115 protein-coding genes and 4 tRNA genes (1 of these 119 running past the window's edge) are annotated in these 114,410 nt (G+C 39.8%); 61 read left to right on the top strand and 58 right to left on the bottom strand.

Translation table 11 applies throughout. From position 1 onward, the window contains the following. The 4 genes from FUA25_RS08905 to FUA25_RS08890 all read right to left on the bottom strand — a co-directional run. Positions 1-1,113: the start of a tetratricopeptide repeat protein gene (locus FUA25_RS08905; protein WP_147756563.1), read on the bottom strand. It extends 1,338 nt beyond the left edge of the window; only the first 1,113 of its 2,451 coding nucleotides appear in the window; the start codon lies at positions 1,111-1,113; its stop codon lies off the left edge, out of view. Positions 1,114-1,215: 102 nt separating this feature from the next. Further along, a complete protein-coding gene (locus FUA25_RS08900; protein WP_147756562.1) occupies positions 1,216-1,773 on the bottom strand; it encodes a Maf family nucleotide pyrophosphatase in 558 nt (185 codons plus the stop codon). A gap of 10 nt (positions 1,774-1,783) precedes the next feature. Next, on the bottom strand, positions 1,784-2,302 hold the full coding sequence (locus FUA25_RS08895; RefSeq protein WP_147756561.1) for a KdsC family phosphatase: 519 nt from the start codon (positions 2,300-2,302) through the stop codon (positions 1,784-1,786). Continuing rightward, a complete protein-coding gene (locus tag FUA25_RS08890) occupies positions 2,292-3,044 on the bottom strand; it encodes a Rossmann-like and DUF2520 domain-containing protein (protein WP_147756560.1) in 753 nt (250 codons plus the stop codon). Before FUA25_RS08890 ends, FUA25_RS08895 begins: the two co-directional genes overlap by 11 nt. A gap of 103 nt (positions 3,045-3,147) precedes the next feature. Between FUA25_RS08890 and FUA25_RS08885 the strand changes: the two genes are divergently transcribed. From FUA25_RS08885 to FUA25_RS08865, 5 genes are all read left to right on the top strand, one after another. Next, positions 3,148-3,708, top strand: coding sequence for an RNA polymerase sigma factor (locus FUA25_RS08885; RefSeq protein ID WP_147756559.1), 561 nt, complete (start codon positions 3,148-3,150; stop codon positions 3,706-3,708). 1 nt (position 3,709) lies between these two features. Further along, a complete protein-coding gene (locus FUA25_RS08880) occupies positions 3,710-4,255 on the top strand; it encodes a hypothetical protein (RefSeq protein WP_147756558.1) in 546 nt (181 codons plus the stop codon). A gap of 34 nt (positions 4,256-4,289) precedes the next feature. After that, entirely contained in the window at positions 4,290-4,838 is a 549-nt protein-coding gene (locus FUA25_RS08875) for a hypothetical protein (RefSeq protein WP_147756557.1), read from the top strand. 115 nt (positions 4,839-4,953) lie between these two features. After that, positions 4,954-6,750 (top strand): translation elongation factor 4, encoded by a 1,797-nt coding sequence (lepA, locus tag FUA25_RS08870; protein WP_147756556.1) that lies wholly within the window; start codon positions 4,954-4,956, stop codon positions 6,748-6,750. 357 nt (positions 6,751-7,107) lie between these two features. After that, positions 7,108-8,802: a M14 family metallopeptidase gene (locus tag FUA25_RS08865; protein WP_147756555.1), complete on the top strand. Its 1,695-nt coding sequence runs from the start codon at positions 7,108-7,110 to the stop codon at positions 8,800-8,802. On the opposite strand, the gene FUA25_RS08860 is transcribed toward FUA25_RS08865, so the two are convergent. Further along, entirely contained in the window at positions 8,803-9,687 is an 885-nt protein-coding gene (locus FUA25_RS08860) for a cupin-like domain-containing protein (protein ID WP_147756554.1), read from the bottom strand. A gap of 227 nt (positions 9,688-9,914) precedes the next feature. Here FUA25_RS08860 and FUA25_RS08855 point away from each other — a divergent pair, with 227 nt between their 5' ends. Both FUA25_RS08855 and FUA25_RS08850 read left to right on the top strand, forming a co-directional pair. Next, complete coding sequence (locus FUA25_RS08855) at positions 9,915-12,611, top strand: carboxypeptidase regulatory-like domain-containing protein (RefSeq protein ID WP_147756553.1); 2,697 nt, start codon at positions 9,915-9,917, stop codon at positions 12,609-12,611. 7 nt (positions 12,612-12,618) lie between these two features. Beyond that, positions 12,619-13,491: a GLPGLI family protein gene (locus FUA25_RS08850; protein ID WP_147756552.1), complete on the top strand. Its 873-nt coding sequence runs from the start codon at positions 12,619-12,621 to the stop codon at positions 13,489-13,491. Positions 13,492-13,502: 11 nt separating this feature from the next. Here FUA25_RS08850 and FUA25_RS08845 read toward each other — a convergent pair whose 3' ends face one another. Continuing rightward, on the bottom strand, positions 13,503-14,030 hold the full coding sequence (locus FUA25_RS08845) for a DinB family protein (RefSeq protein ID WP_147756551.1): 528 nt from the start codon (positions 14,028-14,030) through the stop codon (positions 13,503-13,505). A 121-nt stretch (positions 14,031-14,151) separates the two neighbouring features. On the opposite strand from FUA25_RS08845, the gene FUA25_RS08840 reads away from it, so the two are divergent. The 5 genes from FUA25_RS08840 (at position 14,152) to FUA25_RS08820 (ending at position 20,584) form a co-directional block, all read left to right on the top strand. Then, the gene (locus tag FUA25_RS08840; protein WP_147756550.1) at positions 14,152-15,054 is read left to right on the top strand and encodes a GLPGLI family protein; all 903 of its coding nucleotides are present in this window, start codon (positions 14,152-14,154) and stop codon (positions 15,052-15,054) included. Between the two features lie 139 nt (positions 15,055-15,193). Next, on the top strand, positions 15,194-15,448 hold the full coding sequence (locus FUA25_RS08835; RefSeq protein WP_185146682.1) for a ferrous iron transport protein A: 255 nt from the start codon (positions 15,194-15,196) through the stop codon (positions 15,446-15,448). A 32-nt stretch (positions 15,449-15,480) separates the two neighbouring features. Continuing rightward, complete coding sequence (gene feoB, locus FUA25_RS08830) at positions 15,481-17,517, top strand: ferrous iron transport protein B (protein WP_147756951.1); 2,037 nt, start codon at positions 15,481-15,483, stop codon at positions 17,515-17,517. A 217-nt stretch (positions 17,518-17,734) separates the two neighbouring features. Next, entirely contained in the window at positions 17,735-19,117 is a 1,383-nt protein-coding gene (gene glmM / locus FUA25_RS08825) for a phosphoglucosamine mutase (RefSeq protein ID WP_147756549.1), read from the top strand. A gap of 96 nt (positions 19,118-19,213) precedes the next feature. Continuing rightward, positions 19,214-20,584: a tetratricopeptide repeat protein gene (locus FUA25_RS08820; protein ID WP_147756548.1), complete on the top strand. Its 1,371-nt coding sequence runs from the start codon at positions 19,214-19,216 to the stop codon at positions 20,582-20,584. A 26-nt stretch (positions 20,585-20,610) separates the two neighbouring features. Here the strand turns inward: FUA25_RS08820 and FUA25_RS08815 are convergent, their stop codons facing one another. From FUA25_RS08815 to FUA25_RS08805, 3 genes are all read right to left on the bottom strand, one after another. Next, complete coding sequence (locus FUA25_RS08815) at positions 20,611-21,495, bottom strand: DMT family transporter (protein ID WP_147756547.1); 885 nt, start codon at positions 21,493-21,495, stop codon at positions 20,611-20,613. Continuing rightward, positions 21,485-22,135: a leucyl/phenylalanyl-tRNA--protein transferase gene (gene aat / locus FUA25_RS08810; protein ID WP_147756546.1), complete on the bottom strand. Its 651-nt coding sequence runs from the start codon at positions 22,133-22,135 to the stop codon at positions 21,485-21,487. The genes FUA25_RS08815 and aat overlap by 11 nt, the downstream gene beginning before the upstream one ends. A 63-nt stretch (positions 22,136-22,198) precedes the next feature. After that, a complete protein-coding gene (locus FUA25_RS08805; RefSeq protein WP_147756545.1) occupies positions 22,199-22,579 on the bottom strand; it encodes a DUF3127 domain-containing protein in 381 nt (126 codons plus the stop codon). A 159-nt stretch (positions 22,580-22,738) separates the two neighbouring features. Here FUA25_RS08805 and FUA25_RS08800 point away from each other — a divergent pair. The 10 genes from FUA25_RS08800 (at position 22,739) to FUA25_RS08755 (ending at position 30,574) form a co-directional block, all read left to right on the top strand. Next, positions 22,739-22,820: transfer RNA gene (locus tag FUA25_RS08800), tRNA-Leu, on the top strand. A gap of 15 nt (positions 22,821-22,835) precedes the next feature. Next, a tRNA-Gly gene (locus tag FUA25_RS08795) sits at positions 22,836-22,908 on the top strand. Positions 22,909-22,919: 11 nt separating this feature from the next. After that, a tRNA-Leu gene (locus FUA25_RS08790) sits at positions 22,920-23,003 on the top strand. Positions 23,004-23,177: 174 nt separating this feature from the next. Next, complete coding sequence (mutL, locus tag FUA25_RS08785) at positions 23,178-24,938, top strand: DNA mismatch repair endonuclease MutL (protein WP_147756544.1); 1,761 nt, start codon at positions 23,178-23,180, stop codon at positions 24,936-24,938. A 3-nt stretch (positions 24,939-24,941) separates the two neighbouring features. Continuing rightward, positions 24,942-25,583, top strand: a complete 642-nt coding sequence (locus FUA25_RS08780; RefSeq protein WP_147756543.1) for a rhomboid family intramembrane serine protease — start codon at positions 24,942-24,944, stop codon at positions 25,581-25,583. Beyond that, a complete protein-coding gene (locus FUA25_RS08775; RefSeq protein WP_147756542.1) occupies positions 25,584-26,561 on the top strand; it encodes an endonuclease/exonuclease/phosphatase family protein in 978 nt (325 codons plus the stop codon). A 2-nt stretch (positions 26,562-26,563) separates the two neighbouring features. Further along, on the top strand, positions 26,564-26,806 hold the full coding sequence (locus tag FUA25_RS08770) for a hypothetical protein (RefSeq protein ID WP_147756541.1): 243 nt from the start codon (positions 26,564-26,566) through the stop codon (positions 26,804-26,806). Between the two features lie 185 nt (positions 26,807-26,991). Further along, positions 26,992-28,083, top strand: coding sequence for a hypothetical protein (locus FUA25_RS08765; protein ID WP_147756540.1), 1,092 nt, complete (start codon positions 26,992-26,994; stop codon positions 28,081-28,083). Positions 28,084-28,103: 20 nt separating this feature from the next. After that, positions 28,104-30,119, top strand: a complete 2,016-nt coding sequence (locus FUA25_RS08760) for an FG-GAP-like repeat-containing protein (protein ID WP_147756539.1) — start codon at positions 28,104-28,106, stop codon at positions 30,117-30,119. Positions 30,120-30,232: 113 nt separating this feature from the next. Beyond that, positions 30,233-30,574 (top strand): hypothetical protein, encoded by a 342-nt coding sequence (locus tag FUA25_RS08755; RefSeq protein WP_147756538.1) that lies wholly within the window; start codon positions 30,233-30,235, stop codon positions 30,572-30,574. A 13-nt stretch (positions 30,575-30,587) separates the two neighbouring features. Here the strand turns inward: FUA25_RS08755 and FUA25_RS08750 are convergent, their stop codons facing one another. From FUA25_RS08750 to mraZ, 16 genes are all read right to left on the bottom strand, one after another. Next, positions 30,588-32,102, bottom strand: coding sequence for a GH3 auxin-responsive promoter family protein (locus FUA25_RS08750; protein ID WP_147756537.1), 1,515 nt, complete (start codon positions 32,100-32,102; stop codon positions 30,588-30,590). Between the two features lie 102 nt (positions 32,103-32,204). Beyond that, complete coding sequence (locus FUA25_RS08745; RefSeq protein ID WP_147756536.1) at positions 32,205-32,615, bottom strand: BrxA/BrxB family bacilliredoxin; 411 nt, start codon at positions 32,613-32,615, stop codon at positions 32,205-32,207. A 255-nt stretch (positions 32,616-32,870) separates the two neighbouring features. Further along, a complete protein-coding gene (locus FUA25_RS08740; protein WP_147756535.1) occupies positions 32,871-33,317 on the bottom strand; it encodes a GatB/YqeY domain-containing protein in 447 nt (148 codons plus the stop codon). Between the two features lie 14 nt (positions 33,318-33,331). Beyond that, positions 33,332-35,188, bottom strand: coding sequence for a cell division protein FtsZ (gene ftsZ / locus FUA25_RS08735; protein WP_147756534.1), 1,857 nt, complete (start codon positions 35,186-35,188; stop codon positions 33,332-33,334). Between the two features lie 20 nt (positions 35,189-35,208). After that, positions 35,209-36,576, bottom strand: a complete 1,368-nt coding sequence (ftsA, locus tag FUA25_RS08730; RefSeq protein ID WP_147756533.1) for a cell division protein FtsA — start codon at positions 36,574-36,576, stop codon at positions 35,209-35,211. Positions 36,577-36,594: 18 nt separating this feature from the next. Then, entirely contained in the window at positions 36,595-37,581 is a 987-nt protein-coding gene (locus tag FUA25_RS08725) for a cell division protein FtsQ/DivIB (protein WP_228411678.1), read from the bottom strand. Between the two features lie 19 nt (positions 37,582-37,600). Next, positions 37,601-38,962, bottom strand: a complete 1,362-nt coding sequence (gene murC, locus FUA25_RS08720; RefSeq protein ID WP_147756532.1) for a UDP-N-acetylmuramate--L-alanine ligase — start codon at positions 38,960-38,962, stop codon at positions 37,601-37,603. 1 nt (position 38,963) lies between these two features. Further along, complete coding sequence (gene murG / locus FUA25_RS08715) at positions 38,964-40,073, bottom strand: undecaprenyldiphospho-muramoylpentapeptide beta-N-acetylglucosaminyltransferase (RefSeq protein ID WP_147756531.1); 1,110 nt, start codon at positions 40,071-40,073, stop codon at positions 38,964-38,966. Between the two features lie 23 nt (positions 40,074-40,096). Continuing rightward, positions 40,097-41,335: an FtsW/RodA/SpoVE family cell cycle protein gene (locus FUA25_RS08710; RefSeq protein WP_147756530.1), complete on the bottom strand. Its 1,239-nt coding sequence runs from the start codon at positions 41,333-41,335 to the stop codon at positions 40,097-40,099. Between the two features lie 18 nt (positions 41,336-41,353). After that, positions 41,354-42,682, bottom strand: coding sequence for a UDP-N-acetylmuramoyl-L-alanine--D-glutamate ligase (gene murD, locus FUA25_RS08705; RefSeq protein ID WP_147756529.1), 1,329 nt, complete (start codon positions 42,680-42,682; stop codon positions 41,354-41,356). 59 nt (positions 42,683-42,741) lie between these two features. After that, positions 42,742-43,983: a phospho-N-acetylmuramoyl-pentapeptide-transferase gene (gene mraY, locus FUA25_RS08700; RefSeq protein WP_147756528.1), complete on the bottom strand. Its 1,242-nt coding sequence runs from the start codon at positions 43,981-43,983 to the stop codon at positions 42,742-42,744. Between the two features lie 17 nt (positions 43,984-44,000). Next, positions 44,001-45,461: a UDP-N-acetylmuramoyl-L-alanyl-D-glutamate--2,6-diaminopimelate ligase gene (locus FUA25_RS08695; protein ID WP_147756527.1), complete on the bottom strand. Its 1,461-nt coding sequence runs from the start codon at positions 45,459-45,461 to the stop codon at positions 44,001-44,003. 13 nt (positions 45,462-45,474) lie between these two features. After that, complete coding sequence (locus FUA25_RS08690) at positions 45,475-47,466, bottom strand: penicillin-binding transpeptidase domain-containing protein (protein ID WP_147756526.1); 1,992 nt, start codon at positions 47,464-47,466, stop codon at positions 45,475-45,477. Then, complete coding sequence (locus FUA25_RS08685) at positions 47,450-47,815, bottom strand: FtsL-like putative cell division protein (RefSeq protein WP_147756525.1); 366 nt, start codon at positions 47,813-47,815, stop codon at positions 47,450-47,452. Before FUA25_RS08685 ends, FUA25_RS08690 begins: the two co-directional genes overlap by 17 nt. 8 nt (positions 47,816-47,823) lie before the next feature. Continuing rightward, positions 47,824-48,717 carry a 16S rRNA (cytosine(1402)-N(4))-methyltransferase RsmH gene (rsmH, locus tag FUA25_RS08680; protein WP_147756524.1) on the bottom strand — a complete coding sequence of 298 codons (894 nt, stop codon included), beginning with the start codon at positions 48,715-48,717 and terminating at the stop codon, positions 47,824-47,826. 56 nt (positions 48,718-48,773) lie between these two features. Then, entirely contained in the window at positions 48,774-49,241 is a 468-nt protein-coding gene (gene mraZ, locus FUA25_RS08675) for a division/cell wall cluster transcriptional repressor MraZ (protein WP_147756523.1), read from the bottom strand. Positions 49,242-49,493: 252 nt separating this feature from the next. Here mraZ and FUA25_RS08670 point away from each other — a divergent pair, with 252 nt between their 5' ends. From FUA25_RS08670 to FUA25_RS08660, 3 genes are read left to right on the top strand one after another with little or no spacing between them, the layout of a single operon-like run. Further along, positions 49,494-50,273 carry an alpha/beta fold hydrolase gene (locus tag FUA25_RS08670; RefSeq protein ID WP_147756522.1) on the top strand — a complete coding sequence of 260 codons (780 nt, stop codon included), beginning with the start codon at positions 49,494-49,496 and terminating at the stop codon, positions 50,271-50,273. 43 nt (positions 50,274-50,316) lie between these two features. Further along, positions 50,317-50,937 carry a ribosome biogenesis GTP-binding protein YihA/YsxC gene (gene yihA / locus FUA25_RS08665; RefSeq protein WP_147756521.1) on the top strand — a complete coding sequence of 207 codons (621 nt, stop codon included), beginning with the start codon at positions 50,317-50,319 and terminating at the stop codon, positions 50,935-50,937. Next, on the top strand, positions 50,934-51,383 hold the full coding sequence (locus FUA25_RS08660) for a GNAT family N-acetyltransferase (RefSeq protein ID WP_147756520.1): 450 nt from the start codon (positions 50,934-50,936) through the stop codon (positions 51,381-51,383). The genes yihA and FUA25_RS08660 overlap by 4 nt, the downstream gene beginning before the upstream one ends. Before the next feature lie 30 nt (positions 51,384-51,413). Here FUA25_RS08660 and msrA read toward each other — a convergent pair whose 3' ends face one another. The 6 genes from msrA to FUA25_RS08630 form a co-directional block, all read right to left on the bottom strand. Continuing rightward, on the bottom strand, positions 51,414-52,064 hold the full coding sequence (msrA, locus tag FUA25_RS08655; protein WP_147756519.1) for a peptide-methionine (S)-S-oxide reductase MsrA: 651 nt from the start codon (positions 52,062-52,064) through the stop codon (positions 51,414-51,416). A gap of 363 nt (positions 52,065-52,427) precedes the next feature. Continuing rightward, positions 52,428-52,889, bottom strand: a complete 462-nt coding sequence (locus tag FUA25_RS08650) for a hypothetical protein (protein ID WP_147756518.1) — start codon at positions 52,887-52,889, stop codon at positions 52,428-52,430. 72 nt (positions 52,890-52,961) lie between these two features. Continuing rightward, entirely contained in the window at positions 52,962-53,933 is a 972-nt protein-coding gene (locus FUA25_RS08645) for an ROK family protein (RefSeq protein ID WP_147756517.1), read from the bottom strand. A 113-nt stretch (positions 53,934-54,046) separates the two neighbouring features. Continuing rightward, entirely contained in the window at positions 54,047-57,118 is a 3,072-nt protein-coding gene (gene secA / locus FUA25_RS08640) for a preprotein translocase subunit SecA (RefSeq protein ID WP_147756516.1), read from the bottom strand. 103 nt (positions 57,119-57,221) lie between these two features. Next, entirely contained in the window at positions 57,222-57,443 is a 222-nt protein-coding gene (locus FUA25_RS08635) for a DUF2795 domain-containing protein (RefSeq protein WP_015807225.1), read from the bottom strand. Between the two features lie 192 nt (positions 57,444-57,635). Beyond that, complete coding sequence (locus FUA25_RS08630) at positions 57,636-58,658, bottom strand: GDP-mannose 4,6-dehydratase (protein WP_147756515.1); 1,023 nt, start codon at positions 58,656-58,658, stop codon at positions 57,636-57,638. A 65-nt stretch (positions 58,659-58,723) separates the two neighbouring features. Between FUA25_RS08630 and FUA25_RS08625 the strand changes: the two genes are divergently transcribed. Both FUA25_RS08625 and FUA25_RS08620 read left to right on the top strand, forming a co-directional pair. Then, complete coding sequence (locus FUA25_RS08625; protein WP_147756514.1) at positions 58,724-59,515, top strand: DUF2797 domain-containing protein; 792 nt, start codon at positions 58,724-58,726, stop codon at positions 59,513-59,515. 106 nt (positions 59,516-59,621) lie between these two features. Further along, the gene (locus FUA25_RS08620) at positions 59,622-62,315 is read left to right on the top strand and encodes a hypothetical protein (protein ID WP_147756513.1); all 2,694 of its coding nucleotides are present in this window, start codon (positions 59,622-59,624) and stop codon (positions 62,313-62,315) included. 13 nt (positions 62,316-62,328) lie between these two features. Here FUA25_RS08620 and FUA25_RS08615 read toward each other — a convergent pair whose 3' ends face one another. Further along, positions 62,329-62,673, bottom strand: coding sequence for a hypothetical protein (locus FUA25_RS08615; protein ID WP_147756512.1), 345 nt, complete (start codon positions 62,671-62,673; stop codon positions 62,329-62,331). 113 nt (positions 62,674-62,786) lie between these two features. Beyond that, the gene (locus tag FUA25_RS08610) at positions 62,787-64,889 is read right to left on the bottom strand and encodes a prolyl oligopeptidase family serine peptidase (RefSeq protein WP_147756511.1); all 2,103 of its coding nucleotides are present in this window, start codon (positions 64,887-64,889) and stop codon (positions 62,787-62,789) included. Positions 64,890-65,024: 135 nt separating this feature from the next. Here FUA25_RS08610 and FUA25_RS08605 point away from each other — a divergent pair, with 135 nt between their 5' ends. Then, positions 65,025-65,219 (top strand): hypothetical protein, encoded by a 195-nt coding sequence (locus FUA25_RS08605; RefSeq protein WP_147756510.1) that lies wholly within the window; start codon positions 65,025-65,027, stop codon positions 65,217-65,219. A gap of 132 nt (positions 65,220-65,351) precedes the next feature. Continuing rightward, a complete protein-coding gene (locus tag FUA25_RS08600) occupies positions 65,352-66,395 on the top strand; it encodes a PA0069 family radical SAM protein (RefSeq protein WP_147756509.1) in 1,044 nt (347 codons plus the stop codon). A gap of 96 nt (positions 66,396-66,491) precedes the next feature. Here FUA25_RS08600 and FUA25_RS08595 read toward each other — a convergent pair whose 3' ends face one another. Further along, the gene (locus FUA25_RS08595) at positions 66,492-67,442 is read right to left on the bottom strand and encodes an isopenicillin N synthase family dioxygenase (protein ID WP_147756508.1); all 951 of its coding nucleotides are present in this window, start codon (positions 67,440-67,442) and stop codon (positions 66,492-66,494) included. Positions 67,443-67,570: 128 nt separating this feature from the next. On the opposite strand from FUA25_RS08595, the gene menD reads away from it, so the two are divergent. Further along, the gene (gene menD, locus FUA25_RS08590) at positions 67,571-69,235 is read left to right on the top strand and encodes a 2-succinyl-5-enolpyruvyl-6-hydroxy-3-cyclohexene-1-carboxylic-acid synthase (RefSeq protein ID WP_147756507.1); all 1,665 of its coding nucleotides are present in this window, start codon (positions 67,571-67,573) and stop codon (positions 69,233-69,235) included. Positions 69,236-69,245: 10 nt separating this feature from the next. Here menD and FUA25_RS08585 read toward each other — a convergent pair whose 3' ends face one another. Both FUA25_RS08585 and FUA25_RS08580 read right to left on the bottom strand, forming a co-directional pair. After that, positions 69,246-69,872 carry an aminotransferase class IV gene (locus FUA25_RS08585; RefSeq protein WP_147756506.1) on the bottom strand — a complete coding sequence of 209 codons (627 nt, stop codon included), beginning with the start codon at positions 69,870-69,872 and terminating at the stop codon, positions 69,246-69,248. Continuing rightward, positions 69,856-70,833: an aminodeoxychorismate synthase component I gene (locus tag FUA25_RS08580; protein ID WP_147756505.1), complete on the bottom strand. Its 978-nt coding sequence runs from the start codon at positions 70,831-70,833 to the stop codon at positions 69,856-69,858. The genes FUA25_RS08585 and FUA25_RS08580 overlap by 17 nt, the downstream gene beginning before the upstream one ends. Before the next feature lie 77 nt (positions 70,834-70,910). Between FUA25_RS08580 and FUA25_RS08575 the strand changes: the two genes are divergently transcribed. The 4 genes from FUA25_RS08575 (at position 70,911) to FUA25_RS08560 (ending at position 73,835) form a co-directional block, all read left to right on the top strand. Further along, positions 70,911-71,630 carry a hypothetical protein gene (locus tag FUA25_RS08575; protein WP_147756504.1) on the top strand — a complete coding sequence of 240 codons (720 nt, stop codon included), beginning with the start codon at positions 70,911-70,913 and terminating at the stop codon, positions 71,628-71,630. 62 nt (positions 71,631-71,692) lie between these two features. Next, positions 71,693-72,418 (top strand): beta-carotene 15,15'-monooxygenase, encoded by a 726-nt coding sequence (locus tag FUA25_RS08570; protein ID WP_147756503.1) that lies wholly within the window; start codon positions 71,693-71,695, stop codon positions 72,416-72,418. Positions 72,419-72,495: 77 nt separating this feature from the next. After that, complete coding sequence (locus FUA25_RS08565; RefSeq protein ID WP_147756502.1) at positions 72,496-73,575, top strand: AI-2E family transporter; 1,080 nt, start codon at positions 72,496-72,498, stop codon at positions 73,573-73,575. Between the two features lie 8 nt (positions 73,576-73,583). After that, positions 73,584-73,835 carry a DUF3820 family protein gene (locus FUA25_RS08560; protein WP_147756949.1) on the top strand — a complete coding sequence of 84 codons (252 nt, stop codon included), beginning with the start codon at positions 73,584-73,586 and terminating at the stop codon, positions 73,833-73,835. Here the strand turns inward: FUA25_RS08560 and uvrB are convergent. Continuing rightward, the gene (uvrB, locus tag FUA25_RS08555; protein ID WP_147756501.1) at positions 73,832-75,820 is read right to left on the bottom strand and encodes an excinuclease ABC subunit UvrB; all 1,989 of its coding nucleotides are present in this window, start codon (positions 75,818-75,820) and stop codon (positions 73,832-73,834) included. The two genes, FUA25_RS08560 and uvrB, sit on opposite strands and share 4 nt — an antisense overlap. A 108-nt stretch (positions 75,821-75,928) precedes the next feature. On the opposite strand from uvrB, the gene FUA25_RS08550 reads away from it, so the two are divergent. Next, the gene (locus FUA25_RS08550; RefSeq protein WP_147756500.1) at positions 75,929-77,155 is read left to right on the top strand and encodes a PQQ-dependent sugar dehydrogenase; all 1,227 of its coding nucleotides are present in this window, start codon (positions 75,929-75,931) and stop codon (positions 77,153-77,155) included. A 62-nt stretch (positions 77,156-77,217) separates the two neighbouring features. Here the strand turns inward: FUA25_RS08550 and FUA25_RS08545 are convergent, their stop codons facing one another. Beyond that, a complete protein-coding gene (locus tag FUA25_RS08545; RefSeq protein WP_147756499.1) occupies positions 77,218-78,702 on the bottom strand; it encodes a S41 family peptidase in 1,485 nt (494 codons plus the stop codon). 31 nt (positions 78,703-78,733) lie between these two features. Here FUA25_RS08545 and FUA25_RS08540 point away from each other — a divergent pair, with 31 nt between their 5' ends. Then, positions 78,734-79,108, top strand: coding sequence for a hypothetical protein (locus FUA25_RS08540; RefSeq protein ID WP_147756498.1), 375 nt, complete (start codon positions 78,734-78,736; stop codon positions 79,106-79,108). A 41-nt stretch (positions 79,109-79,149) separates the two neighbouring features. Next, positions 79,150-79,665, top strand: a complete 516-nt coding sequence (locus FUA25_RS08535) for a DUF6646 family protein (protein ID WP_317130274.1) — start codon at positions 79,150-79,152, stop codon at positions 79,663-79,665. Positions 79,666-79,734: 69 nt separating this feature from the next. Here the strand turns inward: FUA25_RS08535 and FUA25_RS08530 are convergent, their stop codons facing one another. The 3 genes from FUA25_RS08530 to FUA25_RS08520 form a co-directional block, all read right to left on the bottom strand. After that, entirely contained in the window at positions 79,735-81,111 is a 1,377-nt protein-coding gene (locus FUA25_RS08530; RefSeq protein ID WP_147756497.1) for a tryptophanase, read from the bottom strand. 70 nt (positions 81,112-81,181) lie between these two features. Beyond that, positions 81,182-81,802, bottom strand: a complete 621-nt coding sequence (locus FUA25_RS08525; RefSeq protein ID WP_147756947.1) for a DUF502 domain-containing protein — start codon at positions 81,800-81,802, stop codon at positions 81,182-81,184. Positions 81,803-81,863: 61 nt separating this feature from the next. Continuing rightward, positions 81,864-82,442, bottom strand: a complete 579-nt coding sequence (locus FUA25_RS08520) for a tRNA-(ms[2]io[6]A)-hydroxylase (RefSeq protein ID WP_147756496.1) — start codon at positions 82,440-82,442, stop codon at positions 81,864-81,866. Positions 82,443-82,610: 168 nt separating this feature from the next. Between FUA25_RS08520 and FUA25_RS08515 the strand changes: the two genes are divergently transcribed. Continuing rightward, on the top strand, positions 82,611-82,853 hold the full coding sequence (locus FUA25_RS08515) for a hypothetical protein (protein ID WP_147756495.1): 243 nt from the start codon (positions 82,611-82,613) through the stop codon (positions 82,851-82,853). Positions 82,854-82,884: 31 nt separating this feature from the next. Here the strand turns inward: FUA25_RS08515 and FUA25_RS08510 are convergent, their stop codons facing one another. Further along, on the bottom strand, positions 82,885-83,976 hold the full coding sequence (locus tag FUA25_RS08510; RefSeq protein WP_147756494.1) for an acyltransferase family protein: 1,092 nt from the start codon (positions 83,974-83,976) through the stop codon (positions 82,885-82,887). 2 nt (positions 83,977-83,978) lie between these two features. Next, a complete protein-coding gene (locus tag FUA25_RS08505) occupies positions 83,979-84,521 on the bottom strand; it encodes a hypothetical protein (protein ID WP_147756493.1) in 543 nt (180 codons plus the stop codon). Positions 84,522-84,693: 172 nt separating this feature from the next. Here FUA25_RS08505 and rplU point away from each other — a divergent pair, with 172 nt between their 5' ends. Further along, entirely contained in the window at positions 84,694-85,119 is a 426-nt protein-coding gene (gene rplU / locus FUA25_RS08500) for a 50S ribosomal protein L21 (RefSeq protein WP_147756492.1), read from the top strand. A 26-nt stretch (positions 85,120-85,145) separates the two neighbouring features. Next, positions 85,146-85,403, top strand: coding sequence for a 50S ribosomal protein L27 (rpmA, locus tag FUA25_RS08495; protein ID WP_133439210.1), 258 nt, complete (start codon positions 85,146-85,148; stop codon positions 85,401-85,403). Between the two features lie 81 nt (positions 85,404-85,484). Here the strand turns inward: rpmA and FUA25_RS08490 are convergent, their stop codons facing one another. Beyond that, positions 85,485-87,998, bottom strand: coding sequence for a DUF5686 family protein (locus FUA25_RS08490; RefSeq protein ID WP_147756491.1), 2,514 nt, complete (start codon positions 87,996-87,998; stop codon positions 85,485-85,487). A 349-nt stretch (positions 87,999-88,347) separates the two neighbouring features. Here FUA25_RS08490 and FUA25_RS08485 point away from each other — a divergent pair, with 349 nt between their 5' ends. From FUA25_RS08485 to FUA25_RS08445, 9 genes are all read left to right on the top strand, one after another. Further along, positions 88,348-89,631 carry a tyrosine-type recombinase/integrase gene (locus tag FUA25_RS08485; protein ID WP_147756490.1) on the top strand — a complete coding sequence of 428 codons (1,284 nt, stop codon included), beginning with the start codon at positions 88,348-88,350 and terminating at the stop codon, positions 89,629-89,631. 653 nt (positions 89,632-90,284) lie between these two features. Continuing rightward, positions 90,285-90,551, top strand: coding sequence for a helix-turn-helix domain-containing protein (locus tag FUA25_RS08480; protein ID WP_147756489.1), 267 nt, complete (start codon positions 90,285-90,287; stop codon positions 90,549-90,551). 112 nt (positions 90,552-90,663) lie between these two features. Next, positions 90,664-92,229, top strand: coding sequence for a phage/plasmid primase, P4 family (locus FUA25_RS08475; protein ID WP_147756488.1), 1,566 nt, complete (start codon positions 90,664-90,666; stop codon positions 92,227-92,229). After that, complete coding sequence (locus FUA25_RS08470; RefSeq protein WP_147756487.1) at positions 92,229-93,200, top strand: bifunctional DNA primase/polymerase; 972 nt, start codon at positions 92,229-92,231, stop codon at positions 93,198-93,200. The genes FUA25_RS08475 and FUA25_RS08470 overlap by 1 nt, the downstream gene beginning before the upstream one ends. 2 nt (positions 93,201-93,202) lie before the next feature. Next, on the top strand, positions 93,203-95,326 hold the full coding sequence (locus FUA25_RS08465; protein ID WP_147756486.1) for a hypothetical protein: 2,124 nt from the start codon (positions 93,203-93,205) through the stop codon (positions 95,324-95,326). Between the two features lie 63 nt (positions 95,327-95,389). Then, positions 95,390-95,617, top strand: a complete 228-nt coding sequence (locus tag FUA25_RS08460) for a hypothetical protein (protein WP_147756485.1) — start codon at positions 95,390-95,392, stop codon at positions 95,615-95,617. Further along, complete coding sequence (locus FUA25_RS08455; RefSeq protein ID WP_147756484.1) at positions 95,604-95,831, top strand: hypothetical protein; 228 nt, start codon at positions 95,604-95,606, stop codon at positions 95,829-95,831. Before FUA25_RS08460 ends, FUA25_RS08455 begins: the two co-directional genes overlap by 14 nt. Further along, the gene (locus FUA25_RS08450) at positions 95,821-96,135 is read left to right on the top strand and encodes a DUF5681 domain-containing protein (protein ID WP_147756483.1); all 315 of its coding nucleotides are present in this window, start codon (positions 95,821-95,823) and stop codon (positions 96,133-96,135) included. Before FUA25_RS08455 ends, FUA25_RS08450 begins: the two co-directional genes overlap by 11 nt. Positions 96,136-96,138: 3 nt before the next feature. Then, on the top strand, positions 96,139-96,771 hold the full coding sequence (locus FUA25_RS08445) for a hypothetical protein (protein WP_147756482.1): 633 nt from the start codon (positions 96,139-96,141) through the stop codon (positions 96,769-96,771). Positions 96,772-96,832: 61 nt separating this feature from the next. On the opposite strand, the gene FUA25_RS08440 is transcribed toward FUA25_RS08445, so the two are convergent. Both FUA25_RS08440 and FUA25_RS08435 read right to left on the bottom strand, forming a co-directional pair. Continuing rightward, entirely contained in the window at positions 96,833-97,117 is a 285-nt protein-coding gene (locus FUA25_RS08440) for a hypothetical protein (protein WP_147756481.1), read from the bottom strand. 6 nt (positions 97,118-97,123) lie between these two features. Then, the gene (locus FUA25_RS08435; RefSeq protein ID WP_147756480.1) at positions 97,124-97,372 is read right to left on the bottom strand and encodes a helix-turn-helix transcriptional regulator; all 249 of its coding nucleotides are present in this window, start codon (positions 97,370-97,372) and stop codon (positions 97,124-97,126) included. A gap of 404 nt (positions 97,373-97,776) precedes the next feature. Here FUA25_RS08435 and FUA25_RS08425 point away from each other — a divergent pair, with 404 nt between their 5' ends. The 6 genes from FUA25_RS08425 to FUA25_RS08405 all read left to right on the top strand — a co-directional run bounded on the left by FUA25_RS08425 (position 97,777) and on the right by FUA25_RS08405 (position 99,978). Then, the gene (locus FUA25_RS08425; RefSeq protein WP_147756478.1) at positions 97,777-98,094 is read left to right on the top strand and encodes an SH3 beta-barrel fold-containing protein; all 318 of its coding nucleotides are present in this window, start codon (positions 97,777-97,779) and stop codon (positions 98,092-98,094) included. Positions 98,095-98,112: 18 nt separating this feature from the next. After that, complete coding sequence (locus FUA25_RS08420; protein ID WP_147756477.1) at positions 98,113-98,445, top strand: hypothetical protein; 333 nt, start codon at positions 98,113-98,115, stop codon at positions 98,443-98,445. Between the two features lie 41 nt (positions 98,446-98,486). Continuing rightward, a complete protein-coding gene (locus FUA25_RS08415) occupies positions 98,487-98,777 on the top strand; it encodes a hypothetical protein (RefSeq protein ID WP_147756476.1) in 291 nt (96 codons plus the stop codon). A gap of 80 nt (positions 98,778-98,857) precedes the next feature. Beyond that, the gene (locus tag FUA25_RS13255) at positions 98,858-99,016 is read left to right on the top strand and encodes a hypothetical protein (protein WP_185146681.1); all 159 of its coding nucleotides are present in this window, start codon (positions 98,858-98,860) and stop codon (positions 99,014-99,016) included. Positions 99,017-99,019: 3 nt separating this feature from the next. After that, positions 99,020-99,202, top strand: coding sequence for a hypothetical protein (locus FUA25_RS08410; RefSeq protein WP_147756475.1), 183 nt, complete (start codon positions 99,020-99,022; stop codon positions 99,200-99,202). Between the two features lie 545 nt (positions 99,203-99,747). Beyond that, positions 99,748-99,978: a hypothetical protein gene (locus FUA25_RS08405; protein WP_147756474.1), complete on the top strand. Its 231-nt coding sequence runs from the start codon at positions 99,748-99,750 to the stop codon at positions 99,976-99,978. 159 nt (positions 99,979-100,137) lie between these two features. Here the strand turns inward: FUA25_RS08405 and FUA25_RS08400 are convergent, their stop codons facing one another. The 4 genes from FUA25_RS08400 to FUA25_RS08385 all read right to left on the bottom strand — a co-directional run bounded on the left by FUA25_RS08400 (position 100,138) and on the right by FUA25_RS08385 (position 103,700). Continuing rightward, positions 100,138-101,031 carry an Abi family protein gene (locus FUA25_RS08400; protein WP_147756473.1) on the bottom strand — a complete coding sequence of 298 codons (894 nt, stop codon included), beginning with the start codon at positions 101,029-101,031 and terminating at the stop codon, positions 100,138-100,140. 638 nt (positions 101,032-101,669) lie between these two features. Continuing rightward, a tRNA-Asn gene (locus FUA25_RS08395) sits at positions 101,670-101,743 on the bottom strand. A 74-nt stretch (positions 101,744-101,817) separates the two neighbouring features. After that, positions 101,818-103,155, bottom strand: a complete 1,338-nt coding sequence (rseP, locus tag FUA25_RS08390; protein ID WP_147756472.1) for an RIP metalloprotease RseP — start codon at positions 103,153-103,155, stop codon at positions 101,818-101,820. Positions 103,156-103,259: 104 nt separating this feature from the next. Next, on the bottom strand, positions 103,260-103,700 hold the full coding sequence (locus tag FUA25_RS08385; RefSeq protein ID WP_147756471.1) for a DUF6646 family protein: 441 nt from the start codon (positions 103,698-103,700) through the stop codon (positions 103,260-103,262). A 97-nt stretch (positions 103,701-103,797) separates the two neighbouring features. Here FUA25_RS08385 and FUA25_RS08380 point away from each other — a divergent pair, with 97 nt between their 5' ends. Further along, complete coding sequence (locus FUA25_RS08380; RefSeq protein ID WP_147756470.1) at positions 103,798-104,562, top strand: amidohydrolase; 765 nt, start codon at positions 103,798-103,800, stop codon at positions 104,560-104,562. A 6-nt stretch (positions 104,563-104,568) separates the two neighbouring features. Here FUA25_RS08380 and FUA25_RS08375 read toward each other — a convergent pair whose 3' ends face one another. From FUA25_RS08375 to FUA25_RS08340, 8 genes are all read right to left on the bottom strand, one after another. Beyond that, complete coding sequence (locus tag FUA25_RS08375) at positions 104,569-104,868, bottom strand: thioredoxin family protein (RefSeq protein WP_147756469.1); 300 nt, start codon at positions 104,866-104,868, stop codon at positions 104,569-104,571. A gap of 12 nt (positions 104,869-104,880) precedes the next feature. Next, on the bottom strand, positions 104,881-105,081 hold the full coding sequence (locus FUA25_RS08370; protein ID WP_147756468.1) for a hypothetical protein: 201 nt from the start codon (positions 105,079-105,081) through the stop codon (positions 104,881-104,883). Positions 105,082-105,093: 12 nt separating this feature from the next. Then, complete coding sequence (locus FUA25_RS08365) at positions 105,094-105,390, bottom strand: hypothetical protein (protein ID WP_147756467.1); 297 nt, start codon at positions 105,388-105,390, stop codon at positions 105,094-105,096. Further along, positions 105,390-105,758 (bottom strand): rhodanese-like domain-containing protein, encoded by a 369-nt coding sequence (locus tag FUA25_RS08360; RefSeq protein WP_147756466.1) that lies wholly within the window; start codon positions 105,756-105,758, stop codon positions 105,390-105,392. Before FUA25_RS08360 ends, FUA25_RS08365 begins: the two co-directional genes overlap by 1 nt. After that, positions 105,755-107,167 carry an MBL fold metallo-hydrolase gene (locus tag FUA25_RS08355; RefSeq protein WP_147756465.1) on the bottom strand — a complete coding sequence of 471 codons (1,413 nt, stop codon included), beginning with the start codon at positions 107,165-107,167 and terminating at the stop codon, positions 105,755-105,757. The genes FUA25_RS08360 and FUA25_RS08355 overlap by 4 nt, the downstream gene beginning before the upstream one ends. A 147-nt stretch (positions 107,168-107,314) precedes the next feature. Further along, positions 107,315-107,920: a hypothetical protein gene (locus FUA25_RS08350; protein WP_147756464.1), complete on the bottom strand. Its 606-nt coding sequence runs from the start codon at positions 107,918-107,920 to the stop codon at positions 107,315-107,317. A 47-nt stretch (positions 107,921-107,967) separates the two neighbouring features. Then, the gene (locus FUA25_RS08345; RefSeq protein WP_147756463.1) at positions 107,968-108,363 is read right to left on the bottom strand and encodes a hypothetical protein; all 396 of its coding nucleotides are present in this window, start codon (positions 108,361-108,363) and stop codon (positions 107,968-107,970) included. Between the two features lies 1 nt (position 108,364). Next, the gene (locus FUA25_RS08340) at positions 108,365-108,823 is read right to left on the bottom strand and encodes a hypothetical protein (RefSeq protein ID WP_147756462.1); all 459 of its coding nucleotides are present in this window, start codon (positions 108,821-108,823) and stop codon (positions 108,365-108,367) included. Between the two features lie 216 nt (positions 108,824-109,039). Between FUA25_RS08340 and FUA25_RS08335 the strand changes: the two genes are divergently transcribed. From FUA25_RS08335 to FUA25_RS08315, 5 genes are all read left to right on the top strand, one after another. Continuing rightward, positions 109,040-110,566: a helicase HerA-like domain-containing protein gene (locus tag FUA25_RS08335; RefSeq protein WP_147756946.1), complete on the top strand. Its 1,527-nt coding sequence runs from the start codon at positions 109,040-109,042 to the stop codon at positions 110,564-110,566. Between the two features lie 40 nt (positions 110,567-110,606). Next, positions 110,607-111,830, top strand: a complete 1,224-nt coding sequence (locus FUA25_RS08330) for a PolC-type DNA polymerase III (protein WP_147756461.1) — start codon at positions 110,607-110,609, stop codon at positions 111,828-111,830. A gap of 132 nt (positions 111,831-111,962) precedes the next feature. Then, positions 111,963-113,162, top strand: coding sequence for a diaminopimelate decarboxylase (gene lysA, locus FUA25_RS08325; RefSeq protein WP_147756460.1), 1,200 nt, complete (start codon positions 111,963-111,965; stop codon positions 113,160-113,162). A gap of 11 nt (positions 113,163-113,173) precedes the next feature. After that, a complete protein-coding gene (locus tag FUA25_RS08320; protein WP_147756459.1) occupies positions 113,174-113,587 on the top strand; it encodes an energy transducer TonB in 414 nt (137 codons plus the stop codon). A gap of 59 nt (positions 113,588-113,646) precedes the next feature. Next, positions 113,647-114,129: a hypothetical protein gene (locus FUA25_RS08315; protein ID WP_147756458.1), complete on the top strand. Its 483-nt coding sequence runs from the start codon at positions 113,647-113,649 to the stop codon at positions 114,127-114,129. The last annotated feature ends 281 nt before the right edge of the window (positions 114,130-114,410 follow it).

Below are 114,410 nucleotides of genomic sequence, written 5' to 3'. Positions count from 1 at the left end.
CAGATAGCTTTTCCCGATTTCATAATAATTCAAACCCCTGATCTGTGGATCGGAAACTTTTTCGTTCAGTGATTTCCTGAAAAAAGCAGAAGCTTCCTCTTTTTTTCCGGCTTTCGCGGCCATTAATCCCAGCGCGTAGTAAAATTCATTCTTTCTGGAACCATAAGTTCCTTTTTTGCTTATTTTTTCAAGATATTCCTTAGCGCCGTTGTAATCGCCTTTACCATTGTAGGTTTTTGCAATCTCAATCTGGGATTTTACTTCAAATTCAAAATCATTCGCAAGCTGGTAGGCCGAAAGAAAACTTTCGCGGGCCTGTTCATTTTTGCCTTGGCTGGCCAGAATCTGCCCTCTCAGAAAAGCGATACGGCTTTTTATTTTGCGGTTTCCGTTTACGGAAAATGCATTTTCGAGTTCCTGAATCGCCATGTCTTTTTTTCCTGAATTCAAAAGAGATTCGGAAAAGTAAATGCTCAGGAGTTTTTCATAATCTTTATCCAGTTTCTGACTTCTTAGTTGGGTAAAAACATCTTCCGCTTTGTGATAATCCTTCATCTTCGCGTATGCCAGACCCTGATAAATTTTAGCGAGTGGAATCCGTTTGTCATCTTTCATGCTGGTGAAAAGATAATTGAGCGCATCAAGTGCAGGAAGAGGCTTATTTTGATAAATTCTTGACTGAGCCAATACGATATAAGCATCAAAAATGGCCTTGTTTTTTTCTTCACCGTCTCTGATCACTGAATATTTGTCAATCGCTTTTAAAGCTTTTGCCTCAGCAATTTCCAATACGGAGGCGGAAGTGGTTGAGGGTTGTCCGGGAATTGAAGGCGCATTTACGGTGGTTTTGTCTGTCAGGAACTGACTTTGCCCCAGTTCACTTCCGACCGGCTGCTCCTCATAAGTAAGCAACGGAATATACGGCGCGTAAAAATTATCCTTATATGCTTTGTCTCTGCTTTCAAACTCGAAATTGAGAGCGTCCTTCGCATTAAAAAGCGTGTTATAATTGGTTGAAAAGCCTTTCAGGAAAGCAGAACGTTTCTCAGGTTTCTTTGTAGCACAGGAAACGATGGCAATAAGTATGAGGAAGTAAAAGATGTTTTTTTTCATTATTCAAATATAACTGTCTAAATATCATTTTAGTATAATAAAGACCGATTATTTATCTGTAAAAATAATGAAAAAATTATTTGGAACCATTTTATCGCTCAATTATTGCCAATCGCGCAGCAGCTGGTAGATGAGGTGGGTTGGAAGGCCCATAACCGTGTAGAAACTGCCCTCAATTTTTTTGATTTTCGCCATTCCGAACCATTCCTGCACACCATAACTTCCTGCTTTGTCGAAAGGTCTGCACCGTTCAATATAAAAGTCGATTTCTTCATCACCCACTTCTTCAATTTCTACAAGCGCGACATCGGTCCTGGAAACTGTTTTTTCAGAAGTTCTGAGGGTAATTCCGGTGTAGACTTCGTGGGTTTGCCCGGAGAGTTTCCTGATCATTTCCTTTGCATGGTCTGCATCCCGAGGTTTCCCCAGGACTTCATTTCCAACAGCTACAATCGTATCGGCAGTAATTAATATTTCATCTTTTTCCAGTTGCCGAAAAGCATTGGCCTTTAGTTCTGAAAGATATTGTGCAATTTCTTTCACATCCAGCGTTTCCGGATAAATTTCATCACAGACAACAGGAACGGTTTCAAAATCATAACCTAAACCCAGCAGGAGTTCTTTTCTCCGGGGAGACTGTGAGGCAAGAAGGATCTTCATTTTTTAAAATTTACACGGATTGGGTATTATCTTCAATCCAGTTGCCCTGAATTTTCATAACCTGTTCTATTACATCGCGCACTGCGCCTTTTCCGCCATGGACAGGGGAAATGTATTCGGAAATTTCCTTCACTTCGGGAACGGCATTAATTGGGCAGGAGGAAATTCCGGAAATCCGCATGATTTTCATATCGGGCATATCGTCGCCCATGGTCAGAATTTCTTCGTTCTGCAAATTGTATTTCGATTTAAACTCTTCGAATTTTTGAAATTTATCAGAAACTTTCGCATAATAGTCTGTAATTCCCAAATAATTGATGCGATGTCGCACGGCAGGATCATCGCCGCCTGTTATTACCGCGATTTTATAATTATTTTTTACTGCTTTTACCACTGCGTAACCGTCCAGAACATTCATCACGCGGCACATGCTGTTATCGGGCATCAGATAAACGCTTCCATCGGTAAAAACACCATCAACATCAAATACAAAGGCTTTTATGTTTGCAAGTTTCGATTTATAACTCATACATTTTTTTTATAGATTCATTCATGGTTCTGTAGATTTTGAGATGCTCTTCCTCTGTCAGTAAAGATTCATGAAGTTTTAAAACCCGTTCGTCGTTTCTGACGGCGGGTCCCGTTTGAGCCTGTTTGGGCTCTATTTTTAAGATTTTCGAAGTCGTTTCCTCAATTAAAGGAAAAAACCAGGAAAACGGAATGTTTTGGGAGTCGGAAATTTCTTTAGCTCTCGCAAACAGATGATTTACAAAGTTGCAGGCGAAAACAGCGGTCAGATGAACATATTTTCTCTTTTCGTAATCGGAAGTAGCCACGTTCGGTGAGATTTTTAAAGCAATCTTTCTCATCAATTCCACATCTTTCTCATTTTCGCCTTCAATGAAAAATGGGATTTCGTGATAATTCAGTTCTTTAGACTTTGAAAATGTCTGCAAAGGATAAAAACTGGCTTTCCGGTAATTTCCTTCCAGAATATCTTTTGGCAGCGACCCTGAAGTGTGTGCTACGAGACAGTTTTCTTTTTTAATTTTTTTGGAAACTTCCTGAACGGCATCATCATTCACGGCAATCAGATAGAAATCGGCATCAGCTAGGTTTTCGGAAGAAAAGGGGACGGAAAATTTTTCGGAAATTTCTTTCAACGCCTCTTCATTCCTGCCAAAAATCTGGGAAATTTCAATTTTTTTATCGTAAAAAGCTTTGGCAAGATGAAAAGCAATATTGCCTGAACCGAGAATTACAATTTTCATGTAAATATATATGAACAAAGATAATATTTTGGTTTGGACTGAAAATTGGAATGTCTATTTAACTTTTAATTAAATTTGCCATCAAAACCACGAATGCATCTCCATGAAGATTAAGGAAGCCGAAATTATTGAGTTGATGTCCAGCGAAAGATCCCGTGAAAAGGGAGTTCGCCTGATGATGGATGCTTATCAAAGCCGGCTTTATTGGCATATCCGAAGATTTATTGTAGATCATGCGCTGTCTCAGGATATTTTACAGGATACGTTCATTAAAGCCTACACAAACTTTCATCAGTTCAAGCAGGACAGTCAGTTGTACACCTGGCTATACCGGATCGCTACCAACGAAGCGCTCCAGCAGCTTAACAAAATGAAAAAGATGCAGAAAACAGATGAAGATGCTGAATATCACATGCAGAATTTAGTCGCAGACAATGTGCAGAGTGATGCAGGGGAGATTCAGGTTCTTCTTCAGAAGGCCATCCATACGCTGCCCGATAAACAGAAACTGGTGTTCAATATGCGGTACTATGATGACCTGCCTTACGAAGAGATGAGTAAAATTCTGGACATGTCGGTAGGAACACTCAAGACCAACTACCACTACGCCAAACAGAAGATTGAAGATTATATTAAAGAGAATTACGAAGAACAAATTTTTTAAAATGAAAAATTTTGATATAGAAAAAATGGAACGCATCAACGCCTTTAAAACTCCGGAAAGTTTTTTTCCTGAAGTTCAGAACAAGGTATTGTCGCAAACCGTTTTTAAGGAAAACAGAACAAAAGTTTTTAAACTGGACTTTAAATGGGCGGCCGCGGCCGCAGTTATTTTGATTGCAGGACTCACCGCTTTCTTCTTTACGGATAAACAGGACCCGGCGAGTACAACTATTGCAGACACTGAAGTACAAAAAACAACACCATTAGCGGGTGAACAAACCAAGAGTGAGGAAATGATCGCGTATGAAACGGTAAAAAATGATTTAACCTCTGTCGAGAAATTGAATCAGAAAGAAGAAGAGGGGTTTGCAGAGAATAATGCGGTTGCAGTTAAACAACCTGTAGGGACACAAAAAAATAAAACAAAATCAGAAACGGTTACAGAAGCCGAACAGATCGACCAGCTTTTAGCAGTTTTTACTGAAGTTGAACTTTCAGAAATAAGCAAGAATTCAGATCAGGATGTGTATTTGGATTTATATAATTAAATTTGAATAACCTAAAGACTTAAAAATGAAGATAATGAAAACCGTTTTTTTACTGTTTCTCTCCATGGGTTCACTCATGTTTTCACAGAAACTTACCTCCGATAACTGGAAGAGAATGAGTGAGAATGAAAGAAAGGAACTGATTAAAAAAATGACCCCGGAAGAAAGGAAGGAACTTTTGAAAGAATTCAGGGAAAAAATGATGATTTCTGAACTGGAAGTGACAAAAGAGAATGAAGAGGAATTCAGAGATTTGTATACTGAATATCAGGAAAGCCAGAAACAGATCAAAAACAAGTTCACGCCGAAGGAAACTTACGACAAACTAAGTGAAGAGGAAGCAAAAGCAGAACTCGAACGCAGTTTTGAAATTGGCCAGCAGCTTTTAGACAACCGGAAGAAATATTCCCAGAAGTTTCAAAGGCTAATCAAGCCGCAACAGGTTCTGGAACTTTTCCAGACCGAAGGTAAAATGCGGGAACGGGTAAATGAAAGACAAAACAATATACGGACCCCAAATGAAAGTTCATCTTTCAGAAGCAGGTCTGCACCGGGGGGCTTCCGGAGTACAAAACGCCCATAATAGTTTATTTTTTAATGTTTGAACGCCCTTTGCAAATTTTGCGGAGGGCGTTCTGCATGTAATCATTCATAAAATCAAATGAAAACACTAAATTTGCAACCTATCTTGTAATTTAATGAAAAACATAAGAAATTTCTGCATCATTGCACATATCGATCACGGAAAATCCACACTGGCAGACCGCCTTCTAGAATATACCCATACCGTGACCCAAAGGGAACTGCAGTCGCAGACCCTGGATGATATGGATATTGAAAAAGAACGCGGAATTACCATAAAGTCACACGCCATACAGATGGATTATGAGCTGAATGGTGAAAAATATATTCTGAATCTGATCGACACACCGGGGCACGTAGATTTCTCCTACGAAGTTTCACGTTCCATCGCTGCCTGCGAAGGTGCGCTTCTTATTGTAGACGCAGCACAAAGCATTCAGGCACAGACCATCAGCAATCTTTATCTGGCTCTTGAAAATGACTTAACGATCATCCCGATTCTGAATAAAATCGATTTACCGTCTGCAAATCCGGAAGAAGTGACTGATGAAATCATGAATCTGATCGGCTGCGAATACGAAGATGTTCTGCGAGTTTCCGGAAAAACGGGCGAAGGGGTACACGAACTCTTAGAGCATATCGTAAACAGGATTCCTGCTCCCGTCGGAGATGAAAATGGGCCTTTACAGGCTCTGGTTTTCGATTCGGTTTACAATCCGTTCCGCGGAATTGAGGCTTACTTTAAAGTGGTAAACGGAAGCATCAAAAAAGGGCAGCGCATTAAATTCATGGCTACCGGTAAAATGTATGAAGCTGATGAAGTAGGGACTTTAAAACTGAAACAGGCTCCAAAAACTGAAATTAAAACCGGAGACGTAGGCTATATTATTTCCGGGATTAAAGATGCGCGGGAAGTAAAGGTTGGAGACACGATCACCACTTACGAAAATGGCGCAGAAAAAGCGATTGAAGGTTTCGAAGAAGTAAAACCGATGGTTTTCGCCGGAATTTATCCGATTGAAGCCGAAGATTTTGAAGAACTGAGATTTTCGCTTGAAAAACTCAGGCTGAATGATGCTTCTCTGGTTTTTGAGCCGGAAAGTTCAGCAGCATTGGGTTTTGGATTCCGTTGCGGATTCCTTGGAATGCTTCACATGGAAATCGTTCAGGAGAGACTCGACCGGGAATTTAATATGGATGTCATCACGACCGTTCCCAACGTTTCTTACCACGGTTACACCAAAAAAGATCCGGAAAAGATGATCTTGATTAACAATCCTTCAGAAATGACTGATCCCATGACGATGGATCGGGTAGAGGAACCTTTTATTAAAGCATCCATCATTACAAAATCAGATTTTGTAGGCGCTGTAATGACTTTATGTATCGAAAAAAGAGGCGAAATTGTTACCCAGAATTATTTAACCTCAGACCGTGTAGAGATGGTTTTCAATATGCCTCTGGCAGAAGTGGTTTTCGATTTTTACGACCGTTTAAAATCTATTTCCAAAGGTTACGCATCTTTCGATTATCACCCGATCGGTTTCCGCGCCTCAAAACTGGTGAAGATGGATATTCTGATCAATGGCGATATGGTAGATGCACTTTCATCCCTTATTCACGACAGCAACGCATATTATATCGGAAAAAGAATGTGCGAAAAACTGCGCGAACTGATCCCGAGACAGCAGTTTGACATTGCCGTTCAGGCCGCTTTGGGTGCGAAAGTAATCGCAAGGGAAACCATCAAGGCTTTGAGAAAAGATGTTACCGCAAAATGTTACGGAGGGGATATTTCGAGAAAACGTAAGCTTCTTGAAAAACAGAAAGAAGGAAAGAAAAAAATGAAGCAAATCGGTAGGGTTGAGGTTCCGCAATCGGCATTTATGGCGGTTCTGAAGCTGAATGATTAATCTTAAGTACTCGCTTGTATGCGTTTCGAAAATAAACAAATCCGTAGAAAATTTTCTGCGGATTTTTAAGATGTAGTATAATGAATGGAAAGGTAATTTTTAACTCAGCAATACTTTTATATATCATTTTCTATAAAATAGTCGTAGGATTATTTCTAAATGTGGGAATTGTTATTGGCACTCTGATGGAATTTTCCGTAATTCCCTTACTAATTTTAACAACAGCACAATTATTCATATTACCCTTCCTTTGGAAAAAAGGTGAGTTTCGATTCTATTCTCCTATTCTTTATGCAATAATTATTAACATCGTTTCCTTTACCTTATTGGTTTTGGAATTCTTTTAAATTTATTCTTATGAAAAAACTTCTATTATTTTTTATTCTTCAAAATATATTTCTTTACGCTCAGAATTTCAAAACACCCTTCGAAAAAGGAAACGGCAACCAGTCGGTTACTTATGAAGAAATGGTCAAATACTACGACAATTTAGACCATAATTTTGAAGCAATTACTGTTAAAAATTTCGGCACAGATGACAATGGCGAACCGATAAAAGTGGTGGTTTTTACGCCTTTAAAAAATGAAAAAAGCCCTGTAATCTTGATTAACAACGGAATTCATCCGGGCGAACCCGACGGAATTGATGCGACAATGATGCTCATGCGCGATCTGGCAACCGGAAAAATCTCCTCAAACAATCTGAAAATTGCTGCGGTGCAGTCTTACAATATTTCCGGAATGCTGCGACGCGGAAAATACAGCCGGGCGAACCAAAATGGGCCGGAAGAATACGGCTTCCGCGGAAATGCAAGAAACTATGACCTTAACCGCGACTTCATTAAAAACGACAGCGAAAATTCCAAAAGCTTTCAGCAAATCTTTCATTATTATAAACCGATTTATTTTATTGATAATCATGTAAGTAACGGAGCAGATTATCAGTATCTTTTTACCTATATTTCCACCAATAAAGAAAGACTGGGGAAAACATTAGGCGATTATTTCAACGAGAAAATGCAGCCTGAAATTCTGGAAAATTTAGAAAAAAAGGGAATCCTTACAACGCCTTATGTGAATATTCACGGGGATTCTCCTGAGGAAGGTTTTCCTGCGTTTATGGATTCACCGCGTTATGCGACGGGCTATACCACGCTATTCAATACATTGGGAACGGTTGTGGAAACCCATATGCTTAAGCCATACAAAGACCGTGTTCGAGTGACGTATGAATATATGTTGGAATCGATGAATTTTGTCGGAAAAAATGTGTCAGAAATTCAGAAAAAAATGACGGAAAGTTCAACTCAGTTGCAACCCGGAAATCAATACACCTTACAGTGGAAACTGGATGACACAAAGTTTCAGCTCATTGATTTTAAAGGCTATGAGGCCGGTAAAAAGACGAGTGAAGTTTCCGGTAAACCAAGATTGTTTTATGACAGAACAAAGCCTTTTAACAGAAAAGTGAAGTTTTTTGATGAGTATGTTTCTACAAAGGAAATTACAATTCCGCGTTACTATGTGATTCCGAAATCCGAATACAAAGTGATTGAATTTCTGAAGCGGAACAACATTAAAATGAAGAAAATTGGCCAGGATTCTGCGATGAATATTGAGATGTACCGCATGGCGGATTTTAAAACAGTGAAAAACCCTTACGAAGGACATTACCTTCATTATGAGACCAAAACGATATCCGAATTACAGCACAGAAGTTTCAGAAAAGGGGATTTTCTGATTTCTACGAAGCAGGAAGGAGTAAAATATCTGCTCGAAACTCTGGAGCCCGAAGCTACAGACTCCTTTTTCAACTGGAATTTCTTTGATGCGATTCTGGGTCAAAAGGAATATTTCTCTGATTATGTTTTTGAAGATACCGCCGCAGAATTGCTGAAAAAAAGCCAGGTTTTAAGGACTGCTTTCGAATTTAAAAAAATTGCAGAACCCGATTTTGCGCAGGACGCAAATGCGCAGTTGGAGTGGATCTACAAAAACTCCGAGTATTATGAAGGGAGTGTAAATCTTTACCCAATTTTCAGGATTCTATAATTATTTTTTCGGCAGATTTTTTTTTAGGGCATAGTTTGCATTGGCTATAGCCGTTTTTTCTTTCCAGTCCATATACCGCTGCTTCAATAGTTTCTTCATGAAATTGTCTGCATTTCTCTGCACGGTGAGGTTCCAGAGTGAACGGGCTTTTACCGTCAGGGACTTATCCCATGCGCGCTGGGAAATCGAAAAACTTCCGTCCAGATATTTCATCCAGTGCCAGTAACCGGTCGGCATAAAAAGGGTGTCGCCATGTTCCAGGAAGCATTCCAAACCTTCCACGCCCTCTAAGGCAGGGTATTTTTCAAAATCGGGGTTTTCTATATTATAATCCTCCAACGCATATGTTGCATACGGAAGTTTATAGAGCCGGTCTTTCCATTTATAATCAAAAAGAAGAATGTGTTTCCGGCCGTTGAAATGGGTGTGGAAAATATGCGCCAGATCAATATCATAATGCAGGAAGGTTACAGAACCTTTTCCGCCAAAAAACATGCTTGGATATTTGTCCAGGAATCCACCCATCAAATCTTTCGGAGGAAGATAATCATCAAGTAGTTTTTTCGCCTGCTTTATGGGATCAAAAAAGAAAATTCTGAGGTCTGTTGGTTCTTTTTGAATCAAATCTATATAATCGCCAAATTTCATTTTGGTTGTTGGCGTGTTAATAGGAGCGGCAGGATCAGCTTTTGAAGAATCGTAAAGCGGAACTTGCGTGTCTCCCACTATTTCCTTCATATATGCGAGGGTCCATTTTTGGTAAGCCGGCCATTTCTTTGCCATGTTACGGATCACGACAGGTTTTCGGGGTTTGAGGTATTTTTCAAGGAATTCTTCTTGCGAAATATCGTCTACAACATCGATCGGTTTTAAGTGAAGTCCCATATTCTGAAAATATTAATTGTCAAAAGTATTAAATTTTTTACCACCGTCGTAAATTTTGCGTTGTTCAGAAGGCAGGCTATCATCCTTATCAATAATTAATCCTAAAATCTCCCTTTCAGAAAAAAAAACGCAGATCAATGAAATAATTTTCTCAAGTCCTTCAGCTCAAAAGTTTTGTAACAATTCAAAAGGTTTTTTAACTAATATCATGACCTTAAATTAAAACTATGAAACAATCGCTTACTTTTTTTCTGATTTTATTTTTCACCACCAGCGCATTTGCACAGAAGACCATTACCGGAAAAGTAGTGGATTCTGACGGGGAAGCAGTTCCGAGCGCAAGTGTGACGGTTGAAGAACCCGGCAAAGATGCCATTATTGCTTATGGAATTTCGAATGCTAAAGGGGAATATAAAGTTACTTTTACCACTGCGGAGCCTACTGTGGAGATGAAAGTTAAAGCCTTTAATCAGAAACCTCAGACCAAATCGGTGAAAAATGAGAACCAGAACCTTAATTTTTCGATGGATTCTGAAGCCACTGAAATTAAGGAGGTGAAACTGAAAACCAAACTCATCACCAAAAAAGGCGACACGATTTCTTATGATTTAAAAGCTTTTGAAAGCAAAGCCGACCGCACCCTTGCCGATGTTCTCAGAAAAATCCCGGGAATTGAAGTAAATGGGGATGGAACCGTTCTTTATCAGGGCGAACCGATTAATAAATTCTATGTAAACGGAAAAGATTTAATGGAAGGCGGTTACGGAACCATCAACAACTCATTGCCGAAAGATGCCGTGCAGAAAGTGGAGGTGATGGAAAACCACCAGCCGGTGAAAATTCTTCAGGACAAAGTGCCTTCAGAAAATGCAGCACTGAATGTTCAGCTTAAAAAATCAGTCACAATGACCGGTAGGGGTGAAGCCGGAACCGGCTTCGGAGATCCCTGGCTTTGGAATCTGAAACTGACGCCGATGTTTTTCGGGCAGAAAAACCAGTGGGTTATCAACTATAAAACCAATAACAACGGCGAACAGGTGGAAAGTGAAGGAAATATCCTTTCTTTCGGAAACCGATATGAAGGAAGGAGAGGAAATGTCTCCCAAAACGACTGGCTGAATGTTGAAAACGCCTCAACACCAAACCTGCCGGAAAAAAGATACCTCATGAACAATGTGCACTATCTATCCGCAAACCTCCTCACCAATCCTTTCAAAAATAAGGAATGGGAACTAAAAGCCAACGCCAGCTATACCAATAATGCAGTTACCCGGGATTCGTATAATGAGGATTACTATTTCGCTGCGCAGAATTCTGTGATTACTAATATTTCAAATAAGTTCTACACCGACAAGGCCAAAGGGGAATTGATTTTCACCAAAAATGCCAAAAAAGGATTTTTTAAGAACGTAACTACTTTTTCACAGTTCTGGAACGCCGACCGGGCCAATGTGGAAAGAAGTTCGTCCATTACCGGGCAGCAATCAGTAGAGTCGCCAACTTCTTCATTTCAAAACTCTTTAAGCACGATTATTCCGTGGAAAGAAAAACTGGTGAATTTCATGTCTTACATCAGTTATCAGGACGACAGACAGGCGCTGGAAATTCTGCCGTCTTCTTATTTGAGATTTGAAAACACTAAAACTGACGAAGATGATTTTCTTTTTGAAAACACAGATTCTGTAATCCAGGATCTCCGCATTAAAACTTTAGAAATCAATCATTCCGCAAGTGTTGGTTTTTCTGCAAAAAAATGGACGTTTACACCCGAAGTCGGGTTAAATTTTTCCAGAGATCAGCTCAATACCGAGTTTTCTACTGTGACCAACGGCGTTATTTCTCCGTACGGAACTGATTACACGAACGACCTTACTTTTACGAATGCAGTTCCGTATGCTTCTTTAGGAATTAACTTTAAAAGCGATGCCTGGATGCTTTATTCCCAGTTTCCCATTAATTTCAACAATATTAAAGCAGACGACCCGGCGAGGAACGTTTCAAAAACGGTAAATAAACTGACTTTCGAGCCTTCACTTTTCGCGCAGTATTCATTCGCCTCTTTTTGGAAAGCCAGTGTAAGCGCGAACATGAACTATAACTTCGGAAGTACAAACGACAGTTATGCAGGATTCATATTTTCCAGTCCCACTTCGCCGTCTGCAATGAGCGCAGCCAATCCGCTTCCCGAAACATTTTCGAAATCTGCAGGATCAAGGATTGAGTACCGGAATCCACTGAACAACCTTTTCTTCAATGTAAGTTACCGCTACAGCAATTCAGACCGGAATATTATCGGTAATTCTTTTCTCGACGGTTCCGGATTTACGAAAACCCAATTTGAAGAACGCGACAATCAAACCACTTCCAGAACAGCAGGAGTTGAGATCGGGAAATATTTTCCAAAATTTAAGAGCAACGCTTCCTTAAACTTCAATAATACGGTATCACAATCTGATGCTCTCAACACTTTTCCGGAGTTTGGTGAAGAATTTTACGAAGTCAAAAACACTTCCAACAGAGTAGGTTTTAAACTCAATAATACTTATTTCTCATGGATGAGTTTAGATTATAACCTCACTTATTCGTGGAACGAGCAGGAAAGTTTCCTCAATAATTCTAAAAACAATGGCTTTAACCATAATTTAAGTACTTATTTTTATCCGGTGGAGAACCATACGATTGGATTTAACTGGGACCAAATCAATTCCGGATCCAATCTGACGAGCTACAAAAATGCATTTTACGATCTGTCTTACCAGTACACATGGGCAGCAAAAAAAGTGGATTTTGAAGTGAAATGGATGAATATTGCGAACAGGAAAGTTTTCGAAAGATATTCGGTAAACGCGACTTCAGAAAGTTTTACAAGAATGCAGCTGCGCCCAAGTCAGGTCATGTTTACAGTAAAATTCAATTTTAAATAAAAAATTCATGAAAAAAATTGCACTTCTTTTTGTGTTGTTCTCATTGTTTTTTTCAGCGCAGAACAGCAGAGTGATCTATGAATACAGATTTAGGCCGGATTCTACAAAAACCGACAGTCTGAAAAAAGAATGGATGTATCTCGATATTCATAAAAACGGCTCAAAATATTACAGCAAAAGTGCTTTTGAAAGCGATTCCATAATCAATGAGAGCATCAAAAAACAGATGGCATCCGGAATGAAAAGCATTTCGGTATCCAGACAAAGAAATGGAGGGGAGGTGGATTATGAGGTGGAAAAAACCTATCCCGATTATAAAACATTTTTAGTGACCTCCATCGGCAACGACTCCTATAAAGTGCTGGAAGACAGGAAACCGGTCTGGAAAATTTCGCCCGAGAAAAAGCAGTTGGGTGAATTTAACGTCCAGAAAGCGGCAACCACTTTTACCGGAAGAAACTGGACCGCCTGGTTTACAACCGATGTTCCTGTTCAGGACGGACCGTATAAATTCTCTGGACTTCCCGGGCTGATCGTTGAAATATCAGACGAGACAGGAAGTCATAATATGGAACTGAAAGGAATTAAAAAAATTCCGGAAACCAAACAGGAAGAACTGGACACCAAAGGGAAAGACATCCCTCTGCTCAGGAAAAAACCCCTTGAAGTGAACCGTCAACAGTACGTAAAGCTGCTTAAACAGCACGAAAATGATCCGGTGCAGGGAATGCGCGAAATGCTTAACCGCCCCAATTCCAAAGTAAAAATCAACATCAACGGGAAGGAGATTTCGGAACCAAAAGATGTTTTAAGAGAAATGGAGAAAGCGGCCCGCGAAGAAATGGCGGCCAACAACAACAAAATAGAACTGAAACCATAAAAAAAGAAGCCTCAAATTATGGGGCTTCTTTGTAACGTATTTTTAAAAACTTCATCATCTGCAGTCGGGCCGTAACTTCCGGGAAGCGGAATGTCGAGCAAACGGTAATAAACACCAAGTTGGGCGCGGTGATGCGTGATCTGATCCAGCGCCACCCTTATCGCTTCGTATTTGTTATAATCTGCAAGCTGTTTTTCACCAACATGCATCGTCCAGCGACCGTTCAAGTCCTCTTCGGTGATGTTTTCAAGCGCTTTTTTGCTGTTCGCATAATCTTCTTCAAATTTTTGCTGAAGTTCCTTTTTTGTGGTTAAAAAAGTAGGTTGATAATCACCTGCTGCAAAATCAAGTTTATCCGTTTTCAGCATAAAATCAGGCCACCCGAAAATTTCGGCAACATGCGTGGCAAGGGGCATCAGTTTCATGCTTTTTTCATGTGGAGCATAATCGTTTTTTCCCTCCGGAAAAAGGTCAAAGAACTTTTTAGTGGTTTCATACTCCTGCTGCAGTTCTTTTCTTAGATGTGGTAAAGAATCCATAATTTTTTTATAAAGTTAAAAATTCCGGCGCCACTTTTAAATAAATTATTTATTAAAATTTTCATAAAATTTCTGTAACAATCTGGTGCCTTTCTGAACTAATACAGTAAATAATTAAAAAATGAAAAGAATAGTTACTTTGTTTTTGCTTACTGCCTTCTTCGCTGTGAATGCACAGGAAACAGCAAACCGGTTTTTTTATGAACTCACGTTCAAACCTAAAAAAGGCGTAGAGGCTACTGAAAAGGTAATCATGATTTTGGACATTACGAAAGAAAAATCAATATACCGCGACTACACTTTAATTGCTCAGGATTCCATTCTTAAAGTTCAGATAGAGGCAATGCAGAAATCGGGAACGTTTAAGGATATTTCAAAGACGATTAAAATGCCGAAGTTTTCCGAAAAAATCTATAAAATGTATCCTGATATGAAAATTCTTTATATCGAAAGGATCGCCAATGGCTTCACACCGATGAACATTGCCTACAATGATGAGGTGAAGTTCAAATGGAATATTCAGAATGAAAAAGAGAAAGTAGGCACTTACAATACTCAGAAAGCCACCACAGAGTTCGGTGGAAGAAAATGGACCGCATGGTTTTCTGCAGATCTTCCATTTCAGGACGGACCCTATAAATTTTACGGGCTTCCCGGTTTGATCGTGAAAATTGAAGATGATGCCAAAAACTATTCGTGGGAACTGAGAGGAAATAAAAAAATTGAAAACTTTAAAGAAGTCTCTTATGCTGAAAGTATTTCGCCCGGAGGTGATGGTGGAAAACCCGTAGAAGTTTCCAGAGAAAAATTCAATAAAACCTTTGGAGATTTCAAAAAAGATCCAATGGCTTCAGCTAGACCTTATTTAAAACCTGAAGTTTTATCCCAGAAAATGCCCGGAAGCGATACGACTATCGGCGAAATGGTGAAACAGCAGGAAAAAATGATGCGTGATTTTTATGATGCGAACACCAATCCTATAGAAATTGATGCGGAGCCGACCTCAGGAAAAAAGAAAAACTAAATTCATATCAGCTAAATTATATTGTGAATCCGGGAACAGAAATGTTTCCGGATTTTTTATATGAAATTAGTCATGTATCCAGAAAGTGCTTATTTAGATTAAATTTAAATAACTATCTTTGTTCCACAAATTCTTCCTATTGAAAAGAGACATTTCAGATAAATTATGCTGTTTCCCGAAAGACAAACTCGGGAAAATAGTGGGCTACGAAAATGAAGACCTCAGAATGCCGAACAAAATCATTGAAATGGGACTTTTACCGGAAACCGCTTTCAGGATTCTTTATCAGGCACCGTTTAAAGGGCCACTTTATATAGAGTTCGGTGATGAAAAAAGCAGAATTGCACTTCGCGAGGAAGAAGCACGCTTCATCATTGTTGAGGCCTTAAGCTGATTTTCAATTTTTAATGGATTAAGGTGATGAACATGCAGGAAACTTCTAAAAAAAAACAAATACTTCTTGTCGGAAATCCAAATGTCGGAAAATCTACCGTTTTCAACCTGCTCTGTAATAAAAAGCAGAAAACCGGCAATTATGCCGGAGTAACCGTAGCCAGCCATTCCGGGAACTACGATTATAAAGATGAAAATGTTGAAATAATTGATTTGCCGGGCTCCTACAGTGTTTATCCGACCTCCGAAGATGAAGCCATTTTTTCTAAATTTTTAATTGAAGAACAGCATCATTACGCCGGTGTGGTGTATATTCTTGAAGCACTGAGCATCAAAAGAGGTTTGTTACTTTTTCAACAGATTCAGGATTTAGGAATTCCCATTCTATTGGTGGTGAACCAGATTGATCAGGCAGAAAGACGCGGCATCAACATCAATCTTGAGGAACTGTCCAAAGAATTGGGTGTTAAAGTGCTGCAGACCAATGCCAAACAGAATCTGGGAATTGATGAACTCCGGGAAGAAATATTCCGTTCCGGATTCTTAAAATCCGATAAAATTTCCTTCGAAATTCCGGTAGAACAGAAGGGCTTGATTTTCAAGATACTTTCCAATACTGCAGAGAGCAATCATTATAAAGTCTGGACCCTGCTTTCCTCAGATACTTATCTCGGTAAGCTGGAATCTGTACGGGATCAGATGAACTATGAAGATGCCAAATGTCTGGTTCCGAAAAGACTTCAGACTCAGGAAACCATCAGAAGGTATCAGAATATCGACCGGATCATCTCAAAAGTTTTATCAAAAAAGCCACAGTTTAAAGAACTCCTCACCGAAAAACTGGATAAAGTTCTCGTTCACAGGTTTTGGGGCTATTTTATTTTCGCAGCTATTCTGTTGCTGATTTTCCAGAGTGTTTTCTTTTTAGCGGAATACCCGATGAACTGGATTGACAGTACTTTTCTCTGGCTTTCGAACACTGCAAAGGATGCGCTTCCAGAAGGACCTATCAATTCGCTTATTTCAAACGGAATTATTCCCGGGCTGGGCGGAATCATCATTTTCGCGCCGCAGATCGGGATTTTGCTTTATTTCCTTTATCTTTTAGAGGATTCGGGATATATGGCGCGGGTTATTTTCCTCATGGACCGGTTTTTAAGACCGTTCGGATTGAACGGAAAAAGCATTGTACCGCTCGTTTCCGGAACTGCTTGTGCTATACCGGCGATCATGTCGACTAGAAACATCGAAAATGTAAAAGAAAGACTAATTACCATTTTGGTAACACCTTTTATGACCTGCTCCGCAAGGCTTCCAGTGTACAGTATCATTATTGGGCTCATCATTCCCGATGAATATTTCGGCGGAATCAGTTACAAAGCACTGGCGTTGATGGCGATGTATTTTTTAGGATTTTTTATGTCTTTACTGGCGGCGATTGTTTTAAAGAAATTCATTAAAAATAAAGGCAAATCATTCCTTGTGATGGATTTGCCGACGTATAAAATGCCTCTTTTCGGATATGATTTCAGACTGATGCTTGAAAAAGTCTGGGAATTTATAACCGGCGCCGGAAAAATCATTTTTATTGTGAGTATATTAATCTGGTTTTTCAGTTATTTCGGGCCCAATCATAAATCTGGTCAATGGCTGGCATCTGATGTTAAACTCGAAAATTCCTATCTGGCAAAAATGGGAAAATCGATAGAACCTGCTATTGCACCGCTAGGTTATGACTGGAAAATGGGAGTTGGAATTCTGACCAGTTTTGTGGCAAGGGAAGTATTTGTGGGCACAATGTCGACGCTTTACAGCCTCGATGACGACGCGCCAGAAGGAAAAGTGATCGATAAAATGCGTCACGATGTGAAACCGAACGGCGAAAAAGTCTTTAACTTTGCAACTGGAGTTTCAATTCTTTTCTTTTACGCTTTTGCCATGCAGTGTGTTTCAACTTTGGCTGTAGTATACAGGGAAACCAAATCCTGGAAATGGACAGTGGCACAGCTCCTCGGAATGTCGGGAATTGCATATTTGGCTTCACTCATTGTTTATCAGATCCTAAAATAGTGCGATGGAAACTTCAATTATTTTACAGTATCTACTAGTTGCGGCAATTGTTATTTTCGCGGGATATGCTCTTTTCAAAATCATCCGGAAGAATTTCTCCCCAAAAAAATTCAAAAAAGGAAAACCCGGCTGCGATTCGGATTGCGGGTGTTCCTGACGCATTTATTTCCTCTCCTTTTTTATTCGTATTTTTGCAAAAATTTAAAGAAGTAAGGCTATGTCTTTGATTAAAAGTATTTCAGGAATCCGCGGTACCATTGGTGGTAAAGTCAATGAAAATCTGACTCCGCTTGATGTGGTAAAATTTGCTTCCGCATTCGGAACCTGGCTTCAGAATATTAAAAACAGGAAAGATTTAACACTTGTTGTGGGTCGTGACGCAAGAATTTCCGGAAAAATGGTGAATTCACTCGTGACCGCAACTTTACAGGGTTTGGGGATTCATGTGATTGATCTTGGACTCTCCACAACCCCAACTGTTGAAGTGATGGTTCCTGAGCTCAATGCAGACGGTGGAATTATCCTGACAGCATCTCATAATCCAAAACAGTGGAACGCCCTGAAACTGCTGAATGAAAAAGGCGAATTCATAAACGGTGAAAATGGCGCGGAAGTTTTGGCTTTAGCCGAAAATGAGGATTTCAGTTATGCTGAGGTGGATGATTTGGGACGTTACGAAACAAGAGATGATGCCTTCGACATTCATATTCAGAAAATCCTGGATCTGCCGATGGTAGATGCGGAGGCGATTAAAGCTAAAAAATTTAAAATTGTCGTTGATGCTGTTAATTCAACCGGAGGAATTGCCATTCCGCAGCTGCTTGAAAAATTTGGCTGTGAAGTGATCAAGCTTTACTGCGAACCAAACGGTCAGTTTCCGCACAATCCGGAGCCTCTGAAAGAACATTTAGGTGATATCTGCGGACTCGTAAAAAAAGAACAGGCAGATTTGGGAATCGTTGTTGATCCGGATGTTGACCGGCTCGCTTTAGTGGATGAAAACGGTGACCTTTTCGGAGAAGAGTATACGTTGGTTGCCGTGGCTGATTATTTGCTTAAAAACTGCAAGGGCGCAGCAATATCCAATTTATCATCAAGCCGCGCTTTACGGGATGTTGCCTTAAAACATGATTCTGAATATTTCGCGAGCGCTGTTGGAGAAGTAAACGTAGTGACTTTAATGAAGGAGAAAAATGCCATCATTGGTGGTGAAGGAAACGGCGGAATTATTTATCCGGACCTTCATTACGGAAGGGATTCTTTGGTTGGAGTCGCATTGTTTTTAACGCACTTGGCGAAAGAAAATAAGACCGTATCGCAACTTCGGGCAACGTATCCGAGCTATTTCATGGGTAAAAAGAAAATTGAACTCACACCTGATATTGATGTGGATTCCCTTTTAACCAAAATGGAAAAAGAGTATCAAAACGAAGACGTCTCCACAATTGACGGCGTAAAGATAGATTTTGAAAACACCTGGGTACATTTAAGAAAGTCGAATACGGAACCCATTATCAGGATTTATACCGAAGCCTTCTCTCAGGAAGAAGCTGATGATTTGGGAGACCGGATGATCGATAAAATAAAAAGTTTGGTTTAATTTAAATTTTTTATTAATTTTAGTATTGTTTAATAAAACGTTTTTTCAAGGTCTGTAAAGTAATTTCAGACATTGCAAAGACACCGAGATAATAAATTGGAAGAATTTTTTGACAACGAACTCGTAAAAAAGTTTGAGGAAATGGTGGAAAATAATGTGGAACTCTACTTCGAAACCGAAGAGTATGAGGACATTATCATCTATTATCTAGAGCTTGGGGATATCAATTTTGCAGAAATGGCCACTAATTATGCGCTTAAACTGCATCCAAATTCCCTGGAACTTAAAAACAAAAAGCTGGAGGTTTTACTGGAGCTAGAGAATTATCCTCAGGCCAAAGAACTCATCAATGAGTTGAAAGAATCCTCTATGGAAATTACAGATTTTCTGGTGTGCTGCGCAAAGTATTACTCCAATCTGGGAAACCCGAGGAAATCAATCGAATACTGTGAAAAAGCCCTGGAACTTGAAGAGGAAGAAAATTTCCTGCATAACTTCATTGCAGATGAGTACATCAATCTTGAAGATCCGTTTAACGCGCTTAAACATTATAAACTTGCTCTTAATTTCGATGCGCAGGACGAATATTCTCTGGAAAATGTCATGGTATGCTACAACCAGCTGAAAAGGGGGGAAGAAGCCATGGACTTTCTGAATGGTTATCTCGACCGCTATCCGTTTTCAGAAACTGCGTGGTATGAATACGGGCAGTTTTATTTCAACAAAAAAAACTACGAACAGGCGATTAAAGGGTTTGATTATCTTTTGGCGATCAATTCGCAGTCGGTTGGAGTCTTTGCCAATAAAGCGGCATGTTACGAAGCTATGAAAGAATGGCAAAAAGCAATTGAGGTGTACGAAGAAATGCTGGAACTTGAATATACCAAAGCATTTACTTTTTATAAGATCGGGCTTTGCTACAAAGAGAACAAACAGCTTATTCCGGCGCTGAATGCTTTTCAGAAGTCGGTGAAAGAAGATCCGCAGTTTTATCTTTCAATGATGGAGCAGAGCAACATCTATGAAGAAATGGGCGGCATGAAGGAAGCCCTGCATTTTGCCATGGAAGCGGTTTCTCTGAACGAAAACAATCTGGAATACCAGAAAAGACTCGCTTTTCTTTACATCGATTCCGGCAAATTCGAGGAAAGTTTGACGTGTCTGAAAAAGCTCGTGGATTTCGAAACCGGCAGGTTTTATAACTGGTATGCTTATTCTGAAGTCCTAATGCTGATTGGTGAATTCGAAGAAGCCATTACGGTTCTTCAAGAAGCCACTAAAATTCACCACAGGGCGGAACTTTTTTATCAGCTGAGCAACTGTTATTTCCACATGAATAACAAGAAAGACGGCAACAAGGCATTGGCAACGGCCCTGGAACTTGATCCGAATCTGCTCGAAGACATGCAGCAGAAATATCCTTTTATTAAAGAAGAGGCTGGTAAGAAAAAATCAAGAAAGAAATAATTTGAAATGCGCCTTGAGCGCATTTTTTAGATTTTAACCAAAGGTTTAGCCCGCAGAAAAATCAATCCTGCCAAAATAACAAATCCTCCGAAGCCCTGCAAAAGTGTGAGTTTTTCTCCGTCCAGAATTCCCCAAATCACTGCTACAACAGGCATCAGCAAAGTAACGGTGGATGCAAAAAGGGGAGTTGAGATGTTCAGAAGCCTGTAATTCATCATCATCGCCAGACCGGTTCCGAAAACCGAGAGCAGGCTCACAAATCCCAATCCGATATAAAGATCCCGGCCCGGTTCCAGATCCTTGAAAAATCCTGCCAGTATCAACGCAATGATCGAAGGAAGAATCAAAACAAAGGAAAATACATATGCCGATAAAATTTTAGCCGGAATATCCCCAAGTTTGGATTTTACCGTCGTTGTACTGATGGCATAGCAAAGTGTGGCGAGCAGCAAAAGCAGCATCGGAATTAACTTAAACTCACCGCCAACGCCGCCTGAAAAAGCCAGAATACAGGTTCCTGCGAAGCTGATGGCGACTCCGGTCATCTGTCTTTTTGTCGTCTTGAATTTCCAGAGCATAGCCCCTACAATAATCACGAAAATAGGCATCATCGAATTGATGATTCCCGCAATGCTGCTGCTCACCTCCGTTTCCGCAATCGGAAAGAGGAACATTGGGACGAAATTTCCTGTGATTGCCGCAAGAATCAGCCATTTGATATTTTTCTTCGGAAATTTTTTAATGTTGATGATGGCGAAAGGAAGCAACAGTATTCCTGCGATGAGTACGCGCAAAGCGCCCACTTCATACGGATTGAAATGCTCCAGCGATTTTTTGATCAGGATGAAGGAAGAGCCCCAGATGACGGAAAGCAATCCCAGCAATAGCCACTTTTCTTTTTCAGGATTCATTGTTTCTTTTTAAAACTTGTAAATATTCTTTTTTGGAAATCATTTTGGCGCCTAAACTCTCCAGATGTTCCGAATGGATCTGACAGTCGATAAGGTCAATATGTTCTTTTTCTTTCAGAATGTATTGAATGAATCCGGCTTTAGACGCGTTACTGACTTTTGCAAACATGCTTTCGCCGCAGAAAACTCTGCCGAGCTGCACGCCGTAAAATCCGCCCACCAGTTCACTGCCCTGCCAAACTTCAATACTTTTTGCAAAGCCGGCTTTGTGCAGTTTCGTATAGGATTCCACGAGTTCTTCGGAAATCCATGTGCCGTCCTGATCTTGGCGGTAAGCATTCCTGCAGTTTTCCATTACCTCCCGGAAACATTTGTTCTCCGTAAAAGTAAAAATCTGATCCCTCAGGATTTTCTTCATCGATTTTGAGACTTTCAATTCTTCCGGAAAAATCACGAAACGCGGATCCGGACACCACCAGAGAATTTCCTCGCCCTCATTAAACCACGGGAAAAGACCGATCTGATAAGCGAAAAGGAGTCTTTCAGGAGATAAATCACCACCAATGGCCATCAAGCCGCTTTCGGACACTGTAGATTCAGGGTCCGGAAAAGAAATTTCATTGGGATTCAGGAAAATCATTTTTTAAAAATGAAATCCTGCTCTCGGAAAAGCAGGATTTTTATGTTTTTTATATAGGAAGGTTTAGAAAGGCAAATCGTCATCTTCTTCAGCAAAAACATCGGTTGCTGTAGATGAAGGTTTTGCTTCGGACTGTTTTGCTTCTGTAGGTTCGTTGAAATCATTTGAAGCATCTGCTTTTTCGATTCTCCAGCCGGTGATGGAATTGAAATATTTCACTTCTCCCTGGGGGGAAGTCCATTCTCTGCCGCGGATATTGATTTGAACCTTCACTTTTTCGCCTTCTTTAAAAGTATTCAGAAGGTCGCCTTTCTCCTGTAGAAATTCGATATTGATGGGCTGCGGATACTGCTCTTCCGTAAGAATCACCATTTCCCGTTTCTGAAAGCCGCTGGCAAAAGTCTGAATATCAGATATTTTCTTTATTGTTCCTTGTAATTCCATAGTTTGTAGATTAATGAGGTGTAAAAGTAATAAATTAGAAGCATAAAGAAAAGCAGCGGCAAATCTTTTTAGCAAAAAAATAAAAGTTGCAAATTTAGTTGGTAGCAAAAGGAAAAGTTTTTATATTTGCACTCACTTAAAAAAGAGAAGAAGTTTTTTGCGGATGTGATGTAATTGGTAGCCATGCCAGACTTAGGATCTGGTGCCGTGAGGCGTGGGGGTTCGAGTCCCTTCATCCGCACTACTAAAATTTTTTGCGAAAATAGCTCAGCTGGTAGAGCACGACCTTGCCAAGGTCGGGGTCGCGGGTTCGAATCCCGTTTTTCGCTCACTTCTACTCGCCCTGGTGGTGGAACTGGTAGACACGCAGGACTTAAAATCCTGTGTCCGCAAGGACGTACGGGTTCAAGTCCCGTCCGGGGTACTTAAAAAAGCATTGTTAATCATTTGATTGCAATGCTTTTTTTGTTTTAACACGCCCTCTGTAAGAAATAATAGCTCTACCTTAAATCTACAGATAAAAAAGGCAGGACAAAATAGAATCTAAATTATTTCACAACCCCGAATCTTATCGTTATTTTTGTGGGATTAGAGAAAGATGTCAGATATCATAAAACTTTTGCCGGACCATGTAGCCAACCAGATCGCCGCCGGTGAAGTGGTGCAGCGACCTGCATCCATCGTAAAGGAACTGATGGAAAATGCCATCGATGCGCACGCCACAAAAATTGAACTCATCATCCGTGATGCGGGGAAAAACCTGATTCAGGTAGTGGATAACGGCAGTGGAATGAGCGCTACCGATGCCCGAATGGCTTTCGAACGACATGCGACCTCAAAAATAAGCACGACCGAAGATATTTTCAGGATTTCTACAAAAGGATTCCGCGGCGAAGCGCTTGCTTCTATTGCTGCCGTTGCTCAGGTCGAACTGAAAACAAAGACCAAAGACGCCAAAAACGGTACGAATATTTATATTGAAGGCGGGAGTTTCCAGTTTCAGGAACCAGTACAGACTGCCGAAGGTTCCAATTTTTTGGTGAAAAACCTGTTCTATAACGTTCCGGCGCGGAGGAAATTCCTTAAAAACAATAATGTAGAGTTCCGTCATATCATCGATGAGTTTCAGAGGGTAGCCCTGGCTCACGAGAATCTTGATTTTGAACTTTTCCATAATGATGATATTGTCTTCAGACTTCGCAAATCTACTTTGCTGCAGCGCATTATTGAGGTTTTCGGAAGAAAACTCCAGCCCCTTCTGGTTCCGATTAGGGAAGATATGGGGTGGGTAAAACTCAACGGTTTTGTCGCAAAGCCGGAAGGCGCGAAAAAAGTGCGCGGCGAACAGTTCTTTTTCGTGAACGGGAGGTATTTCCGCAGCGCTTATTTTAACAAATCGGTTCAGGACGCCTTTGAAGGACTGCTTTTGCCGGGTTATATCCCCACCTTTTTTCTTTTTCTGGAGCTTGATCCCGAAAAAGTAGATGTCAATATTCATCCGCAGAAAACCGAAGTGAAATTTGAAGATGAAAATCTGATTTTCGCATTGGTCCGTTCAACGATCAAAAGAGCTCTGGGGATTTACAATGTGGCGCCAAGCCTGAACTTCGACAGAGATACGAGCATCGATGCTTTTGTTCATCAGAAAAACAGCGGCGGCAATTTCAAGGCTCCGGAAATTACGGTTGACAGAGACTATAATCCGTTTATTGAAGAAAGAAATTCCGCCGGAGAAAAAATGGCGATGACGGAAATCTATCACCAGAATCTTTCGCCGGAACCGTCTAAAATCAACCTTTTTGAAGAAGAGGATTTTGATGAGGACCTTATGCGCCTGCCGAACGGCTACTGGCTTTTCAACAAAAACGGAAAAACACTCATGTTGGATCTGGGAAGGATGCACCGTTTGGTCGTGAGCAAAAGGAATGCGAATAAAAAACCTTCCGGAAACAGCCATTCACTGCTTTTTTCTCTTGAATATCACATGAATGAGACGGAGAAAAACAAGTTCCGCTCCATTAAAAAATTTCTGCCTGAACTGGGTTTTGAAATGGTTATTGCCAACGATCATGTTCTGAGAATTGATGCTGTTCCGGAAGGCTTAAAGGAAACCCAGGTCATGAAATTTCTCGAAGAACTTTTCGAAATCCTGGAGTACAGAAGTGAAGAAGAGTTCATGAACTTTTACAACAATAAATGGAGCAAGATCCAGAGCAAATCGCGTTTCGATTTCATTTATAAAATAGATGCGGAACAGGTGATTAGAGACTTTACCTTACTTGGCTTCCCCGAATATTTGCCGTCAGGGAAAAGATGTTTCATTGAGATGCCCCTCGATGAATTAAAAAATAAATTTTAAATTATGTTTCCAAGACTTACGCCCATTACCAGAAATATCATTGTCCTGAATGTCCTGCTTTATCTGATTTCCAATTTTGTCATGTTTCCCAAACTGTACGAAATTTTTTCTGCATTTTATGTTGGATCTCCCTATTTCAGAATTTGGCAGGTCATTACGCATATGTTTATGCACGCACCTTTCGGACAGGGAATCGGAATTACGCATATCCTTTTCAATATGCTCACACTGTTCAGTTTCGGTCCCGTGCTGGAGCAAGTCCTGGGGCAGAAAAAATATATGCTGCTCTATTTTGCGAGCGGAATTGCCGCGTACTTTCTGAACTGTGCCTGGAATTATTTTGAAATCATGCAGGGCGCAAATCCGGAAGATATTTACGGCATTCCTATGATGGGCGCTTCCGGAGCTATTTTCGGAGTTGTAGCAGCGTTTTCGACTCTTTTTCCTGATTCAAAACTTTTTTTTATGTTTATTCCGTTCCCCATAAAAGCAAAATATCTTTTACCGGGAATTATCGTTATTTCCCTTTATCTTGGTTTCAGTGGCTCAATGGGGGGAATCGCCCATTTTGCGCATATTGGTGGTGCAGTTGCCGGATTTTTAATGGCGAGATACTGGAAAAACAATCAATTCAGAATTAACTAAGTGAAAATTTTCCGTCTCCTCATAACAGTCGCGCATTTTGTTCTGATTGCCTTGCTTTTGGGAACGATCGCAAATGCCTATGTGACACCGAAAGTATTTCCTTTGTTCAATCTCCTTTCGCTGGCTTTTCCTGTTCTGATGATGCTGAATGTTGCGCTCATTTTATTTTGGATGCTGCTCAGAAAAAAAAGAGCCTTAATCTTCCTTGCAGTTTCATTGCTTTTAATAATGCCAGTAAGGCGATGGATCAATTACAGCGGAGAAAGTGCGGAAACGCCAAATCTGAAAATTGTAACCGTCAACATCAAGGGGGGCACCCTTGGAATTGATAAGATCCAAGACTATTTAAAAAATTCAGGTGCCGACATTATTCTGAATCAGGAGGTGTCGCAGCAAATGAAAATTCCAGGCTATCAATATCACACCACAGATTTCCCTTTGGTTTGCCTCAATTCCAAAACCGAAATTCTTAAACAGGAACATTTGGAATCAGAGGGGGTAGGAAATGCTTTCTTTGCTGATATTAGATGTAACGGCAGGATCATCCGCCTGATTAATGTGTACTTAACACCGTTTTCCTTCGATAAAGGTAAAGTGAAACCCACGGAGGATTTTGATCAGAACAAAACCACCGTCAAATACATTCTGAAAAGGCTGATTCCGGGTTTTAAAATCCATCAGGAAGAAGTTCTGGTCATTCAGAAAGCCATTGCAGATTCGCCGTATCCGGTGATTGTAGCGGGAGATTTCAATTCGGTTCCCAATTCTTATGAATATTATCAGATCGGAAAAAATCTGAAGGATGTTTTTGTGGAAACAGGCAATGGGAGCGCAACGAGTTTTCACGACTATAAGTTCCCGATCAGGATCGATTATGTTTTCTGTTCAAAGGAACTCAAGCCGGTGAGTTACAGTGTTGACAGGAACGTTAAGATTTCCGATCATTATCCGGTTATTGCGGAATTTAAAATTGAGTAAAAATGAAATACATATTCCTATTTGGCTGCATACTTATTTTCTCCTGCGGGAAAAATAAAAAGACTGAATCTTCCAGTTTTAATCAGGAGCAAGCCGTTATTCAATATGATACTATGGCAGTAGATTCTTTTTCTGAGGGTGCCATTTCTGCAGATGTTGCGCAAGAAATAAGGGTTTCAACCCAAAAATATCAGGATTCTCTGGCGGAAATCCGTAACAAGATGCCAGTGGAGCTGAACAAATAACTTTGGATAAATTTTTTAACAGATGTGATTGTGAATTATCTCATAAATATGCTGTGATACTAATGCTTTCATAATATTTACAAATTTCTATTGTAATTATTTATGTGATTCTTTGTTTTTTTTAGAAAATATCTTTTTGAGTTTGACGATATTATTTTAAATTCGTTTGACGAAATATTATTTTCATGAAAAAAAACTATTTGTTGTGCATCATGTGTATTCTCTTGTTTACCGCCTGTAAAAATGACGAAGGAATGTCCGAAATAACACAATCATCGTTTGTCAATTTCAATATCAACGAGGTTCCGTATAACAAATTATCTACTTATGCATTCTTTACTGGGGATTTAAAAAATTTAATACCTACCCACAAAGTGATTCCATATGAGCCTTCAAGTTCATTATTTACAGATTATGCATTGAAAAAGCGATTTATCTGGATGCCGGAAGGAACAAAATCTACTTTCGACGGAGATAATAAAACACTTAATTTTCCGGTAGGAACTGTTCTTATTAAGAATTTTTACTATACTACCATTCAGCCAAACAATACGACAAAAATTATCGAAACAAGATTAATGATAAAGAAGTCAAGTGGCTGGACCTTTGCAGAATATCTTTGGAACGATTCACAGACAGAAGCCACATTGGTTACTGGAAGTGATTTTACAAGCGGAAGCTCCAAAACCATCACATTTAAAAAAGAAAATAATGACATTATCACAACAGATTACAGAATTCCTTCTGAATCGGAGTGTTATGCCTGTCACAAATTAGATAATAAACCCGTTCCTATTGGCGTAAAACCACAAAACTTAAACAAATCCCACATCTATCCGGAAGGTGTTAAAAATCAGCTCCAGAAACTGGTTGATGAAGGATATTTAGTGAGTTATCCTTCTAACATCGTTTCTACAGTAGATTATAGAGACACCAGCAAACCTTTGGACTTAAGGGTGCGTTCTTATTTAGATGTAAATTGTGCGCATTGTCATCAGGATAATGCCCGTTGTGATTATCGCGCAATTCGTTTAAGCTTCAGCCAGACTGCAAACCTGACAAATCTGGGCGTTTGTGTAACGGCAGATGAACCCGTAAATTCATCTATACAAAAGATCATTAGTCCTGGAAATCATAGTAAATCAGTCATGAATTTCAGGCTTTCTTCCGTTGATGAAAGTAACAGAATGCCTCTACTGGGAAGAACAGTTGTGCATGACGACGGAGTTTTCCTCATACAGCAATGGATCGATTCTATGACCCAGCCCTGCAATTAAATTAATTTAAAGACTAAACGATGAATAAAAAAATCTTTTTTCTTCTTGTACTGCTGAACGTAACCTGGGCGATGGCTCAGCTGACATGCAGTACAGCAGTAACTCTTTCATTGGGTACTCATACAGCACCCGCAGTTACAGGAACACCTCCTACATCTGTTTGTGGATTAAGCAATCCCGCAGGTACAGCAGGGTTGTGGTATAAATACACCGCAACACAAACTGGAAATATTACAGTTTCCACAGTAATCTCAGGGCAGAATGTCGATACCAGAGTAATCGTTTATTCGGGGACTTGCGGATCTCTTACCTGTGTTGCATCCAATGATGACTTTTCAGGTTATTCTGCGCAGGCAACCTTTGGTGTAACAGCCGGTACTACCTATTACATCGCTTTTGACAATAGGTGGTCGAGTTTAGGATTTAACTTTACATTAAGTCAGGTAGTAGTTCCTGCAGACAGGCTTTCATTTACCAATACTCCCGTAACCGTTGCCGGAATCTTAAATAATTGTATTGTAGATATGAATGGCGATTACCGTGATGATATCGTTTCAGTTGTAAGCGCTACGCAAATTGTGATTTCATACCAACAGCCCGGAGGTGGATTTAACAATGTTTCTTACACCATTCCAAGCACTGTTGTTACACCAAGCTGGAGCATTTCTGCGGGAGATATTGACAATAATGGTTTTAATGATTTGATGTACGGTTCAGGAAGCGGAATTGCTTTTGTGAAAGCAAATTCTGCAGGAACTGGTTATACTTCTGAGAAAAAGCCTCAGTCTTTTTTAGTACAGCGCACCAATTTTATAGACATTAATAATGATGGTAAATTAGACGCATTTGTTTGTGATGACAATTCACCAAACAGATTTTATCTCAATGACGGCTCCAATTTGAATCATAACCAGGGAGGATTGGGTGACTTCCCTTCAGGCGGAAATTATGGTTCGATCTGGATCGATTATGATAATGACGGAGATTTAGATTTATACATTGCAAAATGCAGTGGGGGAGGATCAGGTCCGGGGGGAAACATTGATGAACTTCACAAAAATAACGGAAACGGAACTTTCACCAATGTAGCGGCAACGGCAAATATGGCAAACCCGACACAAACCTGGTCTTCTGCGTGGGGAGATTTTAATAATGACGGATGGATGGATGCCGTTATAGGAATTAATTCTACTTCAAACGGACTGAGTAAAGTGATGAAGAATAACGGCGACGGAACTTTCACTGATCTTTCTACGGGTTCGGGATATGATATAACATCAGCAACCAGCAGAGAATATGTAGCATACGATTTTGATAATGATGGGTTTTTAGATGTTTTGGGAGCGAACAATAACATTATGTTTGGAGACGGAACCTTTAAATTTACCCCAAATGCCAATTCCTACAACCTTTCATTGTATGACCGGCCAATCGGAGATCTGAATAATGACGGATTTCTGGATATTCAGAATGGCAGCAATGTTTTGATGAATAATGGAAATACAAATAAATGGTTAAAAGTTACGCTACAGGGAGTACAAAGTAACCGAAATGGAATCGGAGCAAGAATAGAAATCTATGGAAGTTGGGGAAAACAGATTCGCGATGTACAGAGCGGAGTAGGATTTCAAAATATGAATACCCTGAATACCCATTTCGGAATCGGACAGGCCACAACCATTACAAAAGTAGTAGTGAAATGGCCTTCAGGAACAGTAGACGTTATTAACAATGTCACTCCCAATTCAACATTATTCGTACTGGAAGGCTCATTCCTGAAAGTCAATGAAATTCAGAATAACAAAGGATTGTTTACGGTTTACCCAAATCCTGCCGATGATATAATCAATTTCAATACAAAAAGCGATTTTATTCCTGTGGAAGCAAAAATATATGATATGAGCGGTAAAATGGTTTTACAGACTAAGCTTGATGAAAAATCAATGTCGATAAGCCGTCTGAAATCAGGGATTTACATACTTTATTTGAAAGATCAATTCGGAAATAATTATTCCCATAAAATTATTAAAAAGTAACAACAAAAGCAGATTGCTGCAGAAACCAAAGCAAAAAGAAATTCTGTAACGACAGAAGCAAAAACAACGGAAGCCAGGAAAAATCCGTAATTTTATGTCTTAAATTTAAAACAATGAAATTATTTTTAGCTGCAGGAATTGTGTTTTTAACCCTTCTTTCCTGTAAAAAATCCGAAACCAAAATCGAAACCACCGAAAATCCGGACGGAAGTGTGACGACTACAACCATCGAGACTGAAAAATCTTCAGGACTGGACTCTGCTAAAATCAATAATACTGTTGATAAGGCCAAAGATAAACTCAACACCGCCGGCGAAAAAATTGATGACGCTGCCGACAAAGCCGGAGAAAAACTGAAAGAAGCCGGTGAAGATGTAAAAGAAGCCGCCGCGAAAGGTGCAGAGAAAGTAGAAAAAGGCGCTGAAAAAGTGAAGGAAGATCTGAAGAAAAAATAAGAATTTATTCTAACTACCTGTTCATTCTGAGAAGCGGGTCGATGTATTCGCGGTCATTGCTTAAGCGCGGAACCTTATTCTGTCCGCCGAGTTTTCCGCGTTCCGCCATCCAGCTGTAGAATAAATGTGGTTTCGCTACGTGAACGATGGGTTTTTTCAGGGTCATGTTGTTATACCGTTTTGCTTCGTAATCCGAGTTAATGGATTTTAGATGGCTGTCAAACAGATCCGTGAAAAGATCAAGGTTTTCAGGAGGGGTGCTGAACTCAAAAATCCATTCGTGAGCCCCGCCTTCTCCGTCTTTCATAAAAACCGGCGCTCCTGTAAAATCAGAAACGGAAGCCTGAGTTCCTTCGCAGGCTTTTACAAGTGCAGCTTCCACATTATCGATCATCAGTTCTTCCCCAAAAGCGTTGATGTAGTGTTTCGTTCGTCCTGATATTTTGATACGGAAAGGAGTCAGCGAGGTGAATTTTACGGTATCTCCGATCAGATAGCGCCAAAGTCCGCCGTTTGTGGTGATGACGATCGCATAGTTTTTACCAATCTCCACTTCTTCCAGCGGAATGGCCTGCAGATTACTACGGTCGAATTTATCCATCGGAATGAATTCATAAAAAATCCCGTAATCGAGCATCAGCAGCATTTCGTCGCTTCCGGACTGGTCCTGGATGCCGAAAAAACCTTCGGATGCATTGTAAATTTCATAGTAGTTGATGTCCTTCCCGATAATATTCCGGTACTGTTCTTTATACGGTTTAAAGCTGATGCCGCCGTGGAAAAAAACTTCAAGGTTTGGCCAGAGTTCAGCAATGTTTTTGTTTCCGGTATCGGCCAGGATGCGCTGCAGTAAAACGAGCATCCAGCTCGGAACACCGGTCAGACTTCCGACTTCCTCATTTTTTACTTCAGATACAATGGCTTTCAGCTTGCTTTCCCACTCCGACATCAGGGAGATTTTCTTGCTTGGGGTAGTGGTGATTTCGATCCAGAAGGGAAGGTTTTCAATCATAATCGCCGATAAATCGCCGAATTTGGTATTGAAATCTTCATACAGTTCAGAACTGCCTCCTAGTCTTAAATTTTTATTCAGGAAAAGCGTGTTTTCAGGATGATTGTTGGCATAAATTGACAGAAGATCTTTACCAGCCTTGAAATGGCAGTCTTCCAGACTTTCATCAGTAATCGGGATGAATTTGCTTTTCGCATTCGTTGTACCAGAAGATTTTGCAAATTTCCGGATGTAACCGGGCCAGATGATGTCCGGATTTCCCTGTCTGGCTTTCTCGATATAAGGTTCAAAATCCTCATAAGTGACAATCGGAATGCGCTCTTTGAAATCGTTATAACTGGAAATGGAACTGAAGCCGTGGATTTTCCCGTACTCCGTATTTTCAGCATGATACAATTGGGAAAAAAGCACACCGTTCTGCGTTTCAATCGGGTGTTTCATGAAGTTCTGAATCTGATCGATCCGTTGACGGATAAACCAGTTCACCACGGTATTGAAAAGCGCTTTAGTTGCCATTGGGACAAATATAATAAAAACTATGGAGACATTTGCCGACCTGTCGAAAACAAAAAATTCCGTTCAGGTCAGAACGGAATTTTTTAAAATTTAAATCTGGTGTTAGCAGTATTCGTCATATGCAGCTTGAAGGTTCGCCGCGATTGCACCGGCCGGATTTCCTTCAATATGATGTCTTTCGAGCATGTGAACAAGTTCGCCGTCTTTGAAAAGTGCGATACATGGTGAACTCGGTGGAAAAGGTGCTAAAAATTTTCTGGCTTCTGAAACAGCATCGCCGTCAAATCCTGCAAAAACAGTCGTTAAATGATCAGGCTTTTTATCTCCTGTCAAAGAAAATACAGCTCCCGGTCTTGCAGCTCCTGCAGCACAGCCGCAAACTGAATTGATCATCAGCAGGGTAGTTCCCGGCTCATTGATCGCATCAACTACCTGATCCGGTGTCGTTAAATCTTTGAAACCTTTATCGGTAAGTTCTGCCTTCATGGGCATTACTAATTCTTCTGGATACATAATATATTTGTTTAAAGTTATTTGTTAATGATGTAAAGGAATAATTCCTTGAAATAGTTTACAAATTTAGTGCATTTTATAAACTAAATTCATTCAATTTAATTATCAAAATCATTCCAAATCCCTATGACGGACAAAATGGCAAAAAATTCCGGAATCTGCTGATTCCGGAATTCCAATCAAATCGATATGCAAAGGTTGAATATCTGTGTTAAATATGGAAATCAGAAATATCCGGATTCCCTTTCATTCCAATCAGGAAAGCAGTTTTTTAGCCATTTCAGATATGCTTTTTCCGTCGCTTTTTCCGGCAAAACTTTTATTGGCGATGCCCATTACTTTTCCTAAATCTTTAATACTTTCAGCACCAGTTTCCTGAATGATTTTCTTCATTTCAGTTTCGAGTTCTTCTGTGGAAAACTGCTTTGGAAGGAACTTTTCGATGATTTTCATCTGTGCAGCTTCTACATCCGCCAGATCATGTCTGTTCTGCGCAACAAACTGGTCGTAAGAATCCTTACGCTGTTTGATCATGCGTTGCACAATCGCAATTTCCTGATCCGGAGAAACTTCTGCACCTCTGGATTCGGTTTTCAGCAGTAATATCTGTGCTTTTACGGCACGCAGGGAATCGAGAGCAACTTTATCCTTCTCTCTCATCGCGGTTTTAATCGCTTCGGTGATGGTTATTTCTAAACTCATGGTCTTGATTTTAATTAATCTACATCTTTATTGAGAAATTTATTTTCTCTGATCTGCATGGTCCCGTTGTTTTCCGAAAGAAACGTGCTGATGTTCTGTTCTGAAGCATTTCCACCGTCTAAAGCAATGTTTTTTCTTTTGAAAGCAGGAACCATTTCGAAATCGTTTTCAGCATCCAGATTGTGGTATCGGGAATTGAATTCCTTCAGTTTGTTTCTTCTTTCAAAGATTTTATCGTTTGAAGAAGTCTTGGTGATGAAGGTGAAGTCATCTTCTCTTTCAAATTTGTTACTTTCCTCTTTAATTTCAGGTGTTTTTGGCTCTGATTTCGGTTCGGTAAAAACTTCTGTCTTCTGAACCGGAGTTTCCTGAATTTTCATCTCAGGCTCAGCCTGTGGCGTTTTCTCTTCAACAGGTTCGTCAATGAAGAAACTGAATTCCATTGGCTTTTCTTCGGAAAATAAGGAATTCACATTCTGGGAAAGGTCAGGTTTTTCTTCGAAACCGAAACTGAAAGACTGTGATTCCATTCTGTCGTCCGCACGGTCATCGTATGAAAAAAGGTCTGTTTCCACCACTTCGTCCTCTATTCCGGAGTAATTCTGAAGAGGCGTTTCGTTTATTTCCTCATTTCTGTCAAAAAAACGGATCTCGGTTGAAATTTCTTCTTCAACAGTCATTTTTTTTTCTACAGTTTTTACATTAAACTGTGGCGTTATTGCATCATCTTCATCATCCAGCCGGAAAAGGCTTTTGCCTGCAAAATCATCATTTTTGTTTTCCTCGGTTTCCATTCTCTGTTTGAACGGAGATTCTTTCGGCACAGCCGCCTCGCGGTGGTCATTTAAAGTAAATTTGATCTTTTCTGTCGGTCCCGAGTGTTTCTGGTTGTCTTTTGCAAAACCTGTCGCTATAACGAGTACGCTCACTGCATCGCCCAATTCTTCGTCAGTTCCCACTCCAAAAATAATATCAGCAGTGTTTCCAGCTTCTTTCTGAATATGATCCATAATCACCCCGATTTCATCCATGGTCACCTCTTCGGAACCGCTTCTGATCAGGAGTAGGACGTTTTTCGCGCCTGTGATTTTGTTATCGTTCAGCAATGGAGAATCGAGGGCTTTTTTCACCGCTTCTTCAGCTTTGTTTTCGCCGGAAGCAATTCCGTTCGACATCAGCGCCGTTCCGGAGTTGGCCAGGACAGATTTTGCATCCCGGAAATCAATATTGACATCAAAATATCCGGTAATTACCTCTGCCATTCCTTTTGCAGCGTTCGTCAACACTTCATCAGCTTTTGAAAAACCTGATTTGAAACCGAGATTTCCGTACTGCTGTCTTAATTTATCATTATTGATGACGATTAAAGAATCGACATTATTTCTTAATTTTTCAAGACCCAGATCAGCCTGTTCCAGTCTTCTTTTTCCTTCGAAATTAAAAGGGATAGTTACAATTCCAACGGTCAGAATTCCCATGTCTTTTGCCACTTTTGCAATCACTGGAGCCGCGCCGGTTCCTGTGCCGCCCCCCATTCCGGCTGTAATGAAGACCATTTTGGTGTTCTGGCCCATTGCTGCTTTAATGTCTTCGATGCTTTCGATGGCCGCTTTTTCCCCAACTTCAGGATCTGCACCTGCGCCAAGCCCTTCGGTAATTGTAACCCCGAGCTGAACTTTATTGGAAACCGGATTGTTGTCCAAAGTCTGTGCATCGGTATTGCAGATGACGAAATCTACGCCGTGAATTCCTCTCTCGTACATGTGTTTCAAAGCGTTGTTACCGCCGCCTCCAACTCCGATCACTTTTATAATTGATGAATTTCCTTTGGGCAAATCAAATGAAAATCCGTGTGTGTTCATATTTTCCATAGTGCTGTGTTTTTTTAGATTTATTCTACTTCTTCAAAGAATTTTTTAACTTTTTCCATTAACGACTGGCCGAAAGTGGGTTTTGCTTTCCTGGTTTCAATCATTTCTCTGATTGCCGTTTCTTCCGCCCTGAATTCTGTTGCGATTTCTGTACTTACGGCATTTTCAGGCTCCTGAGCTTTCGTTTTTTCAGGTTTTTCTTCAATTTCCGGAAGGATTTTTTTGTCGCGGATCTTTAAACTCTCCATCAAAAGTCCGATGGATGTTGCAAATTCGGGACCTTTCAGATATTGGTTTTTATCGTTGGCGACATATTCATTCGCAAAACCGATTCTGCTGTCGAACCCGGTGGTGTAATTGGCCAATTGGCGAAGATGACGCAGATTGGAACCACCACCCGTCAGAACGATTCCAGCTATGAGTTTTTTCTTCTGTTCGAAGGCGCCGTACGCTTTCAGTTCGGTGTTTACCATTTCCAGAATCTCTTCAACCCTCGCATTTACGATCTGAGCCAGTGTTTTTAAGGAAATTTCTTTGTCCGGTCTTCCGTGAAGTCCGGGAATTGTGACAAAAGTGCTGTCTTTTTCCAGTTCAGGAACGGCAGACCCAAATTTTGTCTTCAATTGTTCAGCGTGTTTTTCAATAATGGAACATCCTTCTTTGATGTCATCGGTAATGATTCCGCCGCCGTAAGGAATGACACAGGTGTGACGGATAATATTGTCTTTGAAAATCGCGATATCTGTCGTTCCGCCGCCGATATCAACAATGGCGACTCCGGCCTCTTTTTCTTCTTTGGTCAGAACGGCTTCGGAAGAGGCGAGCGGTTCCAGAGTCAGCGCTTCCATTTCAAGGCCGGCTTCGCGAACGCAACGGGCGATGTTGCGGATACTCCCCATCTGACCCACTACCACATGGAAATTGGCTTCAAGACGTTTTCCGTGCATGCCGACCGGTTCCTGGATTTCCCCTTCGGAATCTACTTTATATTCCTGTGGAAGAACATGGATAATTTCTTCACCCGGAAGCATGACCAGTTTTTTCACCTGATCTTTGAGTTTTTCAATATCGTCTTCGGTAATATATTGGTCGGGGTGTTCCCGCATAATATAGTCGGAATGCTGGAGACTTCTGATGTGTTTTCCGGCAATTCCCACCGTAACGTTCCTGATGGGAACGCCTGCGCTGGTCTGCGCTTCTGCGACGGCCATTTTTATCGAATTGATGGTCTGCGAAATGTTATTCACGATCCCTTTGTGAACGCCAAGGCTCTTCGCTTTCCCAACGCCCAGAATTTCAATTTTTCCGTGCGCATTTCTTCTGCCGACAATGGCTACGATTTTAGTAGTTCCGATATCGAGACCTACTGAATATTCGTTTGTTTCCATTTGATATGATTTGATTTTTTATTCTATTTTAACGGTTGCTTTCTTTTTCGCTGCAGGTTTGGCAGTTGAAGAAGCGGTTTTTTTCTTTTTTTCTGTAGTTACAGGTTTCGCAGCGGTGATTTTTGACTTTTCTTTGGTCTGCCCTTTTCTTGCGGCAGGTTTTGAGGCGATTTTTTGTGAAGGTTTTTGAGTCCTGGCTTCCGCGTGTTCTTTTTTTGCAGCAGTCAGCGGGAGTTTAGCCATTTCCTTGTTCCCGACTTCCAGAATGCTGTCATTTTCTTCAAAATTCGGATTTAAAGTCGTAACGATCTGGTTATCAAACTTTACAGATATTTTGGTATATTTTTCCGGCGACTGTTCTACTAGATATTTTTCGACAAATGTTTTAAATCCTTTCACTTTAATTTCAATATTGTCGAGATCACCGATTTCTACTTTGTAATTTCCTTCGCTTGTGAAAAGATGGTAGCTTTCCTTTTCTTTTGCAATGCCGATAAAATATTTCCTGCTGAATTCATCGCGGTCAATTTTATCAATGAGTTCCGCGAGTTTTTTATATTCAGATTTTTTTACATCGCCCATTACCAACATGCACGGATAAGAATAGTTGTCGGAAAGCGGGAACTCGTTTCCTTTTTCATCAACATAGAAATCTTTGCCGTTGTTATTCAGCCTGAAAGACGGAACGCGCTGTTTGATGTCCAGATTCAGTTTGCCGTTCAGGTTAAGGAATACATTCGCGCTGTCCACCGCCGGAAGCTGATTGAGCCTTTTTTCAAGAGCCGGAATGTCGAGGTCGCCAAGTCTTTTTGTCGGGCTCGATTTTTTTACAATTTCCCTGATGTCTTTTTCATCAATAAAATAAACGGGGTTTTTGGTTTTCGTCAGGTTTACAGAAACATTTTCCAGGGATTTATCATTGAATCTTTTCAGGGAAAAGCTCAATAAAAACCCGAGGATGATTACCGTTACGGCTATTTTCAGTATTCTGTATTTGTTTTTCATTTTTTAAAGCTCCTGTTTCTTAAATTTTATTTTGAAGCCATTCTGTAATTCCATCGTATAAAGTATCGATATTCCCGGCTCCCACCGTGAGTAAAATATCGAAATCCTTCTCTTTTATTCGTCCGAAAGTTTCATCAAGCGTTGAAACTTCCTTTTTTTCAAGTTTGATTTTATCTGACAGCCATTTTGAAGTAATTCCTTCGAAATTTTCCTGAATTTCGCGCGCAGGGTAAATGTCCAGGAGGATCAGTTCATCGGCTTTGTTCAGACTGTCGGCAAAACCGTCCGCAAAATCGCGCGTCCGGCTGAACAGATGCGGCTGAAAAACCACCAAAAGCTTCTTTTTCGGATAAAAAGTTTTTATCGATCCGATTACGGCGTTCAGTTCAGTCGGATGGTGTGCATAATCATCAATATAAATCTTCCCGTTTTCGAAACGGTGTTTCGTGTATCTTCTTTTAATGCCTTTGAAACCGGCAATTCCGCGTTTGATCACTTCGAAATCAACCCCCAAACGGTGAAGGATGGCGATGGCTGCAGTTGCATTTTCAACATTGTGAATTCCCGGGATTTCCCAGACAAAATCATCAATTTCTTCATCCGGGGTGTGAAAATCGAAATAGATTTTATCACCTTCTTCGCGGATGTTATCGGAATAATAGTCGGCTTCCTCGTTTACGGCATAGGTTTTTGAGGCTCTGCCGATGTTGATTCCTTTTCTCACAAAAAGCCGGTCATTTTCCGGAACCAAGCCTGCAAAATCCCGGAAACCCTGTTCAATGGTTGCAGCATCGCCATAAATATCCAAGTGATCTGCATCAATTGAAGTAATGACCGCCCAGTCCGGAGAAAGGGAGAGAAAGCTCCTGTCGTATTCATCAGCTTCAACGACTGAATATTCATTTCCATTATAATGAAAATTGGACTTGAAATTCTCCGCAATCCCGCCTAAAAAACAGGAGAAAGGAAGGTTGGCTTCTTTACAAAGATGCGCCACGAGAGATGAGGTCGTTGTTTTTCCGTGGGTTCCAGCAATCGCAATACAGTTGGTATTTTCGGTAATCATTCCGAGAACTTTTGCTCTTTTCAGAACGGTAAAGCCTTCGTCATGGAAATGCTTGAGAATCTCCAGCTTTTTAATGGCAGGAGTAAAAATAACAAGCGTATTGTCTTTGTTTAAATCTGAAATTTTAGCATCAACGGTATCTTCAAAAACAATGTCAATCCCTTCCGATACCAAAGCAGAAGTGAGTTTTGTCACGGTTTTGTCGTACCCCAGAACTTTTTTCCCGGAAGCATTGAAATAGCGCGCCAAAGCGCTCATCCCGATGCCGCCGATCCCTACAAAGTAGAAGTTCTGATATGTTTCTAAAGATTTCATCTTAATTTTCTAAATTTAATTGGGCTAAAATCCCATCCACAATTTCTTCCGTCGCATTTGGTTTTGCAAAAAACTTCAGGTTTGAAGACATTTCGTGTCTCAGGTTTTCATTTTCGCAGATTTCAAGCAGCGTATTCCAGAATTTCTCCTGCATTTCGGAATCCTTTACCATTTTTGCCGCTTTTTTATCGACCAGATTCATCGCGTTTTTGGTCTGATGATCTTCGGCTGCGAAAGGAAAGGGAACCAGTAAAACGGGCTTCTGCGCAATCGCCAATTCCGATATCGCAATCGCTCCGGCACGGGAAACAATTACATCTGCAGCAGAATAGGCAAGCGCCATATCGGCAATAAATTCCTTCAACTGAACCAATTCTGAATTATTGAATGCTGCATTTTCGCTCAGTTCTTTGTACTGAAGCTTTCCCGTCTGCCAGATGAGTTGGTAGCCTTTATCTGTCAATTTTTCTATATTTTCTTTCCAGGCATCGTTTAACGTTTTTGACCCTAAAGATCCGCCGACGGAAAGAATGGTTAATTTATTTTTATCCAGTCCAAGTTTTTCTTTGGCCTCATCAGTGTCCATCAGTCCGGCAATGATATTCTGGCGGACAGGATTTCCAAGAAAGGCAGTTTTGCTTTTAGCAAAACCTTCCACATCAGGATATGCGGTGAAAATCTTTTTCGCTTTTTTGCTCAGAATTTTGTTCGTAATTCCGGCGTGGGAATTCTGCTCCTGAATAAAAATAGGAATTCCAAGTGAAGATGCGGCATACAAAGCGGGTCCGCTCGCGAAACCGCCGGTTCCGATGGCGAAATCGGGTTTGAAATCTTTCACTATTTTTTTTGATCTCGATACACTTTTTAAAATTTTAATGGGCAAACCGAAATTCGATAAAGGGTTTCCCCTGTCGATTCCGGCGATGTCAATTCCTTCGATTTTGTAACCGGCCTGCGGAATTTTTTCCATTTCCATTTTTCCTTTGGCACCAATGAACAGAAATTCAGCCTCCGGAAATCTTTTTCTGATTTCATCGGCAAGAGCAATTGCAGGGAAAATATGTCCTCCTGTACCGCCTCCACTGAGTAAAATTCTTAATTTTCTGTTCATTTTTTTATTTTTGAAACTGATATTTATGCAATATCATTTATCTCTTCGTAATTTTGTTTTTTTCCCATTCCTTCTTCGTCATAAACCTGAATTCTGGAACTTACATTTAAAATAATTCCGAGCTGGAAATAGGTGACAAGCATCGAAGTTCCTCCATAACTGATCAGCGGTAAAGGCTGCCCCGTTACCGGTATGAGATTGATAGCTACGGCAATATTTACAGAAAGCTGTATAAAAATCATGATTCCCATTGAAAGCACGAGCAGGGACCCGAAAAAAGCGGGCATTTTGCTTGCAATCATCACAATCCTGATGATCATGATGAGGTAAAGGGTAATGAGAAAGAAAGCTCCGAAAAGGCCGTATTCTTCAACAATAATTGCAAATATAAAATCTGAGGCCGACTGTGGGAGCATCTGTTTCAAAGCGCTTTTTCCAGGCCCCATTCCGGTGATGCCACCATGAACGATGGCTGCCTTTGCCTGCATGACCTGATAGTTTTTTGCTTTTACGCTTTCATCTTCTAAATCAGCGGTTTTTGCTTTGGCACTTGTGAATGTTTCCACACGGCTCATCCAGGTATGTACCCGGTTTCCGCCAATGAGACTGGTGTTTAAGGCAACCATAATGAACAGGACAATCGCTACAACCGAGGTCGAAATAAATCCTGCGACATACTTCCAGTTCAGCTGTCCGACAATCAATACTGCTACGGAAACCATCAGAATCATGAGCGCAGTAGAACCGTTGTCTTTCGCCACTAAAACGAAAACTAATAAGATGGGTCCGAAAATGTATAAAATGTTCTCAATTGGGAGCCTTTCCCGGTTGATTTTTTTAGTCAGATACCTGCAGAGATAAATAATGAGCGTTAAATAGGCGAAAGATGAAGGCTGAAAGGAGAAAGGTGTTCCCGGAATCTTCAGCCACCGCGACGCACTTGCTCCGTCGATGGTTTGTCCGGAAAACATCGTTACAATCAACAGAAGGACAGAAATTCCGAGTAAAATGGTGCTCAGTTTCCCGATGTGCTCATATTTTACAAAACCAACCCCGCGCATCACGCCCAAACCGATGACCACAAAAAACATGTGTTTCATGACATGGCCCGTTGTGGTTCCGTTGTTAACGATATACTCCAGATTCGAACTTGCAGAATATACCGGAAATATGGAGAAAACGGAAATCAAAATGATGACCGCCCAAAGGACTTTGTCGCCTTTCAGGTATTCAAATTTGTCTTCTGTATACTGTTCGTTCATTGTTTTTTGTGAAGTTTTTTATTTTTTTAGAACTTCTGCTTTAAACTGGTTTCCGCGGTCTTCGTAATTGTCGAATAAATCAAAGCTTGCGCAACACGGCGAAAGCAAGACCGTATCACCTTTTTCGGCGATGGATTTTGAAACTTTTACCGCTTCTTCCATACTTGAAGTGCTGTAAATCAGATCTTTTTTGCCCTGAAAGAAATCGATGATTTTATCATTATCAAGACCAAGGCACACGATTGCTTTTACTTTTCTTTTAACCAGTTCTTCAATTTCGGTATAATCGTTTCCTTTATCCACTCCGCCGACGATCCATATTGTTGGATTTTTCATGCTTTCGAGTGCATAATAGGCTGCATTTACATTCGTTGCCTTACTGTCGTTGATGAATTTTACACCGTCAATTTCTGCCACGTCTTCCAGCCGGTGTTCTACGGCCTGAAAGGTCATCAGGGAATTTCGGATGCTTTCATTGCTGATCTGCAGAATTTTTCCGGCAATTGAGGCTGCTAAACTGTTTGCCACATTGTGATTTCCGACAAGCGAAAGCTCCTCAATCTTCATTGAGAATTCATCTGCAAGCTTTACCACAATTTTATCGTTGTTCACAAAACCACCTTCCTTTAGTTTTTCTTTGGTTGAAAAAGGAATCATTTGGGCCTTGATCTCAAGTTTCTCCAGAAGGTTCATGCTCATGATGTCATCTTTATTGTAAATAAAGAAATTGTCATTCTCCTGATTTTCGGCGATTCTGAATTTTGCCATGGAATATTCCTCGTAATTGTAGTTGTACTGATCCAAATGATCCTGACTCAAATTTAACAGCAGAGAAATATGCGGTCTGAAATTCTGAATATCATCCAGCTGAAAAGAGCTTACTTCGAGTACATAGTAATCGAAATTTTCATCAGCTACCTGCTTTGCGAAACTTTTCCCGATGTTTCCGCCCAGACCTACTTTCAGATCATCGTTTTTGAGTAAATGATAGATGAGCGAGGTGGTGGTTGTTTTCCCATTGCTTCCTGTAATGGCAATGATCTTGGCAGTGGTAAATTCTGAGGCGAATTCAATTTCTGATGAGAGCCTGATTCCTTTCTGATTGATTTTATAAATAATATCGGCTTTTTTGGGAATCCCGGGAGACTTAATGATCCAGTCGGCGGCTAAAATCCTTTCTTCATCGTGATTTTCTTCTTCATATTCAATTCCGGCTTCGTTCAGAAGATTTTTATATTCATCGTTAATGATCCCCTTGTCTGAGAGAAAAACTTCCAGACCTTTTTTTTGCGCTAAATAAGCTGCCCCAAAACCGCTTTCTCCTCCTCCCAAAACAACTATTTTCATTCTAACTTTTTTATTTTAATGGAAAACCATTATTAAATTTCTCCAATTCAGGCAAATCTCTATCTTACTTTAAGAGTGATTAGACAGATAATCGCAAACATGACTCCGATAATGACCATACGGTTCACAATCTTACTTTCGTGATATCCTTCTTTCTGATAATGATGGTGAAGCGGAGACATCTTGAAAAGTCTGTTATTCTGTGCGTATTCGAGCCCGAATTTTCTTTTTCTGTATTTAAAAACGGCCACCTGAAGCATCACTGAAATATTTTCGATCAGAAATATTCCGCAGAGCACCGGAATCATCAGTTCTTTTCTTAAAATCACCGCCAAAACGGCAATTACGCCGCCCAGCATCAGACTTCCTGTATCGCCCATGAACACCTGCGCCGGATAGGTATTGTACCAGAAAAACCCGATGACGGCTCCCACCAGTGCGAGAGCAAAAATGGTCGTCTCGCCCATGTTTGGGAGAAACATGATGTTGAGGTAATCTGCAAAAATGATGTTTCCTGAAATGTAGGCGAAAAATGCCAGCGCCAGAAGTATGACGACGCTTGTTCCGGCCGCAAGACCGTCAATTCCGTCGGTGATATTTGCACCATTTGATACTGCCGTAACGATGAAAATCACAATCGGAATAAAGACAATCCAAGCCCATTCGTGTGCTTCTTCGGGAGTCATCCAAAATAAAAGACCGCTGTAGTCGAATTCGTTATTTTTAATAAAAGGTACCGTGGAAATAGTGGCCTTTTCGGTCGGCATAAAGTTGGTTTCCACATTGTTTCTGTTCACTACCGGTGCGTCAGAATATTTTCTTTTGATCGTAATGTCGGGATGAAAATACATCGTAATCCCAACAATAAGGCCCAACCCGACCTGACCGATTACCTTGAATTTTCCGCTCAGCCCATCCTTGTTTTTCTTAATTTTCTTCAGATAATCATCAATAAAACCAATCAGTCCCATCCAAACCACCGAAATGATAAGCAGCATGATATAAACATTGTACACCCGTGTAAAAAGCAAGACCGGAATTAAAGTGGCCATAATAATGATGAGTCCACCCATGGTTGGCGTGCCTTCTTTTTGTTTCTGCCCTTCGAGCCCTAAATCGCGCACCAGTTCGCCCATCTGCTTCGACCTCAGATAATTGATGATTCTTTTACCGTAAGCAAGGGCAATGATGAGAGAAAGCAAAACAGCCATTGCTGCACGAAAAGAAATGTAACGCAAAAGATTCATCCCCGGAATGTGGATTCCGTGGGCGGTAAAATATTCGTAGAGGTAATACAGCATTTCTTTCCTGTTTTAAATTATTTTGACATTTTTCTCGCCAGATCCAGAATCATTTCTTTGTCATCGAAATGATTTTTCTCGCCATTGATTTCCTGATAGTTCTCGTGGCCTTTGCCGGCAAGAAGAATGATATCCCTTGGTTCTGCAAATTTCAGAGCCATTTTTATGGCTTCTTTACGGTCCGGAATTGAAGTGTACTTGCTGAAGTTCTGTGGCTCAACACCCGCTTCAATTTCTTTGATGATGGCTTCCGGATTTTCACTCCTGGGGTTGTCCGAAGTGATAATCGCAAGCGTCGATTTTCTCGTGGCGATTTTCCCCATTTCCGGCCTTTTTGCGTTATCTCTGTCGCCGCCACAACCGAAAACGGTGATCAGCCTTTCATTTTTTGTGCGGATCTCGTTGATGGAATCCAGAATATTTTCCAGCGCGTCGGGAGTGTGGGCATAATCCACTACAATGAAGATTCCGCCGTCTGATCTCAGAGTTTCAAACCTTCCCTTCACTCTTTTTAATTTCGAAATGGCCTGCAGTACTTCATCCTCTGCAAATCCGCTCTCCACAGTGATGGCAAACGCCAGAAGGAGATTGTACACATTGAATTTTCCGGTTAATGTCGTCCAGAATTCTTTTCCGCCGAAGTTCAGAAGCATTCCGTTGAAATCCGCTTCCAGAATTTTTCCGTGATAATCGGCCATTGTCTTCAAAGCATAGGTTTTTTGGACCGCTTTCGTGTTCTGCAGCATGACACTGCCGTTTTTGTCATCGATGTTTACAATGGCTACCGCATCGGCATTCAGTTCATCAAAAAACCTTTTTTTGGTTTTCAGATATTCTCCAAAAGTCTGATGATAATCCAGATGATCGTGGGTGAGATTCGTAAAACCGGCGATCTTAAAATGCAGACCTTCGGTTCGCTTCTGATGGATCCCGTGTGAAGAAACTTCCATAAAAGCATATTCACAGCCTTTTTCCACTGCTTTTGCAAGCATCTGGTTCAGCCGGATCACATCTGGAGTTGTATGGGTGGAGGGAATGATTTCGTCTGCAATCCGGTATTCTACTGTTGAAACGAGTGCGCATTTAAACCCAAGCTGAGTGAAAATGTCGAAGAGAAGAGTTGTTGTCGTGGTTTTCCCGTTCGTTCCCGTTACTCCGATGAGGTTTAGTTTTTCAGAAGGATTTCCGTAAAAATTTGCGGCAAGATTTCCTAGCGTTACCGACGCATCCTTTACTTTGATGTAGATGATTTTCGCTTCCAGATTTGCCGGAAAATCTTCGCATACAATTGCTTTTGCCCCTTTTTCAATAGCTGCCGCAATAAATGAATGACCGTCTGAAACAGATCCTTTCAGGGCAACGTACATCGAATCTTCCACGGCTTTTCGGCTGTCGAAAACGATTTCTGAAATGTTTTGGCTCGTGTTTCCAATAATTTCCAGAACGGAGATGCGGTTTAATAATGCTTCTAAATTCATCTGTTTTTAAGAATTAATTCTGCAGAGACAGATATATTCTTTGATTTTTTTTAATAATTGTGCCTTCAAGCGGAAACTGTTCGCGAATTTTCCCGACTCCTTTGAAATCGACGCGGTAACCTAAGTTTTCCAGCTGCGGAATAATGTTTTTTCCGATCAGACCAACCACACTTGGCATTTGGTTTCCGTTCACGACGATTTTTACGCGTGGTTTCACCATTTTGCTCAGATCAACTTTTCTGTCGACCAGCAGTTCCTTTTCGATATTCTGCGGGGTCTTCAGGAACGTTTTTCCTGCGATTTCCTTGAAAACCGGAGCTGAAACGGCAGCGCCGTAAAAACCTTTGGAAGTATCGGGCTGATTGATCATCACGATACAGGTATATTTCGGATTATCTGCAGGATAAAATCCGGCAAAGGAAGCCTGATATTTTGCGGGGCCGGGTTTCCAGTATTCAAATCTTGCGGTACCTGTTTTACCTGCCATTTTGAGGTTCGGGGTGAAGATGCTTTTTGCGGTTCCCTTTTCAACAGCCTTCGTTAATGCACTGGTCATCATATTGATCGCCTTTTCAGAAGCCATTTTGCTCACCATCACTTCCGGTTTCGCTTCATATAAAGTTTGACCGTCTTTCATTATTTTATCAATGAAAAGCGGTTTCAGCATTTTTCCTTTATTGGCAACTCCGTTGTAGAAAGTAGTGAGCTGCAGCAAATTGAATCTTGAGGAATAACCATACGCAAGTGAGGCCAGAGTAGCTGCGTTCCATCTGGTTTCCTCGGGTGTAACAATATATGGTTTAGAAGCTCCCGGCAATTCAATATCCAGTTTCTCGAACATTTTCCACCTTCTCAGATGATCCAGGAAAACCTGCGGTTTATCGGCATAGTACTTTGTAATCAGCTTTGCGGAGCCCACGTTGCTGGATTTTGCCAGAACATCAGAGATTTCGTATGTTCCGCCGCCGTGACCGTCTGAAATCCTCTGTTTTGCATAGGTCCAGACGCCGTTTCCAACATCCACGGTGGTATTTTCATCAATGAAACCATCATCCATCGCGGCCAGAAGAGAAACTGTTTTGAATGTGGAGCCCGGTTCAGTAGCATCTTTCAATGCATAATTGTACGCATCAACGTAAACGCCCGGTTCGGTGCGTCGGAGATTTACCATCGCTTTCACTTTTCCCGTAGCCACTTCCATCACCACAACACAGCCGTGATCAGCATCAAAATTCACCAATTGTTTTTCGAGGGCGGAATGAGCAATATCCTGGATTCTGAGATCAATGGTGGTATAAACATCCTGACCATCAACCGGTTCCTTTACTTTCCAGAAATCTATGGGTTTCCACTGACTTGAGTTGATGCGCTGTTCAAGTCTTTTCCCGTCTGTTCCTGTTAAATATTTCGAAAAGGCGCCTTCGAGGCCTGACTTGTATTGCTCGTTATCCATCCCTATGGTTCCGGAACCGATTTCGGTGGTGGCGAGTTCCCGTTTGTAATTACGGTCTACGATGAAGCCGCCTTTGTTTTTTCCTTTGTTGAAAAGGGGAAACTTCCGGATCCGGTCGTAATCATCAAAATCCAGCCCTTTAATCAAGGAGAAATACTGGTTTTTGGCTTTGCGGTTGCTGTCGAACTTGGCGCGGAAATAACTTCGCGGTTTCCCGAACATTTTGCTCAGGGAATCGGTCAAATCGCCGATATTCTGGTTGTATACGGTGTCTTTTATAACCTTGAAATCGATGAAAATGTCATATCTCATGACGGTAGTGGCCAAGATAGACCCATCGGCAGCATACAGGTTTCCGCGGGCTGCTTTCAGAGTGGCCTCGCGGTAATTTTTGCTGATATAATCTTCCTTGATTTCTTTGACATTGGTATTCTGAAGCACAACGATTCTGGCCAAAAACACCACAAACAGAAGGAAGGCACACCCTGCAAAAAGGTAGCCCCATCTTAATGTTTTTTTACGCTTTACGTCGTATTCATTTTGAACCGCCATCTGTACTGTCTAATTTTATCAATAGTTTGTGAGGATGATTTTCTAAGGTCATCAGGGAGTCCTGCAGCATTTCTTTGCCGAGTTCGGACTCCATTTTTACTTTTATCAGGCGGCTTTGCGCATACGCATTCCGCGATTTATATTCTTCTGTTTCTTCTTTGAGCTGATTTACGGTTTCAATTTTCTGGTTCACGAGGTGATTGCTGTAAATCATGATCATCATCAATACAAACAGCAGCAAAAAAAACTGGTAATGATTTTTGATCTCATCCCGGTTCAGGAAATTTCCTTTTACAATATCTATAAAAGTGAGTTTCTTCTGGGGTTTATATGCAGTTCTTTTCGCCATTTAAAATATTAGATTTTAATTCCTGTCCTCATCTTTGCGCTTCGTGCTCTGGAATTTTCATCAATCTCTTCTTTTTCCGGAATTACCGCTTTGTTTTTGAGCAGTTCAAAGGTTTTGGAATAATTACCGTAAATGTCCCTTTCCGGTTCACCTTCAAACATTCCGTTTTTGAGAAATCTTTTTACAAGGCGGTCTTCTAGTGAATGATAAGAGATCACGACAAGTCTACCGCCGGGTTTTAAGATCCGGTAAGCCTGAACCAGCATTTCCTTAAGCGCTTCAAGCTCCTGATTCACTTCAATCCGGATGGCCTGAAAAACCTGAGCGAAAAATTTATTCTGCTTAAACTGAGGGATGTAATTGAAGAGTTTTTTCAGGTCTTCCGTGGTTTCAATCGGTTTCAGTTTACGGTGGTGAACAATTTCGCGGGCCAGTTTCCGGGCTTCTCTCAGTTCGCCGTAATAATAAAAAATGTCGGCAAGCTGTTCTTCTTCATAGTCATTGATGACTTTTTTGGCATCCAAAAGTTGTTGAACATTCATTCTCATGTCCAAAGGCGCATCGCTCCGCGTTGAAAATCCCCGTGCGGCTTCATCAAACTGATGGGATGAAACGCCCAGATCCGCTAAAACTCCGTCAACCTGCTTAAGTCCGTACACCATAAGGGAATTTTCTAAAAACCTGAAATTCTGGTTGATTAGAGTAAAACGGCTGTCATCAATATTATTTTTTAATGCATCCAGATCCTGATCGAAAGCGAAAAGTTTTCCTTTTTCAGACAGTCTTTTCAAAATTTCTTTTGAATGGCCGCCGCCGCCGAAGGTGACATCTACATAAATTCCGTCCGGATTCGTCACCAAATCATCTACACTTTGCTTTAAAAGGACTGGATTATGATACATTTTTTATTTTTTGAATAGGACTTGATTAGAAATAAGGACTGTTAAAAGTGATCGGCTTAATTTTCGTCATCAAAACTGATGTCGCCCATTACTTCTTCGGCCTGTTTTGCAAAATCTTCTTCGGAAGTGGCGATGACATTTTCGTACGCTTCTTTGTCCCAGATTTCAAACAGTTCTCCGGCACTCGTAATCACGATTTCCTTTTTAAGACCTGCAAACTGTACCAGATCTCTTGAAATCTGCAGTCTGCCTACATTATCGGGTTCCACGGTTTTAACACCCGCCGTAAATATCCTGATAAAGTCAGCGTTTTTTTTGATGAAACGGTTGAGCTTATTCAGTTTTTCCATCAGTTTTTCCCAGCCTTTCATTGGATAAACTTCCAGACAGGGCTGAAACACAGAACGCTTCACGACAAATGCGTCGCCCCCAAAATCCTCCATCTGTTTTACCAGCGAAGAAGGCAGTTTGAGGCGGCCTTTGTCGTCAATTTTACACTCGTATGTTCCGATGAAATTCTTCATTTGGGACAAATTTATATAATAATTTTTAAATCCTCCCACTTTTTCCCACTTTTTGACTTAATGTTAATAAGTTTTGGTTTTGATCATTAAATGTTTGATATAAAAGCGGTTATGAGAACGGGAATAATAGCGTGAATGGATAAAAATTAATTACGAGGATGTTCTTAAAATTCATACATTTATTGAAAATTCATTTAAGGTAAATGAAGTTGGTGTTAAATTTGTATTTTTGCAAGGCTGATAAGCGTTTATATGAGATTCATAACAAAAAAAGAAAAGAAATTCACTTTTATTGAGGCGGGTGAAGGGCATCCATTAATTTTACTGCACGGTTTAATGGGCGGTTTAAGCAATTTCGATAAAACCATCAGTTTTTTTTCTGAAAGAGGATACAAGGTTTTTGTTCCCGTGCTGCCCATTTATGATCTCACGGTGTTAAATACAAATCTCACTACCATTGCAAAATTCGTTGGGAAATTCATCGAAGAAAAAACCACGGAACCGGTTACGATTGTAGGAAATTCCATGGGTGGACATGTCGGCCTCATATTGACTCTTGCCAGACCTGATCTTATCAAACATCTTGTGCTTACTGGGAGTTCCGGTCTTTACGAAAGAACTTTCGGCGACAGTTTCCCAAGAAAAAGCGATAAAGAATACATCAAAAAGAAGACTGAAGAAGTTTTTTACGACCCTATTGTAGCTACAGAGGAGCTCGTAGATGAAGTGTTTTCGGTAGTCAACGACCGAATGAAAGGCATCAAAACCGTTATGCTTGCACGAAGCGCTATCAAACACAATATGCTCAAAGATCTGCCGAGAATTCAGACGCCTGTGTGTCTGATCTGGGGAAAACAGGATAATGTTACACCGCCGGAAGTTGCGGTGGATATGAATAAATTTCTTCCCGATTCCGATTTATACTGGATTGACCGTTGCGGACATGCGGCGATGATGGAAAAGCCCGACGAATTCAACGAAATTCTGTACAGCTGGCTCCAAAAAAGAGACAATAAGAAAATGGAAGTTTAATCTTCCATTTTTTATTTCCTTAAATTTGAAAAAATATTCAGAAATGGTAATCAAAACAGCGGAATTTGTAAAAAGCAGTTCGAGATGGCAGGACTGTCCGGAACCGATATTCCCGGAATATGCCTTCATCGGGCGGTCGAATGTCGGAAAATCTTCCCTCATCAATGCCATGCTGAATTTTAAGGATCTGGCAAAAACGTCACAGACTCCGGGAAAAACCCAACTCATTAACCATTTCATCATCAATGAAAAGTGGTATCTGACCGATTTGCCGGGCTACGGTTATGCAAGGGTTTCAAAAAGCATGAGACGGGATTTCGAAAAGATCAACACGAACTATATGCTGAACCGGAAAAACCTGGCCAATCTTTTTGTGCTGATCGATTCCCGCCATACTCCGCAGTTAATTGATGTTGAATTTATTGAATGGTGCGGCGAAAACGGAATCCCTTTTTCCATCGTCTTCACAAAAACAGATAAACTGAAACCAAACACCGTAATTGCAAATATTGAACACTACAAAACGGAACTGCTGAAAACCTGGGAAGACCTTCCAGAGATTTATGTGACCTCGGCGGAGAAAAAGATAGGCGGCGACGAAATCCTGAAATTTATTTCGAAAACCAATCAGTTTTTTGTTGAAAATAAAATTGTTTTTGAATGAAAGACCTCGTCTGGAACATCAAATCATTCGCGGAACTCTCCACGAAAGAATTTCATGATATTGTAAAGGCAAGGATCGATGTTTTCGTAGTGGAACAGAACTGTCCTTATCCTGATCTCGACGGATACGATGAAAAAGCACTTCATCTATGGGCAGAACAGGACAGCGAAGTCACGGCTTACTGTCGGATTTTTGCTCCAGGAATCAAATATCCTGAAGCCTCAATCGGAAGGGTACTGACCAATCAGAAATTCAGACGGCTCAAACTGGGAAAAATCCTCATGAGATTTGCCTTAAACACCATAGAAGCCCAATTCAGAACAACTGCAGTAAGAATATCGGCGCAGGATTACCTTTTGCAATTTTATTCGGGATTAGGGTTTGAAGCAACGGACAAAAAATATCTGGAAGATGACATTCCGCACACGGAAATGTTCAGAAAATAAAAAAGCGGAGAAAAAATCTCCGCTTTTATTTTATTCCGTTTCGGGCTCCAGCATGCCGAGCTCGCCGTAATGTTTCTTGAATTTCGCGATCTTGGGACCTACCACTGCGCTGCAGTAAGGCTGAGTGGGATTCGCTTCATAATATCCCTGATGGTACTGCTCTGCCGGCCAGAATTTCTTGAACGGCACCAGTTCCGTTACATATTTCCCGCTCCATTTTCCGGATGCTTCTGATTTTTTAAGGGCCGCTTCCGCTTTAGCTTTTTCCGCGTCGTCTTTGTAAAAGATCACAGACCGGTACTGGGTTCCTACGTCATTTCCCTGACGGTTCAGCTGTGTAGGATCGTGAAGGAAGAAGAACACATCCATCAGCTGTTCATACGAGATAATTTTCGGGTCGTAGGCAATCTGCACCACTTCTGCATGACCGGTTTCGCCGGTAGATACTTCTTCGTAAGTGGGATGGTCTTTGTGACCGCCGGAATATCCGGAGACTGCAGCGTCTACGCCTTTAAGCATGTTGAAACAGCTTTCTACACACCAAAAACAACCGCCACCGAAGGTGACATATTCTAAATTCTGTCTGTCCATTTTTTGATTTTTTGTTAAGGTCTTCTTGCTTTCCTGCCCGTTGCAGGAGATCATCAGAACACTCAGCAAAAATAATAAAATCTTATTCATAATCTGATAACGGTTTTCTATCGTAAAAATTTTAAGAAATGATTAAATAATATGCTTTTTTGCGGGTCAGATTCTCTGAGGTCATCCATTGGAGGATTATTTTACGGTTCCGATGAGGTGTTTTAACCCGTCAGACCATTAAATTAATTCTCTGTTGCGGTTCAATTCAGTAAATTTTAGATTAAAGCGCTTGAAATTCCGGTCAGACAACCTGAAATTTTCGCTTTTTCAGGGCAGCAATGGGTTAAATTATCCCATCAATGGATTAAATTAATGGTACAGAGCATTTCGGAACCGGAATGACGGGGTTGGAGACCGGGAATTTGTGTAGATAGATTAAAAGCAGAGCGATTGGAGAATTTTTTATTCACCCCATCTGTTAAACATTTTTAATTTATTTCGTTCATCATTCAAAAGTAGAAAGCCATTCTCTTCAGTTTCAGACGAATTTCCAGGCTTTACAGCAATCATTCCACTTTTAAAAATATAGATTTTGGAATTTTTAAAGTCCGCATCAACCAATTTTTCGTCGATGATTAAATCAAAAGTATAGTTGTTTTGGACTTTGTCTATTACTCCATTTTTTGCATTGATGGTTTGAGTTAAAATCCATTTATTGTTCTTAGCAAACTCAAGAATTTTTTTTTCGCCAAATTTTGTGGTTGAAGATTGCCACACAATTCCTGCAGTTCCACCAAAAGGTCCCTGGTCAGAAAATTGTGTCCCAATTTTTTCTTTTTCAAAATTTTGCCAAAACCTTGCAGGTATTACTTTTGAACAACTATATAAAAAGAAAAGAAAAAAAAATAAAATTATTGCCTTCATTTCGTAAACAGTTAACTCCAAATATACCCAATTGCTGTAATTAAATTAATCTACATTTTAGAACCAGGTCAGTCACTTTTCCCAAACCAATGCACTGGCGCCGAGAATGGCCGCATCGGCTTCGTCGAGTTCGCTGAACACGAGCTTTACTTTATTGCGGAAAATAGGAAGAAGGTTGCGTTCCATATGAAGTTTCGTGGGTTTCAGGATGAAATCACCTGCTTTGATGACTCCACCGAAAAGCAGAATGGCTTCAGGAGAAGAAAACATAACGAAATTTGCCAAAGCCTCGCCCAGTTTCTGGCCGGTATAGCGGAAAACTTCAATGGCGGTAGGATCCCCTTTTTTGGCGCATTCATGAACCACTTTTGAATTGATCTGGTCCTCGGGATAAGAATTTAACATTGAGTCGGGAAATTCAGCGCGCATTTTTTTCGCCGTAATGGCAATTCCGGTGGCTGATGCATACGCTTCCAGAGAACCTTCGGAACCGGTGCTCCAGTGTTTTCTGCCCCCAGGTTTTACAATGGTATGTCCGAGTTCACCGGCAAAACCGTCGTGGCCGTAAATTAAACTCCCGTTGGAGATGATCCCGCTTCCGACGCCTGTTCCGAGGGTGATCATGATGAAATCCTTCATCCCCCGCGCTGCACCGAACATCATTTCGCCGAGTGCAGCAGCATTGGCATCGTTGGTTATTTTGCAGCGAACGCCGAATTTTTTTGTCATCAGATCGGTAAAGTGAATTACGCCTTTCCAAGGAAGATTCGGAGCCTGTTCAATGGTGCCGGTAAAATAGTTCGCGTTCGGCGCTCCAACCCCAATTCCGTCGAATTGCCTTTGGGTACCGCTGTGATTCTTTAATAAAGGCTCGATGGTCAGATACAGCGCATCGATAAAATCCTCCACCCTATCATACTCATCAGTTCTGATGCTCCCTTTCTCAAGAATTTCGCCGCGGTGGTTAACGAGTCCGTATTTCGTGTTGGTTCCGCCAATATCGATACCGAGAGCAACCTGTTTAGACAAATCTATTAATGACATTTAATGAGGATTTAGTCTTTAAAAATACAAAAAATTCATATTGGGTTCACAAAAAACTTCTTCAGGAAATCTGAAGAAGTTTTTTTATTGAATATTTAAGTTGTTTTTTTAGATTACGCAGGAATTTCGCCTTTGTAAAGGAAGGAAACAATGTCTCTGTTTACTTTTTCCACCATTTCGGTGAAGAGGTAGAAGGATTCCTGTTTGTAAATCACCAACGGATCTTTCTGCTCATAAACTGCGCCTTGAGAAGATTTCCGTAAATCATCCATCTCTCTCAAATGAAGTTTCCAGTTTTCATCAATAATGGCGAGGGAAATATTTTTCTCGAAATCGTTGATGAGCGATTCGCATTTGGTTTCATAAGCTTCTTTCAGGTCAGTAACAATGGTCATTGTTTTTATTCCGTCGGTAAAAGGAACCTGAATCATTTTGAACATTGAACCCTGGTTCTGGTAAACGTTTTCAATGATCGGGAACGATTTTTCCTTCAATAGATTCAGTCTCATGCGGTAATCTTCAGTGGCCGCGTTGAAAAGAAGATTGGTGAGTTCCGTAACGGGTTTTGTTTTAAACTCGCTTTCGGAAACCGGAGCTTCCATCGTGAAATGCTTGATGATTTCGTATTCAAACTCTTTGTAGTCGCCCTGAGCCTTCGTTTTTGAAACGATTGACTGGGAAACATCGAAGATCATGTTTGAGATATCATACTTCAGGTGATCACCGAACAAGGCGTTCTTTCTTCTTTTGTAGATGACATCACGCTGTTTGTTCATTACATCATCATATTCCAACAGTCTTTTTCGGATTCCGAAGTTGTTTTCCTCTACTTTTTTCTGCGCTCTTTCGATGGATTTTGAAATCATGCCGTGCTGAATCACTTCACCTTCCTTATGACCCATTCTGTCCATCATTTTCGCAATTCTTTCGGAACCGAAAAGTCGCATCAGGTTGTCTTCCAAAGACACATAGAACTGGGAACTTCCCGGATCACCCTGTCTTCCGGCACGACCTCTCAACTGACGGTCGACCCTTCTGGAATCATGTCTTTCGGTACCGATAATGGCTAAACCTCCGTTCTGTTTCACATCGCCCAAAAGCTTGATGTCGGTTCCTCTTCCCGCCATGTTGGTGGCAATGGTTACAACACCCGGTCCACCTGCAGAAGCTACAATTTCCGCTTCTCTTGCGTGGAGTTTTGCATTCAGTACGTTGTGCTGGATCTTTCTCAGCTGTAGTGCTTTTGATAACAACTGTGAAATTTCCACAGAGGTGGTTCCAACCAGAACGGGTCTTCCCTGTGCTGTTAGACGCTCAATTTCTTCAATTACGGCGTTGTATTTTTCGCGGTTGGTTTTGTATACCAAATCCTGACGGTCGTCTCTTGAGATGGGTCTGTTTGTAGGGATTACGACTACATCCAGTTTATAAATTTCCCAAAGTTCTCCGGCTTCTGTTTCTGCAGTACCGGTCATCCCAGCAAGCTTGTTATACATCCGGAAATAATTCTGAAGGGTAATGGTCGCAAAAGTTTGCGTTGCCGCTTCAATTTTTACATTTTCTTTCGCTTCAATTGCCTGGTGAAGTCCGTCTGAATAACGTCTTCCTTCCATGATACGGCCGGTTTGCTCATCCACGATTTTCACCTCACCATCAATCACTACATATTCATCATCTTTTTCAAACAAGGTGTATGCTTTCAATAACTGGCTCAACGTATGAACCCTTTCGGATTTTACGGCAAACTCGCTGAAAAGTTTTTCTTTCGCTTCAAATTCTTCCTCTTTAGATAAATTTTTGGCTTCCAGTTCGGCAATTTCAGTTCCGATGTCATTCAATACGAAGAAATCCTTGTCTTCATTTCCGGCAGACATATATTCAACCCCCTTGTCAGTAAGGTCGATCTGGTTATTTTTTTCGTCAATAACGAAGTAAAGATCTTTATCAGCAATCGGCATATCGCGGTTGTTGTCCTGCATATACTGACCTTCAACTTTCTGAAGAAGCGCTTTGTGGCCGCTTTCGGAAAGGAATTTAATCAGCTGGCGGCTTTTCGGCAAACCTCTGTACGCCTGTAAAAGTTTGAATCCGCCTTCTTTTGTATTTCCGTTTGCAATCAATTTTTTGGCTTCATTAAAGATCGCTGAAACAGTTTTTTTCTGGATATCAACAATCCTGTCAACAGAAGGTTTCAGGACATCATATTCCTGGCGGTCTCCCTGCGGCACCGGTCCTGAAATAATCAGTGGCGTTCTTGCATCATCCACTAAAACCGAATCCACCTCATCAACGATGGCGAAATTCAACTCTCCCTGGACCAGTTCGGATGGGGAAGTTACCATATTGTCTCTCAGATAATCGAAACCGAATTCGTTATTGGTTCCGTAGGTAATGCTGGACTGATAGGCTTTTCTTCTGGAATCGGAATTTGGCTGGTGATTGTCGATACAGTCAATCGATAAACCGTGGAACTGATAAAGCGGACCCATCCAGGCCGAGTCACGTTTCGCCAGGTAATCATTTACCGTCACCACGTGAACGCCACGTCCGGGAAGAGCATTGAGATAAATAGGGAGGGTTCCTACTAAAGTTTTTCCTTCACCTGTCGCCATTTCGGCAATTTTTCCGCTGTGAAGCACGACCCCACCAATAAACTGTACGTCGTAATGAACCATATCCCATTTTACGGGAGTTCCGGCAGCGTTCCATTCATTTTTCCAGATGGCGGTATCTCCTTCAAGTACCACGAAATCTTTAGTTGATGCCAGTTCTCTGTCCATTTCGGTGGCTGTAACGCGGATTTCTCCGTTCTGGGCCAGTCTTCTGGAGGTTTCTTTAATCAGAGAAAAAGCTTCGGGAAGAATTTCGTTCAGGACTTTTTCTTCAATCTGGTAAGACTCTTTCTTCAAAGTTTCTATCTTGGCAAAAAGCGCTTCCTTCTCGTCAATATTCGTGGCGTCTTTGATCTGTTCTTTGGTTTCTTCGATCTGCACGGTAATACTGGCGGTTGCCGTTTTCAGTTTTTCTTTGAACTCGGCCGTTTTTTCTCTCAAACCGTCATCAGAAAGTTCCTGAATGGCAGGTTCAACAGCCTTGATCTTGTTCACCACTTTTTTTACCTCCTTCAGGTCAGAAGCATTTTTATCTCCCAGAAATCCTTTAAGAACTTTGTCTATAAAACCCATATGTTTTTAGCTTTAGGCTTAATGCAAGGCACCAAGCAATTTTGCACACCGTGCTTATGTTAATAAAATAGGCTTAAAGCATATTGCCTAAAGCCTGTAACTTTTAGTATTCGTCTTCGTTCCAGAGAAAGTCATCGTCTGTCGGGTAGTCGCTCCAAACCTCTTCAATGGATTCGTAAATTTCCCCTTCGTCTTCAATAGCCTGAAGATTTTCAACCACTTCCATTGGCGCTCCTGTTCTTATCGCATAATCAATAAGTTCAGCCTTTGTCATCGGCCAGGGAGCATCACTTAAATAAGAAGCCAATTCTAATGTCCAATACATATAATTAAATTTTTTGCAAAAGTATAAAATTAGAAGAGATTACAAACTTTTTTCCCGCTGATTTTCAATTTTTTGTGTCGAAAAAGAATTCAAATTAAATTTCTGTCAAATTAATTAACAGTGCTTAAAATCTGACGGTTCTTCATTTGATTAAAAAACATTCAGCGAGAGGGTTGTAACCCTGTTTCGGTCTCATTTTCTCAAAAACCATTCCATAAATTTTTTTATGCCATTTTGGAAAGACGTGGTTGGCTGATAGCCGATTAGTGCTCTGGCTTTCGAAATGTCGGCATTGGTTTTTAAGACATCGCCGGGCTGCATGGGCAGCATGTTTTTCAGAGGTCTTTTTTCCAGACTTGCTTCAATACTTTCAACCATCTCATTTAGGGTAATGACCTCGCTTTCTCCAAGGTTAATGATCTCGTAAACCCCGTCCCGGCTTTCAATATAGGAAATTGATTTCTGAATGCCGGCAACAATATCTGAGATATAGGTGTAATCACGGGCAGTGGTGCCATCGCCATAGAAAGGAATTTCTTTATTCTCCGCCATCAGCTGTGTGAATTTATGAACGGCGAGATCAGGTCTTTGACGCGGCCCGTAAACCGTAAAAAACCTTAAATGAATCATGTCGATTCTGTAAAGATGATGATACACGTGACCAAGAATTTCTCCGCATCTTTTGGTGGCAGCATACGGTGAAATGGGTTGGTCTACATGATCTGTTTCTGAGAACGGAATCTTTTCGTTGTTGCCGTAAACACTTGAGCTGGAGGCTCCAACGAATTTATTGATCCTGAACTCCCGACAAAGTTCCCAAATATTCATGGTTCCTTTGATGTTCACCTCTTCATACTCCAGAGGTTTTTCAATGGAAGGACGGACTCCGGCCAGTGCTGCCAAATGGATAACGGCATTTATCCGGTGCTTTGAAAATATTTTTTCCAGTCCGTTTTTATCGCGAATGTCCTGATAATACAGCTGATAATTAGAAGAAGAAGTTTCAAAAATCAGTTTCTGAACATCATGTTCCCTGGTCCGGAAAGTAAATTCAGAAATTTTTCCAACGGATTCCAAAGTATTTTTAATTTTTATTTTATAATCATAAAAATCATCAAAATTGTCAATGTTAATGACAGAATGTCCATTTTTCAGCAGATGTTCCACCAAATGAGAACCGATAAATCCGCTGCCGCCGGTAACAAGATAATTCATTTTCGTTATTTACCCAACAAATTTAATTAAAATCAAATCATTATTTTTACTGAAAATATTTAATTATGCAGTTCTCCGGACAAATCCTGAAAATGGCCACGCAAAACGCAAAACCCATTCAATATTTTCTGAATCTTTCGGATGATTTAATCAACATGAACCAGCTCATCGGTAAAAATATCAGGATCAAACATACCGGATATGAATGTGTGAACTGCGGTAAAGATGAAAAGGTCTACAGAATGGGGTTCTGCAAAAAATGTTTTTTTGAAAGCCCTTATGCGAGCGATACTATTATTCGGCCAGAACTTTCTACCGCACATCTGGGAATTGGCGAACGGGATCTGGAAATTGAAAAATCCATACAGCTACAGCCACACATTGTTTATCTGGCGTACACCGGAGATGTGAAGGTAGGAGTGACGAGGGATACGCAGATTCCGACCCGCTGGATTGACCAGGGTGCCACTTTCGCGCTTCCGATTGCAATAACCGAGAACCGCTACGAAGCCGGAATGATTGAGGTGGCGATGAAGGAGCATCTTGCTGATAAAACCAACTGGAAAAAAATGCTGGAAGATGATTTTGAAGATGATTTGGATCTCGCAGATTTTCGTGAGAAAATAAAAAATTATTTCCCGGAAAATTTTAAAAATTTCTATACTAAAGACCACACCATGGTCAGGCTTGATTACCCGTATGAAGCTCCGGAAAAAATCACTTCGTTTACGCTCGATAAAATGCCCGAGTTTGAAGGCGTTTTAAATGGGATAAAAGGACAGTATCTTAGTTTTGAGGGCGGTAGTTTTCTGAATGTTAGAGCGCACGAAGGATATGTTGTTGAACTTACTGTTTAATCACATCTCGATTATAGACATTAATTATAACTTCGCAAACATAATTCAGGCCTTATTCTTTTTATAAGTTGTAAGTTTATACACAATTTCGTTTATTATTTAGAATATGAAAAAATGGCAGAAAGTTTCAGCAATTATATTGGGAGTATTGCTTGTGCTATTCCTTATTGCGAATTTTGGTCTGAATTTCTGGATCCAGAAAAATCTTCCGCGTTACATAAAAAATAACTCCCATTACACCGTTTCTTACCAATCTCTGGACGTTAATCTGGGTAACGGAAATATTTTCGCAACCGGAATTACGATAAACAGCAAGAATCCGCAGAATCAGGAGGTTATAGGGCTTCAGGGAACGGTTGATACGCTTTCGATAAGCAGGCTCGGTATTTATGATGCGGTTTTCAACAAAAGAATCAGTTCCAGCAACCTGATTCTGAAAAATCCAAACATCAATATTACTTTGGCCAAGCCGAAGGATAAATCGACAGAAAAAAAGCAAAATCCTCTTGCCTTCGACAATATTTCAATAAAAAACGGAAATATTCAGATTTTCCGTCATACAAAACAGAAACTTTTTTCAGTAAAGGATCTCGTGCTGAATGTTGAGAATCTGGAAATGACTGAAGAATCTGTGGAAAGCAAACTTCCTGTAGTTTTTGATCAGTACGACCTTAAGGGACGGAATTTTTATTACCGTCCTGATAATGTGTATGCTTTCACCGCCTCTTTCATCACTACTGAAAACGGAGAAATGAGCATCAGAAATTTTGCGATGATTCCTTTGCTTTCCTTTCAGAATTTCCGGAAATTTTTTCCAAAAAAACAGCAGCTCTTTGATTTTAAGGCTTCGCAAATGAACTTTAAGGACATGGCTTTAAAAAGCAAAGAAATTACCCTGAGCAATGTCTATTTTGAAAATCCGAACCTCAAACTATTTACAACCGATGTAAAAACTGCAAAAAAAGACAAACCCTTCACTTACGAAGTGGAACTGGAAAATGTAGTGTTTAAAAATGCGGTGGTGAGTATTCTTAAACCGGACGGAACCCCGAAATTCAATGCCGGAAATTTGAATGTAAACGTAAGTAAGCTGAAGATGGATGAGGAAACGGCAAAAGGAAATTTACCGTTTTCATTTGAAGATTATAAAATTGACGGCCGCCAGATTCTGTTTGCTTCATCTTCCCAAAAAATTACAGCAGGCGCTTTTGCGATGAATCCTCATTCTGCTGACATCAGAAATATCTCCGCAAAACCCGCGGTTGCAGGCTCCGATAAAACATTGCTCGATCTTACCGCAAGTCAGCTAAATTTGAAGATCAATGAATGGAAATTTATCGATAAAAAACTGAAACTCGATATCGAAAACGTTCTGGTCACCAATCTGAACGGCAAAATAAAGTCAGGCAGCGGTCAGGCGAAGAAAAAACCTGGTTTCGAAGGCATTCATTATCCGCTTACGGTGAAAAATGTGGTGGTGAGAAACAGCAACCTTGTTTACGAGAGTCAGAATAAGCCATTGTCTTTAAATCAGCTCAATCTGAATATCCAGAATATTGAGATGAATGCGGAAACGGTAAAAAGCGGATTTCCGTTTAAAATCGGGAATTATCAGCTTTCCACTAAAAATTTCAGTTACCGCATCAATCCGTATTACAGTCTGAGCAGCAGTCTTTTAAAAGTGAGCAACAAAACACTGCAGATGTCTAACTTTGCGGTAAAACCTTTGGTTTCGCGGAGCCAATTCCTCAGGATGATCCCCACAGAAAAAGATTTGTATGATTTGAAAATCAGCCAGATCAATATGCAGGGCACTTGGGATTTCCTCAGTACAGAAAAATCTGTCAAAGTTTCTCAGGCGACTTTGAACGGCATGAACGCCAATATTTTCCGCAGCAAACTGCCAAAAGATGACTTAACCGAAAAACCGCTGTATTCGAAACTGTTGAGGAGTATTAAGTTTCCTTTCCTTATCCAGAATCTCGACATTAAAAATTCTGTACTCGTATATGAAGAAGATACGAAGCAGAGTGAAGGACCCGGAAAACTGACTTTCGGAAATTTCAATATGAATGTAAAAAATCTGAATTCCGGAAAAATGAAAGGCGCTCCGACTTTGGTTCCGATCACGATATCCTGCCGTTTTATGGATGCATCGCCGATGAATGTAAAATGGAGTTTTGATACAGCGCAGATGAACGATGCGTTTTCGATCGCGGGAAATATTTCTGATTTACCAGCATCGCGGATTAATCCGTTTATTGAGCCATATCTGAAGATCAGAGCGACAGGAGAGATTTCGGATCTGATTTTTAATTTTAAGGGAAATTATCTGGGTCTTAACGGAACCGTGAATATGAAACATAAAGATTTGCGCGTAGAAATTTTAAAGACCACCGGTGAAAAGAACAAACTCCTCTCAGCGGTTGCAAATATCTTTGTAAGAACCGATTCAGGGAATTATCCTGAGTCAGTTGTGGTGGATAATGTACAGCGCGATAAGACCAAATCATTCTTCAATCTTTTCTGGAAAGGTATTGAAGAAGGTCTTAAAAAAACATTGATCGGGAAAAATATAGAGAATACTGAAAAATCGATTAAGAATACGGTAAGTGACACGAAAGGAGCCCTTCAGCAGGGAAAGAGTACCGTTAAGGATACGAAAACGGCAGCCAAAGACAAGATTGAAAAAGTAAAAGAAAACGTAGGAGCCAAGAAAGAGAATATTACAGAAAAGGTTCAGGAAAAGAAAGGTATTTTCCGTAAGGTTTTCAAGAAAAAAGAAAAAGCAGAAAATTAATTTCTGCTTTTTTTTAATCAAAATTGTATTCGTCGTCTTCCTCTATCGGGATGTTTCGGATAAAATTGTCAAACGCTTCACCTGGATAATTACTGTCAGCCCCGTAGGAATCGATGATCATTCCTTTTTTACCGTCTGCTGACTGTGCCACATAAAGCACGGCATTGTCATCCGGGTTGCTGTCTCCTTCAAAGCGGTAAGATTTTTTAATCTTCATTTCATCTGCAGTAAAAATTCTGTCTTCACCGGAAAGTTTCATTTCGCTGTTTTCGTTCATTCTGAATTCCTGGGTGATTCCCTTTTTTGCCAGTCTTGCCATTACCTGACTAAGCGTAAGCATTGGCTTTGGTTTTTCCATAATTTTAATTTTTAATAATTATATTTCCTTCAAAAACCGTGCAACATCAGAGCTTATAGCAATAGATGTCTAAATTTTAATGATAAGACGAGGAAGAATTACGAATTTGAAGCTTATTTGTTCAGTTTTCTCGCTCCCATTTCATAAAGGGCAAAACTGATGATATCTGCATTTTCCCCGATAACCTGATCGGTACTTCTGCCTGCGCCATGACCTGCATTCACTTCGATTCTTACCAAAACGGGATTGTTGCAGGACTGTTTTTCCTGAAGCTCTGCGCCGAATTTGAAAGAATGGGCAGGAACTACACGATCGTCATGGTCGCTTGTTATAATCATTGTTGAAGGATAACAGACTCCTTTTTTCACGTTATGCACCGGTGAATAGGATTTCAGATACTCGAACATTTCCCGGCTGTCTTCCGCAGTTCCGTAATCATAGCTCCAGCCGGCTCCGGCGGTGAATTTATTATACCGTAACATATCCAGAACGCCCACTCCGGGGAACGCCACTTTCGCCAAATCCGGACGCTTCGTCATTGTCGCACCCACAAGAAGCCCGCCGTTTGATCTTCCGGAAAGCGCCATAAATTCTTTGGAAGTATATCCGTTTTTCTGCAGATATTCGCCTGCCGCGATGAAATCATCAAATACATTCTTTTTCTGCATTTTCGTTCCCGCATCATGCCATTTTTTACCGTATTCTCCACCGCCACGAATGTTGGGAACCGCATAAATTCCGCCGTTTTCCATCCAGATCGCATTTACTACTGAAAAAGCAGGCTGCAGGCTGATGTTGAAGCCTCCGTATGAATAAAGAATTGTAGGATTTTTGCCGTTAAGTTTTGTGCCTTTTTTATAATTGATCATCATCGGAATTTTAGTTCCGTCTTTGGAAGTATAGAATACCTGTTCCGAAACATAGTTTTCGGGATTGAACTTTACTTTCGGCTTTTGGTAAATTTCTGATTTCCCCGTCTCTGCATTGTATTTATAAATGGTTCCTGGCGTGATATAATTGGTAAAAGAAAAATACAGATCCTTTTCCTCTTCTTTGCCACCAAATCCGGAAGCTGTTCCAATTCCCGGTAAATCGATGATTCTGATGAGTTTTCCGTCATAATCAAACTGTTTTACCGAAGTAACGGCATCTTTCATGTATTTTGCGAACAAATAACCACCGCCTGTGGAAATGCTCAGAACGTTTTCCGTTTCAGGAATAACATCTATCCAAACATCAGGTTTATTGATATTGAATTTTACCAGGCGCATATTCGGCGCATTTTTATCAGTCAGTGCGTAAATGAAATCATCTTTAGAATCGACGAAATCTGTATTGAAATCATAGCCTTTCTGCACCCCAATAAATTCGGTTTTATTTTTCAGATCTTTGATATAAAGCTCATTTCCAGAAGTTGCCTCGGAAGCGCTCAAAACTTCAAACCTCTCATCTTCCGAAACGCCTATTCCCATATATCTGCGTTTGAATTTTTCGCCGCCAATTACCAGCTGATCTTCAGACTGTTTTGTTCCAAGTTGATGAAAATACACTTTATGGGTGTCTGTTTTCGCAGAAAGTTCACTGCCTTTCGGCTTGTCGTAGCTTGAATAGAAGAAACCTTTATCGCCCGACCATGAAGCTCCGGAAAATTTCACATCCACAATCGTTTCATCAATGATTTTCTTTGTAACGGCATCCATAACTATGATCTTGTTCCAGTCGCTGCCGCCTTCTGAAATGGAGTAGGCCACCAGATTTCCTTTCTTGTTGAATGAAACTCCTGCTAATGAGGTAGTTCCTTTGTCTGAAAATTTATTTGGATCCAAAAAAACTTCTGTTTCGCCGGTTTTACCGGTTCTGTAAAGAACAGACTGTGCCTGAAGTCCGTCGTTTTTATAAAAATAAGTAAAATCTCCTTCTTTGAAAGGAGCTCCAATTTTTTCGTAATTCCAGATGTCTTTCAGCTGCGCCCGGATTTCTTCCCGGAACGGAATTTTCGACAAGTAATCATTGGTTAAGGCTACTTCCCTCTGAACCCAGTCTTTTGTCTCTTCAGCGCGGTCATCTTCCAGCCATCGGTAGGGATCAGCGACCGACGTTCCGAAATAGGTATCGGATTGCTGAATTTTTTTCGTTTCGGGGTAATTCATTTTTTGGGAACTCACCATGTTCATTGCAAGAGCAGTTATGGATAGGGTAATAATTTTGATTTTCATTTTTAATCACGATTTTACCAAAATTAGAAAAATTAAATGATTTTGCGGACGACACATCGATATTAACAAACTTTAAAATTATGTTTGCTTAAAAAGGAACAGGATTTGCTTGTTTTTAGTTTTAAATTTCAAAATATGGAAAGAGATACAAAAATTTTATTGGCAGGTAGTATCGGGGTTCTCATTGGCTTGGGGCTTTTTGGCATTAAGAGGTTTTTATCTGAAAGAAATAAACAGTATCAGGATTATTACGCTGATTTTCACCGCCATTTTGATAAGACTCATAAAAAAGATGATCATCATGGAGTGGAGTTTTTAGCCATGCTGTAAATTTTTATATAAATTTTATCAATCCTGTTTTCTCCGAAAGCAGGTTTTTTTTGTGGAAAACTCCCGTCTTAAAACTGATTATTTCTTCTCACTAAAATTTAATTTAGCACTTACAAAATCATTTATTTTCTAATGTCAAACGAAAACTTCATCAAAGGTCAGGGCGCACAGCGAAACGAGATCAATCGTTTCGACCGCTATACTTTTGAACCAGAGGAAGAAGATTTTGTAAAAGAAAAAACATCTTTCACCGAAGTTTTTCCCAAAACGATTGTCAATGCAGTAAAAAGTCCCGATCTGAGGATGGAATATTCGATGAATCCATATCAGGGCTGCGAACACGGCTGTTCCTACTGTTTCGCAAGACCAACGCACGAATACTGGGGTTTCTCTGCCGGGACCGATTTTGAACGCAAAATAATGGTGAAGAAGAACGCTCCGGAATTATTGGAAAAATTCTTCCAGAAACGGAATTACATTCCAAAAACCATTATGCTTTCCGGAAATACCGACTGCTACCAACCCGCCGAAAGGGAATTTGAAATCACGAGAAAAATCCTGAAGGTTTGCCTTGATTACCGGCATCCCGTTTCTATTCTAACTAAAAACGCGCTGGTTTTAAGGGATTTGGATCTTCTGATACCGATGGCAAAGCAAAATCTTGTGTCAGTTTCATTCAGTATTCCCACCATCAGCGAAGAAATCCGAAGAAAAATGGAGCCGCGGACTTCCTCGGCCAGAAATAAGATAAAAGCGATTGAAATTCTTTCGGAAAATAAAATTCCGGTAGGCGTGATGGTTGCGCCTGTAATTCCGGGACTGACAAGCGATGAAAGTCTGAATATTTTAAAAACGGTTTCTGATGCCGGTGCGAAGAGTTTCGGCTACGTTTTGGTGCGGCTGAATGATTGTGTTGAACCGGTTTTTGTGAACTGGATCAATGCGCATTTTCCGGACCGTGCACAGAAAGTCCTGAACCTTATCCGTTCCATGCGTGGCGGAAATCTGGGAGATAAAAGGTACCACGAAAGATATAAAGGCGAAGGAAATATTGCCGAAATGATTCACAACACCTTTGCGCTCGGAAAGAGAAAGTTTTTTTCTGACAGGGAAATGCCACGGCTTTCAGCAGAGAATTTTACCGGAACGAAAGAGCAGCAGTTAAGGCTGTTTTAAATGCTTGGTTCTTTTGGCGGCGGCGAAGCCGCCGCCAAAAGAACCAAGCAAAAAAGGCGAACCAACAGGTTCGCCTTTCGACATTTATAAAAAAAATTATTTTTTGATCAGTCCCAGTTCTACCAGTCTTTCGTGAAGAAATTCTCCGGCAGTCGTATCTTCATAAAGTTTGGGATTGTTTTCGTCCACCGTGTTTTCAAGCGCATTCAGCGGCATTTCGCTAACCGGATGCATAAAAAACGGAATCGAATACCTCGAAGTTCCCCACAACTCCCGTGGTGGATTAACCACCTGATGAATGGTAGATTTCAGTTTGTTGTTCGTGTGTCGCGAGAGCATATCACCCACGTTGATCATCAGTTCATCGGGTTCTGCAATCGCATCAATCCATTCGCCGTTGTGATTCATCACCTGCAGGCCTTTTCCCTGAGCGCCCATTAAAAGGGTGATTAAATTAATGTCACCATGAGCAGCAGCGCGAACTGCATTGTCCGGTTCTTCTGTGATTGGGGGATAATGAATAGGTCTTAAGATTGAGTTTCCTTCGGCTACAAATTTGTCGAAGTAAAACTCATCAAGACCTAAGTGAATTGCCAAAGCGCGCAGCACATAGACACCGGTTTTTTCCAGCATTTTATATGCTTCTTTCCCAATTTCATTGAATTTCGGGTTTTCGGAAACTTCAACATTGTCCGGATAAACCTCTGAATATTCCGAACCTTCTTCCAGATACTGTCCGAAATGCCAGAATTCTTTCAGGTCGCCTTTTTTGAAACCTTTTGCAGTTTCTTTTCCGAAACCTACGTAACCGCGCTGGCCTCCGATTCCCGGGATCTCATATTTCTGCTTGGTTTCTACCGGCAGGTCAAAGAAATTCTTCACTTCGCTGTAAAGATCTTTGACGAGACTGTCATCCAGAAAGTGACCTTTCAGGGCAACAAAGCCGATTTCTTCGTATGCTTTTCCGATTTCATTTACAAATTTTTGTTTGCGTTCCGGGTCACCCGAAAGGAAATCACGCAAATCCACACTTGGAACCTGTTTCATTTATTTGGATTAAAAATTCCCTGCAAATTTAAGGGATTTTAAATAATTAAAATTTTAATTATCAGTAAATTTGCAGGAGTCCGGTCATCCATATCTTCTATTTAAACCGAACACTTCAAAAATTTTCAATGAAACAGTTTTCATCCAAACGCAGCATCCAGATCTTAGCACACCTTTTAAAAGAATACGGAATTTTCAATATCGTCATCTCGCCAGGTTCCAGAAATGCCCCTCTAGCGATTCATTTTTCCGAAACGGATGAATTCAACTGTTACAGCATTGTTGATGAAAGGAGTGCGGGTTTTGTAGGGATAGGCATGGCAAAAAGTGAGAAAATGCCCGTCGCAATCACCTGTACAAGCGGATCTGCTGCGGCCAATTATTATCCGTCTATTACAGAAGCTTTTTACCAGAATGTGCCGCTTTTGGTTTTAACAGCAGACCGGCCTAGCGATTATACCGATATTTTCGATGGACAGACGATACGCCAGAAAGATCTTTTTCAGCAACATTCATACGGAGATTTCCAGCTTCTGGAAGATGAAAAAGAAAACGCTGATGAGGAAAATTTTGATTTAATTAAAAAAGCGATTGAACTATGTTTTGAGAAACAGGGACCGGTGCATATCAATATTCCGCTTGCTGAACCGCTTTACGAACTTGTTTCCGAAGTTCCGCATTATCCGAAGGTGGAAAAAACCTTTCATCATAAAAAATATGAGCTTCCCTCGCAGTTAATAGCGGAGTGGAATTTGGCGAAAAGAATCCTGATTTTAGTGGGCACAAGAGATTACAGTGAGAAACTTGAAATGCAGCTTTTTCAGCTGGTTAAAAACCACAGTGCGGTGATTCTGACAGAAGTGAATTCCAATCTGAAGAACGATAAATTCTTCAGTCATATCGACCGCTATATTTTCAATTTTTCGGATGAAGACTGCAAAAATTATGCGCCGGACCTGCTGATTACGGTCGGCCAAAACGTCGTTTCTAAAAAAGTGAAACAGTTTTTAAGAAAAGCACATCCGAAAAATCACTGGCATATTGATGAGGTTTGGCAACCCGACACCTACTTTTCATTAACTGAAAAAATAGAGACTCAGCCGGAAATTTTCTTCGGTAAATTACTGAATTTCATTAAACTGGAACCGCAGTCTTATTTCAATCTTTGGGATGTTTTGAGGGATAAAAAAGATTTAAAGCATCTGGAATATTGTCAGAATGTGGTATTCTCGGATTTCAAGTTTTTTGAAATCCTTTCGGAAAAAATACCGAATAATTACCATGTCCATATCAGCAACAGCTCGGCAATACGGTATGCGCAACTGTTCAGTTATCAGCAATACAGAATTCACAGCAACCGCGGAACAAGTGGCATCGATGGGTGCACTTCCACCGCGATGGGTTATGCAATGAGAAATACCCAGCCTACGCTGCTTGTAACCGGAGAAGTAAGCTTTTTTTACGACATCAATGGGCTTTGGAACCAGTATATTCCTCCATACACCCGCATCATCATTTTCAACAACGGCGGTGGCGACATCTTTAAAATTATTCCCGGACCCGGAACAGCAAACGCTTTGGATGAGTTTATTCTGACCAAACATCATAAAAACGCTGAACTTTTAGCCAAAAATTTCGGGTTTTCTTACACAAGGGTGGAAGATGAAGACACTTTGGTTCGGGTGCTTGACAATTTCTTCAGTCCGGATGCGCAGCCAAAAATCCTGGAGGTGGATACGGCCGAAATTGAAAATGCGGAGATTCTGAAAGGATATTTTGAGTTTATGAAGTAATAAAGGCCGACTATAATTCCATATAATCCGAATTTTCCGGCAAATTGCTGATTTTTGAAATCGGATAAATAAACATGTCGTCGAAATCGTTCATGGCATTGATAAGCTGAAAATGAGAATAATCGCTCATATTTTGTAAAGTGATTTCCGCTTCTTTAATTTTCCTGGTTTTAAGCAGATGCTGTCTCTGAACGCCGTTCAGCAGAAAGGTAGAAGGCGTAAACCAATCTTTCTTTTTCAGGAAAAGGATGTTGGAATAAGATGTATCGGTAATGTGGTTATTTTTAACAATAATGATTTCTTCTGCTTTTGCTTTCGCCTTCATTATGTCGAATTCTTTCCGGTCTTCGAACTTAAAGGAATAATCGAATGAATTATTTTCAACCAGTTGAAAATCATCAATTTCGGAAATCGCGTAGGGGATCAGCTGTGTTCTGAAGATTTTATTTAAACCGTAAGAAATTTTCAGTTTATAAAGTCCATCATCATCCAGTTCCAGGTCTTTAAAGATCTTTTCCAAATCAATTGACCCTTCTTTCCCGAAATGGGCAAAAGTCTCATTTATTCTTTTTTGATGGAGGTCTGCAAGAAAAATTTCCCGGTCTTCTACTTTAATGCTTTCAATAAATTGGGACATAAATTTTGTTTTTCATTTCTTGGTATTCGTCGGCTAATTTACTCAAATGCGTGATTCCGCCGCCGCTTTTAAAGTATAATTTGCCGTTTTCTTTTTCAATAAATCTGATCATGACGCAGGAATCCAGATTTTTGCCGTCGAACCAACCGCTGATTCCTGTATAAAATCCTCTCTGATAATTTTCTGCTTTAAGAATTATTTCTAACGTTTTACGTTTCGGAGCTCCCAAAATGGAGCCAGCCGGAAGCAGTTCTTTCATCATGCTGCCGATTTTTCCGCGAAATTCCGGCTTTAGATCGCCCGAAATTTCGGAACTCATGGCGTAAAGATCTTTCTGCTGCGTTCTTATTAAATCGATTCGCTGAAATTCATCGACTTTAACATTATCGGCGACCATACTGAGGTCATTCCTGAGCAGATCGACCACAGTATAATGTTCTGCTTTTTCTTTCACATCATTTTTAAGGGTTTCTGCCGCCTGGTTTTCAGCAGCGTCAATTGTTCCTTTCATTGGATGGGTAAAAACCTTATTATTAGTAACTTCAATGAAAGTTTCGGGAGAAAAACATACAAATTCATCTTTATACAATACTTTGAATTTTGCCTGCGAAAGATGGAAAATCTCTTTTAAAGTAAGATTGCTTTCGATTTCCGTTTTGCAGGTATAGTTGGCAAGATAAGAATTGCCGAGTTTCAGGTTTTTCTGAACTAAATCAAATCCCTCTTTGTAAGATTCAACAGATTGAGGAAAGGATTTAAGATGAATTTGTTTGTCGGTCGCGTAACCTTTACTCGTGTTTGTAAATGATTTAAAATCAATTAATAAGCCTGAATTGGTGATTTCATTTTTTTTAAATATTCTGACTTCTTCCATTTGAAAATTAATCATGAAAAAGAAGGGAACTTCTTGCAAAGAAAGTTCATCCATTTTACTAAAATTCTCCTCTGCTTTCTTCGTCATTTTTGCAAAATTAGGTAAAAAGCCAAGTAAAACACGAAAATAGACGGTTTAAAAAACCAAAATGGCTATTTTTGCGCATGGAAAATAAATATCCTCAGAAAACGGGAATTGATACGGTTTTGAAAACGGCTTTTGGTTACTGGAGCAGTACTCTAAAATTTCAGGTGATCTTCAGCCTCCTTTATCTTTCCATTCTTTTTATGGTTTATTACTTTTTCGCATCAAAATACGGCATTATTTCTCAGCTTGAGGAAGCTTCAGAATTAATTTCAGATTTCAGTGCCTATAATGCGGAGCTCATGAAAATCTCCAAGAGTCAGGAATGGTATCATATGACTTTAATTATAATAGGCACCTTGGTTTTTCTTTTTCCACTGAATATCGGGGTTTTCCTAATTTTCAGGAAGTTGGATCTTAAAGAGCCATTGGAACTTTCAGATCTTTTCATTGGCTACCGAGGTATCAATTTTTTCAAATACATCAGTTTCTATTTATTTTGGTTCGTCATTTATACCTATACCGCCCCAACTGTTATTTTGGGAATTATCTGGGTACTGATCACTTTATTTTCTGCTCCGCTTATGTTTTTTATGGATAAAAGGTTCTTTGAAACCATGGAACTGAATTTTAAAGTACTGAAAAGCAATCTGCTGGAAATTCTGGTTTGTGTTTTGGTTGGTTTCTTGTTTAAATACTCAGGAATTCTGCTTTGCGGAGTCGGGTTTTTACTCACATTTCCTTTTATGAATGCCATTATTTACACGCTTTACCAAAAATATTTTAAAGAGGTCGATTAGAAACCCGTTCTTTTTCATCATTTTAATTTCAAAAAAAATTATATTTGATAAAATTAAAAACGATGGAAAATTTCAGCGAATTTGAGAATAATAATGTTCCTCAAAAAAGTACCGGGGAAATTATTTCACACGCATTTGACCTTTATAAAGGAGTTTTTCTTTATGCCTTGCTTGCAACATTGGTGTATTTGGCCGGGAGTTTTGTGCTTCAGACTTTTTCCGGTTTCGATTCCTGGGCTTTGGTTGAGGATGTAAGATCAGGCGACAGCGACATCGACTTTTGGGCGATACCGGGATTGAGACTTTATTACGGGCTTTCTGGATTACTCGGAATGTTGCTTGCTCCTTTGTATGTAGGATTCATATACGTTACCAATAAATATCATTTTCAGCAGAAAATAGAATTTTCTGACCTATTCATTGGTTACCGCCAGAATTTTCTGAATATTGTGATTTATGCGCTGCTGTCGAGTATTATTGTGGGAATTTCATTTTCTTTGTGCTTGCTTCCTGGTTTTTTCGTTCTCCCGTTCTTTATGTTGGGATATCCGATTTTGCTTTTTGAAAATGCCACAGCAACAGAAGCGATCAGTAAATCCTTTAATATTGCGAAAGAAAATTACGGTACGTTTTTAGGCACTTCGATTCTGGCGCTTTTGATCAGCCTTTCAGGTATTTTCCTCTGTTTCATAGGCATCGTATTTACTGTAATGTTCATGCGTGTAGCAATGTATTCCCTTTACTGTGCGTACTGCGGAAAACCAAAACAACTCGAGTTTAAATCATAAAGATTTTTTGAATATTCAGTTTAATTTATTTGTAAATTTGAAAGCAGCGGAATTCCGTTGCTTTTTAAAAATATTATATGTCCAAAATAAACCAAATCAGCGAAACGAAAATAAAACAGATTTTTTTGCTCGCCGTCATCCTAATTCTTGCCGGACTGGTCTGCTTCAATCTGTCGCTCTTCATTCCTTCGGTTTTGGGAGCCATAACGCTGTACATCATTACCCGGAAATACAATCTTTATCTGCAGGAAGAGAAAGAGTGGAAACCGTGGGTTGCTTCGATGGTGATTATTTTGGGTACCTTGGTTGTGCTCGTCCTTCCCATCTATTTTATCGTCGATCTTTTGGTGCAAAAATTGGGAAATGCTGATGTTTACATGTCAAAATTCAATGTTTTTATCGATAAAATTCATGATTTTGTTTATCAGAAGGTGCAAATTGACATCCTGAGCAAAGAGAACATGGATAAAATTAAAGCCAGTGCAGGGAAACTCTCAACCAGCGCTTTAAGCGGTACTTTTAATACACTAACAGTAGTGGCATCCATGTATTTCATCCTCTATTTTATGTTGGAAAAACCCCGTCTTTTTGAAAGACTTGTGCGTAGTTCGGCCCCGCTTAAAAAATCCAATGTTAATTTGTTGGGTGAAAAAATTCGCAAAATGGTAGTAGCCAACGCGATTGGAATCCCGGTTGTAGCCCTAGGGCAGGGAATTGTAGCTGTTATTGGTTATTTTATTTTTGGAGCACCGAGTCCTATTCTTCTTTTTGCTCTAACAGCAGTTGCTTCAATGATTCCGATTGTAGGCGCGGCAATTGTTTATGTGCCGATCTGTATTTTTATGATTGCAGAAGGGCAGGTGGGACCTGCCCTTGGGTTGGGGGCTTACAGTTTGATCGCTGTGGGATTAACCGATAATCTTTTGAGATTTACTTTGTTGAAAAGGCTAGAAGATATTCACCCTTTAAATACCGTCTTCGGGATTATTGTCGGCCTGAATCTTTTTGGATTTATGGGCCTAATCTTTGGACCGATCCTTATTTCCATTACGGTTTTACTGATTCAGGTGTACCGGGATGAGTTTTCTGATGATGATAATGAGCTCATCATGCCGGAACCAAAAGAAATCGAGAAAAAAATTGATCTGAGCATCTGATGGAACTTCTGAATCCGGAAATATTGCAGGAGATCTGCACGTCAAAAATGCCTTTCGGCAAGTACAAAGACACGGTCATTGCAGATCTGCCCATCAACTATCTTGAATGGTTTCACCGGCAAGGCATGCCGAAAGGAAAACTGGGCATGCAGCTTTCCACGATTTATGAAATCAAGCTGAATGGCTTAATGGATCTGCTTACACCACTTCGCGGTAAAGTGAGTCACGAAAAACCAAAGAAGAAGGTGTATAAATTTTAAGCCTTCAGTGCCGCAATTTCATCTCTTAGTTTGGCAGCCTTAATAAAATCAAGGTTTTTGGCGGCTGCTTCCATGGCTTTCTGTTTTTCAGCGATCAGCACTTCAGCATCTTTGCCGTAATTTCCCTTTTCTTCCGCTACCTGCTGCAGAATTTCTTTTTGGGTGTATTTCGGATCCGGGAAATCTTTTGATCTCCCAACCAGAATTTCTGAAATTTTCTTGTTCAGTGCGGTAGGAACCAAACCGTGTTTCTCGTTATATTCGATTTGTTTTTCGCGGCGGTAATTGGTTTCGTCGATAGCCTTCTGCATCGATCCGGTCATTTTATCGGCGTACAGGATTGCTTTCCCATTTACATTTCTTGCAGCTCTGCCTATTGTTTGAACAAGTGAACGTCGGGAACGCAGCATTCCTTCTTTATCAGCATCAAGGATCGCAACCAGAGAAACTTCCGGCAAATCGAGTCCTTCTCTCAGTAAATTTACCCCTACCAATACATCAAAAAGTCCGACCCGTAAATCCTGCATGATCTGAATTCTTTCCAAAGTCTCCACATCGGAGTGAATATAGCGGGTTCTGATCGCGAATTTTGTGAAATATTTGGTAAGTTCTTCAGCCATTTTCTTCGTTAAAGTGGTCACGAGAACTCTTTCATCTGCTTCGGTCCTTTTGTGAATCTCCTCAATGAGATCATCAATTTGGTTCAGAGACGGACGGATTTCAATAACCGGATCCAAAAGCCCGGTTGGACGGATGATCTGTTCAATATATTCGCCGCCGGTTTTTTCAAGTTCATAATCGGCCGGTGTTGCGGAAACGTAGAGAACCTGATTCTGCATTCCCTCAAATTCCTCAAATTTAAGCGGTCGGTTATCCATCGCAGCCGGAAGGCGGAAACCGTGTTCGACCAAAACTTCTTTTCGGCTCCTGTCTCCACCATACATCGCATGAACCTGAGGAATCGTTGCATGGCTTTCATCAATCACCATCAGGTAGTCTTTTGGAAAATAATCCAAAAGACAGAACGGACGGGTTCCCGGCAAACGGTGGTCAAAATAGCGCGAATAATTCTCAATTCCGCTGCAGTATCCGAGTTCCTTCATCATTTCCAGATCGAGTTCTGTTCTTTCCTGAAGGCGTTTTGCTTCGTATGGTTTTTCAATGGAATTGAAAAAATCGACCTGTTTCACCATGTCATCCTGGATTTCCCGGATTGCGCTCTGCTGCGTTTCCTTGGAAGTCACGAATAAATTCGCCGGATAAATATTGATCTCCTCAAATTCTTCCATCACGTTCCCCGAAAGAGGGTTGAAACTCTGTATTCTCTCGATCTGGTCGCCAAAAAACTGAATCCGCACTGCATTGTCGGCATAAGCGGGATATACATCAATCACGTCGCCTTTAACGCGAAAAGTTCCTCTTGTAAATTCATTCAATGTTCTGGAGTAGAGTGCATTTACCAATTTATGAAGAAAAGCAGTTCTGGAAATTTTAGAATTTTTTTCGACTTCAATCAGGGATTTGTTGAATTCAGTTGGGTTTCCGATCCCGTAAATACAGGAAACCGACGCTACAATCAGAACGTCACGTCTCCCGGACAGCAGACTTGCAGAGGCAGAAAGCCTCAGCTTTTCCACTTCTTCATTGATGGAAAGATCTTTCTCGATATACGTATTGGTGGAAGCAATAAAGGCTTCCGGTTGGTAATAATCGTAGTAACTGACGAAATATTCGACGGCATTTTCAGGAAAGAATTCTTTAAATTCCATGAAAAGCTGTGCAGCCAACGTCTTGTTGTGCGCCAGAACAATGGTAGGTTTCTGGATATTCTGAACTACATTGGCAACGGTGAAAGTTTTCCCTGAACCGGTAACTCCGAGAAGCGTCTGGTATTTTTCTCCGATTTCAAGACCTTTGGTTAATTTTTCAATGGCTTGAGGCTGATCTCCGGTGGGTTTATAATCTGATTGAAGTTTAAACTGCATATATTTTAGCCAAAATCACAAAATTTTGTGCTTGGTTCTGCAAAAATACAAAATTGGCGGCGTAATTTTTGTTACTCCCAGTTAATCAAATCACAAAAATTAAAGATTATGAATACTTATTTCACTAAAAGCCTTCCGCTTTTGGGATTATTCCTCCTGATTTCCTGCGGGGGCAATTCAAAAAGCACCCAGCAGGAAGTTACTGCAGACGGAAGATTAAAGAATCCGGAGACTGCAGAAAAGAATTCTCCGGATTATCAACCGGCTTTTGCTGGCCAAACCAGAGTTGAAGGGGTTAAAACTTCAACTCCCTATAATGTGGAGGTAATAAATTCCGATCTGAAAAAACCCTGGGCGATCATCAATTTGCCTGACGGAAGATTTTTAGTGACTGATAAGTCAGGCTTTATGAATATTATTTCAGCAGATGGAAAAACAGTTTCCAAAGTAGAAGGGCTGCCGGAAGTGGACGACAAAGGTCAGGGAGGTTTGCTTGATGTAGCTTTGGATCCTGAATTCGCGACGAACAGAATGGTTTTCTGGAGTTTTTCTGAACCGGTTACGGGAGGTAATCATACTGCGGTCGCAAAAGGAAGACTGTCAGAAGACGAAAATAGAATCGAGAATCATATGGTAATTTTCAGGGCAACACCAACTTACGATGGAGATAAACATTTCGGCAGCCGCCTGATTTTCGCTAAAGACGGGAATCTTTTCGTGAGTACCGGCGAGCGTTCAGATCTCGAAACCCGACCTTACGCCCAAAAGTCGGATGCATACTTGGGAAAAGTACTGAAAATCACAAAAGACGGAAAACCGGCTCCGGACAATCCGAAAATCAGCAGCTGGAAACCGGAAATTTATTCCATAGGACACAGAAATCCTCAGGGAATGGCAATGGATTCAAAAGGCCAGCTTTGGGAAGCCGAAATGGGTCCGAAAGGTGGTGATGAAATTAATCTCATCAAGCCCGGCAAAAATTACGGTTGGGGCGATGTAACTTATGGACTGGAATACAGCGGCAAAAAAGTGGGCGCAGGGATTCAGCAGAAAACCGGGACTGAACAGCCTGTTTATTATTGGGATCCTTCCATTTCTATGAGTGGAATTGATTTTTATACCGGAAATATTGAGGAGTGGAAGAACAATATGATGATTGGCTGCCTGAGTGGAGAAAAAATTATCCGTCTGGTGATTGAGAATAATAAGGTTGTTGGTGAAGAATGGCTCCTTGCCGATAAAAAAGACCGTATTAGGGACGTACTCAGTGGGCTGGACGGAAGTCTTTACGCCATTTCCGACAGCGGAAAACTCTATAAAATTTCTAAAAAATAAAATTCAGGCATTAAAACAACGAAGCCGGCTCAAGAAGCCGGCTTTCTTTATGATAAAATAAACTATCGCTTCAGTTTTTCAACTTCCTGAATATACATTTCGGTACCGAACTGTTTCAGGGTTCTTCTGTTTCCTACAAATTCATCCGGATTTTGCGCGATACCCGGCGACCAGATCCCTTTCAGGGTTTGACCGCTGATTAGTTCGAGGGCTTTTTTCAGGGAGGAATCATGCGCATAATCTCCAAATTCTTTTAAATTTCCAAAATCGGTTTTGGGAGAAACGCCGTAGTCGGGAACAAAACCGCCACTAGGATGTGGAGAATGATTTCCGTTAAAATAGGCAAAGGTAATAGGCTGCATCGCCCATTTGTGAGATTTATTCCGGTTTTCATAAGAAATAAAATCCTGAGCAGGAGAATCGTAAAGCGTGACGGATCCTACGAATTTTCCGTATGTTTCACTTCCGACGGTCACTACGGTGATGTAAGATTTTAAACCGCCAATGGTCAGTTCACTTGCAGAGGCTGTACCCGAAGAGGTGAGGATATACACCTTATTTAAATTCAGGCTGTTTGCTGTTTGGGTTCCTGTACTTACAAGGTTACCGTTGGTGTAAGCATAGGTGCTGAAAGTAGTTTTCAGGTTTTCCGTAGAATTATACTGCGCATGTTTTCCGTTAAATTCCAAAGATACATACGGGTTCCCCGTAAACTGACCTGTGATCATTTGGCCCAATGCCGTCGCTGTTTCTACAGAACCACCACCATTGTAACGGAGATCCAGAACCAGATCGGTTACACCGTCGGTTTTCATTTGTGCAAAAGCACCATTCAGTTCATCATTGAAGTTAGATTTAAAACCGTTATACACCAAATATCCGATTTTTTTACCGGCAAGGCTGTAGTTCTGGTAGTATGCAACAGGATTTTCCTCTAAAACGGTACTCATAATATTGGGATTTTTCGCCACACCGGAAGTCGTAACGGTTCCATCTGCGGCAACATTCACGGTTGAGGCAATGATCGGCGTAAACTGATCACTGAACAGAGCGGTGTAATTGTTTACATTGAGGTCAGATCCGTTCACGCCGGAAATTACATCACCCCTTTTAATTCCCGCCAAAGCAGCCGGTGAGTTCGGTACTACATAATTTACGATTCCTACAATACCAAATTTTGCAGCATCTTTATAAAACAGATCGCTATCCATTCCGGAACTTTTAGAAATTCCGCTGAAACTTTGTAATAGTTCATCCACATCACTCACGATCCACGAGAAACGGTCAGTTATGGGATAGTTATACAAAATACTGTAGAAAAAAGAATCAGGATTTTTATTGCTGATGAAACTGCTGTATTGGGCCGAGGTTTTAAAACCATCTGCAAGATTGGGCACGTTCGGCTGCCAATAATACCAGGAATTCAGGCCACTCCATACAAAATCATTCACCTCGTTTTCGGTAGCCATACCGTCTTCACGGTTTGAGCAGGAAGCAAGACCCAGGAAAATTCCTGCAGTTAAAATTATTTTATAAATTATTTTCATTTTCTTTATATTTGATATGATATTCAAAATTATGAAAAACTATTTAAAACGAATACTGTTATTTATTACATTTCTGACATTCTGTTCCTGCCTGCATCCCAAAGATCATAATGGAAATGTAAAGAATGCATATTATGAAACCTACAATGTGGCCGGAGAAAAAGGTTACAAGGTTTATTTTGAAACTTCTGGAAACGATGCGGCCCCAAAAGCTGTCGTTCTCAATAATTTACGTAGAGACATCACCAAGTATGACGGAGCAGAAAGGAGCTATCAGTTGAATATAATTTCAGAATCCAGTAATATTGCCGGATTTCGTGCAGAAAGATCGGATCTGGAAAACGGAATAATCTTTGTTAAAGATGGGAAAGAGTATTTTCAACCGGTGAATTTCGTACTTAAATGAGTCCGTCCTTCGAATAATCACAGATACTAATTAAGAAACAAATGATGAAAAAGACAGTAATACTTGCCGTGATGACGTTTTTCGGCGCTGTACAAGCGCAGACGGACGCTTTTATCGGAAGAGGAGATGGCAAAGTCCAGATCGGTGCCAACTTCCAGAAATGGGGAACAGGAATTCAGGCGTCTTTAGATCGCGGTTTGGGAGAGAGTTTTTCCTTCGGAGTGCAGGCAGGTTATGTGATGGGTTTTAAAGAATTCGATTATCTTGATAAACCGAAAATAGGAGACCGTTTTGATGTAAAAGTACGAGCTAACGCTCATTTGGGCGATGTGATAGGTCTGCCGCAAAATTTTGATATTTATCCGGGACTAGATTTGGGGCTGAAAAACTTTGGCGGCCATATCGGAGCGCGGCTTTTCTTTAATAAAGGGCTCGGAATATTTGCTGAAACGCAGTTTCCATTGGCGAGATATAATAAAGATGCTGCGGATTATGATTTTTTAAACAACCAGTTTAATGTCACCATTGGGGCTTCTTTTGACATCAGCAAAAAATAGACTTTAAAAATAAACAAAGAGCCATCGATTAAATGCGATGGCTCTTTTGTTTACCAAAAGTTTGATAATCTAAGCTTCCTCCAGTTTCACGGTAAAGTGTCTTAAAATTTCCGATTCCCAGGTGATTTTGTAGCCTTTTTCAATCTCGTCTCGACGGTCGAAAACATTTTTAACCGCAGCTGCAATATAATCCATGTGGTTGTTGGTATACGTTCTGCGTGGAATCGCCAAACGCACCAGTTCTAACTTCGGATACCGGTTTTCGCGGGTTTCAGGGTCTCTGTCGGCGAGCAATGTACCGATTTCAACGGTACGGATTCCGGCTTCTTTATAAATTTCGTTCGCCAAAGTCTGTGCAGGATACTCTTCGCGCGGAATATTCGGCAAGAACTTTAAGGAATCAATAAAAACAGCGTGTCCGCCGATTGGTTTCTGAACCGGAATGCCGAATTCAATAAGCTTATTTCCAAGATATTCCACCTGAGAAATCCGGCTTTCGAGGTATTCAAATTCAGTCGCTTCATCCAGACCGACAGCCAGAGCTGCCATATCTCTTCCTGCCATTCCGCCGTAGGTGATAAAACCTTCAAAAATAATGGTGAAATTGGATGCTGCTCTGAAAATATTTTCATCATTCAAAGCAATGAAACCTCCGATATTTACGAGTCCGTCTTTTTTAGAACTCATGGTCATCCCAACTCCATAGGAAAATACTTCTTTACAGATCTCCTTGATGCTCCTGTTTTCCTGGCCGGCTTCTCTTTTTTTGATGAAGTAAGCATTTTCGGCAAAACGGGCAGAATCAAAATAAATTGGGATTCCGTACCGGTCTGAAAGTTCTTTCACAGCTCTCATATTTTCGAGAGAAACAGGCTGTCCGCCAGAAGAGTTACACGTAATGGTGATTAAGCAGAATGGGATTTTTTCTTTCGGATGGGTTTTATAAACATTTTCGAGTTTTTCTAGATCGATATTTCCCTTGAAAGGATAAAGATTTTCAATATCAAAGGCTTCATCTACCGTACAGTCCAGCGCGTGTGCTTTTCTGATTTCGATATGTCCTTTTGTGGTGTCAAAATGCGAATTCCCCGGAATTACGTCGCCTTCTTTTACCAAAACTGAAAAAAGCACGTTTTCTGCGGCTCTTCCCTGATGGGTTGGAAGGAGATATTTATAACCGGTGATTTTCTGAACATTCGTATGAAGTGCATCGAAACTTCTGGATCCTGCGTAACTTTCGTCACCGGTCATTAAAGCACCCCATTGACGGTCGCTCATGGCGCCGGTTCCGGAATCGGTTAAAAGATCAATAAAAACCTGAGATGATTTTAAATTGAACAAATTGTAATCGGCATTTTTCAGCCACTCGGCTCTTTCTTCTGCATTCGACTGGTAAATAGGTTCTACCATTTTTATTCTGAACGGTTCTGCGTAAGGTAATTTCATTGCAAGTAATTAAAAATTAATAAATAAGGAAAGTAAAAACGGATGAATCTAGATTCATCAATCATTATCCTTATTCAGGTGCCTTAAAGACATTATCATCGCTGTGGAAGCCTGCAACTCCGCCGCTCACGGCAAATTTCATGGCCTGTGCAGCTCCGATATTTTCAAGGACTACAATATTGGTCGCCAAAACAAAAACCACCCAGCCGGAAACCGCATAAGAATGCGGCAGATATACCGAAACATAGTCCGGAAATCCAACAGAAGAAAGATCATTCTGTGTGAGGAATCCGATTCGCCAGACTTCCGGATTTTCGGCAGTTTTGATGAGAACTGGTTTGTTGAATTTCTTTTTATCGCCCACAAACGAGGTCATGACATCTTTAAGAGAGGTGTAAATGAATTTGATTCCGGGTGTATGTTCAAGAATATAGTCGAAACTGTCAACAATCACTCTTCCGATAATGAATTTGTTGCCTAAGAAACCGATCAAAGTTGTGCTGAACACCACAATCAGGAAAGTGATTCCGGGATAAAGATTTTCTGAAACAGAGGGAAGAATATTATCAATACTTGAAACAATATACCAGATGATCCAAACTGTTAAGGCAAAGGGACCGATAATCAGCAAGCCCTGGAAAAAGGATTTTGCCAAAGTATTAAGGATGTTGTCAACACGGGGCTTGTTCATATCTGGTTCAGATGAAGTCGTAAAATTACTCAATTTTTAAATATTCTTCATTATAAAGTCATCAACCATGTATGGATTCTTTTTTTCCGAAAGATTTAATGATTTCCGCTTCATATTCCAGCCATTCTTCCCAGCGATGATTTACTTTTTCCGGATCGCCAAGCTGCCTTGCAAACCCAATGAAAGTGGTGTAGTGATTGGCTTCGGAAATCATCAGTTCCTTGTAGAAAATTTTCAATTCTTCGTCCTGAATATTCTCAGTCAGCACTTTGAAGCGTTCACAGCTTCTGGCTTCAATCATCGCAGCAAGAAGCATTCGGTCTACAATATATTCATTTCGGGTTCCCTGAACGAGGAATTTAAAAAGCAGCCCAACGTAATCATCTTTTCGCTCTCTTCCGAATTCGTAGCCGCGTTTTTTGATGATTTCATGTACCAAATGAAAATGTTCGAGTTCTTCCTGAGCTATATTAATCAATTCTGTAATAATTTCCGGATATTCCGGAAGCATCGTAATGAGGCTTATTGCGTTTGTGGTGGCTTTCTGTTCGCACCAGGCATGATCGGTAAGAATTTCTTCCAGGTTCCCTTCCGCAATATTAGCCCAACGCGGGTCGGTAAGAAGTTTCAGTTTAAACATTGTTCTATAGAATTATTTTTATAAATTTATATTATTGGATTGATTATTTACAGAATTATATTTTGAATTTATATAATTCACATGCAAAAATATACATTGAAGATTTTGGCACGTCTATTGGAAATCCAAATTAACAAATTTTAAACTAACATTAAAAATTAATCAATTATGGAAACGAAAAATGTACTTTCAAGAAAACTGGAAAACTTTGCAGTATTAGTGTTTACACTGTTCTTCAGCTTTATCGCTTTTGCCCAGGAAACAACAACACCTGATGTGGATATTACTACAACTTCCACCACAACCTCTACCGAAGAATGGTTCGCAAATCCAATTTACTGGGTAATCGGAGCATTACTCTTAATCATCCTGATTGCTGTAGTTGCAAGAGGAAACAAAAGAACTGACTAATCTTTCTTCACCTATATTTAAACTGCTTCGGTTATACCGAAGCAGTTTTTTTTCGCAGAAACTCAAGGATTTTCCAGCCGACAGAATCGATAAATTTCAGCCCCTTAGCCAGCACAAAGGCCATCAAAATATTAATAAAATAGATGAGAATCATTAAGATCCACCAAGGCATTGTATCTTTGATTTCAACAACCAGAAAGTAAACGAGTGAAGAACTCATTCCCTGTGCAAAATAAAAGAAAATAGCATTTTTCCCAATGTAAGTAATGATGCTTTCTTTTGTAATTTTCAAACGGTTATAGAGCACAAAAAGAGTCAGCAGGGAAAAAGAAGACCAGAAAATGTAGAGCAGTTTCGGCGGGAATTTAGCTTTGTTCATCGTCATGAAAAATTCTTTGCCGTAATTCCAGAAAAGAAGCATGAAAATGACCGTTAATGCTCCATATAAAATGGGAATCCATTTTGTAGGAATTTTTTTACCTTTCAACTGATGGGCGGCAAGAAAAAGACCGAGGTAAAAGGCCACGTAACCGACCTGTCCACTCGGATAATAGTGAGGAAGTAAATTGAAAATCAGCGTAAGACCAAAACAGAGCGCGATAAACCAGTTGATGTGTTTCGGGAAAAACCTTAGGATCAGCACGCCGAAAACGGTCAGGATAAAATAAACCTTCAAATACCAGAAGCTTCCCATCACCACAGGGAAAGTGTCGGCATTGGTATATTGATGAAGATACCAGTTCCCGAGATTCTGCCACTGCGGAACATCAGAAATGCTTTGCGGCACATATTTCGTCCCGAAAGTGGAATAGAAATCCTTCATCCAGTCTAATCCGAACATGTTCAGACCGAAAACCTTGAAAAAATAATCAAGAAAGAAAAGAAAAGTCACGAAAATCATGAAGGTGATCTGCAGTTTCAGCAGGCGGTAAAGCGTTTTTTCGATATTTCCGCCGGATGTGATGCCGCTTAATGCGTAAAACAAAGGCACGTCGATGAGCAGAGACAGCACCCGCATTTCTGAAGGAACATAAAACTGTCCGGACCAGAATACGGTATGGATGAAAATAATGGCAAGGGTGGCGAAACCCTTTGCAAAATCAATATATAAATCTCTTTGCATGGTTAATTTTTTAATTCCTGGGACACTTTGGTAAGCTCACCATTAGTGAAGAAGAATAGATTTCCTTCCCATTTTGGTTTTTCTTTTCTTGCAATCCCACGAAGATCATTTTCAAACATGCGAGAATATCTCACTTCATAATTTGAGTTGTAAAATTCATTATCGATCGCAAAAAGAGTAGTGGTAAAAACCTCTGAACGCTGACCGATGGTTTGCTGAAGCTTGCCGTAGCCACTCATGACCAAATAAAGTTTGTAACCGTTTTCTCGCGCGAAAGTTTCGTAATTGGACATGGGAAGGCAATAGCTGGATGTGCAGCCATTGGAAAAAATATAAACAAGACTTTTAGGATGTTTTTTCAGTTCCTCTTTGAGCTGCAATCCGTTAATCTTGTAAACATGTAAGGTGTCGGTTTGTTTAAAATCTTTGAGAGAGGAAATCCTCAGTTTTTCGGATTCTGACAATTTGCCGTAATCATTGGAAAAACCATATACTGTACATGAAACCAAAGCCATACACATTAGCATATATACGAAATACTTCATAGAATTATTTTTTTTCAAATATAGAATAAAAAGGCGAGGAAGATTAATGAGTTATCTAGTTCTTAAAAGTTCAAAATAAACCATAATACTTAAATTTTTTTACATCATTGTGGATAACTCAGAATTATTTCTTATTTTTGCACCTCGAATTAACTAACAAAATTTATAAACAATGTTTGCAATTGTAGAAATAGCAGGGCTTCAATACAAAGTTGAGCAAGACCAGAAGTTGTTTGTAAACCGTTTGAAAGGAGATATAGGGGCGAAAATTTCGTTCGATAAAATTCTTCTTACTGTAAACGGTTCTACAACAATCGGCGCCCCAGCTGTAAGCGGTATCACTGTTGATGCTGAAATCATCAATCACCTGAAAGCTGATAAAGTAATTATCTTCAAAAAGAAAAGAAGAAAAGGTTACGAAAAGAAAAACGGTCACCGTCAGTCTTTAACTCAAATTCAAATCACTGGTATCACCGGATTTGATAACAAAAAAGAAGAGAAAAAGGCAGCACCGAAAGCCAAAAAAGAAACTGCAGCTGCTGAAGAAGCTCCTGTCGCTAAAACAACAACTAAATCTGACAGCGAAACCGCTGAATAATTTTAACCAAAAAACCTTAAAATAAAATGGCACACAAAAAAGGAGTTGGTAGTTCCAAAAACGGTAGAGAATCACATTCCAAAAGACTGGGTGTAAAGATTTTCGGAGGTCAGGAAGCTATTGCAGGAAACATCATCGTGAGACAGAGAGGTACAACGCACCACCCAGGTGAAAACGTGGGAATGGGTAAAGACCACACTTTGCACGCACTTGTTGCTGGAAAAGTAGTTTTCAGAAAGAAACAAAACAACAGATCATTCGTATCTATTGAACCGAACGCATAATAAAAGCGTTTATACAGATTAAATCCCCGATTCTTTTTGAGTCGGGGATTTTTATATTGTGTTGATGTTATCGATGAGGATCTAAAACGCCCACTGCAAACCTGCTTTGATGCCGAATTTCTTCACATCAGGGCGGTCGAGATAATTTCCGCGCCAGTTGAAATCGACCCGTAAGATCCGGAGATTACCAAAACCGATATTTTCGATACCGAAACCGTATTCATAATATATATGATCGCTTGGTGCCGTATATTGTTGGGCTCCGATGTTGATCTGTTTCGACGCGTCACTTAATGTTCCGTATGCACCGCGGAAGAAAGCGAGTTCACGGAATTTCAGTTTTTTGATCAAAGGAATAAACGACAGGATTTTTCCATTGAAGTGGTGTTCGTAATGCAGAGTGGAATAGGCATCGGCAACAAATTCATAATAGTTAAGCTGTGCAAAAGTATTCTGAGCCAAACTGTAAGACTGGTTTCCCGGAATGATGTTCTGCAGAGCCAGTGGAACGGTGTTGAAGTTTTTACCGACTTCAAAATTAATCAGCGATTTTCCCCAGCTTCCTACGATTACCGGTTGGTAATACATAAACTGAACCTTGTTATATCCGAAATCTGCGTTGAAGAGGCCTTCGATTCCTTTCGTATATTTCAGGACAAAAGTCGGCGCAAGGGTAGAATGCTCGTAACGGTCAACGCCGGTCTGCGAAAATTTCGCCCCAGGTCTTGCAATCAGGCTTAAGGTAAGATGCGAATCATTCACAGTCTTCCGTATTTCATCGTTATAATGGTACAAAAGGCTGAAATTGTCTGGATTGGCCGATTTTAAGCTCTGTAAAGTACCGTCCATCCGGATCTGGAAATTTTTCCACGGATCAATCGACGCAAAAATGTTGGTCTGACTCACCGAACTCAGCGACGCATTTTCTCCGCGCCCAAAAATAGAGGACGAAGCAAATGAACGCGACATAATCCCGTCGTCATTTGTGAGTTGCACGCCCAACTGCATAATATCTCTTCTGGTTCCGACGCCTAAAGTAAAACGGTTGATTTTATTGAACATGTATTTTGCTTCAACACCATATTTAAACTGGTTGTCGCGGAAACCGTAAGCGCCGTAACCCTGGATTCTCCAGATATCATTTTGTGAAAAATACGTTCGCGCTCCCAGACGAATCCGGTGTCCTTCCACTTCATTGTACCCGTAAATAGAATATAAACTTCCGATATCGATGGCCTTTCCAACATTATAATAACCAGATGCCAGTGTTTCGTATAATTTTACAATATTGTTGAATTTCGGAGTGTCTTCCAGCTTACCAAGCATTTCATAAATGCCCTTCTCGGTCGTACTTAAGGAATCGGTGCGCGAATTTTGCCAGAAATCATCACTTTTCACGAGGGTTTCAGGTTCCGGTTCCGGCAATTTAAAGACGGCTTCATCAATGGGTTTATTGAAGATATAATCGGAATAATCAACACTTCTTTTGGCAATCAGGCCTTTGGATTTTTTGCTTTTGCTGAAGGTTGAAAGTTCGATTTCGGTTTTAATTTTTTTCGGCAGGTAAGTGTTCTCGTCAGGATTGTCGTATTCGAGTTCCGTGAAAAGACCGTTCACATAATTGACATTGATTTTCTTGGTGGATCTTAAAGTCGCCTTTACGACCGCATATTTTTCTTTTGAAATATACAGGAAGCCCTGGAAAGCCAGAACATCGGTTCTTCTGGGCTCGTATTGGATTTTATACACCTCTTCCCCCCGAATAAACAGTGAGTCGGTCAGTGCATAGTCATACGTGCTGAAACCGTCTTTGGCAACCGGATTCGGGAACCCAATGTCGAAGAAATTCACAATAGGATCGTAAATATCGAAATTACGGTAAAGGTTTTTTGCAGTCAAGGTAACAATCTGATTGTCCTGGAAACCTGAAGTTTTCTGCGCAGTCAGAAGTCTTTTCTCTTTTTTCTCCGGCGTGTTTTTTCCGTAATTGTCATAGAGTGCCTCATTCAGGAAAACCGGAAGGGCTAAATTTCCATTCGCTGCAGAATCAGCATAATTGAAAATAAAATCCATGTTTTTGAAGAGTTTCTTCTTCATGAAAGTACTGTCGATATTGCTCAGATCAAATTCGATTTTCTCATATTCCTTGAACTGATAGGTGTCGAATTTTGCAAGTCCATTGTTGCGTTTTTTCGCCCATACTTTCTGCATAATGGCGTAAGCGGGATTTTCTTTCCGGTTTTTGTATTTTTTTCTGATCTGGCTGATGACTACGGCTTCAATGTTACCCACTTTTTCGGTTATAGGAGTCATCGACACCGCGAAGTTTACCGCTGTGCTGTCTACGCTCAACACCTCTTCTGAATAGCCTGTCTTTACAAATTTCAGCTTTTTTATCAAAGAGTCTAAAACAATTTTGAAATTTCCATCGGTTGTTTTAAGGAAGGGAGTTGTTGATTCATTCACATAAATTTCAACGCCTGTAATGGGTTTGCTGCTTTTTGCGTCCGTGATTTTTCCGTTCAACGTATGTTGTGCTGAAATAATGAGGGGAAACAGGAAAAATAAAATCCTGAAAAAGGGTTTAAGCTGCACGTTATATTTTTTGTAGACCAGTCTGTTTAATCAAAAACTGTGCTCATTATATGTTTTTAGGAGAAATTGAGGCATAAAAAAATCCCAAACATTGCTGTCTGGGATTTGCTCCTCTTCTTGGGCTCGAACCAAGGACCCTCTGATTAACAGTCAGAATATTTATGTTTTTGATAGTTTTATATAGTTTTCTAAAATTGTGTAAAACCTTATTTTTAAAGAGATTAATAATATATAGTTTTCAAATTTTATTATTGTTTATCAAATATTTGTATTAATTTTGTTGTTAAGTAATAAAGTAATCATATTTATATAGCTTGCAATTAAGTATTATTAATTAAAACACGAAGCAATGTTTGATCAGTTTACAATTAAGTATTATTTCAGAGAGACGGACCACCTAAGGAGGGCAGATGGCACATATCCTGCGCAATTGGCAGCATATGACAAAAACACGCAAAAACGCGCATATATCCTTGCTCCATTCTATTTCTCTAATAAGGAGGAATTTAATAGAACAGAACAGTGGCAGGAAGTTAAGAAAAACAAAAGTAAGGCGGATTGGATACATGAAGTTGAAATTAAACCCATCAAAGATAAGATGGAGGCCTATTTGAGAGATGCGGAAACTAAGGCGCGATCTCTTTCTATTTTCAATTTCTCCGAATTCAGGGAACTGATGAAAAGGCCAAAATTTGCAGTCGGCGATTCCCTTCAAAATCTTTATGATTTTAAAATAGCAAAGCTTAAAAGAGACGGCAAGGAAGGAACCGCTTCAAATTACGATTCCAGCATAAAATCAATTCAACAGTTTATTGACTTCAAAAGGATTAAAGGAAAAATAAGATTGCACCAAATCGATGCTGAATTTTTGAACCAATATGAAAGGTGGATGAAATCTAACGATAAGTCCGGAACTACGATAGGAATTTATTTAAGGCCCCTGCGAAGCATTTTTAATGATAATGCAGATAGCGCTATCTCTTATCCCTTCCATTCAAAATATAATAAAAACGGATATAAGATTCCTGGAAGTGAAAAAACCAATAAATCACTAGATAATGCCGATCTGAAAAAATTAATGGAAGTAATCCCGGAAAATGAAGATCAGGAAAAAGCGAAGGCATTTTGGTTTTTCTCATATGCCAGTAATGGAATGAATATCAAGGATGTTGCAAAGCTGAAATATAAGAATCTCTCGGAGGATACTTTTAAATTTATCCGATCGAAAACGGAAAATACAACCAAGGAAAAGGCACAGGTAATTGAAGTAGTCATCCTGGATCTGCATCGGGAAATTATTAAGAAGTATGGCAATAAAGCTAAAACCGGATATGTATTTCCTATCATTTCAGGAAGGCTATCCCCGGAAGACCAGCGCAGACATATCCAATCATTTACCAGATTTATTAATCAGCATATAAAAAAGATTGCACATAAAGCAGGTATCACTGCAGATATATCATCAAATTGGGCGCGCCATTCATTTGCAACCAAATTGATGAATGACAATGTATCAATTGAATTTATACGTCAGAGTTTAGGACATCAAAAAATAACCACCACTCAAAATTACCTTTCAAGTTTTGAAAGTAAAGAGAAAAAGAAAAATGCAGAATCTCTCTTTAATTTTTAAACCTTAGTTTTTTTAATCTTTTTTAAAATGTCACCATTTTCACCACTTTCACCACTATTTAATATCAAAAAAAACCAGAGACTTTCATTTAAGATTATCATTTCGTATTTTTGAATAAATGGCAAGGATTATTTTTCGATAAAAATTAATGAATAAAAGAAATCTAACCGATTGATAAACAGTTATTAACGATATTATTTAAAAAAGAAAAGTATTGAAAGAATACAGAAAATATCGATAAAAATTCCGCACAAAAAACGACGTGATTTTTATTTACTTACCTAATATCTTTGAAATATGAAAAGCGGTAGTTAGTTCCCTACAAAAAACGAGGGATATTTTTTTAAGAAGAGACCTTACTTTTGTATTGATAATTTTTAATAAAAAAAAGGGTACAAAAAACAACCCGAACTTTTGATACCTATCAATTATCTTTGAAATATAAAAGCAAAAGCATAAAACTGACAATAGAGTCATAAAATAAAAAAACCACCGGAAGGAGATCCCGATGGAATTTGTAAAAATAAAGGAACGCCAATTCCTTCAAGTGATTAAGATTTTAGCAATACAAAATCACTACAAATATACAAATTTCTCTAACTCTCCAAATGGTGGTTATATATAACATTATATAACATAATAATATACCTAAAATGGAGCACACTCAAGAACTGAGAGAAATTCTGCGCGACGAACTTGCGCAAATCCTTCCGACCCTATTACTGGAGCAGGGAAGTTACATTCAAAAACCAATGTCTGTGGAAGAAGCTTGCGCTTATCTCGGCATTGCAGAACAAACACTATATGGCCGCGTTTCTGCCGGCACAGTACCTTACCATAAACGGGGCAAGCTTTATTTCTTTAAAAATGAGTTAGAAGAGTTCGTAAAGGGAATCTGGAGACCTTCTATAAAAAAATAACCTTCGCAGAGAAAAGTTTGCGAAGGCTATAATATGTATTGTCCGATGTTACGACAAATATAGTTATAATTCCTTTATAATCAAACTACTATCTGCATAATTATTACAAATTATGCATACACAATCTAAACAAATCCTAAACGGCCTATCCAATATCGGCACAGAGGTGGGCGCAACCCGTTCGCATTCATTTGTACTGCCGGATATGCTTAAGGATATACCCAAAATTAACTTTCGTAAACGTTCTTTTAAAGAGGAGCCGGACCTGCAAACCAAAAAAAAGGAACTTGAAGCATTACTCTTAAATGAAGATGGCTCTTTCAATACTTCTGACGAGTTTAAGCCACAGCGCGATAAATTGAAAAAGATCACCGCAAAGCTTGAGAGAATGGTCCCTAAGAAAAATCATTATTTAATCGAGGTTAATGCGGTAATAATGGAGGTCGCCAAAGATAAGGGATGGAATATCTGTTCCCTGGACGATGGCCGAATTTACATTTACAATGGTAGTTACTGGAAACCGGTTACAGAGAAAGAAATGCAATCATTCCTGGGGAATGCGGCCGCGAAAATGGGGGTGGATAAATATACAGCTGAATACTACCAGTTTCAGGAGACGCTTTTAAAGCAATTCTACGTGAATACGTTCACTAAATTACCTGAACAAAATAAAGATCGCGTTTTAATAAATCTACTGAATGGGACTTTGGAGATTACAAAAAACGGTGCAAAATTACTTCCTTTCAGTGCGGATGATATGCAAATGTATCAGCTTGATTTTCCTTACGATCCCGGAGCTGATTGTCCTATATGGAAAACGAAGCTACTGAAGGAGGTTTTAGCAGAAAAAGAAAGTCAAATGGTTTTGGCGGAATTTATTGCGAGTGCCTTCTTGAAGAACGGAAATAGTTTTTTTAAACCGGAAAAAGCAATGATTCTATATGGAACCGGTGCCAACGGCAAGAGTGTGATTCATGAGGTTATTATGGCACTATTTGGCAGATCAAATGTTACTTCATATAGTTTGGAAAGCTTAACCGATAGCGTCGGTAATTCACGCGCCCAAATACAATATAAGTTACTCAATTATGCCAGCGAAATCAGCACTCGGTTTGACCCGGTGATTTTCAAAGGGCTTGCATCCGGGGAACCAGTGGAAGCAAAATTTCTCTACAAAGACAAATTTGATATCACTGATTATGCAAAATTGATGTTCAATTGCAATGATCTACCTATTGCAGAATTAACGAATGGATATTTTAGAAGGTGGATCGTGCTTCACTTTGACGTTACTATTCCAGAGGATAAGCAGAATAAAAATCTACATAACGACATTATTGTCAGTGAACTGCCTGGAGTGCTAAATTGGGTTATTGACGGACTATACCGGCTACTGGCAAATAAAGGATTTACAGAATCTCCAAAAGTCAAGGCAATGATTGACCGGTACAAGCTTGAAAGCGATTCGGTGCTATTATTCTTATCGGAAGAGGGATATCAGAAAACACTCGATGATCATATGCCAGTAATGGACTTGTATAAACTCTACTGTATTTTTTGCAACGATGGAAACTATCGGCCGGTAGCGCGTAAAAACTTCAAAAAGCGCCTCGAAGATGCCGGATTTACTATTAGTGAGAAGAATTATGGACAAAGCATTCAAATAACTAAGAAATAATGGAAGATTCAATCAAATTTGGTTTGGAATTACTGCAGCATCATTCTGTGATTCCTTTAAGAGACAACAAAATGCCGGCGATAAAAGAAGTGATTCCCTATCGCACATCCAAGATGGATCCTTTAATGCTCGCGGCCTATATTCAGAATAATTGTGCACTTGGTGTGATAACGGGATTCGGAGATTTGGAATGTATCGATGTAGATACTAAGGTGTTTTTTAAAGATGAGCAGCAGCAGTACAAAACTGTGAAGCAGCAGAAAACGGAATGCAAAAATTTTGAGAATGAGTACTTCCAAACTCTGCGTGACCATATTGAAGACTTCGATAAAAAGATTGCACTATACAAAACAATGAGCGGGGGTTTTCACCTTCTTTACAGAGCGAAGAATGTAGGCTCGGGAAAAAAGCTTGCGAAGTTGAAAGGTTACAAAGGCGCTGTAATTGAAACCCGCGGAACCGGAAATTACATAATGGTTTATAAAGAGAATCAATTATCGGTGCGATCTTATTTTAATATTACTTATATCACGAATGAGGAACGGGATATAATAATCCAAATTTCCCAAATGTATGATCATAAAGAGGAATACATATCAAGGCCTAAAAAGGCAATTTCATCAAGTAAAAGCAACGGATTCGATATTCCAGTTTGGGATGACTACAATCAAAGAACGAATATATGGGATATTATTAGTGATGACTTTCATATTCCGCATGGCGGCGTAAAGACTAAATACACCCTAATAAGAAGGAATGGCGCAACTTCTCCTTATTCCGGATACATCTATCATAATAGCGGAAATGTTTATTTATTTAGCACCGGGACGCGCTATCCAGCCGAAAAACTGATTACACCATTTCATGCATTGTCTTATAAAAAATTTGGCGGAGATCCACGACAGACTGCGCAGGCTCTATTCCGGATGGGATATGGCAAACGAATTATTAACCAACAAAAAATTATTTAACCATGGTTGAAATATACATAGGGGCAGCGCCCCAAAACAAGAGAAAATCTGATGTCGATGGTACTATGGAAATGATCCGGCAAGTAATGGACATTTTCGACATCTCAATTAGAGCAGTTGACTATTCAAAGACTTTTAAAATGCCAATGACAGCAAATAACAAAGAGATATTTGAGGGGTTGGGATTCACTGATTCTCAATTCCCTTATAAAAGGTCCTATGCCGATGTTTATGTAAGTGGTATTTTAATAATGAAGGATGCTTTCGTTCAGGTAAAAGAGTTTGAAGACCAATATTATTCGGTAAGTTTAATTTCTGAGAGCAAAGAGATTTGGAAGGTTGTGGAAAATAACACGCTTGCCGATCTGGATCTTGAAGATACAGCTTATCCTAAATCTGCGCTGCTCATAAAAGAACAATGGGAATTAGGATTAACACCTTCAGCCAAGTTCCTTTATTTACTGGCGGATTATGGTGGGAAAATTCCGAGTGCAAACACTGTGTTTGCTGATTATCTGGTTCCGAGTTACCGCCTTTCATACTTGGTAGATAAAATTAATACGAAGTATGATGTTAATGTGGTGCTTCCTTCATTTTTGGATGACACATTTATCACTTTTTCTGACGCTAACGAAATTGAAGAAACTAACGACAAAATTGTTTTTGAGCAAAATTATAGCATTCCGAAAAAAGTAAGTGAGATAACTTATACCATTGAGGAGGATGGAACATACGTTATTGAAGTTAATGGTGTTTTTGGTTCATTTGGCACGGTAAGCGGTATTACTATTTCGATAGGTAATTATTCATATTTTCAACCTGGTTCTGGGTTTTCTACTATAAATCATACCTCACCCGAAATTTATTTAAGATCGCATGATATTCTTAAAATAATTGGCTCAAATGATCAGGATGCTTTGATTGCGACGTTAAAAATCACCCGAAAAGCCATAGATGTTTCCGGAAACAAATCATTCCAGAACTATAAGATCACCGATTTTTTAAAGGAAATAATTTATCAGTCTGCATCCATTCCGATCAAGACTGGAAATACATACGATTTCATTACGCTGACTGAAATCATCGAAAACGAAGCGACTGACTGGTCCCGATTTTTCGACAGAAGTGGGCGAACTACTTTAATTATTGGAAAGTACGGGCAAAATAATTGGCTTCGGTATAAATATGCAGAACCCGAGGACTTTAATAAAGACGGCCTTATTCCAGTTCAAAATGTGAACCTTGACACCAACAAGGATATCATCAAAAGCACGCTCTACAACACCCCCGTGAACTCCATAGGCTTCATATTAGGCGGAACGGACCTACTATCACAACAGTATCATCTGTGGAAACGGACGGTGGAGCAAAAAGACGGTGTTTTTGTGGAACGATACCAAGCTCAGTCCGGGCGGATGTTTTTAATTACTGGAACCCAGGAAACAACAGCTTCGAATTTTGACATCATGGGAGGCTCCAATACTGTAAGTACAAATAAGGCGATCCTAGCGAATAATGAGGCTTATAATTTCCAAACGGTTGTCAATAACAGGTACAAGGAGTTTTCTAAGATCTTACGTAATGCCAAGATAATAGAAGCTGTCTTTAAAATTCCTCTTATCGAATTTGCAAACTTTGATTTTAAAAGGAGGATATATGTATCTCAACTGGAGGGCTACTTTATAATTAACCGGATCGTTTTTAAGTCCGGGGAATTGATGACAGCGGAACTTATCGAAGCAAATATATCACCTGAAACGATAACGCCGCCAGGTCCGATCGAAATGTCTATTGTTTTCCAGAGTAATTTATCAAAAAGGAAAATAATCGGAACAAATCAGGGAGACTTGATTACTGAAAACATTCTCATCATTAATACTGATCCAACCGGACAGACCTTCGAATTATTTATTGATGATGTTTCGTGGCCGTTCATTATTACCGGAAGCCAAATCACATTCGAGTACGAGGCAAACGTTGATTTATTATATGGCCAACATTTGATAAAAGTCTCAAACGGCACCGAAACGACTGATGAAATTCAATACCGAATAATTGAAAATATTACGCCGGTCGGCCCTGGACCATTTGACCCATACGACCAAAACAACGACTTCCAACCATAAAGAAACAAGATGATCCAAGATACAATATGCAAATTATTAAATCCAATAAATAACATAAACACAATGGAAACAAGAAAATCGAAAATCGAAAAGCTGATCAAGCTTGAAGTGAAATATTATTCCATGTATTCCGAAGGCGGTATGATGTACTTCAGAAACGAACAACAAATTTCTGAAGCCGAATTTCTGATGGCGGATCGATCAGGATCAAAAAAGGAAATGCCACTATTTTATGATGCCGATGTTAAGAAAAAATTTAACCTAAAAACTTTTAAAGATGCAAACAGTTAGAGAGAAACAGATTATAGATATTATGAAGAAACAGAAATTGTTAGATATGGATATTGAAAATGAATTATTTCTGCAGTCATTATCTGAAGATGCGAAAAATGAGATTTTCGAAATGTCATTGATTGGTGAAGTAATTTTTGACAGGCTTTCTGATGCTACCAAAAAGGAATTACAACCTGAAAACAACACGAAAACAACACGAAATGAGAAATAATGATGGCACTTATACCAAAGGTATTTCCGGCAATCCCAATGGCAGGCCTAAAGGGAGTAAAAACAAAAAAACGGAATCGATCCGGGAAACATTTATAGACTTTGTAGAAAAGAACCTAGACCGGCTGCAAGAAGACTTTGATTCGCTAGACGCAAAGGATCGGTTTAAATATCTATTCGAAATGACGAAGTTTTTCCTACCAAGTCTTAAGGCCGTAGAGTTTGGAAATATCCTGGATGAAATGTCTGAACAAGATTTCGAAACGCTTATCAATAAATTAAAAAATGAATATAAATTAAATTAAAAAATGATGGAAAAGTACAGTATTAAAAAAGAGTTAAACAGACAGTCTGAACTCATGTATGTAAATGAATTTCAATTGCGCCAGACAGAGGATCAGATTCGCGAAGCAGAAAAGGCACTAAATGAGTTTGTATCGAATGTTATTTCGGTGATTGGAAAGCTACCGGAAGAAAAGATCAAAGAACTTCAAAGCAATGCCATCTGTGTTATTCAGGACGAATTAAAAGTTAAATATCCGTTTCCTAATGCAGATGATCATTTTAATCTCAATGCACTCGGAATCAATCCGGAGCCGTTGTATGCGATGCACATGAGTTCAGCGGTAAAGTGGCAACCTTTCAAATTTGAATTTACTGATGGAAAGTTTATTGCGAGTAAAGAACAGATACAAATTGATGCATGCTACGTTTACGCAGATACGCCGGAAAAAAAGAAATTTTTTGCGATGGTCAATCAGATGATGGATTCCTTTAGAGAAATGAAGGATGCGCAGTTACTGCGGCATTACAACAAGTTTGATGAATTGTTTATCCCCAATCTATTTAAAGTAGATATGCAGGGTAATATCAGTTTATCTACAATCCGACTTCAGAACATAATGAATGATATTGGAAGAGGAATTACAATTAGCGTTTGATCATATTACGCTGGTTTATTTGGGCTGCCGGAAGATTCCAGCAGCCTTTTTTAGTACCTACTTAATCGCTGGACCTCTTCTTTTTGAGTAGCTCCACAATATTTTCTCTGTTTCCTTTGCCAATTCCTTTTATAGCAATAAAAACATATTTATCTAACTCCTCGTCACTCGTAGGTACGTTCTTAAGCTGAAGATGGAGTAATGTGGAAATGTCACTATCTATGAAAGGTCCATTGTTAGCAGTTTTTTTAATGTCTCTTATTATTTTCTGCTCCTCGGAACTAAAGTGTTTTTCCACAAATGTTTTTGAGTGAAAATTTTTGAACAGCAATTTAAAGTACTCCATATTAATTCATTTTTTTATTACTCCTGACCATTCATTCGTCATTGGATCATCAGAATGCATGTAGCCTTCCGGCGGCGTGAGTAGTTCCATAAAATGAAGACCCGTAGCGTCGGAAATTTTCTTCACGGTTTCGAGAGATCCAGCATGCAAGTTTTTATTTAACGTCTGATACTGTACCCCTAGCAGTTTAGCAACTTCTGAAAGTTTAAAGCCTTTGGCCTTTAACCTTTGTTTTATGTAATTGTAGTTAATCATATATGCAAATATATATAATTAAGATTATATGAAACAAATTTAAAAGTTTTTCCTCTAAAAATCAATGACTTGCGCTAAAACATGTAAAAATTATTACATTTTATTTGCATAACATGTAATTAGAAGTATATATTTGCATATCTAATTACAACAAACAAATATTAATTATGGAAACAATTAGCATTAAAAGAGCAGAAAAGATCGCCCGCAACATTAACGCAATGGATCTTAATTATCAGTATTGTGATGACTCAAGAACTTACCGATTTTGGTGCAATCTTAATTCCAAACTTAAAAAGATTCTTGCAGCCCTAAACGAAGATGACAAAAGCATGATTAAAAGTCTGTGCAACGAGCCAAAAGCAAAATATTTCAATTTAGTATAATCAATAAACCCCAATATTATGAAAACTTTCAGATCACAAGTATTTTTAAGAGCATACGAAATCATGAGCGGCACCGGTAAAGCGTTCGCAGTATGTTTATCCAAAGCTTGGCAATTATATCGGCTGTCTAAAGAAATGGCAACCAAAGAAGAGGTTTGTTTCACCTATGAAAAGAAAGATGGCACCTTACGAAAGGCCTACGGTACCTTAAAGAACGTCGCACAGTTTGTGAAGGGTAATGGAGTACAAACTCCAAAAGTCTTCAATTATTGGGACCTGGAGGCGGCCGCCTTCCGATCTTTCAAGGTCGAAAACTTCATTGCAGTAGTAAAATAATCTTTAATATGTAATATTATGCAATACCCTACCACAAACGCAAATACAGAAAATTTAACACAGCAGTTTTCCGAATCCAAAGTAAATCAAATTGAACTGCTGTTAAAAACGATAGACAGACTGAGCAAAACAATAGTAACAAACGTTGATAATTTGGAAGATCAAAGTCTCACGGATGACAGCCGCGAACTAGAGTATCACAAGGCAGCTATGGAAGAAATTAGGCTAATTAGTTTTGAAATAAACAATCTTGCAGAACTCACTGTAACTAACCTGCAGCCATTCTTTAATGTAGAAGGTGAAATCAGAGAACTTCAAAAGGGAAAACTCCTTCATTCAACTGCTGAATAAAGAAATCAAGTCAACAAAATACCACCACAAAAATATTTAAAATGGAAAATACAGAATTTATATCTGATCATGAAATAATAGAGGCGATGGACCGCAGCAAATTAGAAAATTTAATAAAGACATTATCTGATTTCAGTTCTAACTTTCAAGACCTGGAAGGTAGTTCGATTGATCTCAGTTATTTTAATTGGTTCCGCGTTTACGTGAAGAGTAAGGACTTCAGAAAATTAAATGATCAGCAACAAAATAAAGTTTTTATGCAGTACGATAACCTCAGCTATGTATTCAGAGAGATAAACGAGTTTTTGCATATCAATAAACTGGGATTGTAAATCAAGGTTCTTGGAAATAATTAAGCCGCTAAATGAGAGCGGTTTTTTTTATTAACTTTACATTAATCAATATATTAGCCATGAATCCTGATTACATCATAGCAAAGGAATTTTTAGCGAGGCTGCCGGATCATCTTAAAGTTAAATTATGTAAAACAACGCTTGCAGGCGTGGAAGAAAAGAAACTGTCAAAAAAAGAAAAGATCCGGCAGGCCATCGCTTATATCAAAACCAAATAATTTATGAAAACTTCTTCTTTTAAAATATTGGATGCGATCCCGATTGAACACATCTACCGGTATCTGCACGAAAAGAACGCTTCCAAAGAGCAAAAGGGCGGTGAAGATGTGGGAGTCTCCGCTGCCCGCCGAAAGGCGAAGAAAGACGCATTAGGAGTCCTGGCACGGAAGATCGCACTGCGATAAGATTTTTCCTACTTATTTTCAGTAGTGGTAAAATCCCACTTCTAAAAAGAGTCGTTATCCGAGTCAAGTTTTACTCAAAAATGAGTAGATGAAATAAGGACGGTCACATAAAAACGACAATTCTCGCATTTACCGAAACTTAGCAAGTTTTTGACAATCATATCAAAAAGTCTATTATACCAATTGTAGAAAGTTTTCCCCTGATCTATATGTGGTTTAAAACAGCTTGCAATTTCGTAAACCTGCAGATTTGCACTTTTATAATATCGGAATTCAGATTAAGCCGAGAGTATTTCATATCTTTTTGAAAAACGGACAATTTTCATACACCAATTTTGGGGTATGTGGGTCATTTTTTGGGAAAATAGTAGTATTACCAAGATGTTTATTTTTCTCTTGCTATTTAAAAATTAGTCTTATCCGACGCTCGTAACGTCCAGCACAACGCAAGCGGTAGCATTGTCAATTACAAAAAGGCAATGAAAAATTGCAAAAATGATTTGATTTCATTATATTAGAGATTAACGAAATAAAATAATATAGAAATGAATCACGAAGAATTTTTTACATCAATCGAGGAAGATCCTTTATTAATGTATTTATATAATAATAGGTCTACACCTTCCAAAGAAATTTTGTTGGATTATTCCGAGCTTATGGCCAAATTCCCGGCGGACCGAAATATTATCAATCTTTCAGTAGATGTATTAGTCGAGTGCGGTGTGGCTATAAAGGAGCAGCAGCATAAATGTGGATTTTACCTTTTTGAACAATAAAATGATCACTACAAATATTTAGGCATGCACAAATAAAAAACCTCAGAAAAACTGAGGTTAAAATCATTTTTTTATAGTGCAGCACTAAAGCATAAATGAATAGTGGGACACTTTTGTTCTGCAAAGGTAGAAATTATTTCTACACGAAAAAACTTTTTTTTAAGTTTTACTATAAATAAAATTTATTTTCTTTTCTATGATGTCATTTATTGTTGAGTCTTTTTTACTATAAAGTAATAATAAATTTTCCAAAGAATCAATAAGTTCTGATGATCTATTAGGAGATATTTGACTAAGAATAAAGATGATAACCTTCATGCAAGAATCAAGGCAATGTCGGTCATTATTATTGAAATTATAGTCCGGTAAAATAGGTATCCCATATGTATTTCTAAGGTCGAACATTACTCCGCTGTGGGCACAATAGTTTCGTACAAATACTATAGTTTCCAAAATCTTGATAAATTTCGTAGTATCATTAACATTGTATAATTTTGAAATTCTTTCCTGAATTTCTTTATCTAAAAGACATTTGTAAATTTTTAAATTAGTGCCGAATGTAAAATATTCTAAGGTTTTCCAAGCTGGTGCGTATTTATCATTTATGTTCCGTTTGTGGTGCAATTTTAAAACTTTTGTTTTTTTAAAGTCATCACTGTAGTAACTGTCGAAATTTGCAATAAAATCCCTTGACATAACTTTTGGATCTACAAACCATGTGGGGCTACTTCGAAATTTATTTGAGACATAATAAACTAATTTCGTCCTAAAGTTCACCTCAATTCTATTTATAAACCTTATGAGCAGATGTCTAAGATCTACATCCAAATAGTATAACTCGAGTATTGTTGAGAATTTTGTCCCATCTCGGAAATTATGGATTCTTTCTTTGGCTGAGGTGTCAACTTCGAAGGGATGCCAATAAAAGCCTAATCTGTAGTATCCAATATCTAATAAAACTTCCTTTATTTTTTCATTTGGCATATCTAAGTTCATTCCCCTTTCCTCCAGGCGTTTAATTTGATCCTCAATTGTAGTTGCTACTTTACCCATTGGTTTACTAGTTTTTACAAACATATTGATATTTATTGAAATAAAGCTAAGTGGAATTATCGAAGTTCAATCAAGACACAATAATATCTCATTATATCGCGGGTCTGATTAAGGAATGGTAAGCCATTCGTTTGCCGTTCACACTTAGGGTGAGGGTTGCACAAATTGTACAGCGGTATTTCAACCTGAGCTAATTCTAAATATCACCAATGGTGATATTATAAAAGCGGAAATTTCCGCTTTTATGGTATCGAAGAACACTAATCTAAAAAGTTTACTTAAAAATGAGTACAATCATACACCATCAACTTTCCAAAAAGGATGAAGTAAGAAAACATTTAAACCTAATAGGTAGATTTTTTTACGAAGGGTAACGCGCTGACAATCAAAGATTACATCCTTTATAGAAGTCTTTTGTTAATAATAGTGGTGAAAGTGGTGAAAATGGTGACATTTTAAAAAAGATTAAAAAAAAACAAAAACATATATCAACTCTAAAGCATTGAAAACCAATTAATTACACAATTAGCTGTTCCTCAATCGATTACATGTTCGATAACAATATTTGTGTTAATTTTTGTATTAATGCGTAAAAGAAAAAAGCACCTACATTTACTGTAAGTGCTTGATTAACATTGCTCCTCTTCTTGGGCTCGAACCAAGGACCCTCTGATTAACAGTCAGATGCTCTAACCAACTGAGCTAAAGAGGAGTGTTGTCTTTCGCTTTAAGCGTCTGCAAATATAAAAACTTTTTTACTCCCGCCAAAGTATTTTCTGAAAATTTTTAAAATTTTCCTGTTACCCATTTTAAAATATCATTTCCGAAGATCAGAACCATCAGTCCAAGCAGGAAAACAACGCCAATCATCTGAGCGTTTTCCAGGACTTTCTGTGGAACCGGCTTGCCGGTAATCATTTCCCATAATGTAAACACGACATGTCCGCCATCTAATCCCGGAATCGGAATCAGGTTAAGGAAAGCCAGCCATACCGAAAACATGGCCGTGAAGCTCCAGAAACGCTCCCAATCAATGGTTGTCGGCATTTGTTTGATGATGGCGATCGGGCCCCCCACTTTTTTATAACCTTTCGTCGTAGTGTTGAAGACGATTTTAAACTGTTTAATCTGCATCGTCAACACATCAACGGTTCTGGTCAAACCTCTTGGAATTGCTTCTAATACGGTATAATTTTTTGTAACCTCTGATTTGTCGAATTCATTTAGCGCTACCTTTTGGTCCGGTGAGAAACCGATTTTTCCCGCAGCGTCAGCTTTCAAGACTATTTGCCGGGGAACATTATTTCGCAAGATGTCAAGTGTGATATTCTTATTTTTGTATTGAGGCAGTTGTGCAGTAAGTTCATCAAAGTAGCGGATAGGTTTGCCGTTGATTCCAACAATTTTATCGCCTCTTAAAATTCCGGCAGCCTTTGCTGTACCTGTCGGAACAAGGCTGTCGATAACTGTTGGGTAACGGTGAGAGAAATACAGTTTCGCCTCGTTCTCTGCCAATACATCGGCAACACCGTTTTCGTTGATCGGGAAGGTGACTTCTTTTCCGTTTCTTTCAACAGTTACCTCATCGGCAAAAAGCATGTTGATGGTGGAAGTTTCCATTCTTTCGGCCGGTTTTCCGTCAATACGGAGGATTTTATCGCCCGTTTGGAGACCCATTTTCCGTCCGGCATCACTTACTGAAATTCCGTCTGTGAATTTTGTATTATCGTGGAAAGTTTCGCCTTTAAAATAACTTAAAGAGGAATAGATGATCCACGCCAGAAAAAAGTTTACAGTAACACCGCCCATCATGATGATGAGTCGCTGCCACGCCGGTTTGCTGCGGAATTCCCAAGGCTCTGCCGGTTTTTTAAGCTGTTCGGTGTCCATGCTTTCGTCCACCATTCCGGCGATTTTTACATAGCCGCCAAAAGGAAGCCAGCCGATTCCGTATTCGGTACCACCGATTTTCTTCTTAGCGATCGAAAACCACGGATCGAAAAAGAGATAGAATTTTTCAACCCTGGTCTTGAAATATTTGGCCGGTATAAAATGTCCTAATTCATGCAGAACCACCAAAATTGATATGCTGAGGATGAATTGAAATAATTGAATGAATGTCATTTATTCTGTTTAAAATTAAAGATTTGCGAAGATACGAATTATCAAAAGCATGCCAAATAAAAAAGGTCCTCAATTCGAGAACCTTCTGTCTGATTTTAAATCCTTTAAAAATTAAAAGAAACGCCTAAACTGCCGTTGTTGCCGACTTCTGCAAAAGCACCCCATTTTTCGGTAAAAAAGTACCGGGCTCCGATGTGCACGCCGATTCCGAAATCCCTGCCGAGAACGCCCAGATCAACTCCGGGATAAACATCCCACTTTTCCGGGAGCTGCAGTGCATCCTGAAGGTGAAAATTAACCCTTCCAAAGGCAAAAATATTATTGTCGATATCATTATTGCGGTACCCGTCGAAATAAATGTTAAGACCTGCACCGACTGATACCAGATTCGAGAGTCCGTAATCATAAGTGCCGGTAAGCCCGGTTCCGTAACCCCACGCATTTAAACCTGCCTGAACTTTCTGGTCGCCTTTTCCGGTCCAAGCCTGTGCTGAAAGCATGCTGCCGGCAAATAAAATAGAGAAAGCGAAAAATAGTTTCTTCATTTTTTTAATTTTTAATAATCAATAGATGTGTAACAAACTTAGTAACGTACATTTTCCGTAATTTCGTATGATCAAAGCCCACCAATCTTCAATTTTTATGAAAAATTTACGAGTTTCAGGACTTAATCTTGACATTAGCTGGAAAAACAGAGAAAAGAATTTCGAAAAAATCAGTTCTGAGTTTGCAGTTGTTGAAACCGATTTATTCATCCTCCCCGAAATGTTTTCGACCGGTTTCTGCATGGATGCTGAGGAAATTGCGGACCGGAATAAAGAAACCCTTTTGTGGATGAAGGATTTTTCAAAAAAAAGGAACACAGCTGTTTGCGGAAGTGTTTCAGTCTCTGAAAACGGAAAATTTTTCAACCGTTTTTATTTTGTTGAACCTGATGGGAAATATCATCAATACGACAAAAGACATCTTTTTTCCTATTCCGGTGAAGACAGGATTTATTCTAAAGGAAATGAAAGGGTAATTGTTGAATTTGAGGGCTGGAGAATTCTGCTTCAGGTATGTTATGATCTCAGATTCCCTGTTTTTTCCAGAAGTGAAGATGATTATGACGCCATTATTTATGTAGCCAACTGGCCCGAAACGCGTGTTGACGCGTGGACTTCGCTTCTGAAGGCGCGCGCTATTGAAAACCAGTGTTATGTTTTTGGATTAAACAGGATTGGAACCGATGGAAACGGACTCCGTTATGCGGAAAGTTCCTGTTGTTTTTTTGCTGACGGGACTAAAGTCTCAGAAAAAGAGAATAATATTATCACGGCAGAATTCAACGTCCAGAGACTGACGAACTTCCGCGAAAAATTCCGTTTTTTGGATGACCGGGATAAGTTTCATTTAATTATGGAGTGAAAAAACTTAAGCAAAACTTTTAAGCAGGCCGGTCAGCGTGTGTACATCGTGAACGCCGGTTTCTTTCCAGAGCAGTTCACCGTTTTTGAAAACCGCCAAAGTGGGAACACCGCGGACACCGTATTCCGAAGCGATTGCGGGAAACTGATCTACATCAATCTTGACAATTCTTGCCAAATCTCCTATGTTTTCCTTCACCGTTGTAAGTACAGACGACTGCACTTTGCACGGGCCGCACCAAGTTGCAAAAAAATCCACCAAAACCGGCCGTTCAGACTGGATCAATTCCTGAAATTTCTGTGACATATTTTTAAAATTTTAATTCTGAGATTTGTCTTTATTTAGTGGAATCGCATCGTTTTGTGAAGAACCTACAATGTTAAATATGGCTCTGAAAATAAAAAACAACCCAAAAAAGTACATCCACCAAACTTGTTTGTCCGCAATAAAAATAAATAAAATCCCGACCGTGAGGTTGATGACCGCATTATACATCCAATTGTTAAGCAGGTTTTTCATCAGTATGTTTATTTATAACTCCTGCGTTATCAGAAAAAGGTTCTGTTCCAGAACTCCAAATACTTCATGAACTTCGCCAACCGGAATTTGGAAAACATCCAATTCCCGCAAAACCATTTCGCGGTCCGCAAATACAAAATTGATTTCACCTTTCAGAACAATCAACGTCGTAGGTACGGGAGTGACATGCTTTTTCAGGACCGCGCCGATGCCGAGGGCAACTGCAAAAGAGTTGATCCTGTCACTTTTTTTAACAGCAATCACATTCGCTTTATGGGTAGAGAACTCGAGATGATCAAGAATGTTCATTATTTTTCGTTTTTAATGGCTTTAATATTGTCGAGTGTTTTTCCGTCGTGAACATTTTCCACTCCGTTTTTTCTGAGAAATTCAACGGCCTGTTTCGCCTGAATTCCTTTGTTGCAGAAAACCACTACTTCCTTTTGGCTCTTTAAAAAATCCAGATGTGAGGCCAGATCAGCCAACGGAATATTGACGGCATTCGGAATGCTGTTTTCATTAAACTGTTCCGGAATACGCACATCAATCAAGGTGGCGCTGTTATTTTTGACCATTTCTTTTATTTCAGCACGGCTGTCTTCTACAGCCGGAGCCGACGCTGTACAGGAAACCGCGACTGAAAAAACAAGAAGCATGATGGAACTGTTTATTTTCATGATTTTAAGGTCTTGCTTTGACACAGAAAATTACTTCTGGGAACTCCGGTTTCTTTTATTTTGTTGAAACCACCTTCAATTTCGGTAAAGTTTCTGATGCCGCGGGAATTCAGAATACTTGCGGCAATCATGCTTCGGTAGCCTCCAGCACAGTGAATAAAGAAATGTTCTTCATTATCCAGGGAATTTACCCATTCGTTAATGTCTGCAAGCGGTCGCTGATAAGCTTCATTTACATGTTCCGACGCATATTCACTCTCTTTTCTTACATCAACTACTTTTGTGTTTTCCTTAAATTTTTGTGCGAATTCTTCGGCTGAAATTCTTTCAATGCGGTCGATTTCTTTGCCGGAATCTTTCCAGGAATCAAAACTTCCTTCGAGATATCCCAAAACATGGTCGAAACCCACTCTTGAAAGGCGGGTAATGACTTCTTCCTCTGTTCCCGGATCGGAAACGAGCAGAATCGGCTGTTTCACGTCCACAATCATGGCACCTACCCACGGCGCAAAATCGCCTTTTAAACCTATATTGATGGAATTCGGGATAAAACCTTTGTGAAAATCAGCTGCGCTTCTGGTATCTAAAATCAGCGCACCGGTTTCTTCGGCTAGAACTTCGAAATCTTCAACAGAAACAGGTTTATTGCCTTTTTCAAGCACATTTTCAAAATTTTCGTAACCGCTTTTGTTGAGTGCAACATTCATCCCAAAATACTTCGGTGGTTGGGAAAGACCGTCTAAAACTTCCCTTACAAAAGATGCTTTATCGGGTTGATTTAGCGCATAATTTGTTCTTTTCTGATTTCCGAGCGTATCCACGGTTTCTTTCTGCATGTTTTTTCCACACGCAGAGCCGGCGCCGTGTGCTGGATATACAATAATGTCATCGGCGAGCGGCATAATTTTGCTCTGTAAACTTTCATATAAAATTCCGGCGAGTTCCTCTTGGGTCATGTGTGCTGATTTCTGAGCCAGATCGGGCCTGCCGACATCGCCGAGGAATAAGGTGTCACCAGAAAAAATCGCGGTTTCTTTGCCGTCTTCATCAATCAGAAGAAAAGTGGAACTTTCCATCGTGTGACCTGGGGTGTGAAGAACTTTAATCTTTATTTTTCCTATTTCAAAAATCTGGCCGTCTTCTGCAATAACCGCTTCAAAATCCGGTTCTGCAGTAGGTCCGTAAACAATTGCAGCATCGGTGTTTTTAGAAAGGTCCAGATGACCGGATACAAAATCTGCATGAAAATGGGTCTCGAAAATATATTTGAGTTTTACATGGTCTTTTTCAAGGCGTGAGATATAAGGCTTTGTCTCACGCAGGGGATCGATAATGGCCGCTTCATCTTCCGACACGATGTAATAAGCGCCCTGAGCAAGGCAACCGGTATATATTTGTTCTATTTTCATTTCAAAAAATTTAGATTAACCCTGCAAATTTCGACAATTAAAAGTTCAAATTTTCACCGGAAGCGTTAAAAACAATTGATTTTACGAATGTTTTATATCAGTTTTATCTTTTGTTCTTTTGTTCACGGAAATTTCTTTTTACTGATCTTAAAAATATATACGATACATCACTTCATCTATCTCCTTGGGAATATTATTTTGTTTTAAAAACCCGTCATACTGTTGCCTTCTTACTATATCTTCCGGAAAATCAACTACTCCACCAGTTTGAGACCAGATAAAATCTTTTAAATATCCATTGTCGATTATTTTTAAAAGATTTTCGAAATATGTTGTCGTTTCCGGACTTCCAGCGAGTTTATCTTTATTTTCTTTATAAAACTTTATTTTCTCAGCAACGGAAAACTCATGAGATGCCATCTCGAAATCGCTTAACCCTGTTGAAAGTTCAGGTACCGGTTTATTCTTGTTTAGCCATTCTATTTTTGCGTACGCTTCTGCGATTGTGGCTTTCAGCATCAGACTGTCACTTTGGGCAGTTTTAGAAATAATGATGTTTGGCCCTGTTTCACCGGTTATCTTATGATCTTCTGCAATTTTAACAGGATTGAAGGAAGCTAAAAATAATTTTTCAAGTTGAAGAAGACGTGCTTCATCCTGATTCTCACTTGTAATTCTGATTTTAATATTCCATTTGCCACAGTCGTAAAGAGAAAAAAGCGACTTGTTAAACTGTTCTTTCTGGCCTTTCATAAAATCTGGAACGATCAGATTATAATCGAATACTGCTTTAATGCCATTTAAAAAACGGTTTCGGATTTTATTTTAACAAACTCTGGTTTCAGCGCCTCCTCATTTGTAGCGTTTCTGTTTACAACAGTGTTAAACGCCAAGAACTGGTCCCGTAAATTATCATTTGAAATTTCTGCAGGATAAATGTAAAGACTTACTGTGGTGAGCTTTTTATCAATTTTCAATTTATAAGTACTGCCTATATTGGTGTGCTTCTGGTCATATCCAACTATACGGCTTCTCTTAAATCCATGCAGGATTTTGGGGAAAATGACTTTAGTTTTCGAGTGGATATAATCGGCGTTGGACTTAATTTCTACAGCTTCGAACTTTTCCTGCGCACGGTAAAACACCGAACACATGAGTAGAACACCCATTAAAAAGTGACCGCTGATTATTTTCATATTACTGAATATTTATTATTTTGAAAGAGTTCTCACCGATTTTTACCTGATCTCCGGCTTTTTTTCCTTTGATTTCTTTAAATACCGGAGCGTCTTCTGAAAAGGAAATCACTTCCTTATCCTGTACTTTAAAGGCGGGAACCGAGATGCCGATATAAAGGTAGTTTTTATCGGTTTCCACCAAGCTTCCGTTTTCAATTTCGGTGTGCGACATTTCTTTTTCACTGTCCAGAAAGTTTAAATTCTTCGTGGCTTCACTCAGCATTTTTTCAAAGCGGAGCTGCATGTCCTTGGCTTCGGTTTGACGTGCATAATCGTCAGGATCCGAGGTGTCATCCTCATCAAGATCCGATGCTGATTTATAACGGTTTACCGACTCCTGAAGGCTGTTAATTATTTTTTTCTGTTCTTCAATAATTCTTTCGAAGATTTCTTTTCTGTCCATTTTTGTGCTTTTCATTATGAACAAATTTACTAAAAAATTGGCAGTGAACCACCGCATTTAAAGATGAATTAAAGAAAAGTATCATATGACGAGAGATAATACTTTTGAGTCGCCACAAATTAAAAATTTAAGTATGAATTGAGATAGTATTGTTCGGATGCCGTATATCACTCAAAAAAAACACAAATCATGCAATATTTTTTATCTTTACCTTTCAAATCACCCTTCACAATGGCAGATAAAGCGAAATTTATTCAGGAAACTTCCTCAAAATACATCCCAAAAGGAGAGTTTATTACTTTGGGTAAAGCAATGTTAGACGGCGAGGTGATTACTGAGGTTGACATCACGATTCCGCTCAAAACCATTAACCGACACGGCCTCATTGCCGGTGCAACCGGAACCGGAAAGACCAAAACGCTGCAGGTTTTTGCAGAACAGCTTTCGCATGCAGGAATTCCGTCTTTGGTTTTGGATGTTAAAGGAGATTTTTCCGGAATTGCCGAACCAGGCGGTGAAAATCCGGTGATTTCTGAAAGGTATGCGAAAACCAAATTTCCGTATGTGCCCCAGGCTTTCCCGGTTGAACTTCTCACGATTTCTGGAGAAAAAGGTGTACAATTAAGAGCAACGGTTACTGAATTCGGCCCGGTTCTCCTTTCAAAAATTCTCGAACTTAATGATATCCAGCAAAGCATCATTTCCATTATTTTTAAATATTGCGATGACAAAGGTTTGCCGCTTATTGATCTGGAAGATCTCAAAAAAGTCCTGAAATATGTAACCGATAATTCTCAGGGAAAAGCGGATTTGTCAAATAATTACGGCTCCATTTCGCCGGCTTCGCTGGGAGCCATTCTCCGGTCTATCGTAGCTTTAGAACAGCAGGGAGCGGCGCAGTTTTTTGGAGAACCGAGTTTTGATGTCGGAGATCTGCTTCATCAGCGTGACGGTAAAGGAGTGGTGAATATTCTAAGGGTTGGGAACATTCAAAGTAAGCCACAGCTTTTTTCCACTTTCATGCTTTCGCTGTTTGCTGAAATTTACATGACTTTCCCCGAGGAAGGTGATTCAGGGAAGCCCAAACTGGTGCTTTTTATTGATGAAGCACATCTGATTTTCAATGAAGCTTCAAAAGCATTGCTGAACCAGATTGAAACGATGGTAAAACTGATCCGGTCAAAAGGTGTCGGGATTTATTTTATTACTCAGGTTCCGGGCGATATTCCGGAAAATGTGCTGTCACAGTTAGGACTGAAAATTCAGCATGCACTCCGCGGATTTACGGCAAATGACCGGAAAGAAATTACGAAAGCCGTGGAAAATTATCCGATCACAGAATATTATAACGCCGATGAACTCATTCAGAATCTCGGTATCGGTGAAGCATTTATCACAGCGTTGGATGAAAAAGGAATTCCTACCCCTTTGGTCCATACTTATCTGAAATCACCTGAATCAAGAATGGATGTTCTGAGTGAAACGGAAGTGGGGGAATTAACCGGACGCTCTGCTTTGGTAGAAAAATATCAAAAGATGATGAATAAGGATTCTGCGTATGAAATGCTAACTTCAAGAATGGAACAGGCGGCACAGGATTTGCCCGCCAACAAAAACTCAAAACCTGTAAAAGAAGAACCCGGAATGTTTGAAACAGTCATGCAATCCAGAGCGGGAAGAACTTTTGCGACCACTTTGGCCAGAGAAAGTGCTAAATTTGTTCTGGGAATGTTGGGATTGGGTGGAAGAAGAAAATAAAATGCGGTTGGCTTTTGGGCAATTGCCATAATGATAAGAAATGTATTCAGTAATCGATATAGAAAGTAACGGAGCAGGTTTCAGGAAGGAAAGCATCATTGAAATTGCAGTGTATAAATATGACGGCCATCAAATTGTTGACCAGTTTATTTCGTTGGTAAATCCGGAAAGCGACATCACGCCTTTCGTACAGAGACTCACCAAAATTTCGCCCAAAATGGTGAGAACAGCCCCAAGATTCCATGAAATTGCAAAAAGAGTCATCGAAATCACTCAAAATACCACTTTAGTTGGCCATAATATTGAGTTTGACTACCGCATGCTCCGCCAGGAATTTAAAAGACTTGGCTATGATTTCAAAATTAATACGGTCGATACCATTCCGCTGGCTCAGAAACTCATTCCGGAAGCAGAAAGCTATTCTTTGGGAAAACTGGTGAAATCTTTGGGAATTCCTTTGGTAGACGCACACCGCGCGTCGGGAGATGCACGCGCTACTTTGGACCTTTTTAAACTGCTGATGATTAAAGACAAAGACTCCGAAATCCTTCAGCAGCACCACGAAGAAATTAACGCCAAAACCTACCTGAACAAAGTCCGCGATTTAACCCAGGATTTACCGGTGGAGCGTGGAATTATCTATTTCCAGAATGCAGAAGGAAAAATTATTTTTTCAGATTTTGTTGATGATTTAAACAGGTTTTCTAAAACGGTATTCAATTCAAAATCAAAAAAAAACAGGCAGATTCAGGAGGAAGTGGAACAGATCAATTATGAGCTGGCCGGCAACGATACTCTCGCCAAGTTGATCATGAAAACCAAAGGTTACCACAAAAGGGAAAACCTTCAGTTCGGTCTTTATCATAACAAAGAGAAATATCTGGTTGATAAAGTCGTGAATAACAAAGACGAAAAACCTTTGTTGAGGTTTAAATCTTTTACTCAGGGTTTAAAAGCAGTAAACTTCATCGGAACTCAGCAGCACTTTGCTGATCTGGGAAATCTTATACAGCAGATCAGCCTTGAAAATCGCAATGAAATGTGGCTGTCAGAAGGACGTACACTTGGTGAAAAATCTTTTCTGATCATTAAAAAAGGAAAACTCACCGCGTATGGATTTTATGAGCTGCACACTCAAATTCAGACCTGGAAAAAAATAATAAAACTGAAAATCGATCTCAAAAATCCGACTCCGGACATTGAGAATGATCTGAAACTCGGCCTTTTGCGCGGAGATTTTGAAATCCAGAGCATTCCAGAATAGGGTTTCGGGAAAATTTATACTTTTGCATGCTGTTTTATTGATACGACAGTATAACCCGAACCTGAAATGTGGTCAATTCCCCTGTTCACTTCTCTCATTTCTGTTCCATTTAACCTTTAAATTGCCTTCAACATGACCAATAAAGATTTACTAAAAATTGCCGACCAGTTCGGGACACCCGTCTATATTTATGATGCTGAATCTATTAAACTTCAGTACGAGAAACTCACTTCTTCCTTTGCAAAACATACGCGGTTTTTTTATGCTGCAAAAGCGCTTACAAACATCAACATTCTTAAATATGTGAAGGGTTTGGGCGCAAGTCTCGACTGTGTTTCCATCAATGAAGTGAAACTCGGGCTGAAAGCAGGTTTTACGCATGATAAAATTCTTTTTACACCAAACTGTGTTGATCTGGCTGAAATTGAGGAGGCGATGGCGCTTAAAGTTCACATCAATATAGACAATATTTCCATCCTGGAGCAGTTCGGTAACAAATACAGTGGTTCTTATCCGATTTTTGTAAGAATTAATCCGCACATTTATGCAGGCGGCAACCATAAAATTTCGACGGGTCATATCGATTCAAAATTCGGGATTTCAATTCATCAGCTCCGTCATATCGAACGCGTGATGAAATCAACAGGTCTTCTGGTGGAAGGACTTCACATGCACACGGGAAGCGAAATTAAAGATCCGGATGTTTTTTTGCAGGGTATGGAAATTATGTTTGAACTGGCGGAACATTTCCCGGATCTGAAATATCTGGATATGGGAAGCGGATTTAAAATACCGTATCAGGACGGCGACATCGAAACCGATGTGAAAACTTTAGGAAAAAAAGTGGAAAAAGCGCTTTCCGAATATCAGAAAGAAACCGGAAAAAAGTTTCAGCTCTGGTTCGAACCCGGGAAATTTCTGGTTGGCAAAAGCGGGCATTTCCTCGTAAAATCAAATGTCATCAAACAGACGACGGCTACGGTTTTTGTGGGCATCAACTCCGGTTTTAACCATCTGATCCGTCCTATGTTTTATGATTCTTACCACACCATCGAAAACCTTTCGAATCCGAAAGGTGCTGAAAGAATCTATACGGTGGTCGGAAATATCTGCGAAACGGATACTTTTGCGTGGGACAGAAAGCTAAATGAAGTTCGTGAAGGCGATGTTTTAGTCTTCAGAAATGCCGGAGCGTACGGATTCGAGATGAGTTCCAACTTTAATTCACGCCTGAAACCGGCTGAAGTTCTTTTTCTGGACGGAAAAGCACATCTGATCCGGAAGCGCGATGAATTCGAGGATCTTCTTCGAAACCAGATTGAAGTCATTTAAAATAACCGATAATGAAAAAACTTTTTATTTTGCTGTTTTTTTCCGCTGCTCTGGCGTTTGGTCAGACTGCGTCGGCCGGCAAACAGTCCGGAACTGGCTACACGGAAAAGGCAGAATTTCCCGGTGGGGATGAAGCCTTCAAAGCCGAATTTCATAAGATGGTGAATGGGTATATTGACATGAAGCAGTATGCGGCGAACGGCCTTTTTCATTTTATTTTCGACATTGACGTGAACGGAAAAATCAAAAACCTGCAGATTTTGCCCAAAGTACAGAACAGTGAAATGTTTATTGAGGACATGATGTTTGCCGTGAAAAGAATAAAAAAGAAGTGGAAGCCCGCCTCAAGAAACGGGCAACCGGTTGAATCAAAATATGTGTTGAACGTTACTTTTACTTCGGATCATTTTGATCACGGTGATTAAACGCTTCCTCTGTTATTTGGTAATCAAAAAAAATGCTAATTTTAATCAAAATTCAAAACATGAAAAATATATTTCTACTTCTGATTTTTGCTTTTGGTTTTACTTCCGCCCAAAACCTTATTGAGGACAGTGAAATTTCAGAAAATGTTAAAGAGTTCGGCAGGATTTCGGTGTCTTTTGATTTAAACAATGCCGCTGAGTTTTACCGGCTGAAATGTGAAAATCCCATTTATGCCCAGTTTTCGGGTGGCGAAAATGTCTTCAAAGAATCCCTTTTCAAAAACATGAAGAGTTATCTTGACAGCGGCGTGTATTCGGTTAACGGAATTTTTGAACTGATTATGTTCGTTGACAAGGAAGGAAAGCTTCAGAATTTTATTCTCAAACCAGAGGTTCCGAACAGCAACTTGCTTTACCGTGATCTGGAACTGGTGATGAAGAAAATTTATCCGACCTGGATTCCGGCGAGCTGCAGTGGCGTTCCTGTAGATTCTAAAATCCGCCAGAAAATAAATTTCCGTACCGATAATTTTGATATTTAACACCCTCAAGTCCAAAATAAGTCTATTCTAAAAGAGAGATGAAAAAATACCTGCTGTTATTTTGTTTGATTTCTGCGTTTTTCAATGCACAAAAAGCATATGGTGAACCTTTTTTCCCGAGGGATCAGCACTGCTATATTGGTGGCTTTCCGGAATTTTACAAAGACTTTCATAAAATTCTTCTCGAAAAAAAAATTAAACCATGTGAGGACAAAAAGGAATTTTATGTTGCTTTCGTATTGATAAAACCCGATAATTCAGCTGAAATGATAGAGAACTTT

The organism is Chryseobacterium sp. (assembly GCF_008014695.1).
Lineage (GTDB): Bacteria > Bacteroidota > Bacteroidia > Flavobacteriales > Weeksellaceae > Kaistella.
Note: the sequence above shows the minus strand (reverse complement) of the source record. Positions and strands in the feature narration are given on the sequence as shown.

What these genes read in the sequence shown, in the direction of transcription:
- FUA25_RS08900 (WP_147756562.1), bottom strand. Translation starts at nt 1,773, where the DNA reads ATGAAGATCCTTCTTGCCTCACAGTCTCCCCGGAGAAAAGAACTCCTG.
- FUA25_RS08895 (WP_147756561.1), bottom strand. Translation starts at nt 2,302, where the DNA reads ATGAGTTATAAATCGAAACTTGCAAACATAAAAGCCTTTGTATTTGAT.
- FUA25_RS08890 (WP_147756560.1), bottom strand. Translation starts at nt 3,044, where the DNA reads ATGAAAATTGTAATTCTCGGTTCAGGCAATATTGCTTTTCATCTTGCC.
- FUA25_RS08885 (WP_147756559.1), top strand. Translation starts at nt 3,148, where the DNA reads ATGAAGATTAAGGAAGCCGAAATTATTGAGTTGATGTCCAGCGAAAGA.
- FUA25_RS08880 (WP_147756558.1), top strand. Translation starts at nt 3,710, where the DNA reads ATGAAAAATTTTGATATAGAAAAAATGGAACGCATCAACGCCTTTAAA.
- FUA25_RS08875 (WP_147756557.1), top strand. Translation starts at nt 4,290, where the DNA reads ATGAAAACCGTTTTTTTACTGTTTCTCTCCATGGGTTCACTCATGTTT.
- lepA (WP_147756556.1), top strand. Translation starts at nt 4,954, where the DNA reads ATGAAAAACATAAGAAATTTCTGCATCATTGCACATATCGATCACGGA.
- FUA25_RS08865 (WP_147756555.1), top strand. Translation starts at nt 7,108, where the DNA reads ATGAAAAAACTTCTATTATTTTTTATTCTTCAAAATATATTTCTTTAC.
- FUA25_RS08860 (WP_147756554.1), bottom strand. Translation starts at nt 9,687, where the DNA reads ATGGGACTTCACTTAAAACCGATCGATGTTGTAGACGATATTTCGCAA.
- FUA25_RS08855 (WP_147756553.1), top strand. Translation starts at nt 9,915, where the DNA reads ATGAAACAATCGCTTACTTTTTTTCTGATTTTATTTTTCACCACCAGC.
- FUA25_RS08850 (WP_147756552.1), top strand. Translation starts at nt 12,619, where the DNA reads ATGAAAAAAATTGCACTTCTTTTTGTGTTGTTCTCATTGTTTTTTTCA.
- FUA25_RS08845 (WP_147756551.1), bottom strand. Translation starts at nt 14,030, where the DNA reads ATGGATTCTTTACCACATCTAAGAAAAGAACTGCAGCAGGAGTATGAA.
- FUA25_RS08840 (WP_147756550.1), top strand. Translation starts at nt 14,152, where the DNA reads ATGAAAAGAATAGTTACTTTGTTTTTGCTTACTGCCTTCTTCGCTGTG.
- feoB (WP_147756951.1), top strand. Translation starts at nt 15,481, where the DNA reads ATGCAGGAAACTTCTAAAAAAAAACAAATACTTCTTGTCGGAAATCCA.
- glmM (WP_147756549.1), top strand. Translation starts at nt 17,735, where the DNA reads ATGTCTTTGATTAAAAGTATTTCAGGAATCCGCGGTACCATTGGTGGT.
- FUA25_RS08815 (WP_147756547.1), bottom strand. Translation starts at nt 21,495, where the DNA reads ATGAATCCTGAAAAAGAAAAGTGGCTATTGCTGGGATTGCTTTCCGTC.
- aat (WP_147756546.1), bottom strand. Translation starts at nt 22,135, where the DNA reads ATGATTTTCCTGAATCCCAATGAAATTTCTTTTCCGGACCCTGAATCT.
- FUA25_RS08805 (WP_147756545.1), bottom strand. Translation starts at nt 22,579, where the DNA reads ATGGAATTACAAGGAACAATAAAGAAAATATCTGATATTCAGACTTTT.
- mutL (WP_147756544.1), top strand. Translation starts at nt 23,178, where the DNA reads ATGTCAGATATCATAAAACTTTTGCCGGACCATGTAGCCAACCAGATC.
- FUA25_RS08780 (WP_147756543.1), top strand. Translation starts at nt 24,942, where the DNA reads ATGTTTCCAAGACTTACGCCCATTACCAGAAATATCATTGTCCTGAAT.
- FUA25_RS08770 (WP_147756541.1), top strand. Translation starts at nt 26,564, where the DNA reads ATGAAATACATATTCCTATTTGGCTGCATACTTATTTTCTCCTGCGGG.
- FUA25_RS08765 (WP_147756540.1), top strand. Translation starts at nt 26,992, where the DNA reads ATGAAAAAAAACTATTTGTTGTGCATCATGTGTATTCTCTTGTTTACC.
- FUA25_RS08760 (WP_147756539.1), top strand. Translation starts at nt 28,104, where the DNA reads ATGAATAAAAAAATCTTTTTTCTTCTTGTACTGCTGAACGTAACCTGG.
- FUA25_RS08755 (WP_147756538.1), top strand. Translation starts at nt 30,233, where the DNA reads ATGAAATTATTTTTAGCTGCAGGAATTGTGTTTTTAACCCTTCTTTCC.
- FUA25_RS08750 (WP_147756537.1), bottom strand. Translation starts at nt 32,102, where the DNA reads ATGGCAACTAAAGCGCTTTTCAATACCGTGGTGAACTGGTTTATCCGT.
- FUA25_RS08745 (WP_147756536.1), bottom strand. Translation starts at nt 32,615, where the DNA reads ATGTATCCAGAAGAATTAGTAATGCCCATGAAGGCAGAACTTACCGAT.
- FUA25_RS08740 (WP_147756535.1), bottom strand. Translation starts at nt 33,317, where the DNA reads ATGAGTTTAGAAATAACCATCACCGAAGCGATTAAAACCGCGATGAGA.
- ftsZ (WP_147756534.1), bottom strand. Translation starts at nt 35,188, where the DNA reads ATGGAAAATATGAACACACACGGATTTTCATTTGATTTGCCCAAAGGA.
- ftsA (WP_147756533.1), bottom strand. Translation starts at nt 36,576, where the DNA reads ATGGAAACAAACGAATATTCAGTAGGTCTCGATATCGGAACTACTAAA.
- FUA25_RS08725 (WP_228411678.1), bottom strand. Translation starts at nt 37,581, where the DNA reads ATGAAAAACAAATACAGAATACTGAAAATAGCCGTAACGGTAATCATC.
- murC (WP_147756532.1), bottom strand. Translation starts at nt 38,962, where the DNA reads ATGAAATCTTTAGAAACATATCAGAACTTCTACTTTGTAGGGATCGGC.
- murG (WP_147756531.1), bottom strand. Translation starts at nt 40,073, where the DNA reads ATGAACAGAAAATTAAGAATTTTACTCAGTGGAGGCGGTACAGGAGGA.
- FUA25_RS08710 (WP_147756530.1), bottom strand. Translation starts at nt 41,335, where the DNA reads ATGAACGAACAGTATACAGAAGACAAATTTGAATACCTGAAAGGCGAC.
- murD (WP_147756529.1), bottom strand. Translation starts at nt 42,682, where the DNA reads ATGAAAATAGTTGTTTTGGGAGGAGGAGAAAGCGGTTTTGGGGCAGCT.
- mraY (WP_147756528.1), bottom strand. Translation starts at nt 43,983, where the DNA reads ATGCTGTATTACCTCTACGAATATTTTACCGCCCACGGAATCCACATT.
- FUA25_RS08695 (WP_147756527.1), bottom strand. Translation starts at nt 45,461, where the DNA reads ATGAATTTAGAAGCATTATTAAACCGCATCTCCGTTCTGGAAATTATT.
- FUA25_RS08690 (WP_147756526.1), bottom strand. Translation starts at nt 47,466, where the DNA reads ATGGCGGTTCAAAATGAATACGACGTAAAGCGTAAAAAAACATTAAGA.
- FUA25_RS08685 (WP_147756525.1), bottom strand. Translation starts at nt 47,815, where the DNA reads ATGGCGAAAAGAACTGCATATAAACCCCAGAAGAAACTCACTTTTATA.
- rsmH (WP_147756524.1), bottom strand. Translation starts at nt 48,717, where the DNA reads ATGTATCATAATCCAGTCCTTTTAAAGCAAAGTGTAGATGATTTGGTG.
- mraZ (WP_147756523.1), bottom strand. Translation starts at nt 49,241, where the DNA reads ATGAAGAATTTCATCGGAACATACGAGTGTAAAATTGACGACAAAGGC.
- FUA25_RS08670 (WP_147756522.1), top strand. Translation starts at nt 49,494, where the DNA reads ATGAGATTCATAACAAAAAAAGAAAAGAAATTCACTTTTATTGAGGCG.
- yihA (WP_147756521.1), top strand. Translation starts at nt 50,317, where the DNA reads ATGGTAATCAAAACAGCGGAATTTGTAAAAAGCAGTTCGAGATGGCAG.
- FUA25_RS08660 (WP_147756520.1), top strand. Translation starts at nt 50,934, where the DNA reads ATGAAAGACCTCGTCTGGAACATCAAATCATTCGCGGAACTCTCCACG.
- msrA (WP_147756519.1), bottom strand. Translation starts at nt 52,064, where the DNA reads ATGAATAAGATTTTATTATTTTTGCTGAGTGTTCTGATGATCTCCTGC.
- FUA25_RS08650 (WP_147756518.1), bottom strand. Translation starts at nt 52,889, where the DNA reads ATGAAGGCAATAATTTTATTTTTTTTTCTTTTCTTTTTATATAGTTGT.
- FUA25_RS08645 (WP_147756517.1), bottom strand. Translation starts at nt 53,933, where the DNA reads ATGTCATTAATAGATTTGTCTAAACAGGTTGCTCTCGGTATCGATATT.
- secA (WP_147756516.1), bottom strand. Translation starts at nt 57,118, where the DNA reads ATGGGTTTTATAGACAAAGTTCTTAAAGGATTTCTGGGAGATAAAAAT.
- FUA25_RS08635 (WP_015807225.1), bottom strand. Translation starts at nt 57,443, where the DNA reads ATGTATTGGACATTAGAATTGGCTTCTTATTTAAGTGATGCTCCCTGG.
- FUA25_RS08630 (WP_147756515.1), bottom strand. Translation starts at nt 58,658, where the DNA reads ATGAATTATCTTGTTACCGGCGGCAGCGGATTTATCGGTTCTCATTTG.
- FUA25_RS08625 (WP_147756514.1), top strand. Translation starts at nt 58,724, where the DNA reads ATGCAGTTCTCCGGACAAATCCTGAAAATGGCCACGCAAAACGCAAAA.
- FUA25_RS08620 (WP_147756513.1), top strand. Translation starts at nt 59,622, where the DNA reads ATGAAAAAATGGCAGAAAGTTTCAGCAATTATATTGGGAGTATTGCTT.
- FUA25_RS08615 (WP_147756512.1), bottom strand. Translation starts at nt 62,673, where the DNA reads ATGGAAAAACCAAAGCCAATGCTTACGCTTAGTCAGGTAATGGCAAGA.
- FUA25_RS08610 (WP_147756511.1), bottom strand. Translation starts at nt 64,889, where the DNA reads ATGAAAATCAAAATTATTACCCTATCCATAACTGCTCTTGCAATGAAC.
- FUA25_RS08605 (WP_147756510.1), top strand. Translation starts at nt 65,025, where the DNA reads ATGGAAAGAGATACAAAAATTTTATTGGCAGGTAGTATCGGGGTTCTC.
- FUA25_RS08600 (WP_147756509.1), top strand. Translation starts at nt 65,352, where the DNA reads ATGTCAAACGAAAACTTCATCAAAGGTCAGGGCGCACAGCGAAACGAG.
- FUA25_RS08595 (WP_147756508.1), bottom strand. Translation starts at nt 67,442, where the DNA reads ATGAAACAGGTTCCAAGTGTGGATTTGCGTGATTTCCTTTCGGGTGAC.
- menD (WP_147756507.1), top strand. Translation starts at nt 67,571, where the DNA reads ATGAAACAGTTTTCATCCAAACGCAGCATCCAGATCTTAGCACACCTT.
- FUA25_RS08585 (WP_147756506.1), bottom strand. Translation starts at nt 69,872, where the DNA reads ATGTCCCAATTTATTGAAAGCATTAAAGTAGAAGACCGGGAAATTTTT.
- FUA25_RS08580 (WP_147756505.1), bottom strand. Translation starts at nt 70,833, where the DNA reads ATGACGAAGAAAGCAGAGGAGAATTTTAGTAAAATGGATGAACTTTCT.
- FUA25_RS08575 (WP_147756504.1), top strand. Translation starts at nt 70,911, where the DNA reads ATGGAAAATAAATATCCTCAGAAAACGGGAATTGATACGGTTTTGAAA.
- FUA25_RS08570 (WP_147756503.1), top strand. Translation starts at nt 71,693, where the DNA reads ATGGAAAATTTCAGCGAATTTGAGAATAATAATGTTCCTCAAAAAAGT.
- FUA25_RS08565 (WP_147756502.1), top strand. Translation starts at nt 72,496, where the DNA reads ATGTCCAAAATAAACCAAATCAGCGAAACGAAAATAAAACAGATTTTT.
- uvrB (WP_147756501.1), bottom strand. Translation starts at nt 75,820, where the DNA reads ATGCAGTTTAAACTTCAATCAGATTATAAACCCACCGGAGATCAGCCT.
- FUA25_RS08550 (WP_147756500.1), top strand. Translation starts at nt 75,929, where the DNA reads ATGAATACTTATTTCACTAAAAGCCTTCCGCTTTTGGGATTATTCCTC.
- FUA25_RS08545 (WP_147756499.1), bottom strand. Translation starts at nt 78,702, where the DNA reads ATGAAAATAATTTATAAAATAATTTTAACTGCAGGAATTTTCCTGGGT.
- FUA25_RS08540 (WP_147756498.1), top strand. Translation starts at nt 78,734, where the DNA reads ATGAAAAACTATTTAAAACGAATACTGTTATTTATTACATTTCTGACA.
- FUA25_RS08535 (WP_317130274.1), top strand. Translation starts at nt 79,150, where the DNA reads ATGATGAAAAAGACAGTAATACTTGCCGTGATGACGTTTTTCGGCGCT.
- FUA25_RS08530 (WP_147756497.1), bottom strand. Translation starts at nt 81,111, where the DNA reads ATGAAATTACCTTACGCAGAACCGTTCAGAATAAAAATGGTAGAACCT.
- FUA25_RS08525 (WP_147756947.1), bottom strand. Translation starts at nt 81,802, where the DNA reads ATGAACAAGCCCCGTGTTGACAACATCCTTAATACTTTGGCAAAATCC.
- FUA25_RS08520 (WP_147756496.1), bottom strand. Translation starts at nt 82,442, where the DNA reads ATGTTTAAACTGAAACTTCTTACCGACCCGCGTTGGGCTAATATTGCG.
- FUA25_RS08515 (WP_147756495.1), top strand. Translation starts at nt 82,611, where the DNA reads ATGGAAACGAAAAATGTACTTTCAAGAAAACTGGAAAACTTTGCAGTA.
- FUA25_RS08510 (WP_147756494.1), bottom strand. Translation starts at nt 83,976, where the DNA reads ATGCAAAGAGATTTATATATTGATTTTGCAAAGGGTTTCGCCACCCTT.
- FUA25_RS08505 (WP_147756493.1), bottom strand. Translation starts at nt 84,521, where the DNA reads ATGAAGTATTTCGTATATATGCTAATGTGTATGGCTTTGGTTTCATGT.
- rplU (WP_147756492.1), top strand. Translation starts at nt 84,694, where the DNA reads ATGTTTGCAATTGTAGAAATAGCAGGGCTTCAATACAAAGTTGAGCAA.
- rpmA (WP_133439210.1), top strand. Translation starts at nt 85,146, where the DNA reads ATGGCACACAAAAAAGGAGTTGGTAGTTCCAAAAACGGTAGAGAATCA.
- FUA25_RS08485 (WP_147756490.1), top strand. Translation starts at nt 88,348, where the DNA reads ATGTTTGATCAGTTTACAATTAAGTATTATTTCAGAGAGACGGACCAC.
- FUA25_RS08480 (WP_147756489.1), top strand. Translation starts at nt 90,285, where the DNA reads ATGGAGCACACTCAAGAACTGAGAGAAATTCTGCGCGACGAACTTGCG.
- FUA25_RS08475 (WP_147756488.1), top strand. Translation starts at nt 90,664, where the DNA reads ATGCATACACAATCTAAACAAATCCTAAACGGCCTATCCAATATCGGC.
- FUA25_RS08470 (WP_147756487.1), top strand. Translation starts at nt 92,229, where the DNA reads ATGGAAGATTCAATCAAATTTGGTTTGGAATTACTGCAGCATCATTCT.
- FUA25_RS08465 (WP_147756486.1), top strand. Translation starts at nt 93,203, where the DNA reads ATGGTTGAAATATACATAGGGGCAGCGCCCCAAAACAAGAGAAAATCT.
- FUA25_RS08460 (WP_147756485.1), top strand. Translation starts at nt 95,390, where the DNA reads ATGGAAACAAGAAAATCGAAAATCGAAAAGCTGATCAAGCTTGAAGTG.
- FUA25_RS08455 (WP_147756484.1), top strand. Translation starts at nt 95,604, where the DNA reads ATGCAAACAGTTAGAGAGAAACAGATTATAGATATTATGAAGAAACAG.
- FUA25_RS08450 (WP_147756483.1), top strand. Translation starts at nt 95,821, where the DNA reads ATGAGAAATAATGATGGCACTTATACCAAAGGTATTTCCGGCAATCCC.
- FUA25_RS08445 (WP_147756482.1), top strand. Translation starts at nt 96,139, where the DNA reads ATGATGGAAAAGTACAGTATTAAAAAAGAGTTAAACAGACAGTCTGAA.
- FUA25_RS08440 (WP_147756481.1), bottom strand. Translation starts at nt 97,117, where the DNA reads ATGGAGTACTTTAAATTGCTGTTCAAAAATTTTCACTCAAAAACATTT.
- FUA25_RS08435 (WP_147756480.1), bottom strand. Translation starts at nt 97,372, where the DNA reads ATGATTAACTACAATTACATAAAACAAAGGTTAAAGGCCAAAGGCTTT.
- FUA25_RS08425 (WP_147756478.1), top strand. Translation starts at nt 97,777, where the DNA reads ATGAAAACTTTCAGATCACAAGTATTTTTAAGAGCATACGAAATCATG.
- FUA25_RS08420 (WP_147756477.1), top strand. Translation starts at nt 98,113, where the DNA reads ATGCAATACCCTACCACAAACGCAAATACAGAAAATTTAACACAGCAG.
- FUA25_RS08415 (WP_147756476.1), top strand. Translation starts at nt 98,487, where the DNA reads ATGGAAAATACAGAATTTATATCTGATCATGAAATAATAGAGGCGATG.
- FUA25_RS13255 (WP_185146681.1), top strand. Translation starts at nt 98,858, where the DNA reads ATGAATCCTGATTACATCATAGCAAAGGAATTTTTAGCGAGGCTGCCG.
- FUA25_RS08410 (WP_147756475.1), top strand. Translation starts at nt 99,020, where the DNA reads ATGAAAACTTCTTCTTTTAAAATATTGGATGCGATCCCGATTGAACAC.
- FUA25_RS08405 (WP_147756474.1), top strand. Translation starts at nt 99,748, where the DNA reads ATGAATCACGAAGAATTTTTTACATCAATCGAGGAAGATCCTTTATTA.
- FUA25_RS08400 (WP_147756473.1), bottom strand. Translation starts at nt 101,031, where the DNA reads ATGGGTAAAGTAGCAACTACAATTGAGGATCAAATTAAACGCCTGGAG.
- rseP (WP_147756472.1), bottom strand. Translation starts at nt 103,155, where the DNA reads ATGACATTCATTCAATTATTTCAATTCATCCTCAGCATATCAATTTTG.
- FUA25_RS08385 (WP_147756471.1), bottom strand. Translation starts at nt 103,700, where the DNA reads ATGAAGAAACTATTTTTCGCTTTCTCTATTTTATTTGCCGGCAGCATG.
- FUA25_RS08380 (WP_147756470.1), top strand. Translation starts at nt 103,798, where the DNA reads ATGAAAAATTTACGAGTTTCAGGACTTAATCTTGACATTAGCTGGAAA.
- FUA25_RS08375 (WP_147756469.1), bottom strand. Translation starts at nt 104,868, where the DNA reads ATGTCACAGAAATTTCAGGAATTGATCCAGTCTGAACGGCCGGTTTTG.
- FUA25_RS08370 (WP_147756468.1), bottom strand. Translation starts at nt 105,081, where the DNA reads ATGAAAAACCTGCTTAACAATTGGATGTATAATGCGGTCATCAACCTC.
- FUA25_RS08365 (WP_147756467.1), bottom strand. Translation starts at nt 105,390, where the DNA reads ATGAACATTCTTGATCATCTCGAGTTCTCTACCCATAAAGCGAATGTG.
- FUA25_RS08360 (WP_147756466.1), bottom strand. Translation starts at nt 105,758, where the DNA reads ATGAAAATAAACAGTTCCATCATGCTTCTTGTTTTTTCAGTCGCGGTT.
- FUA25_RS08355 (WP_147756465.1), bottom strand. Translation starts at nt 107,167, where the DNA reads ATGAAAATAGAACAAATATATACCGGTTGCCTTGCTCAGGGCGCTTAT.
- FUA25_RS08350 (WP_147756464.1), bottom strand. Translation starts at nt 107,920, where the DNA reads ATGAAAGGCCAGAAAGAACAGTTTAACAAGTCGCTTTTTTCTCTTTAC.
- FUA25_RS08345 (WP_147756463.1), bottom strand. Translation starts at nt 108,363, where the DNA reads ATGAAAATAATCAGCGGTCACTTTTTAATGGGTGTTCTACTCATGTGT.
- FUA25_RS08340 (WP_147756462.1), bottom strand. Translation starts at nt 108,823, where the DNA reads ATGAAAAGCACAAAAATGGACAGAAAAGAAATCTTCGAAAGAATTATT.
- FUA25_RS08335 (WP_147756946.1), top strand. Translation starts at nt 109,040, where the DNA reads ATGGCAGATAAAGCGAAATTTATTCAGGAAACTTCCTCAAAATACATC.
- FUA25_RS08330 (WP_147756461.1), top strand. Translation starts at nt 110,607, where the DNA reads ATGTATTCAGTAATCGATATAGAAAGTAACGGAGCAGGTTTCAGGAAG.
- lysA (WP_147756460.1), top strand. Translation starts at nt 111,963, where the DNA reads ATGACCAATAAAGATTTACTAAAAATTGCCGACCAGTTCGGGACACCC.
- FUA25_RS08320 (WP_147756459.1), top strand. Translation starts at nt 113,174, where the DNA reads ATGAAAAAACTTTTTATTTTGCTGTTTTTTTCCGCTGCTCTGGCGTTT.
- FUA25_RS08315 (WP_147756458.1), top strand. Translation starts at nt 113,647, where the DNA reads ATGAAAAATATATTTCTACTTCTGATTTTTGCTTTTGGTTTTACTTCC.